This window comes from Bradyrhizobium sp. CIAT3101 (genome assembly GCF_029714945.1).
In the GTDB taxonomy this organism is placed as follows: Bacteria; Pseudomonadota; Alphaproteobacteria; order Rhizobiales; family Xanthobacteraceae; genus Bradyrhizobium.
This window is the reverse complement of the sequence record NZ_CP121634.1, coordinates 3,343,243-3,454,689: the sequence shown is the minus strand read 5'-3', so window position 1 is coordinate 3,454,689 and position 111,447 is coordinate 3,343,243. Positions and strand designations below refer to the sequence as shown.

Annotated in this window: 111 protein-coding genes and 1 pseudogene (2 of these 112 cut by a window edge); 49 read left to right on the top strand and 63 right to left on the bottom strand. The window is 64.4% G+C overall.

The window, feature by feature from the left end; translation table 11 throughout:
• Nucleotides 1-662, bottom strand: the 5' portion of a protein-coding gene (locus QA645_RS16145) for a tlde1 domain-containing protein (protein WP_283051450.1). 415 nt of this gene lie to the left of the window's left edge; 662 of the gene's 1,077 nt are visible here — the first part of the coding sequence; its start codon is at nt 660-662; its stop codon lies beyond the left edge, outside the window.
• A gap of 658 nt (nt 663-1,320) precedes the next feature.
• Between QA645_RS16145 and QA645_RS16140 the strand changes: the two genes are divergently transcribed.
• Together QA645_RS16140 and QA645_RS16135 are read left to right on the top strand one after the other, a co-directional pair.
• The gene (locus QA645_RS16140; protein WP_254132422.1) at nt 1,321-1,848 is read left to right on the top strand and encodes a FecR domain-containing protein; all 528 of its coding nucleotides are present in this window, start codon (nt 1,321-1,323) and stop codon (nt 1,846-1,848) included.
• Between the two features lie 92 nt (nt 1,849-1,940).
• A complete protein-coding gene (locus QA645_RS16135) occupies nt 1,941-3,827 on the top strand; it encodes an adenylate/guanylate cyclase domain-containing protein (RefSeq protein ID WP_283051448.1) in 1,887 nt (628 codons plus the stop codon).
• Nucleotides 3,828-3,847: 20 nt separating this feature from the next.
• Here the strand turns inward: QA645_RS16135 and QA645_RS16130 are convergent, their stop codons facing one another.
• Complete coding sequence (locus QA645_RS16130) at nt 3,848-5,662, bottom strand: glycosyltransferase (RefSeq protein ID WP_283051446.1); 1,815 nt, start codon at nt 5,660-5,662, stop codon at nt 3,848-3,850.
• A 395-nt stretch (nt 5,663-6,057) separates the two neighbouring features.
• Between QA645_RS16130 and QA645_RS16125 the strand changes: the two genes are divergently transcribed.
• Nucleotides 6,058-6,798 (top strand): glycosyltransferase family 25 protein, encoded by a 741-nt coding sequence (locus QA645_RS16125; RefSeq protein ID WP_283051444.1) that lies wholly within the window; start codon nt 6,058-6,060, stop codon nt 6,796-6,798.
• Nucleotides 6,799-6,829: 31 nt separating this feature from the next.
• Here the strand turns inward: QA645_RS16125 and QA645_RS16120 are convergent, their stop codons facing one another.
• The 4 genes from QA645_RS16120 to QA645_RS16105 form a co-directional block, all read right to left on the bottom strand.
• Entirely contained in the window at nt 6,830-8,335 is a 1,506-nt protein-coding gene (locus tag QA645_RS16120) for a glycosyltransferase family 39 protein (RefSeq protein WP_283051442.1), read from the bottom strand.
• A 30-nt stretch (nt 8,336-8,365) separates the two neighbouring features.
• Nucleotides 8,366-9,493, bottom strand: a complete 1,128-nt coding sequence (locus tag QA645_RS16115; RefSeq protein WP_254132427.1) for a glycosyltransferase family 2 protein — start codon at nt 9,491-9,493, stop codon at nt 8,366-8,368.
• Between the two features lie 241 nt (nt 9,494-9,734).
• Complete coding sequence (locus QA645_RS16110; RefSeq protein ID WP_254132428.1) at nt 9,735-9,941, bottom strand: hypothetical protein; 207 nt, start codon at nt 9,939-9,941, stop codon at nt 9,735-9,737.
• Between the two features lie 89 nt (nt 9,942-10,030).
• Entirely contained in the window at nt 10,031-10,411 is a 381-nt protein-coding gene (locus QA645_RS16105; RefSeq protein WP_254132429.1) for a hypothetical protein, read from the bottom strand.
• Nucleotides 10,412-10,529: 118 nt separating this feature from the next.
• On the opposite strand from QA645_RS16105, the gene QA645_RS16100 reads away from it, so the two are divergent.
• Both QA645_RS16100 and QA645_RS16095 read left to right on the top strand, forming a co-directional pair.
• Complete coding sequence (locus QA645_RS16100; RefSeq protein ID WP_283051439.1) at nt 10,530-11,351, top strand: DUF72 domain-containing protein; 822 nt, start codon at nt 10,530-10,532, stop codon at nt 11,349-11,351.
• 9 nt (nt 11,352-11,360) lie between these two features.
• Nucleotides 11,361-11,822 carry a DUF488 domain-containing protein gene (locus QA645_RS16095; RefSeq protein ID WP_283051437.1) on the top strand — a complete coding sequence of 154 codons (462 nt, stop codon included), beginning with the start codon at nt 11,361-11,363 and terminating at the stop codon, nt 11,820-11,822.
• Nucleotides 11,823-12,056: 234 nt separating this feature from the next.
• Here QA645_RS16095 and QA645_RS16090 read toward each other — a convergent pair whose 3' ends face one another.
• The 10 genes from QA645_RS16090 to QA645_RS16045 form a co-directional block, all read right to left on the bottom strand.
• Complete coding sequence (locus QA645_RS16090) at nt 12,057-12,971, bottom strand: PhzF family phenazine biosynthesis protein (protein ID WP_283051436.1); 915 nt, start codon at nt 12,969-12,971, stop codon at nt 12,057-12,059.
• Nucleotides 12,972-13,090: 119 nt separating this feature from the next.
• Nucleotides 13,091-13,984 carry an amidohydrolase family protein gene (locus tag QA645_RS16085; RefSeq protein WP_283051433.1) on the bottom strand — a complete coding sequence of 298 codons (894 nt, stop codon included), beginning with the start codon at nt 13,982-13,984 and terminating at the stop codon, nt 13,091-13,093.
• 22 nt (nt 13,985-14,006) lie between these two features.
• Nucleotides 14,007-15,251 (bottom strand): MFS transporter, encoded by a 1,245-nt coding sequence (locus tag QA645_RS16080; protein WP_283051431.1) that lies wholly within the window; start codon nt 15,249-15,251, stop codon nt 14,007-14,009.
• Nucleotides 15,252-15,301: 50 nt separating this feature from the next.
• On the bottom strand, nt 15,302-16,033 hold the full coding sequence (locus QA645_RS16075) for a GntR family transcriptional regulator (RefSeq protein WP_283051429.1): 732 nt from the start codon (nt 16,031-16,033) through the stop codon (nt 15,302-15,304).
• Between the two features lie 134 nt (nt 16,034-16,167).
• On the bottom strand, nt 16,168-16,365 hold the full coding sequence (locus tag QA645_RS16070) for a hypothetical protein (RefSeq protein WP_254132436.1): 198 nt from the start codon (nt 16,363-16,365) through the stop codon (nt 16,168-16,170).
• Nucleotides 16,366-16,478: 113 nt separating this feature from the next.
• The gene (locus tag QA645_RS16065) at nt 16,479-17,786 is read right to left on the bottom strand and encodes an adenylate/guanylate cyclase domain-containing protein (protein ID WP_254132437.1); all 1,308 of its coding nucleotides are present in this window, start codon (nt 17,784-17,786) and stop codon (nt 16,479-16,481) included.
• Between the two features lie 30 nt (nt 17,787-17,816).
• Nucleotides 17,817-18,980 carry an ABC transporter permease gene (locus QA645_RS16060; RefSeq protein WP_254194380.1) on the bottom strand — a complete coding sequence of 388 codons (1,164 nt, stop codon included), beginning with the start codon at nt 18,978-18,980 and terminating at the stop codon, nt 17,817-17,819.
• A gap of 5 nt (nt 18,981-18,985) precedes the next feature.
• Entirely contained in the window at nt 18,986-19,921 is a 936-nt protein-coding gene (locus QA645_RS16055) for an ABC transporter ATP-binding protein (RefSeq protein ID WP_283051425.1), read from the bottom strand.
• A complete protein-coding gene (locus tag QA645_RS16050; protein WP_283051424.1) occupies nt 19,918-20,706 on the bottom strand; it encodes an efflux RND transporter periplasmic adaptor subunit in 789 nt (262 codons plus the stop codon). The genes QA645_RS16055 and QA645_RS16050 overlap by 4 nt, the downstream gene beginning before the upstream one ends.
• Nucleotides 20,703-21,389 (bottom strand): TetR/AcrR family transcriptional regulator, encoded by a 687-nt coding sequence (locus tag QA645_RS16045; protein WP_283051422.1) that lies wholly within the window; start codon nt 21,387-21,389, stop codon nt 20,703-20,705. The genes QA645_RS16050 and QA645_RS16045 overlap by 4 nt, the downstream gene beginning before the upstream one ends.
• A gap of 106 nt (nt 21,390-21,495) precedes the next feature.
• On the opposite strand from QA645_RS16045, the gene QA645_RS16040 reads away from it, so the two are divergent.
• Genes QA645_RS16040 through QA645_RS16030 form a run of 3 tightly spaced genes read left to right on the top strand, consistent with a single transcriptional unit; the run spans nt 21,496 to nt 22,730 of the window.
• Nucleotides 21,496-21,831, top strand: a complete 336-nt coding sequence (locus tag QA645_RS16040; protein WP_283051421.1) for a metalloregulator ArsR/SmtB family transcription factor — start codon at nt 21,496-21,498, stop codon at nt 21,829-21,831.
• A complete protein-coding gene (locus QA645_RS16035) occupies nt 21,828-22,286 on the top strand; it encodes an SRPBCC domain-containing protein (protein WP_283051419.1) in 459 nt (152 codons plus the stop codon). Before QA645_RS16040 ends, QA645_RS16035 begins: the two co-directional genes overlap by 4 nt.
• Nucleotides 22,287-22,316: 30 nt before the next feature.
• Complete coding sequence (locus QA645_RS16030) at nt 22,317-22,730, top strand: GFA family protein (protein ID WP_254194386.1); 414 nt, start codon at nt 22,317-22,319, stop codon at nt 22,728-22,730.
• Nucleotides 22,731-22,903: 173 nt separating this feature from the next.
• Here QA645_RS16030 and QA645_RS16025 read toward each other — a convergent pair whose 3' ends face one another.
• Entirely contained in the window at nt 22,904-23,314 is a 411-nt protein-coding gene (locus QA645_RS16025; protein ID WP_283051417.1) for a DUF2000 family protein, read from the bottom strand.
• Nucleotides 23,315-23,760: 446 nt separating this feature from the next.
• On the opposite strand from QA645_RS16025, the gene QA645_RS16020 reads away from it, so the two are divergent.
• Complete coding sequence (locus tag QA645_RS16020; RefSeq protein WP_349253181.1) at nt 23,761-25,347, top strand: CHAD domain-containing protein; 1,587 nt, start codon at nt 23,761-23,763, stop codon at nt 25,345-25,347.
• Between the two features lie 38 nt (nt 25,348-25,385).
• On the opposite strand, the gene QA645_RS16015 is transcribed toward QA645_RS16020, so the two are convergent.
• The 9 genes from QA645_RS16015 to QA645_RS15975 form a co-directional block, all read right to left on the bottom strand.
• Entirely contained in the window at nt 25,386-25,775 is a 390-nt protein-coding gene (locus tag QA645_RS16015; protein ID WP_254194388.1) for a DUF4189 domain-containing protein, read from the bottom strand.
• A 191-nt stretch (nt 25,776-25,966) separates the two neighbouring features.
• Complete coding sequence (locus QA645_RS16010; protein ID WP_283051413.1) at nt 25,967-27,571, bottom strand: molybdopterin-binding/glycosyltransferase family 2 protein; 1,605 nt, start codon at nt 27,569-27,571, stop codon at nt 25,967-25,969.
• Nucleotides 27,568-28,269, bottom strand: a complete 702-nt coding sequence (locus QA645_RS16005; protein WP_283051411.1) for an XdhC family protein — start codon at nt 28,267-28,269, stop codon at nt 27,568-27,570. Before QA645_RS16005 ends, QA645_RS16010 begins: the two co-directional genes overlap by 4 nt.
• 2 nt (nt 28,270-28,271) lie before the next feature.
• On the bottom strand, nt 28,272-28,595 hold the full coding sequence (locus QA645_RS16000; protein ID WP_008564652.1) for an XdhC family protein: 324 nt from the start codon (nt 28,593-28,595) through the stop codon (nt 28,272-28,274).
• Between the two features lie 11 nt (nt 28,596-28,606).
• The gene (locus QA645_RS15995; RefSeq protein WP_254132450.1) at nt 28,607-29,809 is read right to left on the bottom strand and encodes a VWA domain-containing protein; all 1,203 of its coding nucleotides are present in this window, start codon (nt 29,807-29,809) and stop codon (nt 28,607-28,609) included.
• Nucleotides 29,810-29,874: 65 nt separating this feature from the next.
• Complete coding sequence (locus QA645_RS15990; protein ID WP_283051409.1) at nt 29,875-30,783, bottom strand: MoxR family ATPase; 909 nt, start codon at nt 30,781-30,783, stop codon at nt 29,875-29,877.
• Between the two features lie 62 nt (nt 30,784-30,845).
• Entirely contained in the window at nt 30,846-31,652 is an 807-nt protein-coding gene (locus QA645_RS15985) for a xanthine dehydrogenase family protein subunit M (protein ID WP_254194391.1), read from the bottom strand.
• A 30-nt stretch (nt 31,653-31,682) separates the two neighbouring features.
• Nucleotides 31,683-32,168, bottom strand: a complete 486-nt coding sequence (locus QA645_RS15980; protein ID WP_283051408.1) for a (2Fe-2S)-binding protein — start codon at nt 32,166-32,168, stop codon at nt 31,683-31,685.
• A 139-nt stretch (nt 32,169-32,307) separates the two neighbouring features.
• Nucleotides 32,308-32,754, bottom strand: coding sequence for a carbon monoxide dehydrogenase subunit G (locus tag QA645_RS15975; protein WP_254132453.1), 447 nt, complete (start codon nt 32,752-32,754; stop codon nt 32,308-32,310).
• Between the two features lie 172 nt (nt 32,755-32,926).
• Between QA645_RS15975 and QA645_RS15970 the strand changes: the two genes are divergently transcribed.
• Genes QA645_RS15970 through QA645_RS15960 form a run of 3 tightly spaced genes read left to right on the top strand, consistent with a single transcriptional unit; the run spans nt 32,927 to nt 35,528 of the window.
• Complete coding sequence (locus tag QA645_RS15970) at nt 32,927-34,282, top strand: 3-carboxy-cis,cis-muconate cycloisomerase (protein ID WP_283051407.1); 1,356 nt, start codon at nt 32,927-32,929, stop codon at nt 34,280-34,282.
• Nucleotides 34,283-34,317: 35 nt separating this feature from the next.
• Nucleotides 34,318-35,100, top strand: a complete 783-nt coding sequence (pcaD, locus tag QA645_RS15965; RefSeq protein WP_254132455.1) for a 3-oxoadipate enol-lactonase — start codon at nt 34,318-34,320, stop codon at nt 35,098-35,100.
• Nucleotides 35,101-35,135: 35 nt separating this feature from the next.
• Nucleotides 35,136-35,528, top strand: a complete 393-nt coding sequence (locus QA645_RS15960; RefSeq protein ID WP_135169198.1) for a carboxymuconolactone decarboxylase family protein — start codon at nt 35,136-35,138, stop codon at nt 35,526-35,528.
• Here QA645_RS15960 and QA645_RS15955 read toward each other — a convergent pair.
• Together QA645_RS15955 and QA645_RS15950 are read right to left on the bottom strand one after the other, a co-directional pair.
• On the bottom strand, nt 35,490-36,035 hold the full coding sequence (locus QA645_RS15955) for a hypothetical protein (protein WP_254132456.1): 546 nt from the start codon (nt 36,033-36,035) through the stop codon (nt 35,490-35,492). The two genes, QA645_RS15960 and QA645_RS15955, sit on opposite strands and share 39 nt — an antisense overlap.
• Nucleotides 36,036-36,239: 204 nt before the next feature.
• The gene (locus QA645_RS15950) at nt 36,240-36,401 is read right to left on the bottom strand and encodes a hypothetical protein (protein ID WP_254132457.1); all 162 of its coding nucleotides are present in this window, start codon (nt 36,399-36,401) and stop codon (nt 36,240-36,242) included.
• A gap of 288 nt (nt 36,402-36,689) precedes the next feature.
• Here QA645_RS15950 and QA645_RS15945 point away from each other — a divergent pair, with 288 nt between their 5' ends.
• The 5 genes from QA645_RS15945 (at nt 36,690) to QA645_RS15925 (ending at nt 41,806) form a co-directional block, all read left to right on the top strand.
• Complete coding sequence (locus tag QA645_RS15945; RefSeq protein WP_254132458.1) at nt 36,690-37,607, top strand: branched-chain amino acid ABC transporter permease LivH; 918 nt, start codon at nt 36,690-36,692, stop codon at nt 37,605-37,607.
• A 13-nt stretch (nt 37,608-37,620) separates the two neighbouring features.
• Nucleotides 37,621-38,946: a high-affinity branched-chain amino acid ABC transporter permease LivM gene (livM, locus tag QA645_RS15940; RefSeq protein ID WP_283051406.1), complete on the top strand. Its 1,326-nt coding sequence runs from the start codon at nt 37,621-37,623 to the stop codon at nt 38,944-38,946.
• Nucleotides 38,943-39,776 carry an ATP-binding cassette domain-containing protein gene (locus tag QA645_RS15935; protein ID WP_254132459.1) on the top strand — a complete coding sequence of 278 codons (834 nt, stop codon included), beginning with the start codon at nt 38,943-38,945 and terminating at the stop codon, nt 39,774-39,776. The genes livM and QA645_RS15935 overlap by 4 nt, the downstream gene beginning before the upstream one ends.
• Entirely contained in the window at nt 39,773-40,516 is a 744-nt protein-coding gene (locus QA645_RS15930; RefSeq protein WP_254132460.1) for an ABC transporter ATP-binding protein, read from the top strand. Before QA645_RS15935 ends, QA645_RS15930 begins: the two co-directional genes overlap by 4 nt.
• Nucleotides 40,517-40,687: 171 nt before the next feature.
• Nucleotides 40,688-41,806, top strand: coding sequence for a branched-chain amino acid ABC transporter substrate-binding protein (locus QA645_RS15925; RefSeq protein WP_254132461.1), 1,119 nt, complete (start codon nt 40,688-40,690; stop codon nt 41,804-41,806).
• A gap of 75 nt (nt 41,807-41,881) precedes the next feature.
• Here QA645_RS15925 and QA645_RS15920 read toward each other — a convergent pair whose 3' ends face one another.
• Nucleotides 41,882-42,268, bottom strand: a complete 387-nt coding sequence (locus QA645_RS15920; RefSeq protein WP_283051403.1) for a response regulator — start codon at nt 42,266-42,268, stop codon at nt 41,882-41,884.
• Between the two features lie 238 nt (nt 42,269-42,506).
• Between QA645_RS15920 and QA645_RS15915 the strand changes: the two genes are divergently transcribed.
• Together QA645_RS15915 and QA645_RS15910 are read left to right on the top strand one after the other, a co-directional pair.
• Entirely contained in the window at nt 42,507-45,311 is a 2,805-nt protein-coding gene (locus QA645_RS15915; protein ID WP_283051401.1) for a PAS domain S-box protein, read from the top strand.
• Between the two features lie 51 nt (nt 45,312-45,362).
• On the top strand, nt 45,363-46,358 hold the full coding sequence (locus tag QA645_RS15910; protein WP_283051399.1) for a P1 family peptidase: 996 nt from the start codon (nt 45,363-45,365) through the stop codon (nt 46,356-46,358).
• Nucleotides 46,359-46,373: 15 nt separating this feature from the next.
• Here QA645_RS15910 and QA645_RS15905 read toward each other — a convergent pair whose 3' ends face one another.
• Nucleotides 46,374-47,207, bottom strand: a complete 834-nt coding sequence (locus QA645_RS15905) for an EF-hand domain-containing protein (protein WP_254194397.1) — start codon at nt 47,205-47,207, stop codon at nt 46,374-46,376.
• A gap of 253 nt (nt 47,208-47,460) precedes the next feature.
• On the opposite strand from QA645_RS15905, the gene rpe reads away from it, so the two are divergent.
• Entirely contained in the window at nt 47,461-48,162 is a 702-nt protein-coding gene (gene rpe, locus QA645_RS15900; RefSeq protein ID WP_283051396.1) for a ribulose-phosphate 3-epimerase, read from the top strand.
• Between the two features lie 711 nt (nt 48,163-48,873).
• Here the strand turns inward: rpe and QA645_RS15895 are convergent.
• The 5 genes from QA645_RS15895 to QA645_RS15875 all read right to left on the bottom strand — a co-directional run bounded on the left by QA645_RS15895 (nt 48,874) and on the right by QA645_RS15875 (nt 53,223).
• Nucleotides 48,874-50,307 (bottom strand): bifunctional serine/threonine-protein kinase/universal stress protein, encoded by a 1,434-nt coding sequence (locus QA645_RS15895; RefSeq protein WP_254194399.1) that lies wholly within the window; start codon nt 50,305-50,307, stop codon nt 48,874-48,876.
• Between the two features lie 6 nt (nt 50,308-50,313).
• On the bottom strand, nt 50,314-51,054 hold the full coding sequence (locus QA645_RS15890) for a metallophosphoesterase family protein (protein WP_283051393.1): 741 nt from the start codon (nt 51,052-51,054) through the stop codon (nt 50,314-50,316).
• 117 nt (nt 51,055-51,171) lie between these two features.
• On the bottom strand, nt 51,172-51,777 hold the full coding sequence (locus QA645_RS15885) for a hypothetical protein (RefSeq protein ID WP_283051392.1): 606 nt from the start codon (nt 51,775-51,777) through the stop codon (nt 51,172-51,174).
• Entirely contained in the window at nt 51,770-52,456 is a 687-nt protein-coding gene (locus QA645_RS15880; protein ID WP_254132470.1) for a hypothetical protein, read from the bottom strand. The genes QA645_RS15885 and QA645_RS15880 overlap by 8 nt, the downstream gene beginning before the upstream one ends.
• Nucleotides 52,453-53,223 carry a MotA/TolQ/ExbB proton channel family protein gene (locus QA645_RS15875; RefSeq protein WP_283051391.1) on the bottom strand — a complete coding sequence of 257 codons (771 nt, stop codon included), beginning with the start codon at nt 53,221-53,223 and terminating at the stop codon, nt 52,453-52,455. Before QA645_RS15875 ends, QA645_RS15880 begins: the two co-directional genes overlap by 4 nt.
• Before the next feature lie 181 nt (nt 53,224-53,404).
• Between QA645_RS15875 and QA645_RS15870 the strand changes: the two genes are divergently transcribed.
• The 4 genes from QA645_RS15870 to QA645_RS15855 all read left to right on the top strand — a co-directional run bounded on the left by QA645_RS15870 (nt 53,405) and on the right by QA645_RS15855 (nt 57,038).
• On the top strand, nt 53,405-54,772 hold the full coding sequence (locus tag QA645_RS15870; RefSeq protein ID WP_283051390.1) for a histidine kinase: 1,368 nt from the start codon (nt 53,405-53,407) through the stop codon (nt 54,770-54,772).
• A 7-nt stretch (nt 54,773-54,779) separates the two neighbouring features.
• Nucleotides 54,780-55,430, top strand: coding sequence for a response regulator transcription factor (locus QA645_RS15865; RefSeq protein ID WP_283051389.1), 651 nt, complete (start codon nt 54,780-54,782; stop codon nt 55,428-55,430).
• Nucleotides 55,431-55,601: 171 nt separating this feature from the next.
• Nucleotides 55,602-56,633: an MBL fold metallo-hydrolase gene (locus QA645_RS15860; RefSeq protein ID WP_283051388.1), complete on the top strand. Its 1,032-nt coding sequence runs from the start codon at nt 55,602-55,604 to the stop codon at nt 56,631-56,633.
• Nucleotides 56,634-56,732: 99 nt separating this feature from the next.
• Nucleotides 56,733-57,038, top strand: coding sequence for a hypothetical protein (locus tag QA645_RS15855; RefSeq protein WP_283051387.1), 306 nt, complete (start codon nt 56,733-56,735; stop codon nt 57,036-57,038).
• Nucleotides 57,039-57,074: 36 nt separating this feature from the next.
• On the opposite strand, the gene QA645_RS15850 is transcribed toward QA645_RS15855, so the two are convergent.
• Nucleotides 57,075-57,662, bottom strand: a complete 588-nt coding sequence (locus tag QA645_RS15850) for a TetR family transcriptional regulator (protein WP_254132476.1) — start codon at nt 57,660-57,662, stop codon at nt 57,075-57,077.
• Between the two features lie 617 nt (nt 57,663-58,279).
• Between QA645_RS15850 and QA645_RS15845 the strand changes: the two genes are divergently transcribed.
• Nucleotides 58,280-59,452 (top strand): M20 aminoacylase family protein, encoded by a 1,173-nt coding sequence (locus tag QA645_RS15845; RefSeq protein WP_283051385.1) that lies wholly within the window; start codon nt 58,280-58,282, stop codon nt 59,450-59,452.
• Nucleotides 59,453-59,550: 98 nt separating this feature from the next.
• Here the strand turns inward: QA645_RS15845 and QA645_RS15840 are convergent, their stop codons facing one another.
• Together QA645_RS15840 and QA645_RS15835 are read right to left on the bottom strand one after the other, a co-directional pair.
• Nucleotides 59,551-60,876 carry a hypothetical protein gene (locus QA645_RS15840; protein WP_283051384.1) on the bottom strand — a complete coding sequence of 442 codons (1,326 nt, stop codon included), beginning with the start codon at nt 60,874-60,876 and terminating at the stop codon, nt 59,551-59,553.
• Nucleotides 60,877-61,013: 137 nt separating this feature from the next.
• Nucleotides 61,014-62,867 (bottom strand): ATP-binding protein, encoded by a 1,854-nt coding sequence (locus tag QA645_RS15835; RefSeq protein WP_283051382.1) that lies wholly within the window; start codon nt 62,865-62,867, stop codon nt 61,014-61,016.
• A 230-nt stretch (nt 62,868-63,097) separates the two neighbouring features.
• Here QA645_RS15835 and QA645_RS15830 point away from each other — a divergent pair, with 230 nt between their 5' ends.
• The gene (locus QA645_RS15830) at nt 63,098-64,438 is read left to right on the top strand and encodes an extracellular solute-binding protein (RefSeq protein ID WP_283051380.1); all 1,341 of its coding nucleotides are present in this window, start codon (nt 63,098-63,100) and stop codon (nt 64,436-64,438) included.
• A gap of 69 nt (nt 64,439-64,507) precedes the next feature.
• On the opposite strand, the gene QA645_RS15825 is transcribed toward QA645_RS15830, so the two are convergent.
• Entirely contained in the window at nt 64,508-66,415 is a 1,908-nt protein-coding gene (locus tag QA645_RS15825; protein WP_283051378.1) for an acyl-CoA synthetase, read from the bottom strand.
• Between the two features lie 249 nt (nt 66,416-66,664).
• On the opposite strand from QA645_RS15825, the gene QA645_RS15820 reads away from it, so the two are divergent.
• Both QA645_RS15820 and QA645_RS15815 read left to right on the top strand, forming a co-directional pair.
• Nucleotides 66,665-67,759 carry a preprotein translocase subunit SecD gene (locus tag QA645_RS15820; protein ID WP_283051377.1) on the top strand — a complete coding sequence of 365 codons (1,095 nt, stop codon included), beginning with the start codon at nt 66,665-66,667 and terminating at the stop codon, nt 67,757-67,759.
• A 271-nt stretch (nt 67,760-68,030) separates the two neighbouring features.
• Nucleotides 68,031-68,837, top strand: coding sequence for a cyclic nucleotide-binding domain-containing protein (locus QA645_RS15815; protein ID WP_254132482.1), 807 nt, complete (start codon nt 68,031-68,033; stop codon nt 68,835-68,837).
• A 44-nt stretch (nt 68,838-68,881) separates the two neighbouring features.
• Here QA645_RS15815 and QA645_RS15810 read toward each other — a convergent pair.
• The 3 genes and pseudogenes from QA645_RS15810 to QA645_RS15800 all read right to left on the bottom strand — a co-directional run bounded on the left by QA645_RS15810 (nt 68,882) and on the right by QA645_RS15800 (nt 71,201).
• Nucleotides 68,882-69,624: pseudogene (locus tag QA645_RS15810) on the bottom strand (3-oxoacyl-ACP reductase family protein).
• Between the two features lie 45 nt (nt 69,625-69,669).
• A complete protein-coding gene (locus QA645_RS15805; protein ID WP_283051374.1) occupies nt 69,670-70,416 on the bottom strand; it encodes an SDR family oxidoreductase in 747 nt (248 codons plus the stop codon).
• 38 nt (nt 70,417-70,454) lie between these two features.
• Entirely contained in the window at nt 70,455-71,201 is a 747-nt protein-coding gene (locus QA645_RS15800; RefSeq protein WP_283051372.1) for a glucose 1-dehydrogenase, read from the bottom strand.
• A 202-nt stretch (nt 71,202-71,403) separates the two neighbouring features.
• On the opposite strand from QA645_RS15800, the gene QA645_RS15795 reads away from it, so the two are divergent.
• Complete coding sequence (locus tag QA645_RS15795) at nt 71,404-72,309, top strand: LysR family transcriptional regulator (RefSeq protein WP_283051371.1); 906 nt, start codon at nt 71,404-71,406, stop codon at nt 72,307-72,309.
• Nucleotides 72,310-72,326: 17 nt separating this feature from the next.
• On the opposite strand, the gene QA645_RS15790 is transcribed toward QA645_RS15795, so the two are convergent.
• The 3 genes from QA645_RS15790 to QA645_RS15780 form a co-directional block, all read right to left on the bottom strand.
• Complete coding sequence (locus QA645_RS15790; protein ID WP_283051369.1) at nt 72,327-72,968, bottom strand: glutathione S-transferase family protein; 642 nt, start codon at nt 72,966-72,968, stop codon at nt 72,327-72,329.
• Nucleotides 72,969-73,038: 70 nt separating this feature from the next.
• Nucleotides 73,039-73,353, bottom strand: coding sequence for a response regulator (locus QA645_RS15785; RefSeq protein ID WP_254135457.1), 315 nt, complete (start codon nt 73,351-73,353; stop codon nt 73,039-73,041).
• A 325-nt stretch (nt 73,354-73,678) separates the two neighbouring features.
• Nucleotides 73,679-74,230, bottom strand: coding sequence for a cytochrome b (locus QA645_RS15780; protein WP_283051368.1), 552 nt, complete (start codon nt 74,228-74,230; stop codon nt 73,679-73,681).
• 170 nt (nt 74,231-74,400) lie between these two features.
• Here QA645_RS15780 and murI point away from each other — a divergent pair, with 170 nt between their 5' ends.
• From murI to QA645_RS15750, 6 genes are all read left to right on the top strand, one after another.
• Complete coding sequence (murI, locus tag QA645_RS15775) at nt 74,401-75,198, top strand: glutamate racemase (protein ID WP_283051366.1); 798 nt, start codon at nt 74,401-74,403, stop codon at nt 75,196-75,198.
• 60 nt (nt 75,199-75,258) lie between these two features.
• Nucleotides 75,259-76,032, top strand: coding sequence for an aldolase/citrate lyase family protein (locus tag QA645_RS15770; RefSeq protein WP_283051364.1), 774 nt, complete (start codon nt 75,259-75,261; stop codon nt 76,030-76,032).
• Between the two features lie 69 nt (nt 76,033-76,101).
• A complete protein-coding gene (locus QA645_RS15765) occupies nt 76,102-76,485 on the top strand; it encodes a cupin domain-containing protein (RefSeq protein ID WP_283051363.1) in 384 nt (127 codons plus the stop codon).
• Between the two features lie 107 nt (nt 76,486-76,592).
• Nucleotides 76,593-77,360, top strand: coding sequence for an acyltransferase (locus tag QA645_RS15760; protein ID WP_283051361.1), 768 nt, complete (start codon nt 76,593-76,595; stop codon nt 77,358-77,360).
• Nucleotides 77,361-77,558: 198 nt separating this feature from the next.
• Nucleotides 77,559-78,176 (top strand): 30S ribosomal protein S4, encoded by a 618-nt coding sequence (gene rpsD / locus QA645_RS15755; RefSeq protein WP_092228027.1) that lies wholly within the window; start codon nt 77,559-77,561, stop codon nt 78,174-78,176.
• Nucleotides 78,177-78,265: 89 nt separating this feature from the next.
• Nucleotides 78,266-79,333, top strand: a complete 1,068-nt coding sequence (locus QA645_RS15750; protein ID WP_283051357.1) for a threonine aldolase family protein — start codon at nt 78,266-78,268, stop codon at nt 79,331-79,333.
• 71 nt (nt 79,334-79,404) lie between these two features.
• On the opposite strand, the gene QA645_RS15745 is transcribed toward QA645_RS15750, so the two are convergent.
• Genes QA645_RS15745 through grxD form a run of 4 tightly spaced genes read right to left on the bottom strand, consistent with a single transcriptional unit; the run spans nt 79,405 to nt 82,883 of the window.
• The gene (locus QA645_RS15745; RefSeq protein ID WP_283051355.1) at nt 79,405-80,667 is read right to left on the bottom strand and encodes a serine hydrolase domain-containing protein; all 1,263 of its coding nucleotides are present in this window, start codon (nt 80,665-80,667) and stop codon (nt 79,405-79,407) included.
• Nucleotide 80,668: 1 nt separating this feature from the next.
• A complete protein-coding gene (locus QA645_RS15740) occupies nt 80,669-81,955 on the bottom strand; it encodes a serine hydrolase domain-containing protein (protein WP_283051353.1) in 1,287 nt (428 codons plus the stop codon).
• Between the two features lie 46 nt (nt 81,956-82,001).
• On the bottom strand, nt 82,002-82,553 hold the full coding sequence (locus tag QA645_RS15735; protein ID WP_283051351.1) for an O-acetyl-ADP-ribose deacetylase: 552 nt from the start codon (nt 82,551-82,553) through the stop codon (nt 82,002-82,004).
• A 3-nt stretch (nt 82,554-82,556) separates the two neighbouring features.
• Nucleotides 82,557-82,883, bottom strand: coding sequence for a Grx4 family monothiol glutaredoxin (grxD, locus tag QA645_RS15730; protein ID WP_122402493.1), 327 nt, complete (start codon nt 82,881-82,883; stop codon nt 82,557-82,559).
• Nucleotides 82,884-83,123: 240 nt separating this feature from the next.
• Here grxD and egtB point away from each other — a divergent pair, with 240 nt between their 5' ends.
• The gene (gene egtB / locus QA645_RS15725) at nt 83,124-84,422 is read left to right on the top strand and encodes an ergothioneine biosynthesis protein EgtB (protein ID WP_283053214.1); all 1,299 of its coding nucleotides are present in this window, start codon (nt 83,124-83,126) and stop codon (nt 84,420-84,422) included.
• A gap of 60 nt (nt 84,423-84,482) precedes the next feature.
• Nucleotides 84,483-85,454: an L-histidine N(alpha)-methyltransferase gene (gene egtD, locus QA645_RS15720; protein ID WP_254194423.1), complete on the top strand. Its 972-nt coding sequence runs from the start codon at nt 84,483-84,485 to the stop codon at nt 85,452-85,454.
• 183 nt (nt 85,455-85,637) lie between these two features.
• On the opposite strand, the gene QA645_RS15715 is transcribed toward egtD, so the two are convergent.
• On the bottom strand, nt 85,638-86,843 hold the full coding sequence (locus tag QA645_RS15715; RefSeq protein ID WP_283051347.1) for a low temperature requirement protein A: 1,206 nt from the start codon (nt 86,841-86,843) through the stop codon (nt 85,638-85,640).
• A 24-nt stretch (nt 86,844-86,867) separates the two neighbouring features.
• Entirely contained in the window at nt 86,868-87,104 is a 237-nt protein-coding gene (locus tag QA645_RS15710) for a BolA family transcriptional regulator (RefSeq protein WP_014494139.1), read from the bottom strand.
• A 197-nt stretch (nt 87,105-87,301) separates the two neighbouring features.
• On the opposite strand from QA645_RS15710, the gene QA645_RS15705 reads away from it, so the two are divergent.
• Nucleotides 87,302-87,661, top strand: coding sequence for a DUF427 domain-containing protein (locus QA645_RS15705; protein WP_254132501.1), 360 nt, complete (start codon nt 87,302-87,304; stop codon nt 87,659-87,661).
• Between the two features lie 65 nt (nt 87,662-87,726).
• Nucleotides 87,727-88,830 (top strand): alpha/beta hydrolase, encoded by a 1,104-nt coding sequence (locus QA645_RS15700; RefSeq protein ID WP_283051345.1) that lies wholly within the window; start codon nt 87,727-87,729, stop codon nt 88,828-88,830.
• A gap of 8 nt (nt 88,831-88,838) precedes the next feature.
• Here QA645_RS15700 and QA645_RS15695 read toward each other — a convergent pair whose 3' ends face one another.
• On the bottom strand, nt 88,839-89,012 hold the full coding sequence (locus tag QA645_RS15695) for a DUF1328 domain-containing protein (protein WP_092228199.1): 174 nt from the start codon (nt 89,010-89,012) through the stop codon (nt 88,839-88,841).
• Nucleotides 89,013-89,199: 187 nt separating this feature from the next.
• On the opposite strand from QA645_RS15695, the gene QA645_RS15690 reads away from it, so the two are divergent.
• Entirely contained in the window at nt 89,200-90,387 is a 1,188-nt protein-coding gene (locus QA645_RS15690) for an acyltransferase (RefSeq protein ID WP_283051339.1), read from the top strand.
• Nucleotides 90,388-90,453: 66 nt separating this feature from the next.
• On the opposite strand, the gene purL is transcribed toward QA645_RS15690, so the two are convergent.
• Entirely contained in the window at nt 90,454-92,664 is a 2,211-nt protein-coding gene (purL, locus tag QA645_RS15685; RefSeq protein ID WP_283051337.1) for a phosphoribosylformylglycinamidine synthase subunit PurL, read from the bottom strand.
• 184 nt (nt 92,665-92,848) lie between these two features.
• Here purL and QA645_RS15680 point away from each other — a divergent pair, with 184 nt between their 5' ends.
• Nucleotides 92,849-93,328 (top strand): PaaI family thioesterase, encoded by a 480-nt coding sequence (locus tag QA645_RS15680; RefSeq protein ID WP_283051335.1) that lies wholly within the window; start codon nt 92,849-92,851, stop codon nt 93,326-93,328.
• A 162-nt stretch (nt 93,329-93,490) separates the two neighbouring features.
• Here QA645_RS15680 and QA645_RS15675 read toward each other — a convergent pair whose 3' ends face one another.
• A complete protein-coding gene (locus tag QA645_RS15675) occupies nt 93,491-94,846 on the bottom strand; it encodes a Gfo/Idh/MocA family oxidoreductase (RefSeq protein ID WP_283051333.1) in 1,356 nt (451 codons plus the stop codon).
• Nucleotides 94,847-94,984: 138 nt separating this feature from the next.
• Complete coding sequence (locus tag QA645_RS15670) at nt 94,985-95,890, bottom strand: LysR substrate-binding domain-containing protein (RefSeq protein ID WP_283051327.1); 906 nt, start codon at nt 95,888-95,890, stop codon at nt 94,985-94,987.
• Nucleotides 95,891-96,170: 280 nt separating this feature from the next.
• Here QA645_RS15670 and QA645_RS15665 point away from each other — a divergent pair, with 280 nt between their 5' ends.
• Nucleotides 96,171-97,193: a TRAP transporter substrate-binding protein gene (locus QA645_RS15665; protein ID WP_283051324.1), complete on the top strand. Its 1,023-nt coding sequence runs from the start codon at nt 96,171-96,173 to the stop codon at nt 97,191-97,193.
• 14 nt (nt 97,194-97,207) lie between these two features.
• The gene (locus tag QA645_RS15660; protein WP_283053211.1) at nt 97,208-99,070 is read left to right on the top strand and encodes a TRAP transporter large permease subunit; all 1,863 of its coding nucleotides are present in this window, start codon (nt 97,208-97,210) and stop codon (nt 99,068-99,070) included.
• Nucleotides 99,071-99,105: 35 nt separating this feature from the next.
• Here QA645_RS15660 and QA645_RS15655 read toward each other — a convergent pair whose 3' ends face one another.
• Nucleotides 99,106-99,711, bottom strand: a complete 606-nt coding sequence (locus tag QA645_RS15655; protein ID WP_283051323.1) for a TetR/AcrR family transcriptional regulator — start codon at nt 99,709-99,711, stop codon at nt 99,106-99,108.
• A gap of 143 nt (nt 99,712-99,854) precedes the next feature.
• Here QA645_RS15655 and QA645_RS15650 point away from each other — a divergent pair, with 143 nt between their 5' ends.
• Nucleotides 99,855-100,253 (top strand): RidA family protein, encoded by a 399-nt coding sequence (locus QA645_RS15650; RefSeq protein ID WP_254196284.1) that lies wholly within the window; start codon nt 99,855-99,857, stop codon nt 100,251-100,253.
• 30 nt (nt 100,254-100,283) lie between these two features.
• Here the strand turns inward: QA645_RS15650 and QA645_RS15645 are convergent, their stop codons facing one another.
• The 4 genes from QA645_RS15645 to purC are packed head-to-tail and all read right to left on the bottom strand — an operon-like array spanning nt 100,284 to nt 102,975.
• Nucleotides 100,284-101,258 carry a tripartite tricarboxylate transporter substrate binding protein BugD gene (locus QA645_RS15645; protein ID WP_254194431.1) on the bottom strand — a complete coding sequence of 325 codons (975 nt, stop codon included), beginning with the start codon at nt 101,256-101,258 and terminating at the stop codon, nt 100,284-100,286.
• Nucleotides 101,255-101,956, bottom strand: coding sequence for a phosphoribosylformylglycinamidine synthase subunit PurQ (gene purQ, locus QA645_RS15640; RefSeq protein ID WP_254132511.1), 702 nt, complete (start codon nt 101,954-101,956; stop codon nt 101,255-101,257). Before purQ ends, QA645_RS15645 begins: the two co-directional genes overlap by 4 nt.
• Nucleotides 101,956-102,195, bottom strand: a complete 240-nt coding sequence (gene purS, locus QA645_RS15635) for a phosphoribosylformylglycinamidine synthase subunit PurS (RefSeq protein ID WP_235545190.1) — start codon at nt 102,193-102,195, stop codon at nt 101,956-101,958. The genes purQ and purS overlap by 1 nt, the downstream gene beginning before the upstream one ends.
• A 12-nt stretch (nt 102,196-102,207) precedes the next feature.
• The gene (gene purC, locus QA645_RS15630; RefSeq protein ID WP_208866972.1) at nt 102,208-102,975 is read right to left on the bottom strand and encodes a phosphoribosylaminoimidazolesuccinocarboxamide synthase; all 768 of its coding nucleotides are present in this window, start codon (nt 102,973-102,975) and stop codon (nt 102,208-102,210) included.
• 319 nt (nt 102,976-103,294) lie between these two features.
• Here purC and QA645_RS15625 point away from each other — a divergent pair, with 319 nt between their 5' ends.
• Both QA645_RS15625 and purB read left to right on the top strand, forming a co-directional pair.
• Entirely contained in the window at nt 103,295-103,618 is a 324-nt protein-coding gene (locus QA645_RS15625) for a DUF1476 domain-containing protein (RefSeq protein ID WP_254132512.1), read from the top strand.
• A 94-nt stretch (nt 103,619-103,712) separates the two neighbouring features.
• Nucleotides 103,713-105,155, top strand: coding sequence for an adenylosuccinate lyase (gene purB, locus QA645_RS15620; RefSeq protein WP_283051314.1), 1,443 nt, complete (start codon nt 103,713-103,715; stop codon nt 105,153-105,155).
• A gap of 47 nt (nt 105,156-105,202) precedes the next feature.
• On the opposite strand, the gene cynS is transcribed toward purB, so the two are convergent.
• Nucleotides 105,203-105,691, bottom strand: a complete 489-nt coding sequence (gene cynS / locus QA645_RS15615) for a cyanase (RefSeq protein WP_283051313.1) — start codon at nt 105,689-105,691, stop codon at nt 105,203-105,205.
• 75 nt (nt 105,692-105,766) lie between these two features.
• Nucleotides 105,767-107,311 (bottom strand): alpha/beta fold hydrolase, encoded by a 1,545-nt coding sequence (locus QA645_RS15610; protein WP_283051312.1) that lies wholly within the window; start codon nt 107,309-107,311, stop codon nt 105,767-105,769.
• A 144-nt stretch (nt 107,312-107,455) separates the two neighbouring features.
• Between QA645_RS15610 and mddA the strand changes: the two genes are divergently transcribed.
• Genes mddA through QA645_RS15595 form a run of 3 tightly spaced genes read left to right on the top strand, consistent with a single transcriptional unit; the run spans nt 107,456 to nt 109,989 of the window.
• Entirely contained in the window at nt 107,456-108,211 is a 756-nt protein-coding gene (gene mddA / locus QA645_RS15605) for a methanethiol S-methyltransferase (protein ID WP_283051310.1), read from the top strand.
• A complete protein-coding gene (locus QA645_RS15600) occupies nt 108,208-109,185 on the top strand; it encodes an NADPH:quinone oxidoreductase family protein (RefSeq protein WP_283051309.1) in 978 nt (325 codons plus the stop codon). Before mddA ends, QA645_RS15600 begins: the two co-directional genes overlap by 4 nt.
• Nucleotides 109,186-109,239: 54 nt before the next feature.
• Nucleotides 109,240-109,989, top strand: a complete 750-nt coding sequence (locus QA645_RS15595; RefSeq protein WP_283051308.1) for a hypothetical protein — start codon at nt 109,240-109,242, stop codon at nt 109,987-109,989.
• A gap of 115 nt (nt 109,990-110,104) precedes the next feature.
• Here QA645_RS15595 and QA645_RS15590 read toward each other — a convergent pair whose 3' ends face one another.
• On the bottom strand, nt 110,105-111,447 hold the 3' portion of the coding sequence (locus QA645_RS15590; protein WP_283051307.1) for a tetratricopeptide repeat protein. It continues 325 nt past the right edge of the window; the window shows 1,343 of its 1,668 coding nt (coding positions 326-1,668); the start codon falls outside the window, past its right edge — the gene reads right to left on this strand; it ends in the stop codon at nt 110,105-110,107.

Genomic DNA, 111,447 nt, shown 5'->3' with positions numbered 1-111,447 from the left:
TGTTCCTTCGGCGCGATGGCCGAGGTCACGCTGGCATCGGCCGAGGCATAGGCGAGCAAGCCGCCGGACGGCTCACGCTTGCCCCAGAGCTTTTCCACCATCGATTGGCGCGGACCGGTGATCGACATCACCGCGGCCTTGGCGCGATCGGCAAAGGATTTTGGCTTGGCTTCAGGCGCCGGCACGATCTGGGCCGGATCCGCAGAAGCCAATTGCACCGGCGCTTCGGTGCGCTTGGCCTTCGCGGCGTCCGCGATCTTCTCGACGGCCTTGACCGGGCTCTTCAGGACTTCCGCGACCTTGGCGACGACAGTCGGCTTCGCCACGTCCTTGGCTTCGGCGACCTTCGTCGCAGGCACAGCACTCGCGGCGTTGGACTCGACGCCCTGCGTCGCGGCCGCGGCAAAGCGCTCGTTGAACATTTCGCGTGAAATCGGCGCAGCCACCTGCAGCCTGTCGGGCAGCAGTGCAAAGGTTTCCCGGATGGCCTCGCCCGCCTCGCGCAACGCGACCCTGGGCTCACGCTTGATCACGGGCTCGTCGTAGCCGGAGCTGCCGACGGTCGGATAGACGCTGGCGGCGAAGATGTTGTTGTAGACGGTCCAGCCGGCAAGCGCGACGCAGCCGATCACGGCCGCGCCAAGCACGTTTTGGGTGGTCATTTTCCGGGAAGACTTCCGATGGAAATTTTTCGGATTCCGTGCCGCGTAACTTTGCGCAGCGATACTCGTACTCATTCGCCTTGCGTCCAGGACGGTGTCACTCAGTCCCCCTTCGAAGTGCCGCTGGTCACGTTCCGGAACCAGCATTTCGCAGAGGGTCGGAGCGTCATTAAGGCGACTTTTAGTTAAATGCGGATTAAGTTCTGGCAGATGTAGGGCAGCCCATTAACGCTGTGCCATTTCGAGAAAAAGGTCCGCAAAACTACGGACTTAAGCGAAACTGTTAACCATAATTCTCGGCCGGTTCGGCACGGTCAGAGGACGTCTCCGGCCCGCATCTCTAGACCCACCAACCAAGTCGTTTTCGTGGTCATCAATATCCGGAAGATAGCGGAGAAGCGTTGCGCGAGGCTGGTGCAGTCAAGTGCAGATGTCAGCAGAACGGCGGCAGCGGATCACAGAGATCACACATCACGCATCGCGCGACGATCGCTCACGCGGCACGGCGCCATGACTGAAAGTTGATCGCGCCGCTCTGGAAATTGCCGCAGCGCAAAAATAGCTAAACAGCCCGGCACTTTTCAGCAGCCTCTACGCGTGATACGGTACCGTATCAACATCGCCTTGGACTGTGCCGAGCACGCAAACGGAGGCTGGCATGAGAGGGTTTTCGCGCGCCGGGTTTTGCGCCCTGGCGTGGTCATTCGTGTTGATCGGATCTGCAACTGCACAACCGGCCGCCAATGCGGGCTGCACGGCATCGGCGTCGGCCGCTGGGACTCAGACCTGGCGTTGCGACAACGGCATCACCATCGTTGCCGAAAACGGCGCCCGATTTGAACTAAACGACGCCAACCGCGACGGACATATTGACTCCGTGGAGTTGAGCAGCAAGGCGCTGCTGATCGAAGTGCCCAAGAAGCCGGGCGGCAATCCCTTCAAGGTGCTGACGCCGCAAGCCATCGCCGCCGTGCGGGGCACCAAATGGGCGGTCGATGTCGCCGAGGCCAAGACGTCGGTGTTCGTCGCCAACGGCCGGGTCGGCGTGACCCGCAGGGCGGCGCGTGGACGAGGCGTCGTGCTGGGAGTTGGCGAAGGCGTCGACGTGGAAGCGACCGGTCCGCTGACCGTCAAGACATGGGGCCAGCCGCGCGTCGACGCGCTGATGGCAAGACTCGGCCAATAAGACTGGGCCAGTAAGACTCGGCAACAAGACTCGGTCGTCACGACCTGCCCAGGCAGGCCCCGACAACAAAAAGAAGATTGCAGTACGGCGGCATGAAGAGACGCGTTCAAATTCTGGTGGCACTTGTCCTCGCCGCGCTGTGGGGCGCGGGCATCTATGCGGGCCACGCCAACGGTCACCTGCGTTTCCTCGATCGGCTCGAAGCCACGCTGACGGATTGGCGAACGCAGGTCCGCGGCGTGCAGGCTCCGCCCGATCTCGTCACCATCGTCGCCATCGACGACACCGTAGTGAAACGTGGTGGCAGCTATCCGCTGCCGCGCGCCGATCTCGCCCGCGTGGTCGACACCATCGTGCAGTTCAAGCCGAAGGTCGTCGCGATCGACCTGCTGTTGATCGACCGCAGTGCTGCGATCGGCGACGCCACGCTGGCCAACACGCTCGCCACCGGTCCCATGGTGCTCGCAGCCGCCGCGATCTTCCCGAGCGCGAGCGAGACCGTGGCACCCGCCAGCGCCGGGCCGCTCGCCGCCCTGCCCCAGGCCGAGCGCTTCCTGCTGCCGTTGCCGGCGTTCGCCGATCACGCCGATGTCGGCATCGTCAACGTCGCGACCGGGCAATCGGGCTCACCGCTCTCGGTGCCGATGCTGTTCCGGACGGACGACAAGGTCGAATTGTCGTTTCCACTGCGGGTCGCGAGCCGCGCGCTCGACAAGCCGCTGACGATCGCCCCCGATCATCTCATGCTCGGCGATCGCGCCGTGCCGACCGACGCCGACTTCGCGCTGCCGATCACCTATTACGGCCCGCGCCGCACCATCCGCACCGTGAGCGCACAAAGCATTTTCGACGGCACGCTCGACCGCAAGGCGATCGAGAACCGGATCGTCGTGATCGGCGCCGCCGTTGCCGGCGGCGGCGATTTCTTCCCGACGCCGTTCGATTCCCTCATGCCGGGCGTGGAGGTGATATCGACCGCGATCACGCATCTCGTCGCCGGCGACAGCATCGTGCGCGACCGCAAGGTTCACATCGCCGACGCGCTCATCGCGATCCTGCTGCCGATGCTGCTGGTGGGCCTGCTGGCCTGGCGACGCAGCGCGCTCGGCTTCGTGACGGCCGCCGTGGTGATGATCGCCTGGGCCGGGCTCAATCTGTTCGCGTTCACGCACGGGATCTGGCTCGACGCCGCGACCACGCTCGCAGCCGCGGTGCCACCGGTTGCGGTGTTCATCGGCGTGCAATTGTGGGCAGGAGGCCGCCGCACGCAGTATCTCGCCGCCAAGAGCCGGTCGCTGGCGCAATTCCAGGCACCAGCCGTGCAGGAGTGGCTGGCACGCGATCCCGATTTCCTGGCGAAGCCCGTCCGGCAGGATGCGGCCATCGTCTTCATCGATCTCTCCGATTTCACTGCGCTGAGCCAGCGGATCGATCCGGACGAGCTTCAGGATATCCTTCAAGCATTCCACGCGCTGATCGACCGCGCCGCGGTCGATTGCGGCGGCATGATCACGAGCTTCCTCGGCGACGGCGCCATGATCCTGTTCGGCCTGCCGGGCGCGATGCCGGATGACGCGGCGCGGGCGCTGAAATGTGCGATCGACCTGCATCGCGGCGTCGAGCGCTGGATCGCATCACTGCCGCCTGCGATCGGTGGCCGGCTCGGCTTCAAGATCGGGGCGCATTTCGGCCCGATCGTCGCATCGCGTCTCGGCGAGAGCCATCAGCACATCACCGCAAACGGCGACACCGTCAATCTCGCGAGCCGGCTGATGGAGGTCGCGGCGCAGAACAGCGCCCGGCTCGCGATGACCGACAAGCTGCTGGATGCCGCCGACTTTCACGGCGCGCCCGACGGGGTCCTGTCGGGCCCCCTGCTGACGCAGATCCGCGGCCGCTCCGGCGTCGTGACCGTCTGGTTCTGGCGCGACCAGGACAGGCCGAGCCAGGCCGCGGCCAAAGCCGAGATGATCGACTAAGGCCGCGGGCCAAGCTCAGGCTATCGCGCCTTGCGCTTCAGCACGCCCAAGCCACCCAGCTTGCCGCGCGACATCAACTCGCGGAAACTGTCGTTGAGGAGGATCTCGTCGACTTCGTCCGAGATCAGCTTCGCTTCGGCTTCGGTCATGACGTTGGACATGAACGTGCCGCTCGCCTTCATGGCGTTGAGCACGTCCTTGACCAGGGGTGCGCCGTTGGACGGGATCTCCGGCGGCTGCCAGTCGAGATCCTCGATCACGAACAAACCGCCCGGCTTCAGCGAAGGAAACAGCACGCCGAGCGTCAGGTGCTGATGCACCGAGGCGTGAGAGCCGTCGTCGATGATGATGTCCAGCGCGTTCTCTTTGCTTGCGAGCTCCGCCAGCATGGTCCGGTCGCCCTGATCGACGCGATGGATCCTGACCCGCGGATGGGAGAACCAGCTGAAGTCCTCGATGTCGACGCCGATGACTTCCGCATTCGGGAAGTAGTCCAGCCACATCTGCAGCGACGGCACCTGATCCTGAGTCCAGCCTTCGACGCGCCCGCGGCACAGGCCGATTTCGAGGATGCGAATGGGCTCGAGCGCCTTCGATCGGAACAGCTCGTGATAGACGCGCGTGTAGTGATGGGCAAGGTGGCCCTTGTAGACTGCGCCCTTGTCGGAGTCGTATTTCGCCGCAAGCTGCGTCAGCCAGTTCGGCTCGAGCACCAGCTTCTTGAGATAGCCCGCCACGCTCTGCTCGGGGACCGCATCGAAGCGCAGCCCCCGTTCGGCCCACATTTTTCCCCAGAGATGGACACCGGTGACACGGGGATCGCCCAGGAGATCGAAGCCGGCGCGGCCTTCGGCCGCGAACAGATCCACTTCGCGCCAGTCGATCGCGTTGAAGGTCGTCGGCGGCAGAATCGAGGATTGGAGCGCCTCATCACCTGCCACGAGCAGGTATTCGCTGAGCAGCAGCGGCCCCACCGCGCCGTATTCGACGCGCTTTTCGCTGAACAGCCTCTGCAGCGACAGGGCATACAGATTGGCCATGTGAACCGAGCCCTTGGGCGCGCGCATCACGTCGCCGACGCAGACATGCCCGTTCTCGACTCCCGACCACTGCGCGGAAAACACATGCTCCCGGCCAAACTCCAGCGGCTTCACCAGCACGATGTCCGTGTCGAGCCACCAGCCGCCGAACTCGTGGAGAACGGCGTAGCGGAAGATGTCGCTGAAGTAACGGATCTCGCTGTTCAGGACGGCGTGCTGGTAGATCGCACCCGGCACGAGATTTCCCGCATCGACCACCATGACGCCGGGCGGCACGCGTGCCTGCATGGCGGCGACATTGTCGTAGGTGTACAGCTTCACCGGATGGCCCTGGCGGACCATCGACTGAAGCGAGAGACGCGACATCTCGCTCAGCGGGGCGTTCGACCAGAAGCAGTGAATGGGATCGCGGGCTTCAGTTGCGCCCGGGCGGCTCCGAAGATGCGGATTGAACTGCGCCGTCAGGGCATTCCAATCGCTGCGCGGGACCAAGCGGCACTCCGCGAGGAACGGCAATTTCTGATATGCCCGCGCGATCAGAACGCAAAGGCTCGCCTGGTTGACATGCCCCGTCCTGCTCAAGGCGTTGCCGAAATTCTCCCAGATTGACGGATCGACGGGATCGAGCGCCACCGCGCGCTGAAACGCCTCCAGCGCCTCCGCCTGGAGACCCTTGCCCAGCAGAGCCGTTCCGAACGTTGCGAGATAGGTCGCCTTCATCTCATTGGTGAGGGCGCGGCCGGCCCACTCCAGGGCGGCATCGTAATTCCCGTTGAGCAGAGAGACACCGGCCATCAGATGAAGTAGACCGGCGTGGTTTCCATCGGAAGCAAGCCCTTCCCGACAACGAGCTTCGGCCTGTTCGAGCTCACCCGTTTTCAGATGCTGAAGGCAGATCTGGTAAACTTCATCCCGCGTCAGCGAAGACGGCCCTGTCGAGATCTCGTTTGTTCTTGCGAGAGTGCCGTCGTGATAATTCATCGGGGACCTTCCGGATCAAGGGAGAGCGGGCAGCAATCCGATTCCTGACAGTGCAGGAAGTTGCCGCTTCCCAATTATCCCGTGGAGCTTGCTCGAAGCTGGACACCACATTCGTCTCGACGCGCCGGCGCGTGGCGAATCAAGGGGCCCGTTGATATGGCTCAACCAGCGGTCGACGCTTTATCCGAACTTTCAATCTGGTCCTTTCCATGAAGAACTTCGTCGTCAACCTCAACCGTCAGCCGGAAAAGTACGAAAGCTTCCTGAGACTGAATGCCGGATCGAAGATCGCCTTCGAACGATTTGAGGCATCCGAAGGCGCATCGTTCTCATCGCAGGACGCGCTCGGGATGAACCTTGTCGTGCCCGGAGCGCAGTTCACGCCCGGCGCTGTCGGTTGCGCCGCCTCGCACTTGCGGATCTGGCAACAGACGGTCCAATCTGAAACCCCGGCGCTCGTGTTCGAGGACGACGCGATCATCCGCAATGACATCACCGAGCGCCTGGATTTCCTTCACCGTCTCAAGGACTGGGACTACGTCGCGCTCGGCTACAATACGGACTCCATTCTCGCCCTCGAGCTGACGCCCGGCTTCAAGACCGAGATGGTGTTCACGCCCAAGCATCAGAGCAATGAAAGCGCGCCGGTCTTTCAAAGATCGACCTCGGAGGTCGCCGCGTTTCGGCTCGTCAATTGCTTCGGCACGGCAGGTTATGTGGTTTCGCCCCGGGGCGCGAAGAGGCTCCTGGAGCTTTGCTTCCCGATGGAGAACCGGTTTCTGCAGGTTGCGGCGCTCAATCGCACGATCGCGGTGATGGGGGTCGATGGCATGATGAACTTCATCTACAATTCGATCGAGGCCTTCGCCTGCCTCAGCCCGCTCGTCATTCCCAAGAACAACAACGCGGTTTCGACGACCGTTCCGACCGGCGAAATCCCCCGCTGGTGAGTGCAGCCCGCACCCGCGAGGTGCAGCCGGTTCAGGGCAGGAGTTCAGGCGGCGGCGAGCGGTCCAGCACGTCGCCCTTGGCGCCCTCGAGCAGATCGACGCCGTAGGTCTCGACCACGAGCGGCCCGCGCTTGCGCTGCAGCTCGGCGACACGGCTCACCTGCGTGAAGAGGTCGTTCAGGAACGGATGGCCGTCGGGGCGCAGCTCGTCGACATAGATCAGCTTGCCTGCGAGCAGTTTTGGATCGGGCTCGGGCATGTTGACCCAGCGGATGCGCTGGTTCTGCTGCACCACGCAGGTGCCGCGCGGCAGATAGAAGGCAAGCCAGCCCGTCGTGCCGTAATCCGGCGTGAGCACGCAGGTCGCGCCTGCGCGGACACGTGCCGCTTCGATCTCTGCGGCAAGCTCCCGCCAGCCGACACCGACGCTGCGGACCGTCGCATCGCGGCGATAGCCGGATAGCCAACCCGTATTGGCCTGAAGGATCAGCGCGGCAAACATCACGATGCCGGTCGGCGCGGCCCAGCGCAGGCAAAAATCCACCAGGCGTTGCGCGCGCGGTTTCCATTGCACGAGATTGGCCGCGGCGGCGGCGGCAACGACGAAGGGCGGATAGACCGGCGCAAACCAGTTGGCCTCGACGCGGGCATGCAGCGAATGCCAGACGAAATAGGCGACGATGGTCCAGAACATCGTCTCGATCAGCACGCGCGAGGCCAGCGCGCCCGCCCTCCGCCAGGTCAGCGCATGCAGCCCCATCGCACCGAGGATGAAGACCAGCGGGGTCGCAAACGCGATCTGGGTCGGGATCAGCTCGGCAATGAAGACCGGCCGAAAATCCTCGATCCTGGCGCGACCGAGCTGCTTGACGAACGAAACCCAGTGATGATCCGCATTCCAGAGGATCACCGGCGAGAACAGCGCGAGCGCGACGAGGCCGCCGAGATAGGGCCAGGGCGAGAGGAACCAGCGCCGCAGTTTCGGCACGGAAGCGAGCCAGATCAGGATCGCCGCACCAAAGAACATCGCGGTGTACTTCGACAGCAGCGCCGCGCCGACGGCGGCACCGACCGCAAGCCACCAGGCACCGCGACCGGTCTCCAGCACTTTTGCGAGGAAGAACAGCACGAAGCTGGAGGCGACCAGCAACGGCGCATCCGGCGTCACGATCAACGTGCCGACCGAGGCCATCATCGTCACGTTGAGCAGGATGGCGCTGGTCGCTGCCACCCGGGCACCGCCGAACAGGATCGCGGCCGAACGATAGATCGCATAACTCATCGGCAGCGCGAGCAGGATCGAGACCAGACGAACGCCGAGCTCGGTGTCGCCGGCGATCATGGTGCCGGCGCGGATGACGTAGGCCACCATCGGCGGATGGTCGTAGTAACCGCCCGCCAGGTTCTGCGACCACATCCAGTAATAGGCTTCGTCGAAGGTGATCGGCGTGAAGGCGGCCGCGACCAGCCGCAATGCGACCAGCGCAAGAATCACCAGCGCCGTATTGCGGACGATCCGCGCGTCAGCCCCGCCCATACCCGAATCCTTGTCCGTTTTCTGGGCGCACTATTTCTTGCGCCAGACGAACAGTCCGGACATCGCGTAATTCCACACCACGCCCATCAGCGCGCCGGCGAGGCCCGCCAGCCACCAGATCGGTTCCTGGTCGTAGACCGAGAAGGCGACGCCGACATTGGCGAGCAGACCGACGCTGCACACGATGTAGAACATGATCAGGCCGCGCAAGATCGCAAAGCCCTTCAACCGCTGATCCCGATAGGTGAGGAAATTGTTCATGATGAAATTGGTCGTCATGGCGATGATGGCGCCTGCGGCCTGCGCCTCCGCGAACGGCGCCTTGAACAACTGAAGTCCGATGAACAGCGTGGTGAGATGCACCACGAGGCCGATGCCGCCCACCATCGCGAACAGGATGAAACGCAGCGAGACGATGTCGTTGGTGAGCTTCGCCAGCACGAGGCCGATGAAATCGAGCGCGACCATGGAATCGAGCTTGCTCTCGCCATGCTGGCGGGCGCCGAACGTGTAGGGAATCTCGACCGCGCGCAGATTGCCCTGCGCACTCGCGACGAGATCGAGCAGGATCTTGAAGCCGTGCACCGACAGCTTTGGTGCCAATTGCTCGAACCGGTCGCGGCGAACCATGAAGAAGCCGCTCATCGGGTCGGCGATCTCGACCCGGAGCATCTTCTTCGCCACCTCGGTCGCCAGCGCACTGGCGCCGGCGCGCTGCTTGTTGAAGCCTTCGCTCTTGTAGCCCTCGATGTAGCGGCTGCCGACGACGAGGTCGGCCTGATCGCTTGCGAGCAGCAACAGCATCTTCGGCAGCTGCGTCTCGTCGTGCTGGAGGTCGGCGTCGATCACGGCGGCGAAAGGCGCGCTGGAGGCCAGGATGCCCTCGATGCACGCGCCCGACAGGCCGCGGCGGCCGATGCGGCGGATGCAGCGCACGCGGCTGTCCTGCTGCGCCAGCGCCCGCACCACGTCGGAGGTGCCGTCGGGCGAATTGTCGTCGACGAACACGACTTCCCAGGCGACGTTGACAAGCGTCGCCTCCAGCCGCCGGTACAGCACCGTGACATTGTCGCGCTCGTTGAAAGTCGGGACGATGACCGACAGTTCCGGCCCCTCTTGAGCCTGGCCGCCGACGCCCGGTCTGATCGCTTCATTCATGACGGCAGCGTATATCTGCCGCGTCCTGCGATGCCAAGCCGGGGTTCTCGGGAGATGGCCCAAAACAGGCCCAAAAATGCCAACGACCCCGGAACGGCGGACCGCGCGTACATCCGGCGCTAGCCCAAGCTATTCCAAGGTCGTCTCAACAACGGAGATTGTTACTCAACGTTGCCGTTGTCACCTAAATGGGGACGACACAGCCGCTCCGCAAGGGGGCCGGGAGGTCTTTTTCAGGCCATTACTGGTTCGGGACTTCCCGGATCACCGGGCCCCGCGGCGCCGGCGCAGCCGGGGCTGCGGGTGCCATGGCGGCGGGGGCCGGCTCGACCTTGGCCGGCTTCGGCGGCTTGCCGTACTGCCCGATCGGCCCGAAGACGACGGCGACCGCCAGCACGACCGCCGCGACGATCGCGCCAAAGATGCCACCTACCGACTCAGACGACATGCCAACCCGTCCCCGCTCCAGATGCTGCCAGTCATACCACGGATGATCGCGCGGCCGGAAGGGCCGCCGGACCGCGACTATTCATAGCCCTACTTCTGCGGCGGCCGGTGCTTGACGAAGGCGGTCACGATGTCCTTCTGCGCCGCCTCCACCGCCCTGTTCGCGGTCGCGAGATGGGCACCGGATTCGATGTTCGGATACTGCGAGGTCAGATAGTCGAGCAGCGCCACCCGGTAATATTGCCGTTCCGAGGGGCAGGCCCCCGAAACCGACTTTCCAAAATCCTGTTCCGACATGCCCTGATTGCTGTCGCGCGAATACTCCCGCGCCAGGCAATGCCAGTAATCGTCGCGGCCCTGCATGGCGAGCTTCTGCGCGCCCTTCGCGTCGTCATCGTCAGCCATCGCAACAGACGTCATGGCAGCAGATGTCATCATGACGAGCGCCGCTCCCAGCATCAGCATCCGCATCTTGTTCTCCTTTTTGCGCAGATTTCTTCGTCAGCTTAGACGGGACACCGCAACTGGCCAATCACTTCTGGTTTGACTAGGATGCAGATCTCCCCTTCCCGTCGATGCGAGATCCCCCGTGGCCAAAGCAAAAACCGCGACCAAAAAATCCGGCAACATCTTCATCGGAATCGGCGGCTGGACCTTCGAGCCGTGGCGCGGCGTGTTCTATCCGGAGAAGCTGACGCAGGCGAAGGAGCTGTCCTACGCGGCCTCGAAGCTGACGTCGATCGAGATCAACGGCACCTATTACGGCTCGCAGAAGCCGGAGAGCTTTCGCAAATGGGCAGCCGAAGTGCCCGACGGCTTTGTGTTCTCGGTGAAGGGGCCGCGCTTTGCCACCAACCGCCGCGTGCTGGCCGAGGCCGGCGATTCCATCAAGCGGTTCTATGATTCCGGGGTGCTGGAACTGGGCGACCATCTCGGCCCCGTGCTCTGGCAATTCGCGCCGACCAAGAAATTCGACGGCGCCGATTTCGGCAAGTTTCTGGAGCTGTTGCCGCGCAAGCTCGAGGGCCGCGCGCTGCGCCATGTGGTGGAGGTGCGCCACGACAGTTTCTGCGCACCCGACTTCATCGCGCTGATCCGCGAATTCGAGACGCCCGTGGTGTTCGCCGAGCACGGCAAATATCCGGCGATCGCCGACGTCGCCGGCGATTTCGTCTATGCCCGGCTGCAGAAAGGCAATGACGAGATCAAGACATGCTATCCGCCAAAGCAGTTGGACGCCTGGGCCGAACGCTTCCAGGCCTGGGCCGCAGGCGGTGAACCCGACGACCTCCCGAAGGTCGACAAGGCGAAGCCGAAGAAGGAACCGCGCGACGTGTTCGCCTATGTCATTCACGAGGGCAAAGTGCGCGCACCGCACGGCGCCATGGAACTGATCGCGCGAGTCTCGTGAGGAGAGTCCATGGCCAAGGCGAAGAAGCTCTTCACCATCGGCTATGAGCAGACGCCGCCCAAGGCCGTGCTGGACGAGCTGGAGCAGGCCGGCGTCAAGCTGGTGGTCGATGTGCGCGCGGTGACGTCGTCGCGGCGGCCGGGCTTTTCCAAGAAGCAGCTGGCCGCAGGCCTCGACGAGCGCGGCATCGCCTATGTGCATCTCGCAGCACTCGGCACGCCGAAGGAAGGCCGCCTCGCCGCGCGCAGTGGCCAATACGACGTGCTGGAAAAGATCTTCTCAAAGCACTTGAAGGCGCCTGAGGCCAGGGAAGCGATGGACGAGCTCTCGGCGCTGGTGAAGAAGGCCGGCCCCGTCTGCCTGCTCTGCTACGAACGCGACCACACCCACTGCCACCGTCAGATGATCGCCGAGATCATCGAGGAGCGCGATGGCGTGGCGGTGAAGAATCTGGCTGGACGGCAGGTGTAGCTACCTCCGTAGCCGTCACCCTGAGGTGCCGTAGCGAAGCGGAGGCCTCGAAGGGCGGCGGCGTGGCACTGATGCTCCGACACCTCGGCCGCACATCCTTCGAGGCTCGCAAGAGCTCGCACCTCAGGATGACGGGTCTAAGTCTGTTGCCCGGATGTAGCGCAGCGCAATCCGGGAAGTGTTTCCGTCGCAGGTACTGCCCCGGATTTCGCTTCGCTCCATCCGGGCTACGGTCTAACTCTCCCCCGCCAACCTGAACGTCCCCTCCATCATCTGCACGCAAGCGCCGCCGACATGGGCGGAGACGATCTTGCCATCCTGCTTGCGCACGCGCGTCTGCAGAATGCTCGGCCGGCCCATGTCGAAGCCCTGGCCGACCGTGAGCTGCAATTCGCCGTCGCGCGTGGGATCGAGACCGGCGAATAGCGCGGCGGCCGCAACGGTCGCGCTGCCGGTGGCGGGATCTTCGGTGAGGCCGCTCGCGCCGCGCATGAACATGCGCGCCTGCCGCTCGCAGGGCGCCTCGGCCGCAGGCACGTCGCGCGTATAGAACCACACCGAGCGGGCGCCATCGCGCGGCAAAATCTTGCCGTAGGCTGCCGCATCGGGGCGGGCCCGCTTCAATGCCTCGCGCGAATGCAGCTCCATCACCAGAAACGCGTTTCCGACGGTGACGACATGCGGTGCGTGGTTGTCGGTCCTGACATCATCCGCGGTCAACGAAATGCAGCTCGCGGCTTCAGCCGGTGACAGCGGCGCATACCGCGCCAGCGGTTGCGGCGCGGTGAGCTCCGTCCTGATCACCCGCCCCTGCTCTCTCACGATCTCGACCGGCACGAGCCCGGCTTTCTCCTCGAACAAGAGCCGGGGCTTCGGCTCTTTCGCCATCGAGGCGAGTACGAAGGCCGTTCCGACATTGGGGTGGCCGGCAAAGGCAATCTCCAGCACGGGCGTGAAGATGCGCACCTCGGCGTCGTTGGCCTTGTCGCGCGGCGGCAGCACGAACGTCGTCTCGGAATAGTTGAACTCGGTCGCGATCGCCTGCATCTGCTGCGTGGACAGCCCGCCAGCGTCGAGCACCACGGCAAGCTGGTTGCCGCCGAAGGCGCGGTCCGTGAACACGTCGACGGTGATGTAGCGGCGCTGCATGTAAAGTCCTCACGCAAATGGCGGCAGAAAACCGGCCGCCTCGCGCAGCACTCTACAAGCTCAAAACATCGTCCGTCATGCCCCAAAATAGAGAGCAATCGGAGCAATCGCGATGCGTGTCAGAAACGAAAGAGCGGTCGCGGCGATGCCAGCACTTGCGCGCGCTCGCTCTTGTCGACGATGAGCGTGTCGAGGAATTGCCGGTTCTTCGCGTAGCTCTGCGTTGCCTCGAACTGCGTATGCGGCCAGTCGCTGCCCCACAACAGGCGATCGAGGCCGTACGCGTCGCGCAGCAGCGGATAAGCCTCTTTCGCAAAGCTTTCGCCCGCCGCCCCGTTGCGGTACGGCGCGGAGATCTTGACCCACACGTTTCGCGTCGCGCCAAGCTTCAGCACCGATCGAAAGCCGGGATCGGCGACACCGAGTTTCGGATCGGGCAGCGCGTAGTGATCGAGCACGACGGTGACGCCGAGATCGAGCAGCTGCGGCGCGAGCACGGCGAGATCGGAGGCGTTGCGCTGGATCTCGACCTGCCAGCCCATCGCCTTCACATTTGCAAGCAACCCCTTCCATTCGCTCACAGCGAGATCGGGCAAGGACTGGCCAACGAGATTGAGGCGAATGCCGACCACGCCGGCGCGATCGAGCTCGCGTAACTCGTCCGCGCTGATCGCGAGATCGACAACAGCGACGCCGCGCAGGCGGCCCTTGGTCTGCTTCAGGCAGTCGACCAGATAGGAATTATCGGTGCCCAGGAAGCTCGGCTGCACCAGCACGCCGTTGGTCATGCCGTTGTGGTCGAGCTGCTCGAGATAGAGCGACAGCGGCGCGTCATAGTCCGGCGCGTAACGCCGGCCCGGCGCGAGCTTAAGCTCGCGATGAAAGACATGGGCGTGGGTGTCGATAACGGGCAAGGCCGCCTCACTCCTGGCTGTGGTCGCGACCACGGTGGCGAGCGACGCGAGGCCCGCGCCAAACTGGCGGCGGGTCAGGCCGCGCTGAGACAATGTCATGATGGCTGCTCCTCATACTTCGTCAGGCGCGCGTCGCCACGGCCTGCTCGAACACCTTGCCGCGGGTCTCGGGCAGGAGCAGCACCGCGATCAGCACCAATGCATAGGCAAACGCCGCATCGATGCCGATCGCGGGCCCGAGACCGATGCGATCGCCGAGAAAGCCGACCAGGAAGGGAAACGCGGCGGAGACGACGCGGCCGAAATTGTAGCAGAAGCCGACGCCGGTGCCGCGCACGCCCGCGGGATAGAGCTCGCTGAACAACGCCGCCATGCTGGCGGGAATGCCGGCCGAGAAGAAGCCGAGCGGAAAGCTGAGCACCAGCATTTCGCCGTTGGTCAGCGGCGCAAAGATGTAGACCAGCACGGTTGCGATGCATGCGCTGGCGAACAACGCGACATTGGCCCGGCGCCCGATGCGGTCGCTGATGATGCCGCTGGCGACACAGCCGCAGAAGAAGGCGACGATGATGACGGCGAGATAGCCGCTGGAGCCGAGCACCGACAAATGCCGCACTTCGCGCAGATATGTCGGCAGGAAGGTCGTCAACGCGGCATAGCCGCCATGGGCACCGATGCCGAACAGGCCGCCGACCAGGGTCGAGCGCAGCACGTCGCGGTGGAAGATGCCGGAAAGCGTGGCAAGGAACGGCATCTCTGCGTCCTTGGCAACGGCGCGCGGCGGCTCCTTCAGCCCGCGGCGGATGAAGATGATGAGCAGCGCCGGCAACAATCCGATCGCAAACAGGATGCGCCAGGCGATATCAGCCGGCGCATAGGTGAAGACCAGCGCCGATAGCAGCACGGCCGCGCCCCAACCGACGGCCCAGGCGCTTTGCACCGTGCCAAGCGCCTTGCCGCGATGCTCGGGCCGGATGATCTCGGCCATCAGCACCGCGCCGCAGGCCCATTCGGCGCCGAAACCGAGGCCCTGGATCGCCTTGAGCACCAGGAGTTGGGTGTAGCTCATCGCAAAGGCTGAAGCGAACGTCGCCAGCGCAAAGGTCGCAACCGTGATCTGCAGCGCCTTGACCCGACCAAAACGGTCGCCGAGCGCGCCACCGAGCCAGCCGCCGAACGCACCGAAGAACAACGTGACCGAGCCGAGCAAGCCGGCATCGGCCTTGCTGATGCCGAAGGCCGCGATCAGCGCGGGGATGGCAAGGCCGAACATCTGGACGTCGAGCGCATCCAGCGCCCAGCCGCCAAAGCTTGCCCAGAACGTGCGCCGCTCCAGCGGCGAGCTTTCACTGTACCAGTTCGACATGTTTCCTACCCCTGTACTCGTTTATTGCTTGATGTCGTTGAATAGCCGCGTCAGCGGATCTCGGCGTGGTAGCGGAAGCGATCCGCCGGCCCGCGCGAACGGCGCCATTCGATCGGCCGTCGCTCCAGATCGAGCGCGAGGCGTTCGATCACGATCAACGGCGCGTGGGCCTCGAGCCGCAACAATCGCGCCTGCATCTCGTTGGCGGTCTCGACCGTCAGGATTTCCTCGGCGGAGACCACCACCTCGCCGCAGCGCTCCTCGTAAAGCGGATACAAGAGGTCGCCGAACTCGGCGGTGTCGATCTCGAGTATTTTTGCGAAACGCGATTGCTGGAGCCAGATTTCCTCGGCCAGCAGCGGCACATCGTCGATCAGCCGCAGACGCGAGAGGCTGATCACCGGCTCGCCCACCGGGATACGCAGCGCCGACGCGACGGCCGATGTCGCGGGCACGCTCTTGCGCCGGATGATGCGGCTCTTCGGCACGCGCCGCTCGCCGCTCTCGGACTGGAAGCGGAAGAAGCGGAACAGCGAGGAGTTGAAGCGCGCGCGGCGCACGAAGGTGCCGCGGCCCTGCTGGCGCTCCAGCACCGCGTCCGCGACGAGCTGGTCGATCGCCTTGCGCACGGTGCCGATGGCGACGCCATAATGGGCGCCTAGCTCGGCCTCCGACGGAATCGGCTCGCCCGGCCGCCATTCATTGCGGTTGATGCGCGCGGCGAGGTCGTCGCGCAGAAGCTGATAGCGGGGAAGGCGTTCGTCGCGCGGAGCTGAATTCATATAGTCATATAGATGACTAGATGATGGTAGAGTCAATAACTACCAGGATACCGAAAAGACACAACATCAGGGAATGCGGGCGCGAGGCCGGGTTGGCTGACGTCGCCCTACCCGGCCTCGCCTGACTTCGATTGTCAGTTCGTCTTCGGCATGCAGGGCGGCTCCTTGTACGGCGCAGTCGCGTACGCGCCCTCCGCCGGAGCCCGCGCGCAGTCCGCCGTCGCATGGGCCGCGCCGCGCCGCATCGGCGCGACGTCACGAGCCGCAGCGGCCTGTATTTGATAGACCGAAGCAGCGATCAGAGCAGCCGAGACAAAGGTCAATCGGGTCATGGTTTCCTCTCCAGGTGATATCAGGAAGCCGGTTGCGGCCTCCTGAAGTCCAAGAGCGGAATGGCGCAGCGGATATTTCAACGCGCGCCTTCAAAGAAACGCGAGCGGTCGCCTCACCCCAGTTGAAACACCGCGACCGGCTGCTCGTAACCGCGCACCGTGACCTCGCCGAGCGCGACCGCATCCTCGCCATCGTCGCCGAGCGCGTCGCGCACGGATGCCGAGATCAGGAGCTGCGAGCCGAACTCCTTGTTGAGTGCTTCCAGCCGCGAGGCGAAGTTCACGGTGTCGCCGATCACGGTGTATTCCTTGCGCCGGGGCGAGCCGATATTGCCGGCGACGACCTCGCCGAAATGGATGCCGATGCCGATCCGCAGCGGCCAGCTCGTCTGCGCATTGATGTGATCCATCGCGGTCAGCATGTCGCGACCTGCGGCGACCGCGCGATGCGCCGCATCGGATGCCTCCAGCGGCGCACCGAACAGCGCGAGAAAACCGTCGCCGAGAAACTTGTTCACGATGCCGCCGTGGCGGTCGAGAATATCGACCAGCACCGCGAAGGCGCCGTCGAGCCGGTCGACGACCTCCTGCGGCGTGCGCGACTGCGCGCCGGCGGTAAAGCCGCGGAAATCGACGAACATCACGGCGACGCAGCGGAGGTCGCCCGCCGCGCTCGTCCCCTCCGCCATCAGCCGCTCGACCACTTGCGGCGAGACGTGCTGGCCGAACAGGTTGGTCACCCGGTCGCGCGCGGTGGCCGCCGCGATGCTCGCGGCGAATTGCCGCCGCAATTGCGCGCCGACGGAGCCCGCCAGCACGCCGCAGACCAGGATGACCATACTGCGCACGGTGTGGAAGTAGATCAGAGGCTCGCCGGCGTCGCTCACCGGATTGTAGTACAGCGCAACAGCCAGCAGTTCGGCTGCGGCGACAAATCCCGTGAAGGTGGACAGCCAGAAATCGAGCCGCAGCGTCGAAAGAATGACGAAGATGAAATAGACCAGAGGCAACACGAAGCCGAGCGCCTGGCTCGCGCCCATGCTGCGGATCTGGAGGATCAGGATGAGCGTCGGCAGCGACGTCTCGATGAAGGCGCCGATATAGCGCCTGACCACCGGCAGGTCGCGATCGAGCTTGATGTTTCGCCTGATCTGGCTGTGGACCCAGACCTCGAACAGCAGGAACCCCGCCACGAGGACATATTCGCGGACCATGCCCTCGGTCCCGCGCCAGATCCGGTTCGAGATGGCAGGATCGATCACGAAGGTTGCCGTGAGCATGACCATCATGACGCAGCCGGTGGCGATCAACGCCTTCACCCGCAACAGCTCGGTGCGCAGCACTTCGCGCGTCAGCTCGCGCTCGAACTCCTCCGACAAGACGGCTTTCTGCCGGACTTTCCCGCTGACCAGGCTGACCATTTCACCCCCTCGATTCCGGGGCAGTCTGCCTCAATCCAGCGTGCGGCGGAAGCGCGTCACGGCGATGGTCATCGCGACCAGCATCAGGATGGCGAGCGCTGCCGCGTCGAAACGCAGGTTAGGCATGGAGGCGCCCTTCAGCATGATGGCGCGGACGATGCGCAGATAGTGTGTTAGCGGCAGGCATTCGCCGACATATTGCGCCCAATTCGGCATGCCCGCGAACGGGAACATGAAGCCGGACAACAGGATGCTCGGCAGGAAGAACATCATCGACATCTGCATGGCCTGGAGCTGGTTCTGCACCAGGGTCGAGATCGTGTACCCGATCGAGAGATTCGTGGCGATGAAGAGCGTCGACAGCAACGCCAGCAGGAGGACGTTGCCGAGCAGCGGCACGCCGAACAGGCCGATACCGATGCTGATGATCAGGAAGGCCTGGATAAAGCCGACCAGCACGTAAGGGATGATCTTGCCGAACATCACCTCGACCGGCTTGATCGGCATCGACAGCAGGCTCTCCATCGTGCCGCGCTCGACCTCGCGCGTCACCGAGAGCGCGGTGAAGATCAGCATGGTCATGGTGAGGATGGTGCCGACCAGGCCCGGCACGATGTTGAGGCTGGAATTCGCGGCCGGATTGTAGCGGGCGTGCGCGCGGATCTCGAACGGCATTTCCGGGGGATCGCCGATGTAGAGATCGTGCGCCAGCGCAGTCTGCACGATCATGCCGAGCGAGCCGAGTGCGGCGCTCGCCGCGACCGGATCGGTGGCATCAGCCGCGACCAGCAGCGCCGGCTTGTCGCCGCGGCGCACCGCGCGCTCGAAGCCGCGCGGGATCTCGACGCCGAACAGCACCTTGCCGGATTTCAGGAGGTTGTCGAATTCGTCAACGTCATGCACCTCGTAGATGAAGCGGTAATAGGCGGTGTTCTCCAGCGCCTTCAGGACCGAGCGGGCGAGATCGGAATCTTCCTGGAGCAGCACCGCGCTCGGCAGATTGTGCGGCGTGGTGTTGATGGCATAGCCGAACAGCAAGAGCTGCATCACCGGCAGCATCACGATCATCGCGAACGAGACCCGATCGCGCTTGAGCTGGATGAACTCCTTGACCAGCATCGCATAGGAGCGCTTCCAGAAGCCGAACCGCTCCCGGATTTCGTGCGCTGGCGCGGGATGATCGACGGCGCTCATTGTAACTATCCTTGAAAATTGTCCTTGGAGCGGCCCATCAGCTCGATGAACACGTCTTCCAGCGAGGGCACCGATTTTTGCCAGTGCAGACCGCTGTTGTCGCGCCACGGCGCGATGCTGGCCTCGAGCGCGGCAACGTCGCGCCCGGAAACATGCAGCGATGTGCCGAACGGTGCGACCATATCGATACCGGGCTTGCCGGTGAGTGCGGCCGTGAGGTCGTTCAAATCTTCGCCCGTTACGGTGTAGGTCGAAAGTGCGGATCCCGCGATCACCTCCTCCACCGTGCCGTGCGTCAGCAGATGACCGTAGGCGATGTAAGCGATCTCGTGGCAGCGCTCGGCCTCGTCCATGTAATGGGTCGAAACCAGCACGGTGAGCCCTTCGGCCGCGAGCGCATGGATCTCGTTCCAGAAATCGCGCCGCGCCTTGGGATCGACGCCGGCCGTCGGCTCGTCGAGCAAGAGCAGCTTCGGGCTCGGCAGCGTGCAGGCACCTAACGCCAGCCGCTGCTTCCAGCCGCCGGAGAGCTCGCCGGCGAGCTGCTCCTCGCGGCCCGAAAGCCCGAGCCGCTTGATCATGTCGCGCGCCGCACCGCGCGGGTCGGTGATGCCATAGAGCCGCGCGACGAATTCGAGATTCTCGCGCACGGACAGGTCCTGGTACAGGCTGAAGCGCTGGGTCATGTAGCCGACCTGGCGCTTGATCTTGTCGGCGTCCTTCAGGATGTCGTAGCCGAGGCAGGTGCCCTCGCCGCTGTCGGGTGTGAGCAAGCCACAGAGGATGCGGATGGTCGTGGTCTTGCCCGAGCCGTTCGGCCCGAGAAAGCCGTAGATCGAGCCGCGCTTCACCTGCATCGACAGATCGTGCACGACCTCGCGGCCGCCGAACGACTTGGTCAGGCCCTTGACGTCGATCGCGATATCGTTGCCCGCGTTCATCGCTTGTCCGCCACCGGCGTCTTGGGATGGAGATAGACGTCGATCGGCTGCCCCACCCGCAAGGCATCGGGCCGCGAGGGCCGCGCCTGGATCAGGTAGACGAGCTTGTTGCGCTCCTCGAGGCTGTAGATCACCGGTGGCGTGTATTCCGCCGAGGTCGCGATGAAATAGATCTTGGCGGTGAGATCGGCCGCGCAATTGTCGCAGGCGACCCGCACTTCGTCGCCGATCGACAATTTCGGCAACTCCGCTTCGGGCACGAAGAAGCGCAGCTTCATGTTGCCGGGCGGCATGATCGAGAGCACCGGCCGCTGCGCCGCGACCATCTCGCCCTCGCGGAAATAGATCTGCTGGATGGTCCCGGCGACTGGCGCAAAACCCTTGCGCCGCGCCAACCGCGTCTCCGACGTGACCACCCGCGCCTGCGCGACCCGCAAGTCGGAGACGGCGGAATCGAGCGCGGCTTGCGTGCCCGAGCCGGTCTTGCGCAGGGAATCCGCGCGATCGAACACCTGCTGCGCGTTGGCAAGCGTCGCCTTGGTCTGGTTGAGATCGGCGAGCTGGAGATCGTCGTCGACGGAATACAGGGGATCGCTGACCTTCACGACATCGCCTTCGCGGATGTCCAGCTTGATGACCCGGCCCGCCTCGTCCGGACTGACATAGATCATGTCAGCTTCGACCCAGCCCTGGAAGCCGGGATCGCGCTTCTCATTGCAACCGGCAAGTCCGGTTGCGAGCACAGCGGCCAATGCGATTGCAAATATGCTTTGCGACGACCTCATGTCGTCCTCCGTTCGCCAAAAATCAAATCGAGATGGACGCGCAGCATGTCCTGCGCATCGAGCGGCGCGTGCCGCGCAAACAGGCTCTGCCAGATCACCGCGATCATCGCGGGCGCGATCAGGATCTGCGGATAGCGAGCGAGATTCTTCTGGTGGATCTCGCCGCGGGCCACGCCGAGCTCGATCAGGGCGCGCATGCCCGCGATCCCGCGCGACACGACCTCGCGGTAGTAGAAGTCGGCGACCGATGGAAAGCGCGGCCCTTCGGCCACGATGAGGCGGACCAGATCGCCGCGTCGCGTCCCGATCACCTCTTTGAGAAAGTTGCCGGCAAAGGTTTCGATCAGATCGCGCACCGAGCCCGTCGGCGGCGGCAACGCATTGAGCCGCGCCACCACCGGCACGATCACGGTGCGCACCAGCTCCTCGAACATCGATTCCTTGTCCTTGAAATGCAGGTAGATCGTGCCCTTCGCGACGCCTGCGCGCTTGGCGATGTCGTCGAGCCGCGTCGCGGCAAAGCCGCGCGCGATGAACTCCTCCATGGCGGCCTCGACGATCGCATCACGCCGCTCGGCCGCGCGCGTGGCGCGGCTCGATGCCGGAGCAGCGGCTTCCCCGTCCGCTTCCGGCTTGGGACTTGCTGCTTTGGCCGCAGCCGCTTTGGTGGGCTTCTTTGTCATTCCCTATTTATGACTGACTAGTCAGTCATAGTCAATCGCGATCACGGCCACTGATGCCGAACAAATTAGTATTGACTAATTCATTAGCTAACGCTAATTGATTGACATGATCGAAGCCGCCCCAAACCCTGTCTCCGTCGTGATGCGCGCCCTCGCCGATCCGACCCGCCGCGCGGTGTTCGAGCGCGTGTTCGAGAGCAAGGAGATCAGCGTCGCCGACCTCACGCGCGGCAGCGGCGTGACGCAGGGCGCGATCTCGCAGCACCTCAAATCGTTGAAGCAGGCCGGCCTCGTCGCCGAGCGCGCCGAAGGCCGCAACGTCTATTACCGCGCCGCGCCGCAAGGCCTCGAGCCGCTGGTGACCTGGATGGATCATTACGGCGTCTTCTGGCGCGAGCGCTTCCAGAACCTGCGTGACCTCTTGAAGGAGATCGACCCGTGAGTGCAGCCGCGTTGAAAGCCGAGACCAAGGACATCGTTCTGGACGACGTCTTCCCTCACGCACCCGAGACGATCTGGAAAGCGCTGACCAGCGCCCAGCTGATCGCGCGCTGGCTGATGCCACCGACCGGTTTCGAAGCCGTCGTCGGCAATGTTTTCACGTACCAGACCAAGCCTGGCGGCAACTGGGACGGCGTCATCCATTGCCGCGTTCTGGAGGTTATACCGAACCGGCGCCTCGTCTATGCCTGGCAGGGCGGCGACGAGCGCAACATCGGTTACGGCGCGCCGCTCGACACTGTCGTGACGTGGTCCCTCACCCCGGTCGAAGCCGGCACGCGGATTCAACTGGTGCATGCGGGTTTCGTGCTGCCCCGGAACGAGAGCGCCTACACCATCATGAGCGGCGGCTGGAAGAAGGTCGTCCGGCAGCTCGACGAGATCAGCGGCGAATAAAAGTAACGAGACAGTCGAGGAGTGATCACGATGGACAAGCCCTACACCGGCGGCTGCGCCTGCGGTGCGATCCGCTATTCGATCGCCGGCGAGCCCCTGTTCGCCAACCATTGTCAGTGCCGGGACTGCCAGCGTGAAAGCGGCACCGGACATGGCTCCTACGCCACCTTCGCGCGCGAAGGCGTCACGGTGACAGGCGACGCCAAAAAATGGGACATGACCGGCGACAGCGGCAATGTGAAGACGCGAGCCTTCTGCCCCGCGTGCGGCGTGGCCGTCTACATGACCTTCAAGGCCATGCCCGACATCTTCACCATCCGCGCCGCGAGCCTCGACGAGCCCGCCCGCTACAAGCCGCACGTGGTGACCTACGCGGCGCGTGCGTATGACTGGGACCATCTCGATGCTGGCCTGGCCAAGTTCGAGACGATGCCGCCGAGCTGAGGTGCGCTCCCTCTCCCGCTTGCGGGAGAGGGTTGGGGAGAGGGTGTTTCCGCAACGGGGCACTCCTCGAGAGGAAAGAACCCTCACCCGGCGCGCGGGACGATGCTTCGCATCGCCTGGCACGCGCTGACCTCTCCCGCAAGCGGGAGAGGTGCAAACAACTAACACCTATCTCAGCTATGGAACTTCAACCCATCGACAATCTTGTCGATCACCTTGCGCTCGGCGCGCATCGCGATGCCGACGAGATTGAGCTCGGCGCGCGCAACCGCCCTCACCGCTTCGCGATTGGCGGCATCATGCGTGGTCTTGAACATGTCCTCGGTATAGACCGCGGGCGTGACGCTGCGCGTGAGTGCGCGATCGAGTGCACGCGACAATGCCGGACCATCGGCACCATAAATCAGGATCGGCTGGCCGATCAGCGCAAGATATTTCGTAGCAGAGGCGTCCTCATAGGTGTCGCCGATGCACTCCGGAAAGGCGGCCGCGACGCCGCTCGTCAGGAACGATGCGACATTGAGCTTCTGCCAGGCCTGGAGATCGTTGCGAATGACAACGGCGATCTTGGTGTCGAACTGCATGATTTCTCCCAACACACGTCCAAGCGTCGGGAAAGAAAGAAGATTCCCCGCGCGAATGACGGCGGACATGAACGTAACCCGGATTGACCCATCGATCACAGCTCGGAAATTTCAATGGAGATGCGACGGCTCGCGCTTCTCCCCGCGAGTCAAGTCGGGTATATGTCAGCGCTCTGTCACCGAACTGTCATAAAGCGTGTATGTCCGAAACCGGCGCCATCAAGCGAGCCCTCGACCCCGTACAACGGCTTGCGAAGGCCAACGGCCATCCGATCCCTGAGGATGGGAAGAAATCTAACGATTTTGTTGTTCCTCCCCCTGGTGAGGCGCCCGGCTCCGCGTTCCCCGACGATGCATGTTCGCAAGAGTCTTTGCAGGCCGGGTTCTCCGCTGATGACGCGCGTGCGGAGACGACAGCGCCGGAACTCCCGCCGTCTCGCGATGACGTGCCGCGCGCGACCGAAATCGAGCTCAAGCTGCTCGTGGCTTCCGACCGCCTGGCGGGGTTCAACGCTGCGCCCATCATCGCGACGAATGCGCGCAACAAGGGCACGCGCAAGCACCTGAAGGCGATCTATTACGACACGGCCAAGCATGCGCTCCAGCGTAGCGGATTGAGCTTTCGAGTCCGTCAGAGTGGCGCGCGTTTCACGCAGACAGTGAAAGCCGAACTGGCCAACGATCCGTTGCGGCGCGGCGAGTGGGAGGCAAGCGTGCCTTCCATTGCGCCCGACATCGCGCTGGCGCTTCCCTTTATTCCGGAGAAGCTGCGCGCCGATCTCGAACGTCATCCGCTCGAAGCGGTCTTCACGACCGACATTCGTCGACATCAGCGCATGGTGGACCTGCCGTCCGGCACGGTCGAGATCGCCTTCGACCAGGGCCATTTGATATCCGGTGATCGTTCGCTGCCGGTCAGCGAGATCGAACTGGAGCTCAAGAGCGGTAGCCCGTCCGCAATCTGGGAATTGGCTTTGCGGCTTGCCGAGCACGGTTCGGTGAAGCCTTCGATCCGGACCAAATCGGCGCGTGGCTTCGATCTCGCGGCCGATGCGCCGCCGCGGGCACCGAAGCCGCCAAAGCTTCGTCTCGATCCGTCCATATCGCTCGATGAGGCCTTTTCCGAGATTCTAAGGTCCTGTCTCTTGCATCTGCTGCAGTCGTTGCCGGCTGCCGAGGACGGGCGCGATCCCGAGGGGATGCATCAGCTTCGCGTCGCGCTGCGGCGCCTGCGATCCGCGCTCGACCTGATGCGATCGGTGGTGTCGCTGAACAAGCTCGACCTGATGCGCGCCGAGGCGAAGTGGCTTGCGGCAAGTCTCTCCGGCGCACGTGACTGGGACGTGTTTCGGCAGGAGACGTTGCGGACCGTCGCGGATGGCTGTCCGTCGGTCGCCGGCTTCGACACGCTGGGCGCGCTCGCCGACGAACGTCGGGCTACCTGCTACGACCAGGCCCGCCTCGCCCTCGCCGACCGGCGCTGCCAGTATTTCGTGATCGGGCTCGGCGCCTGGATCGAAGCGCGCGGCTGGCGCAGCGAGGTCGCTCCCGAAGGTCTGGCGCAACTCGCAGAGCCCGCGATCAATTTTGCACGAAACATCCTCGCTGCTCAGCATGCAAAGGTGCTCAAGCGCGGCCGTCGCTTCAAATCGCTGCCGACCGAGCAGCGGCACCGCGTCCGTCTCGCCGCGAAGAAGCTGCGTTATGTCGCCGACTTCCTGCTCCCGCTCTGCGAGCACCGCAAATCGGCGCGGCGCTTCTCGCGCAGGCTCGCCGACCTCCAGCAGGAGCTCGGTGTCTACAACGACATGGCGACGACGACGTCACTGCTTGCGGATGTCGGCGCGGGCTCGACCGGCAGCGGCGTGGCCGCCGCGGCGATCGCCGGCTGGCAGGCCCATGCCATGGTCGGCATCGAAGCGCGCCTCTTGAAGGCCTGGTCGGAATTCACCGGGGGCAAGGTGCCTTGGTCGGTGGATGCGCAGGAGCAGCCGGCAAAACTGGTGCAGACCAACGCGGGATGGTTGCGCTAGTCCTGGATGGCTGCGCTAGCCTTGGTTCAGCCCTTGGATCAGCCTTTGGCGTCGCAGGCCCAGGCGCGGATCACGCATTCCTTGCCGCCATATTTGTAGCATTCGCGCGTGGCGGCATTGAGCGTGGCTGAAATCTTCGGCTTCACGGCATAGCCATAGGCGCCGCAGGGATTGGCCATGTCGACCGACATCGCCGCACAGGCGCGCTTCATCGTCACGGTCGTGCAGTCGCCCTTGCACTGCTTTTGTGCCGCGACACGCGCTTCGTGCTCGGCACCAAAATCATAGGCCTGGCCATAGGCGCCGCACTTGCCGACGGCAAACGCGCCGGCCGCATGGGCTTCGGTAATATGACGGGCGCCGGCGACACAAACCGACAGCGCAAAGAAAAACATCGCGCAGCGGCGCGCGACGACGTTCGAAATCATGGAAAGCCCCTCACCCCCAAGGCAGGTGGAGAGGACTCTAAGCGGGGGACCGTTTCCAGATGGTGAACGAGGGGTTGAAATTGGTGATCTGGAATGTATCGCTGCGGAAACAGCGCCGTAGGGTTGGCAAAGCGACTTGTCCGCCGTGGCTCGAAGAGCGAAGGCGGAAGCGTGCCCACCCTACGGCACCGTCAACTGCGTCTTGCGGCTTCCAGCGCCTGTGGCGTGTCGATGTCGAGAAAAGCGCCCTCACCGTCGACAGGCACTTCGGCGACCGCTTCGGTGTGCCTGGCGATCAGGTGCCGCGCACCGACGTCGCCATCGAGCGTCATCAACTCCTTGAAGAAGCGGCGCGACCACAGCACGGGATTGCCGCGGCGGCCGTCGGCTACCGGCACAACGATGAGATTGCCGCGGTCCGGCGCAAACCCGTCGATGAGACGGTCGATCAGGCCGGCGTCGATCAGCGGCATGTCGCCCAGGCAAACCACGGCGCCGTCGCTAGTTTCAGACACGGCCGCGATGCCGGCCTTGACCGAGCTCGCGATGCCGCCGGCGAAATCCGGATTCTTGACGAAACGCACCTTCAGGCCCTTCAGCGCCTGCTCGACCAGCTCGGTCTGATGGCCGGTGACGACGATCACCTCGGACGCTTTCGACGCCAGTGCCTGCTCGGTCGCGATCCGCACCAGCTTCTTGCCGTCGAGTTCGGCCAGCAGCTTGTTCGGCCCACCCATGCGGGTGGAGCGCCCCGCTGCGAGCACGATGGCCGCGACCTGGCTGTTGCCCTCGATCTCCGGCTTGGCGCGCGGCTGCGGCCGCGTCACGATCTCCATCAGGAGGCCGCCGACGCCCATGCCCATCAGCTCGGAGCGCGTCACCCTGATGCCGGCCAGGAGCCGCATCAGCACCCAGTCGAAACCGTTCTCGACCGGCGAACGTGCACAGCCCGGCGCGCCCAGCACCGGCACGCTGCCGGCACGCGCGATCAGCAGCAGATTGCCGGGATCGACCGGCATGCCGAAATGCTCGATCTCGCCGCCGATCTCGGTGACCGCGGCCGGGATCACATCGCGGCGGTCGGCAATCGCCGATGCGCCGAACACGATCACGAGCTCGGCGCCAAGCGCCAGCAATTCCTTGATCGCCGCCGACAGCGCGCGCTCGTCATGCTGCACGCGACGCTCGGCAATGATGCTGGCGCCCGCCGGCGCGAGGCGCTCGGCGGTGACGCGCAGCGTCTTGTCGACCACTTTGGAGGACAGACCCGGCAGCAGCGTCGAGACCACGCCGACGCGCTTGACGACGTAGGGTGCGATTTTCAGCACGTCGTGGCCTGCGGCCTTCACTGCGGCGTCGCGCAGATTTCCTTCAACGCCGAACGGGATGATCTTGACGGTACCGACCATCTCGCCTTCGACCACTGGCTTGTAGGCGGCGAGCGTGGCGAAGGTGATGGCCTCGTCGATATTGTTGATGCGGTCGACCGCGGCGCGGTCGATCACCAGCAGGCCGGGACGCGCGGCGAACAGATTGGCGCGGCCGGTGAAGGCGCGCTCGACATGAATCCCCTCGCCGCCGATCGCAAGCGCGATGCTGGCGGCCGCGACGTCTTCAGAGACGTCGCCCTCCTCCATCCGCACCACGACGACATCCTTGATGCCGGCGCGCGTCAGCGCCTCGACTTCGGCAGGCCCGATGGTCGTGCCTTTCTTCAGCACCAGCGGACCCTGACGCAGGGTGTGGACGGTCACCCCGCCGATCGCATCCTTGGGGCTCGCCGGGCCGAACTTCATGCCGCTTCTTCTTTTTCTTTTGGTGGTAGCCGCAGCACCGCCGTGATCTCGGCCATGATCGACACCGCGATCTCGGACGGCGAGACTGCGCCGATTGCAAGCCCGATCGGCGCGTGGATGCGCGCGATATCGGTGTCCTTGGCGCCCTGGGCTCGCAGCCGGTCGCCGCGCTTGGCGTGCGTCTTCCGCGAGCCGAGCGCGCCGATATAGAAGCAGTTACGCTCGAAGGCATGCAGCAGCGCGGGATCGTCGATCTTCGGATCGTGCGTCACCGCAACGAAGGCGGTGTAGGCATCGACATTGAGCGGCGGCAGCGCCGTGTCCGGCCACTCCGCGACCAGCGGAACATCGGGGAAGCGCTCGGGGCTCGCAAACGCCGTGCGCGGATCGACGACAGTGACGTCGTAGCCGAGCGAGCGCGCCAGCGGCGCCAAGGCTTGGCTGATATGGACTGCGCCGATGATGACGAGCTTTGCGGTCGGCGCGTAGACGTTGAGGAACAGTTTTTTGCCGCCGGCCTCGACACTGGCGCTCTTGCCCATGCGAAGCTGCTTGTCGAGCTCGGCGCGCAGCGGATCCCTGGCGAAATCCGCCGCTTTCACCAGGCGCTGCTCGCCGCTCTCGGTGTCGGTCACCAAGATGACAGGCCGGCGCGCGGTGCGCTCGGCGTTGAGTTCGTGCAAAATCGCGAGCTTCACGGCTAGCCGACCTTCTCGACGAAGACGCGGATGGTGCCGCCGCAGGACAGACCGACGTTCCAGGCTGTCTCGTCGGCGACGCCGAACTCGAGCATCTTGGGCTTGCCGCTCTCGATCACGTCCATGGCCTCGGTGACCACGGCGCCCTCGACACAGCCGCCGGAGACCGAACCGAGAAACGTGCCCTCGTCGTTGATGACGAGGCTCGAGCCCGCCGGGCGCGGGGCCGAGCCCCAGGTCTCGACGACGGTTGCCAGCGCGACGCCACGGCCGGCCTTCTGCCAGTCCTCCGCCGCCTTCAGAATATCCTCGTCGCGATCGAGCATGGCTTTGCCTCTCAGGCTGCGGGGCGGATCAGGCTGCGATGATGCGGCGGCAGCGGCCGGGACAGCGTGGTGATCAGCTCCTGGATAGAGCTCAAATTATGCACCGGACGAAATTCGTCAACGTGCGGGAGCATCATTTTGATGCCCTGGGCCTTGGCCTCGAAGCCGCCGAACCGCAGGAGCGGGTTGAGCCAGATCAGCCGCCGGCAGGAGCGGTGCAGCCGGTCCATCTCGAAGGCGAGCTTGGAATCGGCCTCCCGCTCCAGCCCGTCGGAAATCAAGAGCACGATGGCGCCCTGGCTCAGCACGCGCCGCGCCCACAATTTGTTGAAGTTGTGCAGCGAGGTCGCAATCCGCGTGCCGCCGGCCCAGTCCTCGACCGCGGCCGAGCAACTCGCCAGCGCCTCGTCGGGATCGCGCTGGCGTAACGCGCGTGTCACATTGGTCAGCCGCGTGCCGAACAGGAACACCGAGACGCGTTTGCGCGCGTCCCCGATGGCATGGAGGAAATGCAGGAACAGGCGGGTGTACTCGCTCATCGAGCCGGAGATATCGAGCAGCGCCACGATCGGGGCCGGCTTCTCGATCCGCCCCAGGCGATGGATATCGATGATGTCGCCGCCGGTGCGCAAGGACGCGCGCAGGGTGCGACGCATGTCGAGCCGCAGGCCGCGCGGATCGGGCTGGTGCCGGCGCGTCAAGAGCTCCGCCTGCGGCAGCCGCATCATCTCGATGGCACGGAGCGCCTCGGCGATCTCGGCCGCGCTCATCTGCGCAAAATCCTTCTTCTGAAGGATTTCCTTGTCGGAGACCGACAGGCGCAGATCCTGCTCCTGGTGCTGCGGCGTCTCCGTCATCCGCGGCTGCGACATCGCTTCCTGGACGCGACGCGAGGCGGCCGGCGGCTTCTTCTTGGCGCCATCCGGCAACGGCACCGAATCCAGCATGTGCTTCCACTCTTCCGAGGCGCGGAAGAACAGGTTGAAGGCCTGCTTGAAGATCAGCGCATGCTCATGCCGCTTGACGAAGATCGCCTCCAGCGTGGTGAAGACGTCGGCGCGGCTGCCGATGTCGATCACCTGCAGCGCATTCATGGCATCGATCACCGCGCCCGGACCGACCGGCATGCCGGTCGCACGCAGCGCACGCGCAAAGCCGACGATATTGTCGGCGAACTGCTCGGTCTTTTCAGGCGCGAGGTGGTTGATGGCCATGGTTCAGCACTCTCACTCATCCCCGTCGCGACGCGCCGGTTGACGAGTTCAGTCTTGGCGCGAGATCAGCTCTCGCTCGTCGCTTCCTTCAGCGCCTTCTGCAAGGTATCGCCCTGCATCCGCGTGATGTCGTCCTGATATTTGAGCAGCGCGCCCAGCGTGTCGCCGACCACCTGCGGGGTCAGTGAGCGGGCGTCGAGCTCCGACAGCGCGGTGGCCCAGTCGATGGTCTCGGCGACACCAGGCGATTTGTAGAAGTCCTGGTTGCGCAGCGCCTGCACGAAGCGCACGACCTGCTGCGACAGCTTTGCCGAGATGCCGGGCACGCGCGACTTGACGATCGCGAGCTCGCGCTCGGCGGCGGGATAGTCGACCCAGTGATAGAGACAGCGCCGCTTCAGCGCGTCGTGGATCTCGCGGGTGCGGTTGGAGGTGATGATGACGATCGGCGGGTGCGGCGCCTTCACGGTGCCGAACTCGGGGATGGTCACCTGGAAGTCGCTGAGGATCTCGAGAAGGTACGCCTCGAACGCTTCGTCGGCGCGGTCGAGCTCGTCGATCAGCAGCACCGGCGGACCGGCCACGTCGGGCTCCAGCGCCTGCAGCAGCGGCCGCTTGATCATGTAGCGGTCGGCGAAGATGTCGCTCGAGAGTTGCTCGCGGTCGGTATCGCCGGCGGCTTCCGCCATCCGGATCGCGATCATCTGCGCGGCGCTGTTCCACTCATAGACCGCGGAGGAGACATCGAGGCCTTCGTAGCACTGCAGGCGGATCAGCTTCCGCCCCAGCGCCGCAGACAGCACCTTCGCGATCTCGGTCTTGCCGACGCCGGCCTCGCCTTCGAGAAACAGCGGCCGTCCCATGCGCAGCGAAAGATACGCCACCGTCGCCAACGACCGCTCGGCAAGGTAGCCGCGCGAGGTCAAGAGTTCGAGCATCGCATCGACCGATGCCGGCAAGGTCGCTGAAGTCATGAAAGAGCCAGTCTCGCTACGCCCTCACAAGGGCAAGTATTGGGCCAGATCGTGAGGCCCACTCATTCCTTGGCATTGGCGGCATCGAGCGCACGCCGTGTCAGCACGCCGATGAGATGCGCGCGGTATTCGGCGCTGCCGTGGATGTCGCTGTTCAGCCCTTCCACCGGCACCTCGATGCCATCGAGCACCTTCGACGAGAACCGCTTCTTCAGCGCCTCCTCGAATGCCTCGACGCGGAACACGCCGTCCGAGCCGGCACCGGTGACGGCAACCCGCACGTCCGACGGACGCCGCGCCACGAACACGCCGACCAAGGCGTAACGCGAGGCCTGGTTGCGGAACTTGATGTAGGCGGCCTTCTTCGGCAGCGGGAACATCACCTTGGTGATGATCTCGTCGGCTTCCAGCGCGGTCGAGAACAGACCCTGGAAATACTCCTCGGCCTTGAGGCGACGCTTGTTGGTGACGATGGTCGCGCCGAGTGCAAGCACGGCGGCCGGATAATCCGCGGTCGGATCGTTGTTGGCGAGCGAGCCGCCGATCGTGCCCTTGTGGCGCACGGCGGGATCGCCGATCTGGCTGGCGAGGCTGGCCAGTGCCGGGATCGCCTCGCCGACGATGGCGGAGGTCGCGACCTCGGCATGCTTGGCGGTGGCGCCGATCACCAGGGAACGGCCCTTCATCTCGATCGTGTTCAGCCCCTCGATGTGGGAGAGGTCGACCAGATGCGGCGGGCTTGCGAGCCGCTGCTTCATGACCGGAATCAGCGTGTGACCGCCGGCGATCACCTTGGCGTCTTCGTTCTTCACCAGGAGGTTGGCAGCCTGCCGCACGGTCCCGGGGCGATGGTATTTGAATTCGTACATGAGGGTGTCCTGATCGCGGAGGGCGCGCGGTTACGCGAGATCGGATTTCGCCATCGCCTTCGCGCCGGCGGCGATCGAGGCGACGATGTTCTGGTAGCCGGTGCAACGGCAGAGATTGCCTTCCAGCTCCTCGCGGATCGTATGGTCGTCGAGCTCGTGGCCCTTGCGATGCACGATGTCGATCGCGGTCATGATCATGCCGGGCGTGCAGAAGCCGCACTGCAGGCCATGGTGCTCACGGAAAGCCTCCTGCATCGGATGCAGCCGCGCGCCGTCGGCGGCCAGCCCCTCGATGGTCTTGACCTCGTGGCCGTCGGCCATCACGGCGAGCGTGGTGCAGGACTTCACGGCCTTGCCGTCGAGATGCACGACGCAGGCGCCGCACTGCGAGGTGTCGCAGCCGACATGAGTGCCCGTCAGCCGCAGATTCTCGCGCAGGAACTGCACCAGAAGCGTACGCGGGTCGACATTGCCGGTAACAGGATTGCCGTTCACGATAAGGGAGATTTTTGCCATAAGCACTCTCTATCAGCGCCCCGACGGGTCCCGTCGAAGCGGTTCTTTTTTATAATTATTCCAACCCATCATATTGGCCCTTGTCCCCTTCGGCAACATCGCCCGGGACGCAAGCCGCCATGCCAAAAGGCGGTAGGTTTCAGCCTTGTACCGCCTTGGCGAAATTCGCGAAAAACTCGTCGGCCAGCTTCTTGGCGGTGCCGTTGATCAGGCGCTGCCCGAGCTGCGCCAACTTGCCGCCGATCTGCGCCTCGACCTCGTAGGACAGCAGCGTGCCGCCGTCCTTCTCCGCAAGCTTCACCACGGCGCCCCCCTTGGCAAAGCCGGCCACGCCGCCCTCGCCTTCGCCCGAGATCTTGTAGCCGTTCGGCGGGTCGAGATCGCTCAGCGTCACCTTGCCCTTGAAGCGCGCCGAGACCGGGCCGACCTTCATTTTTGCGGTTGCGCGAAAGCCGCCGTCATCGGTCTTCTCCAGCTCCTCGCAGCCGGGGATGCAGGCCTTCAGCACCTCGGGATCATTGAGCTTCTCCCACACGGCCTCGCGCGGCGCCGCAAGCTGGACTTCGCCGTTCATTGTCATGGCCATGGGGGAGCCTCCCGGATCGCATCAGAATAATATTGCTCAAGTAACGCACGGAGGCCGCAAAGGAAAGGGCAGCCCCCGGTCACGTGCAATGCATATTCGCACCTGCAAAATGCCTTGTGCGGTCGGTCAGGGATTGGCAGAGCCGGGGCATGGTGATTAGGTCCGCCGCAACATGAGCACAGCCCTCTCCCCCCTGCTTGCGCCGATGCTGTCGAGCGCAGCCATGCGCAACGTCTGCGACGACCGCTCCACCCTGCAAAACATGCTCGATTTCGAGGCAGCCCTGGCCCGGGCCGAGGCCGCCGCGGGCGTGATTCCCGCGTCCGCCGTGGGCCCGATCGAAGCCGCCTGCAAGGCCGACGCCTTCGATTTGACCGCCCTCGCCGAGGCCGCGATCCGGTCGGGCAATCTCGCGATTCCCCTGGTCAAGGCGCTAACCGCCGATGTCGGCAAGGCCGACGTCGAAGCCGCCCGCTACGTGCATTGGGGGGCGACCAGCCAGGACGTCATCGACACCGCGACCATGCTCGGCTTGCGCGCCGCCATCGATGCGCTGGACGCTGATCTCAGCCGCGCCATCAAGGGCTTTGCGACACTTGCTCGCGCCCATCGCAACACCGCGATGGTGGCACGGACCTGGCTTCAGCACGCGCTGCCGATGCCGTTCGGGCTGAAGGCGGCCGAATACGCATCGAGCCTCGCCCGCGCCCGCTGCCGCCTGCGGCGACTCCGCCGCGAGGGCCTTGCACTGCAATTCGGCGGCGCCGCCGGCACGCTTGCAGCCCTCGGCGACAACGGGCTCGCGGTGGCCGAACGGCTGGCGCAGGAGCTGAGCCTGCCGCTGCCCGAGGCACCCTGGCACACCCATCGCGACCGCATCGCGGAGGCCGCTTCAAGCTTCGCGATTCTCGCCGGCACCTGCGGCAAGATCGCGCGCGACGTCTCGCTGATGATGCAGACCGATGTCGGTGAAGCCTTCGAGCCCGCCGGCGAAGGCCGTGGCGGCTCGTCGACCATGCCGCACAAGCGCAACCCGGTCGCGGCCGCAAGCGCGCTTGGCTGCGCGACCATGGCGCCGCAGCTCGCCGCGACAATTTTCGCGGCCCAGGTGCAGGACCACGAGCGTAGCGCCGGCCCCTGGCACGCAGAATGGCCGACGCTGCCGCAATTGATGCTGGTCACCTCCGGCGCGCTTGCCGCGATCGTCGACATCGCCGAGGGGCTGGACGTCGATGCCGCGCGCATGCGCAGCAATCTCGATGCGACGCACGGGCTGATCATGGCGGAAGCCGTCACCTTTGCGCTGGCCGACAAGATCGGCAAGAGCGACGCCCATCATCTGATCGAGGCCGCGAGCAAGCGCGCGGTTGCCGAGAAGAAACACTTGCGCGAAATTCTCGCCGCCGATTCGCAGGTCACTGCGCATCTGACGCCCGAGAAAATCACGGCATTGTTCGAGCCGATGGCCTATCAAGGGGCGTCGCAGGCCATGATTGACCGGCTGCTCGACAGCCTCGATCGCGAATAGAGCAGCCCTGAGCGGACATAAAACGGAGACGCCGCATGCCCATGATCGATGCCGACGGTTGCCTGATCAATGTCTCCGTCGAGGGCCGCGACGGCGGGCCGACCTTGATGCTCTCCAACTCGCTCGGCTGTACGCTGCAGATGTGGGAGCCGCAGATGAAGGCGCTGACGCAGGTGTTCCGCGTCATCCGCTACGACCGCCGCGGCCACGGCAAGTCAAGCGTAGCCCCCGCACCCTATACGATGGAACGCTTCGGTCGCGACGTGCTGGCGATCCTCGACGACCTCAACATCGAGAAGGTGCATTGGTGCGGCCTGTCGATGGGCGGCATGGTCGGGCAATGGCTCGGCGCCAACGCGCCGGAGCGCTTCGGCAAGCTCATCCTCGCCAACACCTCCTGCTACTATGCCGAGCCGACCAAATGGCTGGAACGCATCGACGCCGTGAAGAAGGGCGGCATCGCCGCGGTCGCCGACGGCGTGATCGCCGGCTGGCTCACCCAGGATTTCCGCGAGCGCGAGCCTGACATCACCGCCAGGATGAAGGCGATGCTGCTCGCGACCCCGGTCGAGGGTTATCTCGCCTGCTGCGAAGCGCTGTCGACGCTCGACCAGCGTGCGCTGCTGCCTGACATCAAGAGCCCGACGCTGGTGATCGCCGGCCGCCACGACCAGGCAACCCCGATCTCTGCGGGCGAGCTGATCCGCTCGAGCATTCCCGGCGCCAGCATGACCATCATCGACGCCGCCCACATTTCCAATGTCGAGCAGCCGCACGCGTTCACCGACGCGGTGGTGGGATTTTTGACGCAAAGGTAGTTTCGCAGCTCGTCATTGCGGAGAGGAGGATAGATATGGACGATCAGAAGCGCCGCGATGCCGGCATGAACGTGCGCCGGAAAGTGCTGGGCAATGCCTGGGTCGACAAGTCGATCGCCAACCGGAACGCCTTCAACACCGACTTCCAGGACATGATCACCCGCTACGCCTGGGGCGAGATCTGGACGCGGCCGCATTTCGACGAACGCACGCGGCGGGTCCTGGTGATCGGCACCATGGTCGCGCTCGGGCAATGGGACGAATTCCGCCTGCACGTGCGCGCGGCGCTCGCCGAGGGCGGCTTCACCCCCGACGACATCAAGGAAATTCTGCTGCAGCAGGCGATCTATTGCGGCGTCCCGGCGGCAAACCACGCCGTCAAGGAAGCCTCAGCGATTGTGCAGGAGCTCGGCCTGCTCAAGCCCTAGCGATTCAAGACCTGTCGGCACAGTATCCGCGACATCGACGGTCTTCGGCGCAGGCGCCGGCCGCTCGATCACCAGCACGACCGCGGCACCGAGCAGCAGCAGAAGCTCGGTGGCATGCAGCCGAAGCGCGGCCATCTCGCCGACCTTCGAGGCCATCACCATGCTCACAAACGAGATCAGGCTGCCGATCGCGAGCGCAATGCCGAGCGCCTCGTCGCTGGCGCCGCTCTTGCGGGTGCGCGGAATGGCGAGCAGCGCAAGATAGATCGCGAAGAACGCCACCACGGTCAGACGCCCGAGCGCCAGCAGCCAGGCCGCGCGCACCGTGCTCATGCCGGACATCTGAAGCTGGTCGCTGAGAAACAGCGCCACCGCGACGCTCGGCCGCTCATAGAGGCCGTGCACGGGCGCCACCATGATGTTGAAGGCGACCATCGTCCAGGCCGGGATGAAATAAGCCGCCAGCAGCGCGCCGTTGATCGAGCCGATCCGCCAATTCGTGAACATGCCGTTTCCCGCTTCGCCTGCTACCCGCCTTCGAGGGAAGGCTTTGCCGGGAGCTAACTCGCATCGGACTGTGGCGGCAATTTAAACCCTTTGTTTACCTTAATCGCCCGGCTGGCCTCCTCATCCAAGGAAAAAGGCCCCGCCTTGCGGCGGGACCCTCTTTGTTACTCTTGTTACGCTTGGGTTGCGCTTGGGCTCCCAAAACTACCTGTTGTCCTGACGAGGCTGACCGCCCTGCTGCTGGCCGGGCTTGTCGCCCTGGCGCTGCGGATCCTGCTGCTGCTGGCCCGGCTTGTGACCGCCACCCTGCTGCTGGCCCGGGTTCTGGCCTTGCTGGCCCGCGTTCTGGTTCTGCTGCTTCGTCATGGGGCAAACTCCCTTGTTGGACGTCAGTGGGGAAACAACAGGCGGCAGCTCATTTGGTTGCTATGCGGAACCCGGTTCCTCGCAGTTGCGGGAACTGGACATGACATCCGTCACCGAAATGACCTCTGTACAAGCCTTTATGCCGAGACATCGACAGTTGCAGCCGCCAGTTCCCTCCTGTTACAAAACGGGAAGAACGCTCAAGGGCTGCCGGGGCCCGAGAAGAAACTTTATCACTCTCTCGAAGTCCTCCCTTTGAGTCGCGTCAGGTTTGGGTAACGGCAGCCTATGGATTATTTCACCCAGCAGCTCATCAACGGCCTCGTGCTCGGCTCCATCTATGGCCTGATCGCGATCGGCTACACGATGGTCTACGGCATCGTCGGCATGATCAATTTCGCCCATGGCGACGTCTTCATGATCGGCGGCTTCATCGCGTTGATCACCTTCCTGATCCTGATCTCGCTCGGCCTGACCGCGATCCCGGTGATCCTGCTTGTGGTACTGCTGGTCTCGATGGCGATCACGGCACTCTATGGCTGGACCATCGAGCGCATCGCCTACCGGCCGCTGCGCCACTCCTTCCGCCTCGCGCCGATGCTGTCGGCGATCGGCATGTCCTTCGTGCTGACGAACTACTCGCAGATCGCGCAAGGCGCGCGCGTCAAGCCGATCCCGCCTTTCATCACCGGCGGCTACACGCTGCATGAGAGCGCGGACGGCTTCGTGATCCAGCTCTCCAACATCCAGATCATGGTGGTCCTCACCACCATCGTGCTGCTGGCGATCTTCACCTGGCTGGTCTCGCGCACGCGGCTCGGGCGCGACATGCGCGCCTGCGAGCAGGACCAGACCATGGCGGCGCTGCTCGGCGTCGACGTCGACCGCACCATCTCCATGACCTTTGTGATCGGTGCCGCGCTCGCCGCGGTCGCCGGCCTGATGTACCTGCTCTATTACGGCCTGGTCGATTTCTTCATGGGCTTCGTCGCCGGCATCAAGGCCTTCACCGCCGCCGTGCTCGGCGGCATCGGCTCGCTGCCCGGCGCCATGCTTGGTGGCCTCGCGATCGGCCTGATCGAGACGTTCTGGTCGGCCTATTTCTCGGTCGAGTACAAGGACGTCGCCGCGTTCTCGATCCTGATCGTCGTGCTGATCTTCATGCCGACCGGCCTGCTCGGCCGTCCCGAAGTCGAAAAAGTCTGACGGACCGCCCCGCGTGACAGCCACCCCGCACGAGATCGCCAAAGCAAGTCGCACCGCCGGCATCCCCTTCCTTCTGAAGACCGCCTTCATCAACGCAGCGATCGCGCTGGTGCTGTTCTCGCTGATGGTCGGCATCCGCACCGAGGCGGGCTCCGACGGCCAGCTCACCTATTGGACGCGTTTCGGCGACCTCGCCTCGCTCGTCGGCGCCGTGTTCGGCGGCTCGATCGTGATCGAGCTGCTGAGGCAATGGATCGGTCCGACCGGCGCTGAGAAGCTGGTGCCCGCCAGCGTGCAAAGCGGGATATCGTTCATCGGCCGCTACCTCGCCCCGGCGCTCCTGATCTTCACGCTGCTGGTGCCCGTGATCTTCTATAACCAGCGCTACATCCTCGACCTCGCGATCCTCGTGCTCACCTATGTGATGCTCGGCTGGGGCCTCAACGTCGTGGTCGGGCTCGCGGGCCTGCTCGATCTCGGCTACGTCGCCTTCTACGCGGTCGGCGCCTATTCCTACGGGCTCCTCGCCACCAGTTTCGGCTGGTCGTTCTGGACCTGCCTGCCGCTCGCCGGCATCCTTGCCGCGTTCTGGGGCGTGCTGCTCGGCTTTCCCGTGCTGCGCCTGCGCGGCGACTACCTCGCGATCGTGACGCTGGCCTTCGGCGAGATCATCCGCCTCGTCATCATCAACTGGCAGGAACTGACCGGTGGTCCGAACGGCGTCTCCGGCATTCCCCGGCCCTCCTTCTTCGGCATTCCGCTCGACAACAGCGACGACGGGCTGGCTGCAAAGCTCGGCATCGAGTACTCGCCGACCCATCGCATCGTCTTCCTGTTCTATTTGATCCTGGCGATGGCGCTGCTGACCAACTGGGTCACGATCCGCCTGCGCCGCCTGCCGATCGGCCGCGCCTGGGAAGCGCTGCGCGAGGACGAGGTCGCCTGCCGCGCGCTCGGCATCAACACCACGACCACCAAGCTCACGGCATTCGCAACGGGCGCCATGTTCGGCGGCTTTGCCGGCGCGTTCTTCGCAACCCGCCAGGGCTTCATCAGCCCGGAATCCTTCACCTTCCAGGAATCGGCCCTGGTGCTCGCCATCGTCGTGCTCGGCGGCATGGGTTCGCAGCTCGGCGTCGCGCTTGCGGCACTCACCATGATCGGCGGCTTCGAGCTGTTCCGCAGCCTCGAGACCTACCGCATGCTGGTGTTCGGCATGGCGATGGTGCTGATCATGATCTGGCGGCCGCGCGGCATCATCGGCCATCGTGCACCGACCGTGTTTCTGACCAAGGCGCAAGCCATCTCCTCCGACCTCGTCAAGGAGGGACACGGATGAGCAGCGAGCCAATACTCAGCGTCGACCGGCTCACCATGCGTTTCGGCGGCATCGTCGCCGTGCAGGAGCTGTCGTTCGCCGCCGAACGCAAGAAGATCACCGCGCTGATCGGGCCCAACGGCGCCGGCAAGACCACCGTCTTCAACTGCATCACCGGCTTCTACAAGCCGAGCGGCGGCGCCATTCGCCTCACGCACGACGACGGCCGGCAGATCGCGCTGGAACGGCTCAACGATTTCCGCATCGCCAAGCAGGCCAAGGTCGCCCGCACCTTCCAGAACATCCGGCTGTTTCCCGGCATGACGGCGCTGGAGAACCTGATGGTGGCGCAGCACAATGCCCTGATGCGCGCTTCCGGCTTTACGTTTCTCGGCCTGATCGGCGTCCCGACCTATCGCGACGCCGAGAAGCAGGCGATCGCGCTCGCCACCGACTGGCTCAAGCGGATCAATCTGCTCGATCGCGCCGATGACGCCGCCGGCAATCTCGCTTATGGCGACCAGCGCCGGCTCGAGATCGCGCGCGCGATGTGCACCGAGCCCGCGCTGCTCTGCCTGGACGAACCGGCCGCCGGCCTCAATGCGCGCGAGAGCGCCGCACTCAGCGAGCTTTTGCTATCGATCCGTGACGAGCTCGGCACCTCGATCCTCCTGATCGAGCACGACATGTCCGTGGTCATGGAGATTTCCGACCACATCGTGGTGATGGACCATGGCGTGAAGATCGCGCAGGGCACGCCGCGAGAGGTCCGCGACGATCCCAAGGTGATCGCCGCCTATCTCGGCACCGACGAGGAAGAGGCCGCGGCCGTGATGGAGAGCGGAACGTGACGTCGGCTTCCACTCCCCTGCTCGCGATTCGGGGCTTGCGCGCCGCCTACGGCAAGATCGAGGCGCTGAAGGGCGTCGACGTCGAGATCAGCGCCGGCGAGATCGTGGCGCTGATCGGCGCCAACGGTGCCGGCAAATCGACCCTGATGATGACGATCTTCGGCAAGCCGCGCGCCCGCGCCGGCCAGATCCTGTACGAAGGCCGCGACATCACCGACGTCCCCACCCACGAGATCGCGCATTTGCGCATCGCGCAGTCGCCGGAGGGGCGCCGCATCTTCCCGCGCATGAGCGTGGCGGAAAACCTCCAGATGGGCGCGGACGCGACCGAATGCACCGATGCGGAGCGCGCGGCGACGCTGGAGCGCGTGTTCACGCTGTTTCCACGGCTGAAGGAGCGCTACGTCCAGCGCGGCGGCACGCTGTCCGGCGGCGAGCAGCAGATGCTGGCGATCGGGCGCGCCCTGATGAGCCGCCCGCGCCTGCTCCTGCTCGACGAACCCTCGCTCGGGCTCGCCCCGCTGATCGCCCGCCAGATTTTTGACGCGATCCGGACCCTGAATCGGCAGGACGGCCTGACCGTCCTGATCGTCGAGCAGAACGCCAACCACGCGCTCAAGCTCGCCCATCGCGGCTACGTCATGGTCAATGGCCTGATCACGCTTGCCGGAACCGGCGCCGAGTTGCTGCAGCGCCCTGAGATTCGCGCCGCCTATCTGGAAGGCGGCCGGCACGGCTGAGCCGCCCAGGTCCGCGGGGCGTCCGCCTCGAACGCGACGCAATGCGCCGAAATATCTGCGCCTATGCCCGTATTTTGCCGGTGACTTCTCCCAGGATTCAATCAAGAATGGCGCCGGTTTGAACCGGGCCAACCCGGCAACTTCCACAGGCGATCACCCGCGAGGTATCTCATGAAATCACTAAAGCTCATCGGTCTGGCATTCGGTGCGTCGATCGCGCTGTCGAGCGCGGCATTCGCGCAGGATGTCACCATCGCAGTCGCAGGCCCGATGACAGGCACGGAGTCCGCATTCGGCCGGCAGATGAAGAACGGCGCCGAGATGGCCGTGGCTGATATCAACGCCGCCGGTGGCGTCAACGGCAAGAAGCTCGCGCTCAACGTCGAGGACGATGCCTGCGATCCCAAGCAGGCCCGCTCGGTTGCGGAAAAGATCGCCGGCGCCAAGATCCCCTTCGTCGCCGGGCACTACTGCTCGTCATCGTCGATCCCGGCGTCCGAAGCCTATGCCGACGGCAACGTGCTCGAGATCACGCCGGCCTCGACCAACCCGCTCTTCACCGAGCGCAAGCTCTGGAACGTGGCGCGCGTCTGCGGCCGTGACGATCAGCAGGGCCTGATCGCGGCGCAGTACATCGCCAAGAACTTCAAGGGCAAGAACATCGCGATCCTCAACGACAAGACCACCTACGGCAAGGGTCTTGCGGACGAGACCAAGAAGGCGCTCAACAAGGCCGGCATCACCGAGAAGATGTACGAGTCCTACAACAAGGGCGACAAGGACTTTAACGCGATCGTCTCGCGCCTGAAGCGCGACAACATCGATCTCGTTTATGTCGGCGGCTACCACCAGGAAAGCGGCTTGATCCTGCGCCAGATGCGCGACCAGGGCCTCAAGACGATCCTGATGGCCGGCGACGCGCTTGCCGACAAGGAATACGCCTCCATCACCGGCCCCGCCGGCGAAGGCACGCTCTTCACCTTCGGTCCCGACCCGCGCAACAAGCCGACCGCGAAGAAGATCGTCGACGCGTTCAAGGCCAAGAACATCGATCCCGAAGGCTACACGCTCTACACCTACGCGGCGATGCAGGTCTGGTCGCAGGCTGCCAAGAAGGCCGGCACCACCGACGCCAAGAAGGTCATGGAGGCGATGAAGGCCGGCAAGTGGGACACCGTGATCGGCCCGATCGAGTATGACGCCAAGGGCGACATCAAGCAGCTCGACTACGTCGTCTACAAGTGGGACGCGAAGGGCGGCTACGCCGAGATCAAGGGCAACGGCACCTGAGACAGGACGCCTGACCCTTTAACCAGACCGACGTCGACGCCCCGGTTCGCCGGGGCGTTTTCTTTTTCAGTCCGATCAGACGGCTGCGGACAGCTCGTCGCCCGCGGCATCTTGCGCCTTCCGGAGCGCTTGCAGCAGGTCATTCGGCCGAAACGGCTTTTGCAGGCAGACCACGCCGTCCAGGCCGGGTGCCTCGCCCATGAAGTCCAGCGTCGTCATGCCTGATATCGCTACGATCGGAAATCCGGGAACCCGCTCGCGAATGGCGGCCATGACCTCGATACCGCTGGTGTCGGTCAGGAAAATGTCGACAATCGCTGCGTCGAAAACGTCCTCGCCGAAGGCTTTCAGGCCGGCCGCGCCGCTCTCCGCTTCAACGACGTCGAAGCGGTTGACCCGAAGCACGATCGAGACCATGGCGCGGACGTCCTTCTGGTCGTCGACAACAAGGACACGAGGCATGGGAACAACTCCCGGATTCATATCATTAATTGGTTCAATTCAACGGCGGCGTGCGCCAAGGCAGTATGGGTCGGTCCAGTAAAGCCAACCTTACCGATTGCCTATTCCGATTCCCTGTTCGAGTTAAGTAAGCTGTAACCCTCGGTTGAGTCGTGGGCGCTTCCCGTTCGGACACGCGCCCGGAGCCGGCTACCATGAAGACCAAGGCAGCCGGCCAACGAAGTCATGTGGACTACCCATGCCGACCCAGCGAGAGGTCAACGTGCACGCAAAGAACGACCGAAGCACATTCCTGTCGACCTTGCCGGCCGCGCAGAGCGATCGCACTGCAGCATTGGCGATCGTCGGCATCTCCGCGATCCTGTTCGCGCTGACTGTCCCGTTCGCCGGCAGGCCGCTGGCCCAGGTGCCGGCCTTCGTGGCCAGCTACCAGTCGGCGCTCGCCGTGAGCGACATCATCACCGCGGTTCTGCTGCTGTCGCAATTCGCTGTGCTGCGCAGCCGCGCGCTGCTGCTGCTGTCGACCGGCTATCTGTTCACCGCGGCAGCGGCGGTGACCCACGCCCTCACCTTCCCGGGGCTGTTCGCACCGACCGGGCTGTTGGGCGCGAGCACGCAGACCACGGTCTGGCTCTACATGATCTGGCACGGCGGGTTTCCGCTGTTCGTGCTGGCCTATGGCTGGCTCAAGGACGGCAACGGCGATAGCAGGATCGACGGACCGACCGCGCGTCCCATCATGCTCGTCATCCTCGGCGTGATCGTCACGATGGTCGCTATCGCCTGGATTGTCACGGCGCAGCACGATCTGCTGCCGGTCCTGCTCAGGGACGGCCGCTACACCACCACCATGATCGGCGTGGTGTCGTTCGTCTGGTCCTTGAGTTTCGCGGCGCTGGTGACGCTGTGGTTCCGCAAGCCGCATACGGTGATCGACGTCTGGCTCATGGTCACGATGTGTGCCTGGCTGTTCGACATCGCGCTGTCAGCGATCGTCAACGTGGCCCGCTACGATCTCGGCTTCTACGTCGGTCGCCTCTACGGCCTCCTTGCCGCGAGCTTCGTGCTCGCCGTGCTGCTGATCGAGAACGTCCGCCTCCAGGCGCACACCGTTGGCCTCGTCGGCCGGCTGCGCGAGCAATCGGCGTCAGATCGCGACTTCTACACAAAACGTCTCGCGCTGTATGGCGCCGTTGTCGAGTCTTCCAACGATGCGATCATCACCGAATCGCTCGACGGCATCATCACCGGCTGGAACAAGGCCGCCGAGCATCTGTTCGGCTATTCCGCGAGCGAGGCGGTCGGCCAATCGATCTATCTCGTGGTGCCGGAGGACCGGAGGGCCGAAGCCAGGGGCATGCTCAACCGCGTCAGCAGCAACGAGTCGATCGCCCAGCACGAGACGGTCCGCACCCGCAAGGACGGCCGTCAACTCGACGTCGTCCTGAACGTCTCGCCGCTGCGATCGGACAACGGGCAAATCATCGGCGCATCCAAGATCGCCCACGACATCACCGAGGAAAAGCAATCGCGCGAGAAGCTGCGCCGCGAAACCGAGGAGCGCCAGCGCATCTTCGAAACCTCGCGCGACCTGATCCTCGTCACCGACGGTTTCGGCAATTTCATCCAGGTCAGCCCGAGCGTGAAGGACATTCTCGGCCTGAGCCCGGAAGACATGATCGGGCTTAGCGCGACCGACTTCATCCATCCCGACGACCTCGAGAATACGCGCAGCGAGATGCGCGCGGCGCGCCGCGGCCAGACCAAGCGCAGCTTCGAGGCGCGCTACTACCATTTCGATGGTCACGAGGTCTCGCTGAACTGGATGGGGACCTGGTCCGAGCCGGTGAAGCGCCATTTCTTCATCGGTCGCGACCTGACCGAGAAGCAGGCTGCGGAAGCCCAGTTCCGGCAGGCGCAGAAGATGGATTCGATCGGTCAGCTGACCGGCGGCGTCGCCCACGATTTCAACAACGTGCTCACCGTCATCACCGGCACGATCGGGATCCTGGCGGATGCGGTTGCCGACCGGCCAGAGCTCGCCGCCATCACCAAGCTGATCGATGATGCCGCCGAGCGCGGTGCGCAACTGACCAAGCACCTGCTCGCCTTCGCCCGCAAGCAGCCGCTTCAGCCGCGCGAGATCGACGTCAATGCGCTGACGCTGGAGGCGGCCAAGCTGCTGCACCCGACACTCGGCGAGCAGATCTCGATCATGCCGCAGCTCACCGAGGATGCCTGGCCCGCCCTGGTCGATCCGGGCCAGCTCTCCACCGCGATCCTCAATCTCGCGCTGAACGCCCGCGATGCGATGCCCGACGGCGGCACGCTGGTGCTGGAGACCCGCAACATCTTCCTCGACGACGGCTATGCCAGCATGAATCCCGACGTCGTCGCCGGCAATTACGTGATGATCGCGGTCAGCGACACCGGCTCGGGCATTCCGGCGGAGCTGATCGAACGGGTGTTCGACCCCTTCTTCACCACCAAGGAAGTCGGCAAGGGCACCGGCCTCGGCCTCAGCATGGTGTTCGGCTTCGTCAAGCAAACCGGCGGCCACATCAAGATCTACAGCGAGGAGGGCCACGGCACGAGCGTGAAGATCTACCTGCCGCGCTCCACCGGCGTGCAGGAGACCGAATACGAGGCGCTCCAGAACGTACCCATCACCGGCGGCGACGAGAGAATCCTCGTCGTCGAGGACGACGCACTGGTTCGGCAGTATGTCATGACCCAGGTCAAGAGCCTCGGCTACACCGCGCTCGAAGCGGCCAACGCGGCCGAAGCCCTCGTCATCATCGATGCCGACAAGGACATCGACCTGCTCTTCACCGACGTGATCATGCCCGGCAACATGAACGGCCGCCAGCTCGCCGACGAGGCGGCGCGGCGACGTCCCGAGCTGAAGACGCTGTTCACCTCAGGCTATACGGAAAACGCCATCGTCCATCACGGCCGGCTCGATTCCGGCGTGCTGCTGCTGGCAAAGCCCTATCGCAAGTCGGAGCTCGCCAAGATGCTCAGGACGGCGCTGGCGAGTTGAGCCTGCCGCCCGGCTGCGCTATCGCTGAGACGATGCAGCGGAGTGCCGTCCTTGAAAAACCTCCTCACCGATATCGCCGGCGTCCGCGTCGGCCATGCCCATGATGCAAAACTCGCCTCGGGCACGACGGCAATCGTGTTCGACCAGCCGGCGGTGGCGGCGATCGATGTCCGCGGCGGCGGCCCCGGCACGCGCGAAGACACGATGCTCGACCTTGCCAGCACACAGGATCGCGTCGATGCGATCGCGCTGTCCGGCGGTTCCGCCTTCGGGATCGAGGCCGGCGGCGGCGTGCAAGCCTGGCTCGCCGAACAAGGCCGCGGTCTCAATATCCGTGGCGCGTTGATTCCCCTGGTGCCGGGCGCGATCCTGTTCGACCTGCTCAATGGCGGCGACAAGGCGTGGGGCCGCTTCGCGCCCTATCGCGATCTCGGCTACGCCGCGGCCGTCTCTACCGGGACGGAGTTCGCGCTCGGCAGCGTCGGCGCCGGCTTCGGTGCCACCACCGCGACGTTCAAGGGCGGGCTCGGCTCGGCATCCGCCGTCACCAGCAGCGGCGTTACGGTCGCAGCGCTGATCGCCGTCAATGCAGTCGGCAGCGCCACCGTCGGCGATGGGCCGTGGTTCTGGGCGGCCCCGTTCGAGGTCAACAACGAGTTCGGCGGCCGCGGCCTGCCTGCTGCGTTCACGGACGACATGCTCAGGATGCGCATCAAGGGTGGCCCCGCCGCAACCGAGCGCGAGAACACCACGATCGGCGTCGTCGTCACCGATGCGGTGCTGACCAAGCCCCAGGCCAAACGGCTGGCGATGATCGCGCATACCGGCTTCGCGCGCGCGATCTATCCGGTCCATGCCCCGACCGATGGTGACGTGCTGTTCGCCGCCGCGACCTGTGCGAAGCTGATCGATCCGCTTATCGGCATGACCGAGCTCGGCATGGTCGCTGCCAACGTCGTCGCGCGTGCGATCGCCCGCGGCATCTACAGCGCAACCGCGCTGCCGTTCCCGGGCGCGCTGCCGGCGTGGAAGGATCGGTTCGGCTAGGACCTCAGAGCGCGCTTACACGCTCATCGACATCGAGGAAGAGGCCGAGGCAGCGGACGATCCCTGCCCCTGGCGCTGCATCATCTGCGCAAACCAGTCATAGGGCGAATTGCCTGCACCCGAGCCATTCGAAGAGCTGGAAGCGCCCGGGACCGTCGTCGTCATCTTGAAGCCGTCGGCATAGGTGACGGTGGTGGTGGTCGAACCATCGGCGCCGGTCGTCGTGGTCGAGGTCGACCCGCCGCTCGACGAGGACGACGAGGAATCCGAGCCGCTGCCCGACGCATCGTCCGAGCTGCTCGCGGCCTGCGCATGATGGTGGCCGCCGTGATGGCCGCTGCCCTTCAGCGCCTTCGACATCTCGTCGAGGCTGACGCTGCCGTCGGAATTGCCATCGAGCTTGGAGAACACGTCGTCGGCCTGCGCCAGATTGGTGCCGCCGGCGCCCAGTGCGTTCTCGAACTCGGACTTGCTGATCTGGCCGTCGCCATTGGCGTCGAGCTGCGAGAACAGATCCTTCAACGCATCGTCCCGGCTCGTCGACGTCGAGGACGTCGCGCTCGACGATGTGGAGCTGGTCGAGCTGGACGTAGCACTCGTGCTGTCCGACGACTGGCTTTGCGCGGCGATCAGCGCGCTCATCGTCTCCGGCGAGATCTGCGCGCAATTGCCGGAATTGACCGACGAGGTCGCGCCACTGCTGGTGCTGTTGCTGCTGGTGTCGATCGCGAACGGATCGGTCGCGCCTTGCGACGACCCCGTCTTCTGGGTCGACGACGAGGACTTCGAGTTCGTCAGCGATTGAATCGCATCAAGCGCACTCGAGACGGCGCCAAGCGCAAACAACATTGCACAACTCCAACCCATGCGGCATGCCGCAGCCAATGTTCTGGCCGTCAGGTCAGCAAGCGACGTGCCAGCGCGAAAAGCTCAATGAAATCCGTGTCCGCCTCGCTTCTCAGGACCGGGGAACATCGGCAATTCGTGCCGCCGACGGCAGAATTTTCCGCCCACAGGAAGCTCGCCCTCCCTGCATTGCCCGGCTGAGAGGCCCATGTTAGGCGAGGCCATTCGCCCCCATGCCGCCACGGGAAACAGCGCCATGACCCAAGCCTTCGCCCCTCGCCCCCTGGCAATCGCGCCCTCGATCCTGGCCTCGGATTTCTCCAGGCTCGGCGAGGAGGTGCGCGCGGTGGACGCCGCGGGCGCCGACTGGATCCATCTCGACGTGATGGACGGCCACTTCGTTCCCAATATTTCGTACGGCCCCGACGTCATCAAGGCGATGCGCCCGCACACCAAGAAGGTGTTCGACGCGCATCTGATGATCTCGCCCTGCGATCCCTATCTCGAGGCCTTTGCCAAGGCCGGCTGCGACCACATCACCGTGCATGCCGAAGCGGGTCCGCATTTGCACCGCTCGCTCCAGGCGATCCGCGCGCTCGGCAAGAAGGCGGGCGTCTCGCTCAATCCGGGCACGCCGATCAGCGTGCTCGAATACGTGATCGACCTGGTCGACCTCGTGCTGGTGATGTCGGTCAATCCGGGCTTCGGCGGCCAGGCCTTCATCCGCTCCGCGATCGGCAAGGTCAGCGACATCCGCGCGATGATTGCCGGCCGGCCGATCGACATCGAGGTCGATGGCGGCGTCGGCCCCGACAATGCGGGCGCGCTGGCCGCGGCCGGCGCCAATGCCTTCGTCGCCGGCACCTCCGTGTTCAGAGGCGGCACGCAGGACGCCTACAGGACCAACATCGCGGCGATCCGCAACGCGGCGCTCGGGGCCCGCGGCGAAGCGATCTGATCCACACGCCATCGCTCGTTTAACCGGCAAGGGTCGCGACTCGTCGCGACCCTTGGCGCGCCGCAGCGCGCAATGGTTAAAATTACAACCTCTTTCCGTACTCCTCCGGACTTCCCTGATTCGCGCAAATCACTGCTAGTGATTCTTGCCTGTTTTCACGGGAGCACATCATGACGACGACCCTGGTTTGGACTGGCGTGGCGTTGTGGCTTGGTTTTTGTGCGTTTGTTGTGTTTGGCCCGTCGGCCGGACCAGTGCAGGTCCCGGTACGATCGGTTCGTAACATCCGTCGCGACCGGATCTGACACCGTGCAATTCGCACTCGTGAAGCGTCAGCCGAAACGCAGGTGCCGTCTCCCGCGGCGTCCGCATCCGGATCTCGATTTCTTCTTCGGCCGGCTCGAACGCCCCGAAGGCGATATGCGCGAGGATCCGGTCGCCGACACGGCGGACCTCGACTACCCGCTCCGGTCACCACACCGGTACTGAAATTCTAAACTGGACTCTGAACTAATGAAGCCGCACTGCCCGAACTGCCTGAAGGAAATGACCAAAGCGTCAGCGTCGCGTAACCTCTTCAATTGCGAACCCTGCCGCGAGATCATTCAGTACTTCGGCGGCGGCGCGGATCACGGCGAGCCCGGACCTCAATTCTCCTGGCCGATCCGCCGCAAGCGTTCGGTCCAAACCGCCTGCGCGGCGTGATCGTCCCTAGCCCCACACCACGCCGGCGTCTGGTTTCGCCGCAGCCATCCGCGGCGGCCGCACCACGGTGACGGTGCAGGTCGCCTCCGCAGCCACCTTGGCCGAGACGCTGCCGAGCCAGGTGCGCCTGAACGAATTCTGCCGCGCCCCGATGATGAGATGGTCGACCGAGTTCATCTCGGCGAATTCCAGCAGGGCCGTGGCGGGATCGACGGCTTCCAGCACATGAACCGACAGCCGGCTTTCGTCGAGCTTCAAGGGCGTAGCCCAATGCCGGAGCGCGACGAGGCGGTCGATGTGCTTGTTGGAGCCCTGCTCGTCCAGCGTCTTGTCGACGGCAATGCGATTGAGCTTCAGCACGTTGACACAGGTGAGCCGTGCTGACGGCAAGGTTGTCAGGATGCGTTCCGTGGTGACCCGCAGCGCCTCGTTCAGCTCCGGCGCACCCTCCGCCGTGTCGAGCGCGACCGCGACGATCGGGCTCATCGCCATTTGCGTCGCGAGGTCCGATCTCGCACCCGGCTGTTTGACGTCGGGATTGAAACGGCGCCGCCAGGCGACACTGAGCGGATCGCGCTTCGTCCGCTCCGCGCGCGCGGTGAGCTTGACCAGGTCCGGATGGGTCAGATCGAAGGCGAGCTGCGCGGCCGTCGGATAGCGCCAGTCCGGCTCGATCTCGAGGCACCGCAGCACCACCTCCTGGAGCCAGGGCGGATAGTCCGGACGAAGTGCGCGCGGCGGATAGGGATCACGCCACAGCCGGCGCCGGATCGCGCGCAGCGTCTCACCCTCGCCGAACGGACGTTCGCCGGTGGTGAAGAAATACAGCAGCACGCCGAGCGAGAACAGATCGCTGCGCGGATCGTCGCGCACGCCCCGAAGCCGCTCCGGCGCCATATAGGGCGCAGTGCCGTAAGGCAGGCGGAACTCCGCCTGCAAGAGATCGGGCAGATGGTTGTGATGCGACAGGCCGAAGTCGATCAGCACCGCCTCACCATCGTCCCGGAACATGATGCTGCTCGGCTTGATGTCGTGATGGATCACGTTCTGCCGGTGCAGATCGGCGAGCGCGGTCGCGATCTTCGCGACGAGCAGCCGGACTTCGTCGTAAGGCAGCGGCAGGTCGGGCAGCCGCTTGTAGAGTGTCGTCCCCGAAATGCGCTCGATCACGGCGTAGGCCTGATGCGCGAAATCGCCGGTGCCGTAGCAATGCGGCACATGGGGTCCCGTCAGGCGGGGCAGGATCATCATCTCCATCTCGAAGGAGACGATCGCCGCCGGGTCCTCGCCCTCGGACGCTCGCGGAATCTTCATCAGCAGCGGCGCGTCGATATCGGCACGCGTGACGGTCCAGAGCGTCGCCATGCCGCCGGCATGCACGCATTCGCCGATGGTGTAGCCGTCGATGACGGCGCCGGGTTTGACCAGGGGTATCGGCATCGGCTTCTAGCGCCCCTCCGACAGCCGGTCGGCGAGCCAGTGCGGCAGGCCGTTCGCACGGATCCGGCTCGCCGCGGTCGCGACGTCATAGGGCGCGCGGCAATACGTGACCTGGCATGAGACCGTATCGAACAGCGCGAACGCCGCCGATGGATCACCGTCACGCGGCTGGCCGACCGCGCCGAGCACGGCCAGCCATTGCCGCCCGCGCAGGAGCGGCACGGACACATCGGTCTTCGGCACGAGTCCCGTCATCTTTGCCGTCACCGACATCGAATAGAGCGCGGGACGGTGAATGTGGCCGCAGAAGGTGACGTGGGCGGGGGTCGATATCAGGCTCCTGGCGGCGTCCGCCGTCGAGCGAATGTAGTGCCAGCGCTGGGGATGAGACGCCTCCGAGTGCACGAACAGACGGTCACCGTCCTCGACGAGCATCGGCAGCTCGGCGAGAAACCGGCGCTGCGCGGCGTCGAGCCGTCCGCGCGTCCATTCCATGGCGATCTGGGCTTCATTGTTCATGGTTTCGGACGAGGAGTTCACAGCCTGGTCGTGATTACCGCGGACGGCGACGGCCCCCTGGGCGACCAGCTCCATCGCGGTATCCACGACCCATTCCGGATCGGCACCATAGCCGACGAAATCGCCGAGCATGACGAAGCGCTCCGCCCCCCTGGCGCGGGCCGCCTTCAGGCATGCCTCGAACGCCTGCCGGTTGCCGTGGATATCCGAGAAGACAGCGAGAAGCACGCACCCTCCACCCTCAAACTCCTAATTGACGCCGATAAAGCCAATTTGAGGGAGGCGGGCAAGATGCGCCAGCGCGGGGCGGTTGACCAGCGCCGCGCTGACGTGATGGTGAAGAGCCTATTCCTCGTCCTTGGGCGGCATCCGGGGCGGCGGCAGCGGCGTGAAGACCGCTCCCTGCGCGCCGGCCGGCGGGGCGCTGAACTCCCCGGTCGAGGAATCGCCGCCGCTGGTCTCGAGGATGACCTTGGGCGTCACATATTCCCGGACCATGTCGATCAGGCTGCCCTCGCCGCCGCCGAAATCCGCCGCGCGTCCGCCTTGCGGGTGGCCCGCAGCGATCTCGTTCTCGGCTGCATGGGTCTTGTCGGCCAGGGTGTCGTTGTAGGGGACGCGGAAGGCACGCGGGATGCCGCTCGGACGATGATCCTCGTCGACTTCTTCGACCCAGAGATAAATCGAGCCGGGATCGCCCTCCAGCGAATGCGGCTCGACGATCCGCGCCTTGAGCAGCTTGAAGTTGGCAGGCAGCCGGTCGGTGCTGGCCCAGCCGAGCAGCCCGCGCATTTCGGTGAAGCTGACGACATAGAAGGCGCTGGTCACCACCACTGCGACAGCCTTGAGCGACCAGTGCAGCCGCGCATAGACCAGCACGACCAGCAGCAGCGCACCGATCACGGCATAGGCAACAGACAGCGTGAGGATGACCGTCTGCAGATTAATCACGGCGGATCCTCTTTACGTTCGCGCTCACACCGGTGCTCGGGTCGAGATCGGCCCCATTGCGCCAGGTGCTGCGAAAGGTCTCCATCAGCGATTTCGGCCTTTGGCTGACATCGATGACCTTGCCCTCGGCATCGAGCCGGAACCGCACTGCGGTCTTCTCGTCGCCGGTGTGGTCGAGCGTGAACTTGTTGTCGAAGACCACCTGGGCGGTCGGGTTGAGCTTCTGCACCTTCACATTGGCCGTCACCGGCTCGCCGGTCGTGGCGACGAAATGCGAGACGTTGACGGTGTATTCACCGGGCACGATACCGCGCAACGTCACGATCTCCTCGCGAATGGGCGAAGCGATCTTCTTGCCGGCGACCATGATGAAATCGTTGGCCCCGCCGCGGTCGTCGCGGTCGAGCGTGAGAAAGCCGGCCTCGCGGTGGCGATACCAAGCGATGTTGCCGGCGGGGTCCTGCACGAACAGGTCGAGATCGTCCGGGTGATTGTCCGGCCAGTCCAGCGTGATCATGAACTCGGCCTTGGAGTCGATCTTGCCCTCCTTGGCGTCCGGGGAGACCGCAAGCAGAGCAAGGAAGAACAGGAAGGCGACCACCTGGAGCGCCTTGAACAACATCACGCCCAAGGGATCGAACTGCTCCTCGCGCGGATAGAGACCGAAATCATCCATCATGACGGCGTTCCAGCACCTTTGCGCTCGAGCACCGGCGTCACATAGGTCTCGGTCAGCACCACGGCATCGGAGAACACCCGCTGGGTCGCGGAATCCAGCATGTAATACTGGACGCGGACCAGGATGGAACCGACGAGGCCGGCCAGCGTCGTGTACATCGCAACCGCCATGCCGTCGCTCATCAGCCCCATCGAGGAGCGCATCGCGACCTTGTCGGCGGCATCCAGTCCGGCGATCGGCGCCAGCATGATGATGAAGCCGATGATGGTGCCGAGCAGGCCGAGCTTCATCAGCGTGTCGGAGACGAAGGCTCCGAACCCGTTGGAGCCGCGGAGCCGGTCGGCGAGCGTCCGTAGCAGCAGCGTCTGATCGACCGGCCGGTAATCCTGCGCGGCGGCCTTGGTGACGAGGCTCTCGATGTGATCCCGCACCAACCCGCGCGGCAGCGCAGGCGCGCTCGCATCGAGCACCTTGCTGCCATCAGGCGCCGCCAGCACTGTGCGGCACCGCCGTGCAGCCGCCCCCTCACGCGCGATCGCCCGCGTACGCAGGAAGCAATGACCGCAGGTCAGGATATAGAGCACCGCGATCACGCTCGAAATGTAGGTGCGGTCCGAGGTCAGCATCAGATGGATCAGGCCGAACCGCCACAGCAGCACCACGGCAAAGATCGATAGCCCTGTGAAGATCATCCAGAACAGCAGCGCGCTGCGCTCGGATGGGTCGGTCGCCGTGTTCGCGATCGGTCCAATCGTCATCGAACTCATGCTGCACTGCTCCTGACCTGCGATTCCACCCCGATTAGATCAAAGCCGCCGCGTCCGGTCCAAAGACCCATGCCCAATCCGGCTTGGGAAATTTGCCCGAACTGCAATCTTGCGGTGCCCTGCAATTGGCAAGGCGCGACGGCGTTGTTAGGCTGAGCTTACCAAACTTTGGGGTGATCGCATGCGCCTCGTGCTTCAGCTTGTCGCCCGTCTGCTTCTCATCGTTGCGCTCTGCCTGGGCGCGGCGACCCTATGGGCCACGTTCGATGCCTATCGCAGCGTCGACCGGGCGACTGCGACGTCCGCGCAGCGGGTCGCGCAGGCGCTTCAGGGGCTGTATTGGCACGAGCTCTTGCTGCGCAGCAGCAGAATGCGCGAGCATCTCATGCCGGTTCCGGAGTGGCGAACGCTGGAAACGATGAAGCTGATCTCGCCCGGCGTCTGCGTCGAGTTCCAGCCGGCGACTGCATTCGAAAAGCCGCTGTGCGGCCAGAGCCAGGGGATCGGCAGGGTGCCGCCACGCTGGTTCGCGTCCATCGTTCCGACCTTCCTCGGTAGCCACGCCGAGGTGGTACGGCCGGTCAGCCCCCGGGCGGCAGCCGCCGGAACGGTAGTTGCGACACCGGATCAAGCGGCCGCAATCTCGCTCGCCTGGGAGTACATTCTCAACGTGATCGACGTCGCGCTGCTGATGGCGGCGGCGATCGCCCTGCTCGCCTCGCTCGCGATCGCGCACACGCTGGCACCGGCGCGGGCCATTGTGCTTGCCCTGCAACGCATGGCGCGCGGCCAGTATCGCACCAAGCTGCCGCGCTTCCGCTCCATGGAGCTCGGGATGATCGGCGGGGCCGTCGATGCGCTGGGCAGCCGGCTGGAAGAATCCGTCGAACAACGCGCGGCGCTGACGCGGCGCCTGATCGAGATCCGCGACGACGAGCGGCGCGCGCTCGCCCGCGAACTGCACGACGAGTTCGGGCAAAATCTCTCCGCCATCCTCGCTTTCGCCAACACGATCGAGACGGCGAGTACGAAAGACAGGGATCATGGCGTCGCGCAGGACGCGCGCATGATCTCGCAGGCCACGCACCATCTGATGGCCTCGCTGCGCGATGCACTGAAGCGCCTGCGCAATCCCCTGCCCGAGGAGCTCGGGCTGGAAGCCAGCCTCGTCAATCTCGTCGACAGCTGGCGCTCGCAGAGCGCGACGCAGCCGACGATCCAGCTCGACCTCAAGGGCGACCTCACCGACATCAGCGGTCCGGCCGCCACGACCGCCTATCGCGTCGCCCAGGAATGCCTGACCAATGCGCTGCGCCACGGTGCGGCCCGCGAGATCTCGTTGCACGTCGAACGCTGCGCAGGCGAGGACGATGCGCTGCTGATCCGCGTCGAGGATGACGGCGGCGGCGATGCGGCGCGCGTGGCGCGCTCGGCCGGTTTCGGCCTCACCGGCATCCGCGAGCGTGTCGCAGCCGCCGGCGGATCATTGTCGATCCTGCCCGCAAGCCGCGGGCTCAGCGTCGCCGCGACGATCCCGCTTGCCGCATGAGGCCGTCATGAGCGAGGTCGCAGCAACAGGCATCGCGGTGCTGCTGGTCGACGACCATCCGATCGTCCGTCAGGGCTACCGGCGCGTGCTGGAGAGCCAGGGTGATCTCCACGTCGTAGCGGAAGCCGACAATGCCGCCGACGCCTACGGCGCCTTCAAGACGCACGACCCCGACGTCGTCGTGATGGACATCTCGATGCCCGGCGCCAGTGGGCTCGAGGCGATCCGCAACATCCGCGCGCGCAATGCGCGGGCACGGATCCTCGTCTTCACCATGCACAACGAGGCCGTGCTGGTGAAAGCCGCCTTCAGTGCCGGCGCTTCCGGCTTCGTCACCAAGAGCAGCGCGCCCTTCGCCGTCGTCAACGCCATCCGCAGCGTCGCCCGCGGCGAGCGCGCCATGAGCGACGACATCGCGCATGTCCTGGCCGAGGACAGCCTGTCGACAGGCTCGGCGCTGGATCAGTTGGGCGAGCGCGAGATCGAGATCTTGCGCCAGTTCGCCGGCGGCGCCACCACCGAAGAGATCGCGACGCATCTCAATCTCAGCGTCAAGACGGTCCAGAATTATCACTATCTGATCAAGACCAAGACCGGCACACGCACGGATGCGCAGCTCGTGCGGCTGGCGGCAAGCTGTGGATTGACCAGGATTTAAAGCTTAGCGACGACGTGCTCGCATAAGTTCCCAAGGCCCCTCATCAAAGCTCTGCTGCCCCAACGAAGGTCTCCAGCCTCCCTCAGATTGTGCTAGGCTCGATCGCCGGCACGGCATCGAAGCCACCCTCGTTCCCGTTGTATGTTTCGCACAACAGCAGGAGACGCTTCCATGAACATCAGGGACAGTCTTCTTGCAGCACTGATCGCCTTCAGCGTTTTCGCGAGCGGCCCCACCGAAAGCGCGGCAACCGAGGCGAAAGACCAGATCACCATTCTTTATGACGCCTTCGGCACCAATGACGCGATGACAAAGGACTGGGGCTTCTCCGCCCTCGTCGAAGTCGCGGGAAAACGCATCTTGTTCGACACGGGTAACAACCCCGAAATCTTCGCTGCAAACGTGAAGGCCAAGCGTGTCAACCTCTCGGACCTCGATTTCGTCGTTCTTTCGCACCGCCACTCCGATCACATGGCGGGTTTGTCCTACGTCCTGAGCGTCAATCCGACCGTCAAGATCTACGCGCCGAAGGAAGGATTTGGCATCTACGGCTCTTCGCTGCCGTCCGGCTTCTTCCGGAAGGACGAGGCCTTGCCGCCGGAGATGCGGTACTATGGAGGCAAGCCCCCAGCGGTGATAAAATCTGGCTCGGCATGGGCCAATGCAAGCTTCGAGCTGATCGATCAAACGACCGAAATTGCTCCAGGTATCACGCTTATTTCGCTGATCTCCGACGTGCCCGGGACGAGAGAACTCAAGGAGCTATCTTTGGCCGTCAACACCGCAGAAGGCGTAGTCCTTCTGGTCGGTTGTTCGCACCCCGGGATCGAGCGCATTGTCGAAGCGGCAACCGCCATCAATCCCAGGATTCATCTCATCGCCGGTGGATTTCATCTGGTCGTCGCACCCGACGAGGCCATCGCGAAAGTCGTTACCGCTCTGAAGGACAGATTCAAGGTCGACGCCGTCGCACCGGGACATTGCACCGGTGAGCCGACTTTTGCCGCGCTCAAGCAGGCGTTCGGCGACAACTATCTCTATGCCGGTCTCGGCACGTCGATTTCGGTTGGAACGAGTGGGAATACCAGACGCGGGGAGGGTCCGACGCTTGACGACCTTGCGACGTACCGCAGACTGGCCGGGCGCGAGGACCCGTTCGGCATATTGCGGTCGCGCAACTTGCGGTCGGGATCCGCGCTCTAGCACATCGGCGCGGTTCGCATTTTATCCAACGCTTGAGCCGAGCGGAATGGAACCGACACCGTCGCGCGTTTGTTGGCAGCAGAGTGAAGGAGTTGCGCCATGAGTAAGGCTATGCACCGAACGCTCGTCGATCCTCCGCTCCTCACCGTGGGCGACCTCATCGACGAACTCTGCCGCCTGCCGGATACGGCGGTCGTCCACTTCCGCTGCCCCGCGCTCGATCAGGAGCTTACATTCCACCACCTTCGGAGGCAGTCAAAGAACATCGTCGAAATCGCGGTGAATGCATATCCGCAGAGCCCGCCGGTTGTCCCATCCGCCGACGCCGCTTTTCACGCACGAAAACAATCGCCCCCCTCGCCTTCTCTTCGCGAGGACACCCTTCTGCGCAAGGCGAAAGGCTGAAGCGACGATTGCGCGCTTTGGTGGGAGGGTGTCGGCCTAGGCTGCCTTCAATCCGCGCAGCAACAGCGCAAGCGTCGCGTCGACGCGCGCGGGCAGATCGGCATCTTTCCACTCGTCGGCATGGGCCGGATGGTGGAAGCGGCAGGTCGCATCGAACAGCGCGCGTGCGGTGGTCTTGACGTCGTCCACGGCGAACACGCCCTGCTTGACGCCGTCGGTCAGGATCGCCGCGATCTGATCGATCATCGTGTCCTTGTGACACTTGACCGCCGCGCAGGCCTCGCGCGCCAGCGTGAGATAGGTCTCGAACATCTCGGGGTCGTCGAGCACGCGCGAACGCTTGGCGGCGAACAGCGTGCGCAGCCAGCGGTCTAGCCTGTCGGGCGCAGGGCCCTGCTCCTTGGTGATCGCCAGCAAAGGCGCGTCGATGCGGTCGAGCCAGCGCTTGGCGACGGCCTCGCGCAGCGAAGCCTTGCTCGGGAAATGGCGATAGACGCTGCCGTGGCTCACATCGAGCGCACGGGCAACGTCGACCACGGTGGCCTTGGCAAGTCCGTAGCGCCGCAACACGTCCTCGGTGACTTCGAGGATCCGCTCCGGCGTCAAGACAACAGCTTCATTCATGCCAGCACCATGTTCCCGTTCAGGGTCCAGTTACCCGGCGATGGATGCTTACCGAAGCGCCCATACCGGTCGGTTCGGAAAGCTCTCGCCTTAATGAGGCAGTTTTGCAGCCTGCGCCGCGATCTGGCGCGCAACCAGTAAATTGAGCCAATGCCCAATCGTCCCGGTGAGATTGATGATTTCAGTCGTCATTGTCGTAAGTCTCCATTCGTCCGCGGCCCTCGTCCTTGAATGACGACCCTCGACCCGGTGTTGTTTCGGATCTCGGGCTCCCCCTGGAGGTGGCCACGGGACGCCCAATCGGAACGTCCGGAAACGGATATACACGTCTCGCTGACAGATTTCAATATCTGTCAGTCAATGATCCGTGATTGACAGCCAATATTTGCGGGACTCTGCCTGGGTTGCCGAACCACACCCGCCTCCGCGGACCATGGTACCTTTCGGCATCATCATCCCCGGCCGCCTTGCCACACCGTCTGTTTCGCCCTCCCCCTCCGCCACATCACGGCGTAAAAAGCATCTTCGCCGGCGTACCCCGCTTTCGCCCGCCGCCCGCCTCCCCTGCGGCGTACGCTGCGTCCACCCGTCCCACGAAGAAGAAACGGATCCCCTCCATGCCCATCGTCAACCGCATCGCCGCCCTCTCCGATGAAATGGCCGCCTGGCGCCATGACTTCCACGAGAACCCGGAGCTGCTCTACGAAGTCCATCGCACCGCCGGCATCGTCGCCGACAAGCTTCGCGAGTTCGGCTGCGACGAGGTGGTGACGGGCATCGGCCGCACCGGCGTCGTCGGCGTGATCCGCGGCCGCAAGTCGGCCTCCGGCAAGACCATCGGCCTGCGCGCCGACATGGACGCGCTGCCGATCCTTGAAACCGCCGATGTGCCCTATGCCTCGAAGATCCCGGGCAAGATGCACGCCTGCGGCCATGACGGCCACACCGCGATGCTGCTGGGTGCCGCAAAATACCTCGCCGAGACGCGCAATTTCGACGGCACGGCGGTCGTGATCTTCCAGCCCGCCGAAGAAGGCGGCGGCGGCGGCAAGGCCATGGTCGAGGATGGGCTGATGACGCGCTGGAACATCGACCAGGTCTACGGCATGCACAACATGCCGGGCCTCGCCGAGGGCCATTTCGCGACCACGCCGGGTCCGCTGCTCGCCTCCTCCGACAACATCCGTATCACCGTCCACGGCAAGGGCGGCCATGCCGGCGCCACCCCGCACCAGGCGATCGACAGCGTGCTGATCGGCTCGCAGATCGTCAACGCGCTGCAATCGATCGTCGCGCGCAACGTCAATCCGCTGCAGTCGGCGGTGGTCTCGATCACGCAATTCCACGCCGGCACCGCCTTCAACATCATCCCCGAGACCGCCGAACTCAGCGGCACCGTGCGCACGCTCGACCCCGACGTGCGCGATCTCGTCGAGCGCCGCATCGGCGAAGTCGCCGAGAGCGTCGCCCGTGCCTATGGCGGGGCGGCGGAGACGACATACACGCGGATGTATCCGGTGACCTTGAATCATGCACGCGAAGCCGGCGTCGCCGCCGACGTTGCCCGCGACATCGTCGGTGCCGACCGCGTCAACGACAAGATCATCCCGATGATGGGCGCGGAGGATTTCTCGTTCATGCTGGAAGCACGCCCCGGCGCCATGGTGCTGGTCGGCATGGGCGACAGCCCGGCATGCCATCACCCGGCCTATGTCTTCAACGATAACATCCTCGGCCACGGCGCCTCGTTCTGGGTGCGTCTGATCGAAACCGCGATGCCCGCAGCGTAACGTCGGTCTCGATCTCGTAGGGTGGGCAAAGCGACAGCGTGCCCACCACTGCGAATGGTGGGCACGGCGCTTCGCGCCTTTGCCCACCCTACGGCAGTTCATCCCTGATATTGCAGCACGTGCATGCCGGCGTTCCAGTCGCTGACGAACATCATCCCGTCGGGCCGGACATAGGCGTCGCACGTCTTCGCCGCGAGCGCGACGTTCGGACGGGGGTCGACGAGCTTCTTCGGCGTCGGCGGCACCCAGTAGGCGAGTTCCTTCGGCGCAAAGGCGTCCCTGACGTCGAACACCCGCACGCCGGCATTGTTATAGGTCGCGAAAATCGTCTCCTCGCTCTGGAACGCGCCGGGACGGTTCTCGTGCAGATTATGCGGACCGAAGGTGCCGTTGGTGCAAAAATCGCGGTCGCGCGGCGTCGGCAGGGTTGCGATCGGCACCGGGTTTTCCGGCGCGCGCACGTCGAGCACGAAGGTGTGGAACAGGCCCTTGGCGCATTGGTCCGCGTTCGCTTCATCCGCGACGATTGCGAGCTGACGCTTCGGCAGCGGCAGCGGCGTATGCGTGCCGCCGGCGAAGGGCGGCGACCAGTTGATGTGCGACAGCAGCTTTGGATTGGTGGGATCGCCGATGTCGTGGATGGTGAAGCCGCCGTCGCGCCAGGCCGCATAGCCGCGATCGCCCGCCGTGATCATGTGATGTAGCGCAAAGCGCTTGCCCTTCGGCGTCGCCGGCTCGCCGGCCGCACGGTTCATCCCCGGCAGCCACCATTTCGCGACGATCTCCGGCTTGGTGATGGTCCTGAGGTCGACCACGCAGAGGATGTGGTCGGTGAACCCGTCGAAATGCGCCGACACATAGGCGTAGCGCCCACCGGGCCACCACAGCCGGTTGATGCCGAAGCCGGGCATTTCCAGGAATGCGATCTCGCGCATCTCGCCGGGTTTGGAGATGTCGTGGATGGAGAGGCCAGAGCGGAATTTTTTCGCCTTGGTGATGCTGTCGACCAGCGTGTTCTCGAAATAACCGCGCATGTTGTCGTAGGACTGCATCGCGACGATGTTGGCGCCGTTCGCAAGCAGCAGCATATCTTCAGCCACCTGCAGATGGTGGGTGCGGGTGTACTGTCCCGCGGTGAAGAAATTGACCGGCTTCAGCGCACGCGGATCGGAGGCGTCCAGGATCGTCACGCCGTCGCTGAACATGTGCCCGACATAGATGTGCTGCCGGTTGAACATCACCTGCACGCTGTCGGGCCGCCCGCCGATGTCGCTGTAGGAGATGTGCTGGATGCCCTTGCCGATGCCTTCAGGGGGAACGTCCGGCTCTGCAGCCCGTGCCGGCCCCGACCAGCCAGACAGCGCGGCAGATCCGAGCACGGCCGACAATTGCCGAAGATGGCTGCGGCGAGTGACTTCAGGCATCGCGTTTCCCCCATTTTTTGGCGAGATGATGCTCGCTTGCGGCGAGGCACGCAAGCCTTGTGTCGTCCGCCATGCAAGCGTCACGATCGACGAGCTGCGTCAGCAAATTGGTGAAGACGCGCTGCGCGCACCGCCTGTCAGCGGGCCGCAGAGCGTAGACCTATTGGCTCATCCGCCCTCATCGGGCGAGGTGCGGTCTGGTCTGACGCGAGAGGTAGAGTGAACTGGAAGACGGCGCCCCGCGGCTCGTTTGCGCCAGCCCACATCCGTCCGCCATGCGCCTCGATGATCGAGCGGCAGATGGCGAGGCCCATCCCCATGCCAGTGGGCTTGGTGGTGTAGAAGGCTTCGAACAGGCGCTCCACGTTCTTCGGATCCAGCCCCAGACCGGAATCCCGCAAAGTGACGTGCACGCCGTCCGATGCATCCCAACCGGTGCTGATCAGCAACTCGCGCTCCCCCTCACCGACAGCGGCCATCGCCTCGATCGCGTTGACGATCAGGTTGAGCACCACTTGCTGAAGTTGAACCCGATCTGCCTGAACGGCCGGCAAGCCCTCGGCAAACTGCGTTCGCACCGAGACGCTGTTCTTGAACGCTTCGCTGCGGGTCAGCGCGATGACCTCAAGCACCGCCGGGTTGATCTCCAGATTCTCTTTTTGCGGGGGAGCATTCCTGATGAGCGCCCGAATCCGGCCGATGATGTCGCCGGCGCGCATGCCGTCACTGGTAATCCAGCCGAACGTCTGTCGAACCCGCTCCAAATTCGGCGGCTGGGCCTCCAGCCAGTTCAACCCGGCCTCGGCGTTCGCCACCATCGCGGCGATCGGCTGGTTGACTTCATGGGCAATCGAAGCGGTCAGTTGCCCCATCGTGGTGACGCGATTTGCGTGCGCGAGCTCCATCAGGGCTTCACGGTAGCGCCGCTCGTGTTCGCGGCTTTCGGCTTCCGCCCGCTTGAGTGGCGTCAGATCAAGGACGAAGCCGACGCCATTATCGGTACCTTCCCCAAACATGGTCCCGCCGATCAGCACCGGCACCCGGCTTCCATCCTTCCGCACATACTCCTTCTCGAATGGTTGCGCCGACCCGATCCGCTTCAATTCCGTCACGGTCTGCAAATCGCGGTCGCGCCATTCCGGCGGTGTGAGGTCGGTCCGATGCAAACGCCCTGAGGCGAGATCCTCCCGGTCGTATCCCACGATGCGAAGGAATGCATCGTTAGCCTCCAGAATGCGTCCCTCGACTTCCCAGATGATGATGCCGATGATGTTGGCATCGAACAGCCGCCGGATCTTGATATCTCGTGCTGCAAGATCGCTCTGGAGCTGGATGTTCTCCTCGGTCGCCATTCTTCGCCGTTTCGCTTCGAGCCGCGCGAGCGCCAGCGCAGCTCCGGCCAGCGCGACGACGAGGACAACGGCGCCGGCGATCAGCCAGGTCCAGCGTCGCTCGAATGCTTCAGCGCGCGCCTCCCGGTCGGCGAGCCGAAAGCGCTCGTGGTCCACCATCTGGTCGATTTGCGAGCGTATCTCATCCATGCTGCGGATCATTGCCAGCGCGGCCAGCCCGGACGTACCGGCCGTCTTCAGCAGCTCGTCGATTTCGCGTAGCGTTGCCGCAACGGTCAGTGCCAGATGTCCGGCCCGAAGGCCTTGCAACGGATCGTCCGCGACCAGCGTCTGTAGCGCCTGGGCCTCCCGTCGTACACTTTCGTCAGAGACGCCGTAGGCCTTGAGATAGGCGGGGTCGAGAGTCATGAGATACCCGCGCCGTTCGGTCTCCAGTTCCGCGACGATCGCCCGCAGCCGATCGAGCGTTTCGAGCACCTGCCGGCTATGCTCGGTGAATTGATGAGCTGCTTGCCGCTCCTCCCAATATTGCAGGCCGAGGAAGCCGGTCGCGATAAAAAGGGCCACCAGCACTGCGACCGCAAAGATCAGCGGACGAGTAAACCACCGCAGATAATACCCAGGAGCGAAGACTGGCATGGCCGTGGATCATCGACGCGCGTCGGAGCGGAGTGTTGCCGGAACGATAGCATGGGTGGGTCCGCGCAGGTGAGCGGGGAACCAGCCATTCTCGACGCACGCTACGCCGGCGCCGAAATCCGCCGGTTGGCGGGGCACAATGTCACGGCTGACGTCCCCTTTGGTGCAATTGACTGCTCGCAATTTGAAGCGCCAACATGGTGCCAGGCGGAAACTCATGGAGCGGTGGGGTGTCAACCAGCCGTCGGAGCTTCGTCAAGGGATTGGGAGCGGCGGGAGCCGTCTTGCCCGCAGTCGGGCTGTTGCCAGGGCGAGGCCTGGCGGAAGATGCTCCCCCGGACTATGCCGCCGCGATCGACTGGAAGCAATTTGCGGGACAGACGATCGCGCTTTCGGGAGCGATCCATCCGTGGTCGAATGCGATCGCGCCGCTGTTGCCGGAGTTCACCATACTCACCGGCATCAATGTCACCATCGATTTCCAACTGGAAACCACCTACCTCGGCGCCACGCCGATCAAGCTCGCCCGCGGCAGCAGCACGCCCGACGTCTTCATGTTCACGACCTATGGCCAGGGCATCTCGAACGGATGGCTGGAGCCGCTCAACGGCTATTTTTCCAACAGGTCGCTGACCGATCCTGCGTGGTATGACGAGGGCGACCTGCTCAAGACGGCTCGAGCTTTCCCGCTGTGGTCGGACGGCGAACGGTATGCCGTTCCGATTACCTCCGAGGCGATGACGCTTTTCGTCAACAAGGATGCGCTGGCAGCCAAGGACCAGCCGCTTCCCCGGACTTTCGACGAGCTGCTTGTCGTGGCCAGGGCGGTCAAGACCAACGGGATGTCGGGGATCACCATGCGGGCCCAGGCCGGCGGCAATTCCTCCCCACCGGCCATGGGCTTCGTGTTCTCCTACGGTGGGGCCATGGTCGAGCACAACAAGGTCGCTTTCGCGAGCCCGGAGGCGATCGCGGCCGTCGAGATGTACGGACAGCTGCTCAGCCAGGCCGGGCCTGCCGGCGTCGGCAGCTATGAATGGTACAACGTGCTGGACGACTTCCTTCAGGGGCGGACGGCGATGGCAATCGACAGCAGCAACTTCGCAACCGACATCTCCAATCCTGCGAAAAGCCATGTCGCCAAGCAGGCCGGGTTTGCAACCTTTCCGCATCTCGCCGGTCGCGGACCCGTCCCCTTCATGTCGCACTGGCAAGCGTGCATCAATTCCAAATCCCGAAACAAGCGGGCGGCTTTCCTGTTCCTGCTCTGGGCGACGAGCAAGGCGACCTCGTTGCGGACTGCCGCTGCGGGGCTGGCGACGACACGCGTGTCGGCCTGGTCGAGCGAGGGCTTCAAGACGGCGTTCGGCTCGGAGGCAGCAGAGGCGGCGCTGACCAATTTGCAGAATGCCGATGTCGACCGCGCCAAGGCGATCCTTTTCCATCCGCAATCGAGACCGATCCTGGACGCCTTCATGATCGGCGTGAATGAAGTGGTCAACGGTGCGAAATCGGCGAAGGATGCGATGACGGGCGCAGCCGAAAGGGCCAATGCGGCGATCCGCGGGTAGCGGCGATGCGCCATGCGATCGGAAGACATGGGGCCATGCCGCGTGCGGCCCCATCGGGCTTATCCCCAATTAGCCGAAAACCACCTCATGCCGCATCACGAACGGGTCGAGCAGCGCGTGCACCTCGCCGGCGACCGCCTCCTGCTTGTCCCCCGGCGCGCCCACAACCGTCACGGTTGCGATCGAGCCGTGGCTGCCATGGGCGCCGACCTTGACCTTGCAGTCGATGCCGCGCGCGGTCAGCGGCGTCAGCACTTTCGTGAACACGCGCTGCGCCGCGTCCCAGCGCAGTTGCGGCTTGAATACCTTGCCGACGCCGGTCACCGGCATCGGATCGATCGGAATGATCTGCACCGGAACGGCGGCGCGCTCCGGCGTGCGCTCGCGCACCCACGTCTCGAGCTCGCCGGGCTCGACGGACGCACCGGGCTTCAACTGTACATATCCAACCGGCAACTCGCCTGCGTAAGCGTCGGGTTGGCCGACCACCGCAGCGAAACCGACGGCGGGATGGCGGAACATGATCTCCTCGATCGGTGCCGGATCGATGTTGTGGCCGCCGCGGATCACGAGGTCCTTGGCGCGGCCGGTGATCCAGAGATAGCCGTCGGCATCGAGCCGGCCGAGATCGCCGGAATTGACCCAGACCTCGTCGACGAAGGCCCCCTGGTTGTGGGCGTCGTTGAGATAGCCACCGAACACGCCGGGCCCGGCCATGATAACGACGCCGATCTCGTCCGGCTTGCAATCGCGGATCAGGTTGCCATCGGCATCGAGCTGCACGATGCGGACGCGCGCGTATGGCATGGGAAGACCGACCGAGCCGAGCCTGATCGGTCGGCTCGGATAGGCGAGCGTATGCACGCTCGATGTCTCGGTCATGCCGTAGACCTCGACCACCGGCAGCTTGAGTTTTTCCTGGATCGCAGATCCCACTGCGACCGGGATCGCCGAGCCGCCACCGGCTGCATATTTCAGGCTGGAGATGTCGGCATTTCCGGGGGGCACCGCGAGCGTCGCGGCGAGCACCGTCGGCACGCTCGACAGCGCCTCGGGCTTGAAGCGCTCAACCAGGCCCCAGATGTTCTTCACCGCGTTCGGATTGCGCCAGCCGCTCGGCGACAGCACGACCAGCGAGCCGCCGGCGGAGAGCGTCAGCAGCACCTGCGTCAATGATCCGCCGACGTGAAACAGCGGCATGCCGAACAGCATGTTCGCGCCCGGTTTCGACTTCAACAGCAGGTTGAGTGCCCAGGCCTGATAGACCTGGTTGGCGTGGGTATGCCGCACCAGTTTTGGTGTGCCGGTGGTGCCGCCCGTGTGGAAGTATGCAGCGATGTCGCTGCCCGAAATCTTGCGCCCGCCGACAAGCCGGTCGGACGGCTGCTGCTTGATCAAATCGTTGAACGCGAAGATTCCGTTGGCGGAATCGCCGCCGCCGGCTACCTGCACGATCGCCTTGAGGTGCCTGAGCTGCGGGCGGATCTGCTCGACCTTCTGCCAGATGTCGGTGCCCGGCATCGGCCCGAGCGCCACCAGGATTTTCGTGTTCGCCGCCTCCAGAATTTCCGCGATCTGGTGCGGCTCGAGCAGCGGGTTGACGGGATTGGCGATGCCGGCGGCCTCCGCACCGAACAGCGTCACGAAGGCATCGGGCAGCAACGGCAGCATGAAGGAGATGACGTCGCCCTTTTCCGCGCCGAGCGCATGAAACATGTTGGCGGCCTGCGTCACGCGCGCGATGAAATCGCGGTAGGTGACGACGAGCGGCGTATCCGCCGGATCGGCATTTTGCAGAAACTGAATCGCTGCCGCGTCGGGATTGCGCGCAGCTCCGAGCCTGATGGCATCATAGGTGCTCTCTGCCGCGACGCGGTCCGCGTAAGGGACCTGCTCAAAGACCCGGACCTCCTCGTCCGTCAAAAGCTCCGGATAGTCATTGCCGATGAGCCGATCGAGCGCGTGGATGCCCGCCATGGAATTCCGTCCTCCCTCGGATGCATTCCCTCGCCGCCTGTCTTTTGACATTTTGGTTCGGCGAGACCTCGACCGATGACCGGTCGAGCGCGGACAGAATGATGGATGATTTGGCGTTCGTCCATGGCCTAACGGCTACGGTCGTAGCACTCGGGTGCGCGTCCTTTTGAACCTCCGCGCCCGATCCGGGGACCAAGAACATGCGTCGGATTCGCCGGCCAGCGTCCTGCCGCAAGACTCGAGGTGATCATGACCACGCCCCCGCGGGACCGCGCCACACGGCTGATCGTTGCACTCGCCATGACGTCGGCGATCACGGCAACGGCGATCGCCCTGCCGCGCGCCGCGCTCGCCGATGGCCCGCTCGACAAGATGCGGGCTAAGGTCACGGCCTTCATCGGCGACAAGATGCAGGCGCTCGGCGGGTCATGCATCGTCTACCAGGTGGACAGCTCCGGCCTGCGCGAAAGCGTCGTCACGGATCTGCGCGACGACGTCTACAAGACCTTGCACGACGGCCATGTCGCCTTCTCCAATCTTGCGATCCGCGACGGCGGCGTCGACGTGAAGATCGCGGACGCCAAGGGCCGCGATCAGCTGGCGCGCAAACTCGCCTCGGCCGCGGACGGACTGCCCTCGCATGCGATTGCCGTGACCGACGGCGGCGACGGCGCGGTCAGGCTCGCGCCGACCGATGCCGCATCCGCTGCTCGGCTGAATGACCTCGTCGAAGATTCCATTGCCATGATCGAGCAGCGCCTCAAGGATTCCGGCGTCAAGCTCGTCAGCGTCGTCCCTGACGGGACCGACCGCATCCGCATCGTCCTGCCTGGTGTGACCGACCTCGAGCGCGTCACCGCGATCTTCGCGCGGAAGGTCAAGGTCAGCTTCCGCCTGGTCGATGCCTCGATGTCACCGGAGCAGGCACAATCCGGCACACCGCCCGAAGGCACCGAAGTCCTGCTCGGTTTCAAGGACAAGCGACCCTATCTGGTCGCCAAGGACAGTGCGCTGGACGGCGACGACATCAGCTATGCGGCGCCCGGCTTTGCGGCCGGCACCAAGGACCCGGTCGCTTCGTTCCGCTTCAACGGACGCGGCACCCGGCGCCTCGCCCACGTCACGGAAGAGAGCGTCGGCAGACCCTTCGCCATCGTGCTCGACGACAAGGTGATCTCGGCCCCCGTGATCCGCGAGCCCATCACCGGCGGCTCGGTCCAGATCTCGGGCAATTTCACCCTCGAGGAAGCCAACAGCGTCGCCATGCTGGTCCGCGCCGGCGCGCTGCCCGGGCACCTGACCCTCGTCGATCAGCAGGTCATCCAGCCGGCCACCAAGCCCTGAGGCCCGGAGCCCCCGCCGCGCCGGACAGCTAAGTTCGCTCAAACTCCGTCCGAAGTCCGTTCGCGACGCCCGGGCCCACACCCCGGCAGCCCCGAATCACGGCTGCATCAAGGCCATACGCGCAACCAACGGGCAATTGCCGAAATGCCCGATCAGGCTAAAATTTGCCTCTTGCAGCATGACGGCCGAAGGCTTCATTCAAGCGGTCGTCATTCGATTTCGGCTATACGAATACCGAGCAGGACTGAAGGCCTTACGCAGGGATAGTACCATGCCGTCCGGCAGCGCAGACATTTCCTCGATCCTCGACCGCATTCTGGACGCGGCGACGGATAATCTCAGGATCGCGAAGATCCTGGTCCAGATGGGCCTCGATCCCAACAACGTCACCTACGACGCGATCTTCAACCGGCTGCTGGAGATCTTCGTCCACAACATTACGCTGGCCAACATGTTCGCCGCGGTCGGCGCCGGCTTCTTCGTCGCCACCCTGCTGATGCGGACCATGGTGCCCTTGCGCGTCGCCAACATGATCGGCTGCGCCTTCTTCGCCATCTTTGGCGCGCTTTCGGCCAATGTCTCGACGTTCCTGCTGTATCTGCTGTTGCTTCCGATCAACGCTCTTCGCCTGAGGCAGATGCTCAAGCTGGTCAAGAAGGCGCGGCATGCGGCCGAGGGCGACATGTCGATCGAGTGGCTCAAGCCGTTCATGACCGAGCGCAAATATCGTCACGGCGACACGCTGTTCAAGCTGGGCGATCCGGCCAAGGACATGCTCCTCACGGTCACGGGCAAGTTCCTGGTCAAGGAGATCAACGTCGAGATCGGGCCCGGCGCGCTGATGGGCGAGCTCGGCTTCCTCACGCCCGATAACCGGCGCACCGGAACGATCGAATGCATCGAAGACGGCCAGGTGCTGACGATCACCTATGACCGGCTGCTCGAGATCTACTTCCAGGATCCGCAGTTCGGCTATTACTTCCTGGTGCTGACCAGCCAGCGCCTCCTGCAAAACATCGATCGCCTGCAGAAGCAGCTGGCTGCGGCGCGGGCGCCGACCACGAACAGGATCGCGTAAACCGGGCGACCAATTCCCGCCCGGTTTTCCGATTTTTCCCGCGATCAGGCGTTGGTGCCGCCGTCGACCGTAAGATTCGCACCCGTAATGTACGACGCCTCCGGGCTGGCGACGAAGGCGACCAGCGCCGCCACCTCCTCCACCTTGCCAAACGGTTGAGCGCGGTCGCCGCCTTCTGCGGGGTCGCCCAGTCGCCGGAGGCAGGGTTCAGATCAGTGTCGATCGGCCCCGGCTGCACGTTGTTGACGGTGATGCCGCGCTCCCCGACCTCGCGCGACAGCCCTTGCGTAAACATCCGGATCGCAGCCTTCGTCGCTGAGTAAGGCACCAGTCCCGGTGTCATCATGCGCTCGCCGACGCATGAGCCGATCGAGATGATTCGGCCGTTGTCGTTCATCTGCTTCAGCGCTGCCTGCGTGGCGATGAACACGCCGCGGATGTTGAGGTTGATCACCTGGTCGAGTTCCTCCAGCGCGGTCTCCTCGAACTTCTTGGGGATCGCGGTGCCCGCATTATTCACGAGCACGTCGAGCTTACCGAGCGTACTGACGGTCTTGTCGATCGCGGCCTGCACGGCCTTGGGATCGGTGGCATCAGCCTGGATGGCGATGGCCTTCCCGCCTGCGCCTTCGATCGCCTTGACGATTGCGGCCGCAGCATCCGCGCCTCGGCTGTAGGTGATGGCGACCTTGGCGCCATCACCTGCGAGCCGCTTGGCGATGGCAGCGCCGATTCCGCGCGAGCCGCCGGTGACGAGTGCAGTTTTGCCTTCGAGTTTCTTTGACATGTTGGACTTCCTTTTGAGGTCGGGAAAGAGACGGCGGCGGCCAGCTCAGAGTTTCGAGCCTCCGTCGACGTGAACTGTGTCGCCGGTGATCCAGCGCGCATCGGGAGAGGCGAGGAAGGCGACGGCATCTGCGATGTCGTCGGGCTCGGCGATCCGCTTCAAGGTCTGCATGCCGAGCGTATAGTCGCGCCCCGCATCGGTCTTGGTGAAGGACGACATCTCGGTCCCCACCACTCCGGGCGCCACCGCGTTGACGCGCACGCCTCGCGCGCCGAGCGCTGCCGCAAAATGCTTCACAAGCGTGTCGATCGCGCCCTTGGTCGCGGCATAGGCCGGCAGCGTGCCGACCACGGCATGCGCAGCCAGCGAGGAGACCAGCACGACGCTGCTGCCCTCATGCAGGGTGGGCAGCAATTGCTGCACCAGGAAGAAAGGCGCGCGGACGTTGACGGCGAACAGCCGGTCGAAATCCTCGACCGTGGTCTCCTCGATCACGGCCGCCTTGGCGACACCGGCGTTGGCAACCAGGATGTCGAGCCGGTCACCGACGATGCCGCGCACGCGGCTCGCCAGTTGATGCGCCCCATCAGGCGCGCCGAGATCGGCCCCGATGGCGTCGGCGCGACCGCCGTTCTTGCGAATCTCGGCGACCACGGCTTCCGCCTCCTTGGCGCCTTGGCCATAATGCACCAGCACCTGCGCGCCGCGCTTCGCCAGCGCCAGCGCCGAGGCACGGCCGATGCCGCGCGAAGCGCCGGTGACGAGAGCAGTCTTTCCTTTGAGGTCGGTCATGGTCTTGCTCACTTTCTCTGGAATGGTCTGGAAACGACTTAGCTGGCGGTCTTGCCGCCGTTGACGCGAATGATCTGGCCGGTGATGAACGAAGCCTGCTCCGATCCGACGAACAGCACCGCGTTCGCGATCTCGTCTGGCCTTGCGCCGCGCTTGAGGGGCACGGCCGCGTAGAACGCCGCCTTCTTCTCCGGCGATCCGGTCAGGCGATCGAGCATGGCGGTATCCGTCGGACCGGGAGCGACCGCATTGACGCGCACGCCGAAGGCCGCAGCTTCCAGGGCCGCTGACTTGGTCAGGCCTTCGACGGCATGCTTGCTGGCGGTGTAGAGTGCCAGGTTGGCCGCGCCCCGTTCGCCCATGGTCGAGGAGATGTTGATGATGCTGCCCGCGCCCTGCGCCTTCATCACGCGCAGCTCGTGCTTGATGCTGAGCAACGTTCCAAGCACGTTGGTGTTGAAGATGTCGGCGTAGCTTTGCTCGGTCTGCTCCCACACCGGGGCGGGAGTGCCTTCGACGCCGGCGTTGTTGACCGCAATATCGAGGCGGCCGAACCGCTTGACGGTCTTGTCAACGAGATCGCTGATCTCGGCTTCATTGCGGACGTCGGCCTTGACGAATTCGGCCTCCGCGCCAAGGTCGCGCAGCTCTGCGGCCAATGCCTGCCCGGCATCGTCCCGTCTGCCGGACACCACCACCCGATGACCGGATCGCGCGAAGGAAACGGCAGTCGCCCGGCCGATACCAGCGAGCGCGCCCGTGATCAATACAACCGGGAAAGCCATGAAAATCCCTTTCTCTCTGTCTTTTCCGACGCTGCCAGATCGATTGGGTCCAACAGCATCGCTTCCGTGAGATAGGGAAAGGCTCTTTTCGTCGCCAAGACTTTGTTAGTTGCCTTTCATGCCTGACAGGTATGGGATGGTCGCCAGCGGCGCCTTTGCCTGGAGGCAATTGGGCCGCGAACCTGTTGAGAGGCATTTGCTCATGGAACTGCGTCACCTCCGGTACTTCGTCGCTGTCGCCGAGGAAGGCAGCTTCACGGTTGCCGCCGAGAAGCGGCTGCGCACCGCGCAGCCCTCGCTCAGCCGCCAGATCCGTGACCTCGAATACGAGGTCGGCGTGCCCTTGTTTGCGCGCAGCGTGCACGGCGTCGAGCTGACGGTCGCGGGAAAGACCTTTCTCGATCACGCGCGCCTGGCGCTGACGCAAGCGGACGCGGCAATCGAGGCAGCGCGGCGCGCCGGCCGCCCCGAAAAATCACGCTTGGCACTCGGCTTCCTCACCGGGCAAGAAATCGACTGGCTGCCCGAGGCGATGCGCGTGCTGCGCGACGAGTTGCCGAACATCGATGTGACAGTGACGAGCGATTTTTCGCCCGTGCTGGCGGAGGGCCTGACGCGCGGCAGCCTCGACCTCGCCTTCATGCGGCGCGAGGCACGCTCGACCGATCTCGTCTACCAAACCGTGATCAAGGAGACGCTGGCCGCTGTACTGCCGAGCGACCACCGCCTCGCCAAGCTCGACCGTGTCGAACTTGCAAAGCTGAAGGAAACGCCCTTCATCAACGTCTCCGACACCGCGCCCGAGCTTCTTGAGATCATCAACGACCATCTGCGCGAAAGCGGGCTCGGCATCGCGACGGCCCATGAGGCAGACAACATCGTCATGGCGGTCTCGATGGTCGCCTCCACCCGCGGCTTCGCGCTGCTGCCAAGCTATGTGAAGAACTTTCTGCCCTGGTCCGTCGTCAGTCGCCCGCTCAAGGGCAAGGCGCCGACGATCGACCTCGTCGTCGGCTATCACAAGGCCAATGCCTCGCCGATCCTGGCGAAATTCATCTCGCGGTTAGGCGACCTGATCGAACGCGCGACGAAGCACGCGCCGCGGTGATCGTGCCCGCGTGCTGCTCACCTCAAGAGCAGCACCATGCCGGGATCGCCCTTTTCCATCGCACGCCGGTAAGCCGGACGCGCGCCGATACGGCCGAGATATTTGACCACGTTCGGGCATCGCGCGAGATCGTAGGGCTGGAAATAACGCATCGTCGTGAGCGAGAAGCCCATCATGATGTCGGCCGTGGTGAAGGTGCTGCCCGCGAGATACTCGGCATCGCGCACGCGCGCATCGACGAGATCGAAGGCACGGTCGACGCGCGCCTTGGTCGCGACCAGCATCGGATTGTCCTCGGCTAGCTTGAGCCGGTTCAGCAGCATCAGCCGACCCATGCCGGCTTGCAGCGTGCCGTTGGCGAAGTGAAACCAGTAGAGGAATTGCGCGAAATCGGGCGCGTCCGGTCCGAGCATGAGGCGGCCCTTGCCGTATCTGGCCATGATGTAGTCGACGATGGCGCCGGATTCGGCGAGCACGAGATCGCCGTCGACGATGACGGGCGCCGACCCGATCGGATGCAGCGCCTTGTAGTCGGGCGGCGCCAGCATCGTGACGGAATCGCGCGCATAGCGCTTCAGCTCGTAAGGAATCCCGAGTTCCTCGCAGAGCCAGACGATGCGTTCGGATTGCGATTTGCCGAGATGATGGACGGTGAGCATGGGCGTCTCCTGCGGGCAGAGTTCCGCCCGGCCCAAGCATAGCGCAGCCAGGTGTCACCTTGAAGATCGTTCAGGCGACCAGGCTGCGCAGCGCTCCGATCATCTTGTCCGGCGCATAGGGCTTGTTGAAGAAGCGGCTTCGTTCCGGCAGCTCGGCGTGCTCGACCAGCATGTGCCCGGAGACGACGACCAGTTGAATCGGTGGCCAGCGATTGCGCACAACAGCGGCCAGACGCAGCCCGTCCATTGAGCCGGGCATGTCGACGTCGGTCAGCACGATCCGGATATCGTCGCGGCTTTCCAGCATGACGATCGCCTCGTCCGCATTGTCTGCGAAGATCGGCGTCAAGCCGGCATCCTCGACGAGGTCGCCCGCAATCATCATCTGGAGAGGATCGTCCTCGACGACGAGCACGACGGGCTTCGCTGTCACTTCAATCTGCCCGTCCACTGTCTAAGCCTGCGACGCCGTGAGAGGTTCGTTCCGCAATCTGCCACCTGGCCGCGCTCGCCACCAGCCTCGGATCGTGCGTTCGATGAGATGCCACCTTGTCCCGCATCGCGCTCATGCCCGCGATGATGGCAGCGTGTGAGTGAACTCTATAAGCTCGAGATCACGCGAAGGTTCCGCCGCGCTGGGTCACGGCGGCGTGACCCAGCGCATCGCCAAAGACGATGCGACGGGTGAAACGTGGCGAGCGTCGGCTGCCTTACGCCGCTTCGTCGGTCACCATGCGCGCCACGACGCGGTCGCGGCGGATGAAGTGGTGCCAGAGGGCCGCGATCACGTGGACCGCGATCAAGGCCAGCAGCACATAGGCAAAGAAGATGTGCCGATCCTCGAAGGCATCCGCCGCCGCCTTGTCCGGAGAGGTGAATTGCGGCACGTGAAACAGCCCGAAGAAGTCCGAATAGTTGGTCGCGCGCGCACCGGAATGCGCCCAGCCCAGCATCGCGACCAGGATGACCACGAGATAGAGCGCGCCATGGCTGACATGGGCCGCGATCCTCTGCCAGCGCGAGGTCTCGACCGGCAGCGCCGGGGTCGGATTGATGGCGCGCCAGACCAGGCGCAGCACCGTGAACAGCAGGATCATGTAACCGATGTCGGCATGGATCGAGCGGTAGAAGAACTTGTCGGCACGCGCCGGGATATGATTCATCCACCAGCCGAAGCCGATCATACCGATGATCGCCAGCGCCAAGCCCCAGTGAAACCACCGGGCAACGCTCCCCCAGCCGGTCCTCGTGTTTCTGATCATGTCGGCTCCCGAAAATTTGCGGATGTCCCAACCGCAGCGCAGCACGGCTGCAAATAGCGGGAACATGCGGCAAAGGTGAAATTGAATCGTTCCAAACTGAGCGTCGGCCGACCCCGCCGCAAAACCGCCCTAAAAACCGAATGGTAACCATGCCGGGCTAGGGTAATCACGTGACCAATTCCCCGACGATCCTGGTATTCGACTCCGGTCTTGGCGGTCTCACCGTGCTGCGTGAGGTCGTGGCCGCGCGCCCGGACGCCCATTACGTCTACGTCGCCGACGATGCCTTCTTCCCCTATGGCCATCACAGCGAGGACGAGATCATTGCCCGCGTGGTGCCGTTGATGGGGGACCTGATCGGCACCCATGATCCTGACCTCGTCGTCATCGCCTGCAACACCGCCTCCACCCTGGTCCTATCGCATCTGCGGGCCGCTTATTCCGTGCCCTTCGTCGGCACGGTGCCGGCGATCAAGCCGGCCTGCGCCCGCTCGAGGACCCGCCGCGTCTCGGTCCTCGGCACCAAGGGCACGGTGAAGCGCGAATACACCAAGGCGCTGATCCGTGATTTCGCGCTGGGCTGCGAGGTCACGCTGGTCGGCTCGCCCGAATTGGCCTCGCTCGCGGAGCGCGAGCTCAGCGGTCACCCGATCAGCGACGGCGATATCCTCACCGAACTCACCCCCTGCTTCGTCGGCGATGCCGCGGACGCGGGCGCGCGCACCGACACCGTGGTGCTTGCCTGCACGCATTATCCGCTGCTGCTCGACCGGATGAAGAAGCTCGCACCATGGCCGGTCGAGTGGATCGACCCGGCACCTGCGATCGCCCGCCGCGTCTCGGATCTGCTCGGCGCATCGACCTGCGGCATCGTGCAGTCCGGCGCCGAGATGATTTTCACGTCGAACCGCGTGCATGGCCTCAGCGCCACGCTGACGCCGTTCTTCGGCGGGCGCGCGGTCGCCTGACTTGCGCCGCGGCGGCGCGCTGCTAGGCTCCGCCGTCGTCATCCCTCCGCAGGTCATCCCATGCCGGTCCCCGCAACGCCGCTCAATCGCCTCCGCCAATTGTGGAGCGAAGGCCGCCCCGCCTTCGGCGCGATCGCAACGATCCCGAGCGTGCAGATGGTGCAGATCATGGCGCGCTCGCTCGACTGGATTATCGTCGATCTCGAGCACGGTCCAATCGGATTGACCGAAGCGCATGCAATGATCGCCGCGACGACGGGCACGCCGTGCACGCCGCTGGTGCGGATCGCGGCGAACGAGCCGTGGCTTGCGAAAGCGCCGATGGACATCGGCGCCTTCGGCATCAATTTCCCGATGATCACGAACCGCGGCGAGGCGGAGAAGGCGGTGCGCAGCGTGCGCTATCCGCCGCGCGGCGATCGTCTGTGGGGTCCGTTCCACGCGCCGTTCCGCTGGGGCCAGTCGATGCCGGACTACATGGCGTCAGCCGACGACGAGATGATCTGCATGATCACCATCGAGCATGTCGATGCCGTCAACCGCATCGACGAGATCATGGCAACGCCGGGCATCGACGTCGCCGTCATCGGCCCCGGCGATCTCGCCACCTCCATCAACAAGCGCGGCCAGATGGACGATCCCGAGTTGCTCGAACTGGTCGCCCGCGCGGAAGCCGGCATCCTCAGAAGCGGCGTCCCGATCGGCGGCGCGGCCCGTACCGCAGACCAGGCCAACGCCCTCATCGACCGCGGCTACCGCGCGATCGCGCTCGGCTTCGACTGGTCGCTGTTTCAGCGCGGCATCATGGCAGCCTTCGACGGTATCAAGCGCTGAACAGGCCGATTGTCACCTTGTCGGGAGCGGCGGCGCTGCTAGGGTCGGCCGTTCCAGAGAGGAAAAACCATGCTCAAAAAGACTTTGCTCGCTCTGACCTTCACCAGCCTCGCCGTCGCTGCCTTCGCCCAACAGACCGGCATCAAGCGCACCCCGCTCCAGAAAGTCGAATTCCCGGATGGCTACAACACCGTTACCGCCATCGCGGAAGTCCCGGCGGGCGGGGCGGCTGGACGCCATACCCATCCCGGCGTTGAGACCGGCTACGTGCTCGAAGGCGAGCTCAATCTGCTGGTCGATGGGCAGCCGGAGAAGACCCTGAAAGCGGGCGATTCCTACCAGATCCCGGCAGGCGTCGTGCACGACGCCAAGGCTCATGGCGATAAGGCTATGAAAGTGCTGGGAGTTTACATCGTCGACAAGTCCAAGCCGCTGGCCTCGCCGGCCCCCTGACAGGGCCGAACCGATACGCCCCCAGGCGGTTGGTTCGTGCTAGAGCAGACGGCGAGCGGGCGCCCCCTCGTCGTCGCTCATTTTCAATCCGCGGGAACCGGAGAACGATGCGCGGTCAACCTAAGAACATTTCGCTGCCGCGCCGCCTGATTATCGACCTCATGCGCGCCTCGATGGGCGTGCCGTTCGTCTCGCTGTCCCGCTCGCTCAATATCCGGCCGCTACTGGAGGCCCGTGGGGGCGCGATGGCGCCTGCCGGCTGGGCCGCGATGTTCGTCAAGGCCTTCGCCCTGGTCGCCAGGGACGAACCGGTCCTGCGCACCGTCTATGCCAAATGGCCCTGGCCATCGCTCTACGAGCTGCCGAAGAGCGTGGCGCTGATCGCCATCGCCCGGGTCGAGGATGGCGAGGAATGCGTGATGCCGCAGCGAATCGCGGCTCCCGAGACCATGACTCTGGCCGCGATCGACGCCGAAATCCGGCGCGCCAAGACCGCGCCGATCGACGACGTCCCGATGTTCCGCAAGATCATGCGGGCGACCCGCCTGCCGCTGCCGCTGCGGCGGCTGTCCTGGGCGGTGGGCCTGAATTTCGGCCGGCAGCGGGGCAATTGGTTCGGCAGTTTCCAGGTGAGCTCGGTGGCCGCCTATGGCGGCGGCGAGCTCCACCCGGTCACGCCCGGCCCCTTCATCGTCAGCTACGGGGTCGTCGAGCCCGATCAGACCATCCATGTCGTGATCCGCTGGGACCATCGGGTCACGGACGCCGCCCCCATCGCCCGGGTCCTGACCCGGCTGGAACAGGTGCTGAACACTGAAATCGCTGCCGAATTACGGGCGGCCGGCGCCAAGCCGATCCGGGCCGTCGGAACCTGATTCCGGGGCCGTTCGCATTGACAAATCGGCCCAAACTCTCCTAAAAGCCCCTTGCTCGCGGGCCGATTTCGGCCCGCGAAGCGTTTCGCGACCCGTGGTCCTGTTCCTTCAAGCTTTGGGATCGGACCTGTCAGTGCCGGGCTAGCCCGTCACCCAGGAGGGCGCGTTTCCTCAAACCATGCAACCGAAGAGGACGCGATGACTAAGCGCAGTGAGGCGAAGTACAAACTCGATCGCCGTATGGGCCAGAACATCTGGGGCCGCCCGAAGAGCCCCGTGAACCGCAGGGAATACGGCCCCGGCCAGCACGGCCAGCGCCGCAAGGGCAAGCTTTCCGACTTCGGCGTGCAGCTGCGCGCCAAGCAGAAGCTGAAGGGCTACTACGCCAACATTTCCGAACGTCAGTTCCACGGCATCTATGTCGAGGCGAGCCGCCTCAAGGGTGACACCGGCGAGAACCTGATCGGCCTGCTCGAGCGTCGTCTCGACGCGGTCGTGTACCGCGCCAAGTTCGTCTCGACGATCTTCGCCGCGCGCCAGTTCATCAACCACGGCCACATCAAGGTGAACGGCCGCAAGGTCAACATCTCGAGCTACCAGATCAAGGTCGGCGACGTGATCGAGGTCAAGGAAGCCTCCAAGCAGCTCGCCCACGTTCTCGAAGCCAGCCAGCTTCCCGAGCGCGACACCCCCGACTATCTCGAAGTCGACCACGGCAAGATGACCGCCAAGTACGTGCGCATCCCCGGCCTCTCCGACGTGCCGTTCCCGGTGCAGATGGAGCCCCATCTGGTCGTCGAATTCTATTCGCGCTAAGATCTGAATATCGAAAGGCCCCGGTTCGCCGGGGCCTTTTTGCTTAAGAGCCACACTTCAGTGGCCGCAATGCTTTCAGGAGCCGTCGCATGCTCTACACCCCGCCCCCGATCGATCCCAAGGCGCCGCCGGTGCGCATCAATCTGCTCTCGGACACGCAGACCAAGCCGACGGCTGCGATGCGCGAAGCGATGGCGCGGGCCGAAGTCGGTGACGAGCAGGTCGGCGACGATCCGACCGTGAACGCACTGTGCGAGCGCGTCGCCGATCTGATGGGCAAGGAGGCGGCGGTCTACATGCCGTCCGGTACGATGTGCAACGTCACCGCGACGCTGGTGCATTGCCGTCCCGGCGACGAGATCCTGGCGCACGAGACCGCGCATATCATCGCCCGCGAAGGCGGCGCGCATGCCGCGATTGGCGGCTTCCAGGTGACCCAGCTCAAGGGCGCCGACGGCCAGTTCACGCCGGAGACGTTCCGCAAGGCCCTGCATCCGCGCACGCGCTACCAGCCGACACAGACCGTCGTCAGCGTCGAGCAGACCGCCAATATCGGCGGCGGCACGATCTGGAAGAAGGCGGCGCTCGACGAGATCGTCGCGATCGCCAGACAACATGGCCTCGTCACCCACATGGACGGCGCGCGCCTGCTCAACGCCACGGTCGCGAGCGGTATCTCGCCGCGCGACATGACCGCGGGCTGGGATTCGGCCTGGATCGATTTCTCCAAGGGCCTCGGCGCGCCGATCGGCGGCGTGCTCGCGGGCACCCGTGCCTTCATCGATGCAGTCTGGCAGTGGAAGCAGCGCCTCGGCGGCTCGATGCGGCAGGCCGGCGTCTGTGCCGCCGCCTGCATCTACGCGCTCGACCACCACGTTGACCGCCTCGCCGACGACCACGCCAATGCGCGCGCGCTGGCCCGCGGACTCTCGCAGATCTCGGGCGTCGAGGTGCAGGAGCCCGAGACCAACCTCGTCTTCTTCAGGCCCGACGGCGCCGGCGTCTCAGGCGACAAGATGGTCGCCGCACTGCGCCAGCGCGGCGTGACGCTCGCGATGATGGACGGCCGCATCCGCGCCTGCACGCATCTCGACGTCAATGCGAGCCAGATCGAGGAAACGATCGGCTATGTCAGAGAGATCGTGCGCGGGGCTTAAGACTTAAGTCCCGTGTAGCCCGGATGGAGCGCAGCGAAATCCGAGCGACGAAAGCGGACAACCGAACACGATCACCGCCCCATCGCCTGATAGATCAGCGTCTTCAGCGCGAGCTGAATGCGGCCGCGCTGCGACGGGGTCTGCACCATGAAAATCCCGAACAGATCGTCTTCGGGATCGATGAAGAAGAAGGTGCCGCCGACGCCATCCCAGCGATATTCACCGAGCGGCCACGATGTGCCTGACGGCACCGAGATGCGCACGGCGACGCCGAGGCCGTAGCCCGAGCTCTCCCCCGGGTAATAGTTCTTGTCACGCTCGACATGGGTGTCAGGACCGATGTGGTCCGACGCCATCACGGCGAGGGTTTCAGGCTTGAGATAGCGTCGTCCCTCGAAGGTGCCGCGGTTGAGCAGCATCTGCGAGAAGCGCGCATAGTCGCCGATGGTGCCGACGAGGCCGCCACCGCCCGACTCCCATCGCAATGGTTTCCGAGGATCGCGGACCTGCGTCATCGGGCTGATCGCGCGATCCTGCGGCATCGGCTCGGCGATACGCGGCCACTTGGCGGGATCGGCGACATAGAACGCGGTGTCCTTCATCCCGAGTGGATCAAGCAGCCGCTCCGTCGCGAACGCGAGCAGCGATTTCCCCGAGATCACCTCGATGATGCGGCCAAGCACATCGGTGGAATGGCCGTAATCCCAGATCGTGCCGGGCTGTTCGGCAAGCGGCAGCGCGGTGATCTTCGCGACGAGTTCGGCATTGGTCAGGTCTTTGCTGTCGAACAGACCGGCGTCCGCATAGAGCTTGTTCACCAGGCCCCCGCCATAATAGCCATAGGGAATCCCGGACGTATGGCGCATCAAATCCTCGATCGTCACCGGACGATTGAGCGGCTCCAGCTCCAGCGAGACCTTGTCGTCCTCGGCCTTCTTCTCGACTCCGACCTTCATGCCGGCAAAGGCCGGAATGTATTTCGAGACGGGGTCGTTGATTGCAAGCTTGCCCTCCTCGACCAGCATCATCGCCAGGACAGAGGTGATCGGCTTCGACATCGAATAGAGCCGGAAGATCGTGTCCGCGCTCATCGAAAGTTCGGTCGCGACGTCGCGGACCCCGAAATTCTCGTAATAGACCGGCTTGCCGTGCTGCTGGAGCAGCAGGATCGCGCCCGGAAACTTGCCGGTCGCGACCTCGTTCCTGATGTAGTCGGAGACTTTTGCCAGGCCCTCCGGCGTGAAGTTGTGCGCGCGGTTCTCGGCGTCCGCTCGCGCACCGACGACGCTGAACAAAAGGACGAGCGCCGCAATCAGCCCGCGGCGCCCGTGCATGTCAGTTCTCCATGGATTCATAGATCAGTTGCTTCAATGTCCGCTGGATGCGCTGGCGCTCGGTCGGGGTCTGTTCAAGCAGGACAAAGAACATGTCCTGCTTGGGGTCGATCACGAAATAGCAGCCGGAGGCACCGTCCCACTTCAATTCACCGAGATCGCCGGGCGGCGACGGTTTTGCGTTGCCGGGATCGGTGCGGACGGCAAGACCGAGCCCGAAGCCGAAACCGTCGCCGGGAAAGTAGAAATAGTCACGACTGACGCCGGAATTCGGGCCGACCTGGTCGGTCACCATCAGCTTGAAGGTCTCGGGCTTGAGGATGGTCTTGCCGTCCAGCGTGCCGCCGTTGAGCAGCATCTGCGCGAAGCGCTCATAGTCGGCCATGGTCGTCACCATGCCGCCGCTGGCAAACTGGATCTTCTTGACGACCGTCGGATCGTTGATGCGGCCGACCCGGAAATCGCTGTCGTTCGGCACCGGCTGCGCCAGGAGCTTCTGCTTCTCGGGGTCCGTCACGAGGAAGCCGGTGTCCACCATGCCGAGCGGACCGAGCAGCGTCTCCCGCTCGATATCGAGCAGCGGCTTGCCCGCCGCGACCTCCATGACGCGCGCCAGGATGTCGGTGGAATGGCCGTATTGCCAGAGCGCGCCCGGCTGGTTGTGCAGCGGCAGCTTTGCGATGCGTTCGGCGAACTCGGCGAGGTCGAAATCGCCGGCATAGATATTGGCGTCGCGATAGGCCTTGCGGACCAGGGTGTCGCCATAAAAGCCGTAGGTGACGCCCGAGGTGTGCGTCATCAGATCATGCACCGTCATCGGCCGGTTCGGCGGCACGAGCTCGAGCGACTTGGTGCCATCGTCGGCCTTCTTCTCGACGCCAACCTTCACATTGGCGAAGGACGGGATGTATTTGGAGACGGGATCGTCGAGCTTGATCTTGCCGTCCTCGAGCATTTTCATCGCGGCCACGGCAGTGATCGCCTTGCTCATCGAGAACAGGCGGAAGATCGTCTTGTCGGTGATCGGTGCCTTGCTGACCACGTCCTGCACGCCGAAGGCTTCATGGTAGACCGGCTTGCCGTGCTGCTTGATCAGCACGGTTGCACCCGCAATCTTGCCGGTCGCAACCTCGTTCTTGAAGAACTCGCTGATCTTGCCGAGCTTCTCCTGATTGAAATGCGCGCCGGCCGGAATCTCGTAGGTGCCTTCCGCGCGCGCGAGCGACATCGTGCCAAACGATAAAAGCGCGCCGCAGAGCAAAGAAAATCGTCCAAAACGTGAAATCATATCCCCTCCCCGGAACATGGCCGGCCGGAGTTTACTGACCGAATTATCAGGCACAAGGGCTGCCGTACCGCGCCAAAACGTCCGTGTGGAGGGCGGCGCTTGCCTCCGAAAAACAACAGAATATGACGTGACCGACCGTCGGCGCGGCCGGCAGCGCGTCGATCGTCGCATGGACCGCAATCTTCGCTGCCCGATCGGTAGGAAAGCGAAAAATGCCCGTCGAAATCGCGGGGAATCCCACCGACGTTAGCTCGTGCTTTCCGCACAGCTCCATGGAACGGCGATAACAGGAGGCCAGCAGGTCATCCTCGCCGTGCGTGCCGCCGTTCCAGACCGGTCCGACGGTATGGATCACACGGGCGGCCTTGAGCCGATATCCCTTGGTAATCTTCGCATCACCGGTCGAGCATCCTCCGAGCGTCTGGCACTCGGCCAGCAGCTCAGGCCCGGCAGCGTCGTGGATCGCGCCATCGACGCCGCCCCCGCCGAGGAGCGACGAATTTGCGGCGTTGACGATAGCGTCAACGCCGAGAGTCGTGATGTCAGCAACGATGATGTCGAGCTGCACGGCGCCGATCCGGCGCGTCAGCACCGTCACGGATCAGGCCGCGACCGCGACGCCCTTCTCGGAGAAGAGCTGCTGCAGCTCGCCGGCCTGGAACATCTCGCGGACGATGTCGCAACCGCCGATGAACTCGCCCTTCACGTAGAGCTGGGGGATGGTCGGCCAGTTCGAGTATTCCTTGATGCCGTTGCGGAGCTCGGCGGATTCGAGGACGTTCAGGCCCTTATAGCCGACGCCGATGTGGTCGAGGATCTGCACGACCTGGCCGGAGAAACCGCACTGCGGAAATTGCGGCGTACCCTTCATGAACAAAACCACGTCGTTCGACTTCACTTCGTTGTCGATGAATTCCGCGATGCTCATATCCGTATCCTTCTGGGGCAGAGCCCTCACCTGTCATTCCGGGCCGGCTCAGCCGATCTAACCCGATACCTGCCTATATATGTAGCCCAAACCGTTGTGCATCCAAAGTAAAATGGCGGCGAACCGCCCCTGGACGGTCGGCCAGGGCACCTCTGGGCCCATTGCATGATGGCACGAATATCATCGCCGGGGAGGACTTTCATACCGTAACGGAGCCCCTATCTAGGACGAACCTTGGTTTTGGAACCGGGTATCGCCAACAACGTTCTCTTGTCCTGTCTGGAGAAAAACGTGACGAAACAAGCCTCCGCAACGGCCAGTCCGCCGCTTTCGTCACCCTCCCCCAACCAGGGCGGCCTCGCCCAGCGGCTCGAGGCCGCGTTTCTCGCGGTCCGCAACGAGACCGAGCGCCGGGCCGCGCCGCTCTCCCCCGAGGATCAGCAGATCCAGTCGATGCCGGACGCGAGTCCGGCGAAATGGCACCGAGCGCATACCACCTGGTTCTGGGAGCAGTTCTTGCTCGGCGAGCACGCCCCTGGCTACCGGCCCTTCCACCCCGATTTCGCGTTCCTGTTCAATTCTTATTACGTCAGCGCCGGTCCCCGCCATGCCCGCAATCATCGCGGCGACATCACCCGGCCCAGTGCCGACGAGGTCGGCGCCTATCGCCGCCATGTCGATGCTGCCGTCGTCAAATTCTTCCGCGAGGCCGGCGAGGACAAGCTTCGGGCCGTGGCGCCACTGGTCGAGGTCGGCCTGAACCACGAGCAGCAACATCAGGAATTGATGTTCACGGACATCCTGCACGCGTTTGCGCAGAACCCGATCTATCCCGCCTACGATGCGGATTGGCGCTTTCCGGCCGCGACGCGCATGGGTGAGGACTGGCTGACACTCAATGAAGGCATCCACACCGTCGGCCATGTCGACGACAGCTTTCATTTCGACAACGAAAAGCCCGCGCATCGCGCCCTGATCGGCCCGGTGAAGATCGCGCGCAATCTGATCACCAATCGCGAATGGCTCGCCTTCATGCGCGACGGCGGCTACCGGACCGCAACGCTCTGGCTGATGGACGGCTTTGCCGCGGCCAGCAAGGAAGATTGGCAGGCCCCAGGTCATTGGCGCGAGATCGATGGTCAGTGGCATGTGATGACGCTTGCCGGCGTCAAGCCCGTCGATCCCGACGCACCGGTCTGCCATATCAGTTATTACGAGGCCGATGCGTTTGCGCGCTGGGCCGGAAAGCACCTGCCGACCGAGATGGAATGGGAGGTTGCCGCACGCGCCGGCCAGCTCAACGACGCCTTCGGCATCGTCTGGCAGTGGACGCGTTCATCTTATTCACCCTACCCCGGCTACCGCGCCATTGAGGGCGCGCTCGGCGAGTACAACGGCAAATTCATGGTCAACCAGCTGGTGCTGCGCGGCTCGTCACTTGCGACGCCCGACGGTCATAGCCGTGTCACATATCGCAACTTCTTTTATCCGCACCACCGCTGGCAATTCACGGGGTTGCGGCTCGCCGATTACGTCTGACGTCTTTGAAGTCTCATCCGACGACAACCGCGCGCCGGACAGCGCGTTCAGGAGAGTATCATGAATGTGCACGCCAGCGCCTTGGCCGAAGCCCATCTCCCCGACGAGCAGACGACCGCCTTCGCCCGCGAGGCCATCGAGGACCTCTCGCAGCAGCCGAAGAAACTGTCGCCGAAATATTTTTATGACGCGACCGGATCGGAGCTGTTCGAGGCGATCACGCGCCTGCCGGAATATTATCCGACGCGTACCGAGCTTGCGATCCTGAAGGAGCGCGGCAGCGAGATCGCAAAGATCATTCCCGAAAATGCCGCGCTAGTCGAATTCGGCGCGGGTGCGACCACAAAAGTTCGTCTGCTGCTGAACCAGTCCAGGTTCGCGGCCTATGTGCCCGTCGATATCTCCGGCGATTTCCTGAAGGCACAGGCCAACGGGCTGAAGCGGGATTTCCCCTCGCTCGGCATCTATCCGGTCGCGGCCGATTTCACCACGCCGTTCGAGCTGCCCAAGGCGGTGGCGTCAATGCCCAAGGTCGGCTTCTTCCCGGGCTCGACCATCGGCAATTTCGAGCCGCATGAGGCACAGGCGTTCTTGAAGAGTGCCCGCCAGATCCTCGGCAAGGGCGCGCAGATGATCATCGGCGCCGACCTCGAGAAAGAGGAGCGTCTGCTCCACGCCGCCTACAACGATGCCGCCGGTGTCACCGCGCGCTTCAACCTCAATGTCCTCGTGCGGATCAACCGCGAGCTCGGCGGCAATTTTGACCTCTCCGCCTTCACCCACGGCGCGATCTACAATCACGACCGGCACCGGATCGAGATGCACCTGATCAGCCGGAAGAGCCAGACCGTGCGCCTGCTCGGCACCAGTTTCTCGTTCCGGCCGGGCGAGAGCATCCACACCGAGAACAGCTACAAATACAGCCTCGAGCGTTTTGCCGCGCTGGCGCACGGCGCCGGATGGCGGGTGCGCGAGAGCTGGACGGACGCGGCGAAGATGTTCTCGGTGCACGCGCTCGAGGCGGCGGAGTAAACGCTCCGGCGCCATCGCATTTCAGAGCGGCTTCCTGCAGCGCATCCTTCGAGACGCCCGCTTCAGGCGGGCTCCTCAGGATGAGGACGGATTGTGCGGCAACAGCTCTAACGGGCACTTATGCTGATCAGCCTCATCCTGAGGAGACCGCGCAGCGGTCGTCTCGAAGGACGAGGCGCTTGCTCAGGCCTCCCCGGATTCCTCCTCGGCCGCTTCCGGCTTCGATCCCAGCGACACCGATTCCCATACCGCGACGACGATCATGATCACGCTCGTCGCGACCGAGAGCCACAGCGGCGAGAGATCGGCGGCGAACCACCACAGCGCCACCAGCAGGATGATGCCGATGCCGTGGGAGAGCTGGAGGAAGCCGCGGATCGAGTGCTTGAACAGGATGGTGCCGACCAGAAACACCAATGGGCCGCCGATCGTGCTCACGATGGTGCGGATGTCGGAATGTCCGGTCGGGTGCTTCAGCACCAGCTCGTCCGAAACCGCGGTCAGGATGATGCCGGCGACGATCGGCATGTGCAGATAGGTGTAGGCGAGCCGCGCCAGCCGGCCGGACTCGGCGCTCTTCGAGATCCGTTCGGAGCCGGCCTCCGCGCCCTTGTGGAAATAGACCCACCACATCGCGACGCTGCCGACAAGGCACGAGACAAAAGCCAGAATGTTGTCCGCGGTCCAGTCCAGCTCGGCGAAGGTCGCGCCGTTGACGACGACGGCTTCACCGAGCGCGATGATGATGAAGCCGGCGCAGCGCTCGGCCATGTGGCCGCCTTCGACGGCCCAGGCCTCGACCGACGAGAAGCCCAGCTTCGGCACCCAGAAACGCACCGCCGGCGAGACGTATTCGATCGTCAACGCCACGATCCAGAACCATAGCCTCTCCTCGCCGTGCGACAGGCCACCGAGGATCCAGAACACCGCGGAGCCGCAGAGCCAGACCAGGATTCGGATTGCGTTGTGGCGCACGGCGGTGCGATGGCGCGGGGTCGCGAACAGCCAGAACGCGGTGCGTCCGACCTGCATGACCGCGTACGCGATCGCAAACCACAGGCCGCGGCCGTCGAACGCGGTCGGGATCGTCGTCGACAGCACGAGGCCGCCGAGCATCATCAGGAAGATCAGGATCCGGACCGGCGTCAGCTCGGGGTTGAGCCAGTTGGTGACCCAGGCGGTGTAGACCCAGACCCACCACACCGCCAGGAACAGCAGCGTGACCTCGACCGCTCCCAGCGGCGCGAAGTGGTGCAGCAGCGTGTGCGAGATCTGCGTGACGGCGAAGACGAAGACGAGGTCGAAGAACAGCTCGGCATTGGTGACGCGGCTGGGCTGGTTCGGCACGATCACGCGAAACATCGCGCCGCGCGGATTGTCGGCCGCCATAACCGCCCCCGTCGCTCGATCAGGTCAGGCGCCAGGTACGCCGGTTTGCAGCGCCAGCGCATGCAGCACGCCGCCCATCTGGCCCTGCAGGGACCGATAGACGATCTGGTGCTGCTGAACGCGGGACTTGCCGCGGAAGGATTCCGAAATCACGGTCGCGGCATAGTGGTCGCCATCGCCGGCGAGGTCACGGATGGTCACCTCGGCATCGGGGATTGCGGCCTTGATCATCGCCTCGATATCGTGGGCGTCCATGGGCATTCGGGTCTTGCTCCTGTCTCGGCATCGAATCGCTTTGCCGGGGGTCCGGATCTGTAAGGCCAAACCTGCCGGCTGGGCCAAACTTAGCGTGAACGGCCTTCTACGTCACGCCTTCAGGCACTATATCCCTGATCCCATCAGGATAAAGGCACGACAAAGTGCCGCGCGCGGCAGATTGAACGAAAAGGCGTGAAATCATGAAGCTTCCCGGGCCGGATCACCCCATCACCATCACCCAAAACCCCCGGCGCGTCCGCGTCACGGCGGGCGATATCGTGATTGCCGAGAGCACCAAGGCGCTGACGCTGAAAGAGGCCAGATATCCGGCAGTGCAATATGTGCCACGCGAGGATGCCAACATGGCGCTGCTGGAGCGCACCGATCGCACCACCCACTGCCCCTATAAGGGGGACGCCAGCTATTACAGCATCAAGGCCAGTGGCAAGACGCTCGATAACGCGATCTGGACCTACGAGACGCCGTTTCCCGCCATGACCGAAATATCAGGCCATCTCGCCTTCTATCCGGACAAGGTGAAGATCGAGGAAGTGGGCTAAGTTCACTGGCGCCGTGACGCCGGGCGATCATCAGGCCGCCTCCCTCAGTCGACATCGGGCATGAGATGCCGCGCAAGGCCGCAAGACTGATTGGGGTCTCGTTGCTGGGATTGGCCGGCGTCCTCGTTGCATTGACCGCTGCCGGACTGGGTTTTCGCGCCTACCGCCAGCATCTAGCCGCCGAAACTCTCGCGATCCGCTCCCCCAACGGCATCCAGGAGGGCGCGTTCGTCGATATCGGCGGCATCAAGCAATGGATTCAAATTCGCGGCGAGGATCGGGATAACCCGGTTCTCCTGTTCGTCCACGGTGGACCTGGAGGCTCAACCTTGGCGATTTCGTCGGGCTGGCGTCCCTGGGAAAGGCATTTCACCGTGGTGCAGTGGGACCAGCGCGGCGCCGGCCGGACCTATGGCGCCGCCGGCGACACGCTCGCGCCAACCATGACGCTGGAGCAAATGACACAGGATGGCATCGAGCTGGCCGAATATCTGCGCGCGCAACTGCACAAGGACAAAATTGTCCTAGTCGGACATTCCTGGGGCTCGTTCCTGGGCATTCACATGGTGAAGAGGCGCCCGGATCTGTTCTCGGCCTATGTCGGCACCGGCCAGGTGGTTGGCAGGGTGACGTTCGAGAAGCAATTCGAGATCACGATCGCGCATCTGCAAGCGTTGGCGCAGTCCGCTGGCAACAGCGAGGCCCAAGCCGAATTGGCACCAATCGTCGCGCGCCCTCTGATCAGTCCACAAAATCGATTGGTTGCGGACAAGTGGAGCAAAGCGCTGGGGCTACCCTCCATTGAGAGCGTCCAGTTGGCGGGTCCCATTCCGCCCCCGTTCATGCCGGATTTCTCGCTGCTGGACTGGTACAACTGGCGCAAAGGCATGGCCTTCTCCGCAAAATATCTGCGCGGACGAGAGGGCTCCATGTTCAAGCGCGACGTCGCCTCGCTGGGACTCGCTTTTTCGATCCCGATGATCTTCATCGAGGGCGATGCGGATGACAACACACCGGGTGGGCCGGCCGAACAACTCTTCAATCAGATCACGGCCCCGCATAAGGAATTTGTCTGGGTGCGCGGCGGCGATCATTTCATTCCGTTCGATCGTCCCGATGAGTTCCTGGCGGAGCTGCTGGCCCACGTCGTGCCGTTCACGCGTAATTGAGAGCGGCGCTACGCTCGGAAGATCGTAAGTCCGAGTATGAGCAGCACCAGGAAGATCACCACGAAAACGTAGAACAGGAAGCGGGCGACATCGGCGGACGCCGCCGAGATGCCGGTGAAGCCGAGCACACCCGCCACGATCGAGATCAGCAGGAAGATCAGTGCCCATTTCAAGATTGTCATCGCAACCAGCTCCGCGACTGCGGGCACCGCAATCGGTGGCCGACACCTGTTTCGGAAACGCTAACCGTGTTGCGCGGAACTGGTTCCTAAATACACGACGCAAGGTTGTCGTGGCACCAACCGCCCTTGGTGAATCGGGTTCCCCGCCGCACATTCCGACCGGCGCGAGGGGGCAATCGGGGCGATCATGATTTCGATGTCACATTCTGCGGCGATCGGCGCGGAGGCGCATGCCGAGCCGAAGGCCAAGGTGCGCAATCTGTCGCTCGACCGCGCCCGCACCTTCCTGACGCTGGTGGTGCTGCTGCATCACGCCGTCATTCCCTACACCTATTTCGGCCACACCGATCCAACCTCCTGGATCGGCTTCGACATCGTCGTGCTCGCCACCGACAGTTTCTTCATGGCGATGTTCTTCTTCCTGTCGGGGCTGTTCACCTGGCCCGGCATCGCGCGCAAGGCGCCGTCGGTCTTCCTGCGCGACCGCCTGCTGCGATTGGGGCTGCCATTCGTGATCGCAGCCTTCACCGTCATTCCGCTCGCCTATTACGCGATCGCGCTGCGCGAACAGGCCGAGCTGACCTTCGCGGCGTTCTGGTGGAAGACGATCACCGTCGGCCCGTGGCCGAGCGGTCCGATCTGGTTCGTCTGGGTGCTGCTCGCATTCGACCTCACCGCAAGCCTGCTCTACCGGGTCTCGGCGCATCTGGTCGATCCCGTCAACCGCATTTCGGTTCGGGGCTTTGAACAGCCGGCCATCTTCTGGCTGCTGCTCACGGTCGTCACGGCCATCGTTTACGTGCCGGCACTGGCCTATTTCGGCGTCAACAAATGGTTCGAGTTCGGGCCGGTCTCGGTGCAGGCGAGCCGCGTGCTGCTCTACTTCACCTATTTCTTCTTCGGCGTCAGCGTTGGGGCTGCGAACCTCAATCACGGCATTCTCGGCGCCGACGGCGAATTGCCGAGGAGCCGCTGGCTCTGGGCGATCGCGACGCTGATCCCTTATTGCGGGATGTGGGGCATGATCTACATCAAGCGCGGAATCCTGGGCAATCCGGAGGTGCTGCCGGGTTGGTACCAGGCCATCTACGGCACGTTCTTCGTGCTGTTCTCGGCCGCGATCCTGCTCGCGATCCTCGCCTTCTTCCTGCATGCGAAGACGCCGGGACCGACGTTGCTCGACCGCATGCAGGCGGATGCCTATGGCATGTTCCTGGTGCACTACCCGATCGCGCTGTGGACCCAGTACGTCCTGTTCGACTACGGACTGCCGGCCATCGTGAAGGCCGCGATCGGCTTCGTGCTCACGGTGATTTTGAGCTGGGGCCTGACGGCGGCGTTGCGGAAGCTTCCGGGCGCGTCGCACGTGTTGTAGACGTGCTCGTAGCCCGGATTTCGCTACGCTCCATCCGGGCTACGGGACTGAAGTTGTGGCGGTGCCTTACGCCGCCTTGCCCCCCATATAATCCGGCAACCAGCGCTCGTGCGACGTCTTCAGTGCGTCGATCGACACGGGCGTCTCGCCTGCGATCGAGATCGTATCGCCACCGGTGGTGCCGATGCGCACGCAGGGCACCTCGCAGCCGCGCATCTTGGCGAGCACCCGGCCGGCTTCCGTTTCCGGCACGGTGACGAGATAGCGCGCCTGGTCCTCGCCGAACCAATAGGCATGCGAGACCAGCGACGTCGGCGCCGCCAGCAGCTTTGCACCGATGCCACCAGCCATCGCCATTTCGGCGAGCGCAATCAGCAGGCCACCGTCGGAGAGATCGTGCACGGCGGTCGCAGTGCCCGCATGGATCATGCCGCGCACGCAGTCGCCGTTGCGCTTCTCGGCCGCAAGATCGACCGGCGGCGGTGCGCCCTCCTCGCGACCGCAGATGTCGCGCAGGTAGACGGACTGGCCGAGCCAGCCATGGGTGTCGCCGACCAGCAGGATCGCCTCGCCCTCGGCCTTGAAGGCGAGCGATGCAGACTTGGTGAAATCGTCGAGCAGGCCGACGCCGCCGATCGAGGGCGTCGGCAGGATCGCGCGGCCGTTGGTCTCGTTGTAGAGCGAGACGTTGCCGGACACGACCGGGAAGTCGAGCGTGCGGCAGGCTTCCGAGATGCCCTTCAGGCAACCGACGAACTGGCCCATGATCTCGGGCCGCTCAGGATTGCCGAAATTGAGGTTGTCGGTGATCGCGAGCGGCTTGCCGCCGACAGCGGTGATGTTGCGCCAGGCTTCCGCCACCGCCTGCTTGCCGCCCTCGAACGGATCGGCCTCGCAATAGCGCGGCGTGACGTCGACGGTCAGCGCCAGCCCCTTCGGCCCGTCCTGCACGCGCACGACGGCGGCGTCGCCGCCGGGGCGCTGCATGGTGTTGCCGAGGATGACGTGGTCGTACTGCTCCCATACCCAGCGCTTGCTGCACATATCGGGCGTGCCGATCAGCTTCTCCAGCGCGCTACCTACGCCCATCGGCGCCGGCACTTCGCGCGCATGCACGGTCGGCAGCGCGGCGGAAGGGACATGCGGACGGTCATAGAGCGGCGCCTCGTCGCCGAGCTCCTTGATCGGCAGGTCGGCCATGACGTCGCCGCCATGCTTGACCACGAAGCGCTTGCTCGGCGTGGTGTAGCCGACCACGGCGAAATCGAGGCCCCATTTCTTGAAGATCGCCTCGGCTTCCTGTTCCTTCTCGGGCTTGAGCACCATGAGCATGCGCTCCTGGCTTTCCGAGAGCATCATCTCGTAGGCGCTCATGCCGGTCTCGCGGGTCGGCACCGCGTCGAGATCGAGGTCGACGCCGAGGTCGCCCTTGGCGCCCATCTCGACCGCCGAGCAGGTCAGGCCCGCCGCGCCCATGTCCTGGATCGCGATGACGCAGCCCTTCTCCATGATCTCGAGGCAGGCCTCGAGCAGCAGTTTCTCGGCGAAGGGATCGCCGACCTGCACGGTCGGGCGCTTCTCCTCGGACTTGTCGTCGAATTCGGCCGAGGCCATCGAGGCGCCGTGGATACCGTCGCGGCCGGTCTTGGAGCCGAGATAGACGATCGGCATGTTCACGCCGGAGGCGGCCGCATAGAAGATCTTGTCGGCGTCGGCGAGGCCGACCGCCATCGCGTTGACGAGGATGTTGCCGTCATAGCGGGTGTGGAAGCGCACCTGGCCGCCGACCGTCGGCACGCCGAAGGAATTGCCGTAGCCGCCGACACCGGCAACGACGCCGGAGACGAGATGACGAGTTTTCGCATGCTCGGGCGCGCCAAAACTCAGCGCGTTGAGGCAGGCGATCGGGCGCGCGCCCATGGTGAAGACGTCGCGCAAAATGCCGCCGACGCCGGTGGTCGCGCCCTGGTAGGGCTCGATGTAGCTCGGATGGTTGTGGCTCTCCATCTTGAAGACCACGGCCTGGCCGTCGCCGATGTCGATCACGCCGGCGTTCTCGCCGGGACCCTGGATCACCCAGGGCGCCTTGGTCGGCAGGCCCTTCAGGTGGATGCGCGAGGATTTGTACGAGCAGTGCTCGTTCCACATCGCCGAGAAGATGCCGAGCTCGGTGAAGGTCGGCTCCCGCCCGATCAGCTTCAGGATGCGCTCGTACTCGTCGGGCTTGAGCCCGTGGGCGGCAACCAGTTCGGGGGTGATCTTGGGTTCGTTCTTCATGGATTCGGGGCTTTCGGCGGGCGTTTGGCCGTTCTTAGGAACATCGGGGGCTCTCGAAAAGCCCTTTATGAGGCATTTTCCCGCTGTCCCACGTTTTGCAAGCGGGGTCGGCGGGAACGGGAATTGCAAGGCGCTGACGGATCGGATTTAAGGGCTAAAGACCCGTAATTGAAGGCCCATTTCCTTGCACGAATTGACCAAAGTCCCCTCCACCCGCCGTCCCGACCTGCACGTCGCCACCGAGGGCGAGTTCAAGGGCTGGCGGACCTGGATTCGCGATAGTTTTGAGAGCCATATCGGCCCGTTCTGGCACAAGGTCGAGGACGACGGCAGCGTCCGCTCGGCGTTCCGGGTCGAGAAAAAGCACCTCAACGGCTCCGGGAACGTCCATGGCGGCTGCTTCATGGCCTTCGCCGACTATTGCCTGTTCGCCATCGCCACCCACGAGCTGGACGGTCCGGCCGTGACGACCAATTTCGCCTGCGATTTCCTCGACGCAGCCCGCGAGGGCGAGCTGGTCGAATGCACCGGCGAAGTGTCCCGCGCCGGCGGCTCGCTGATCTTCCTGCGCGGCAAGCTGACCTCGGCCGGGCGGCCGCTGTTCACCTTCTCCGGCACGATCAAGCGGGTGAAGCGGAAGCCGGCCGTGCCGGCAAACGCATAGCCTCGCAGCTTCCCGTTTGGCACGCCCTCGCCCGGGGTTATCTCGGCCGGCTCGTCACACTGACCGCGAATGCGCAAGCGGACTCGCGCATTCCGATCGGATGGGCCTCTGCCATTGGCGATGACAAGGGAAAATTTCGGTTGTCACCGCCCATTGCTCCAATCAAGCAGCGACGTTCGGCTGCCGGAAGGCCGCTTCCATCTCGCGGCGCACCCGCACGGCGAGACTGTTGGGATCGTACTCCACGTCTTCCCATTTCAGGCGCTGGCCCGGCTCGATGTCGGTCTTGAGCTTGACATGGTGGGCGAGGCCGAGCGGCAGATAGCCCTGCTTCAGTGACGCGTCGGCCGGGGTCTGCTTGCCCCAGACGCAGAAGCCGCCCTCGCCGTCGAGCATCTCGCCGGCCTTCAGCTTGCGCTTGGCGGTCGCGACCACGTCGGAGTTGAAGACGATCGGCGCGCCGGTGGGCTCCTTGCGCAGCGCCGCGGAGGCCACGGAGATGCCGAGCTCGAGCCCGATCATGTGGATCGGCCGATACAGCGAGGCATATTTGCCGGTCTTGTCCGGCAGCATGCTGTATTCGCGGAAGCATTCCTCCGAATAGGCGCTGTCGGTCTCGAACACGACATAGGTGCCCATCACGAGGCTCTGCGGCACGTCGGTGCCGTCGCGATAGACCGAGGATGTCACCTCGGTGACGCCTGATCTCTCCAGCGTGCCGCCGTCGGATTTCGGCTTGCAGATTTCGGCGTGCTCGAAGCGCGTGGCCGGCGGGAAGGACAAGCCTTCGCTCTGCGCATGCAACCCGGTCGCGTTGCACACCGCGGTCATCTCGATACCCGACTTGGTGCCGTCGACGAACGAGTTGAACATCTTCGGATTGATCGAGTTGCGATCCTTGATCTTCATGTATTTGTCGAGGATGTCCCAGACCGTATCCGGCGTCGACTGATGATAGGTCGGGTGATAGCGCGTGCCCTTGCCGGCGGCGACGACCTTGAATCCGGCCGCACGTGCCCAATCGACGTGATCGGCGATCAGTGCCGGCTGGTCGCCCCAGGCCAGCGAATAGACCACGCCGGCCTGCCGTGCCTTGCGCGCCAGGATCGGGCCTGCGACAGCGTCCGCCTCGACATTGACCATCACAATGTGCTTGCCGTTCTCGATCGCCTTCATCGCGAAGCCGATGCCGGCGCCGGGATCGCCCGTCGCCTCGATGATCACCTCGATGGCAGGATGGGTGATCAGCGCGTCGGCGTTGTCGGTGACGATGGTGCGGCCGTGCTTGAGCGCATCGTCGATCGTAGCAGCCGCATATTGTTCCTCGGGCCAGCAACCGAGCTTGAGCTGGGAACGGGCGCGCGAGGTGTTCAGGTCGGCGACGCCGACGAGATGCATGCCGTCGGTCTGGCGCACCTGCGACAGGAACATCAGGCCGAATTTTCCGGCGCCGATCAGGCCAATGGTAACGGGCCTGCCGGCCGCCTTGCGCTCCAGCAGCATGCGATGAAGATTCATCTGGATTTCCTCAAGCGTTCCTCGGGTGACGGCGTTGTTGCAGCCGTGAACTCCGGCCGCGCTCGCCTTGTACCGAAACGTTAGGCAGCGCCGAATCCGAGGGCAATTCAGATTATCTGCCGCGACGATGTAGGCGCGCTAAACAATCGACACAGCCTGCCGTGCGCTCCAGGCATCGCGTTCCCCGCGCAACCAATCGAGGAAGGTGCGGGTCTTGCGGTGGCGCAGATGGCCATGCGGGCAGACGATCCACTGCGTGGTCAGCACGACCTCCGGCGGATTCCTGACCGGGCAGACCAGGCGGCCGTCGCGCAATTCGCGCCAAGCCAGCAGCTCGCTCTCCAGCCCGATGCCGAGCCCGTCGACGGCAGCGTCGATCGCCATGTGGCTGCGGTCGAACAGCACGCGCTTCCAGCGCTCTGCAGGCTCGATGCCGGCCTCCATGAACCAGCGCGGCCATTGCATCTGCGATTTCACCGAATGGATCAGCCGGTGCTTGAGCAGGTCCTGGGCCGAGAGGCTGCCCTCCGCGAGAAACGAAGGCGCGCACAGCGGGAAGAATCGCTCCTTGCCGAGGCTTTCCACGAACAGGCCGGCCCAGCCGCCTTCGCCATGGCGGATCTCGAGGTCGACATTCTCCTTGCGGAAATCGGTCGGCTCATTGGTGCCGTCGAGCCGCAATTCGATGTCCGGATTGGCGTCGACGAAGCTTGCCAGCCGGGGCAGCAGCCATTTGCTCGACACGCTCGGCGCGGCACGCACCGTCAATGTGGTCGCCGAACGGATGCCGCGAACGTGCTGCGTCACGTCGGTGACGTGCTCGATCTCGCGGCTGATCATCTCGAAATAGCGCTCACCGGCTTCCGTCAGCGTGATGTTGCGCCCGACCCGCGACGTCAGCGCCGTGCCGAGATGCAGCTCCAGCGCCTGGATCTGCTGGCTGACGGCCGACGGCGTCACCCGCAATTCGTCCGCCGCACGGGAAATGCTGCCCGCGCGCGCCACCGCGTGGAAGACGATGATGGCGCGGAACGGTATCTGCATCGGGAAACCTTTTAGGCCAGCTAAAGTGACGGCGAATATAATTCAATTGTCGTGCATGACCAGCGATCTAGGCTTCAACCTCAAGGCAACCCGCGACAGACGGGTGCCAAAGAGGAAACAGGACCGCGCAAGCAGCCGGTCCGCCCGGGGGAAGGAACGCAAGGCTCAAGCCCTTTCACCAGCTCCAGCGATTTTGACGACCGGCGCAGCAAGGCCTGTGCGCGGCAACGAACACGTGCGCCGACAAGGCGCCGCAGGGATCATCAAGGGAGGACCAAAGATGTCGGGCAAAAGCCACAGGATTTCACGCCGCAATTTCATGGTCGCGGCTGCCGCCGTGCCGCTGGTCGCGATCCGCACCAGGCCAGCGCAGGCCGCGGAGTTCGAATACAAGCTCGCCACGGGCCAGTCGCTGACGCAGCCGATCAACACCCGCCTCGATCAGGCGGTGAAACGGATCAGGGAAGCGAGTGGCGGCCGGCTGGAGCTCAAGTTCTTCCCGGCCTCGCAGCTCGGCTCGGACACCGACCTCTTGACCCAGATCCGCAGCGGCGGCGTCGATTTCCTCAACATCGCCGGCTCCGTCCTGTCGACGGTGGCGCCGATCGCCGGCATCGCCAATGTCGGCTTTGCGTTCTCGGACTACGGCCAGGTCTGGAATGCGATGGACGGCGACCTCGGCAAGCTGATCGCCACGCAGATCGAGAAGACCGGCGCACTGGTGATGGCCAAACCCGCCGACAACACGTTCCGGCAGATTTCGTCGTTCACCAAGCCGATCAAGACGCCGGCCGATCTTGCCAGCTACCGCATCCGTGTGCCGGTGTCGCCGATCTTCACCTCGCTGTTCAAGTCGCTCGGCGCCAATCCAACCTCGATCAACTTCAATGAATTGTACACGGCATTGCAAACCCATCTCGTCGACGGCCAGGAGAACGGCCTCGTCACCATCGAGGCCGGCAAGATCTACGAGGTGCAGAAGTACATCTCCGAGACCAACCATATCTGGGATCCGTTCTTCATCCTCGGCAACCGCCGCTCGGTCAAAGCGCTGCCCGACGAATTGCAGGCGCTGGTCCGCAAGGAATTCGATCAGGCCGCGATGGAGCAGCGCGCGGACACCGCAAAACTCAATCTGACGCTCAAGGACCAGCTGATCGCCAAGGGCATCACCTTCGAGGCCTCCGACAAGGAAGCGTTCCGCAAGGAGCTGTCGGCCGCCGGCTTCTACAAGGAATGGCGCGGCAAGTTCGGCGAAGACAATTGGAAGACGCTGGAGGCAGCGGCGGGAGCACTGGCATGAGCGCAGTGATCGACATGTCGGAAACCGCGACGCTCGGCAAGGCCCAGCCGTTGCGCGGCCGCTGGCTGGAGCAGTCGCTGCGCTGGCTGGTGGAGATCCCCGCGGCGATCGCCGTCGTCGCCGAAGTCATCATCCTGTTCGCCGGCATCGTGGCGCGCGGGATCTTTCATCGGCCAATCATCTGGTCGGACGAGCTCGCCTCCATCCTGTTCCTGTGGCTGGCGATGCTCGGCAGCGCGATCGCCGTGCAGCGCTCGGCGCATATGCGCCTGACCTTCTTCACCTCGTATCTGTCGCCACGTGTCGAGGCCTGGGCGTCGACGCTCGCCGCGGGCGCCGTCGCGCTGTTCCTCGCGATCATCCTGCATCCGGCGCTGGACTATGTCGAAGACCAGGCCTTCGTGGAGACGCCGGCGCTTGGCTGGTCCGGCATGATCCGCGCGGCCGCCATTCCCGTCGGTTGCGTCATCGCGCTCGCCAGCATCTGCCTCACCCTCGTCAAGCGGTCGGCGAAGGACCTGCTTGCCGTGACCGTCCTGTTTGCGGCAATTGCAGGCGCACTCTATCTCGCAGGTCCCTCGCTGAAGCCGCTCGGCAACTGGAACCTGCTGATCTTCTTCGTCGGCCTGCTCGGCTGCGCCGTGATGGCCGGCGTGCCGATCGCGTTTTCCTTTTGTCTGGCGACCGTCGCCTTCCTGCTCACCACCACGCGGACGCCGCTGCTGGTCGTGGTCGGGCGGATCGACGAGGGCATGAGCTCGCTCATTTTGCTCGCGGTGCCGCTGTTCGTGCTGCTCGGGCAGTTGGTCGAGCAGACCGGCATGGCGCGCGTCATGGTCGCGTTCCTGGCGTCGGTGCTCGGCCATATCAGAGGCGGGCTATCCTATGTGATGTTAGGGGCCATGCTGCTGGTCTCCGGCATCTCCGGCTCCAAGACCGCCGACATGGCGGCGATCGCGCCGGTGCTGTTTCCCGAGATGCGCAAGCGCGGCATGAAGGATGGTGAGCTGGTGTCGCTGCTGGCGGCGTCAGGTGCGATGAGCGAGACCATTCCGCCGTCGATCGTGCTGATCGCGATCGCCTCCGTCACCGGCGTGTCGATCGCGGCGCTGTTCACCGCCGGCATCCTGCCCGGCATCGTGCTGGCGATCGTGCTCGCTTTCGTCGCGCGCTACCGGGCGGGCGGGGAGGAGAACGCCGCGCTCAAGGTGGCGCGGGCGCCGATGTCGGTGGTGGCGAAGACGTTGTGGGCGGCATTGCCGGCGCTGGCGTTGCCGTTCCTGATCCGCAGCGCGGTGGTCGAGGGTTATGCCACCGCGACCGAGGTCTCGACCATCGGCATCGCCTACTGCCTCGTGCTCGGCCTGATCGTCTATCGCGGCAGCCTGGCCTGGAAGAACGTGCTGCCGATGCTGGTGCAGACCGCCTCGCTGTCCGGCTCGATCCTGTTCATCGTGGGAGCTGCGAGTGCGATGGCCTGGGCGCTGGCGCAATCCGGCTTCTCACATGATCTGGCGGCGCGCATGGCCGGCGTGCCCGGCGGCGCCTACGGCTTCCTGCTGATCTCGGTGATCGCCTTCATCGTGCTCGGCAGCGTGCTGGAGGGGATTCCGGCGATCGTGCTGTTTGGCCCGCTGCTGTTCCCGGTGGCCGCAACGTTCGGCATCAACGAGGTGCACTATGCAATGGTGGTGATCCTCGCCATGGGCCTCGGCCTGTTCGCGCCGCCGTTCGGCCTCTGCTACTACGCCGCTTGCACCATCGGCGGCGTGTCGCCCGATGCCGGCATGCGCCGGATCTGGATCTATCTCGCCTGGCTGTTCCTGGGCCTGCTCCTGATCACCTTCGTGCCCTGGATATCGCTGGTCTTTCTATGAGGGTCACACGATGGAGGTCCATGAGCGAATTTGCATCATGCGCTGCGGACTGCATCGCGCAGCAATCCGCTCGCCAACTGTCGAAACGCGTCCACGGCCTTGTTCAGTACGGCTTTCGGATCGTCGGCCGCGGCGACCCATAAAGCAGCGCTGAGCGCGGCGCCGTTCAGCAATCGCCCCGCCGCTTCAACGTCCACGGGCTTCACCACCTTTTCGTCGATCAGCGAACGGACCGTTCGCATGGTGACGTCCAGGCAGGCGTTCTCGCCGGGCCATTTCGATGGATCACCGAGTACGGCCGGTCCATCCAGAAGCATGATGCGCTGAATTTCAGGATCGAGCGCCATTTCGATATACGCACTGCCCTCTGCGAGGAGGCCTTGCCACAAGGTGGGCGCCTGCTCGCGGATCGCGCGCAGCCGCTCCGCCATTTCGGCGTCGATCTGCTCGACGACGGCCCAGAGCAGCCCCTTCTTGTCTTCGAAATTGTGATAGAGCGCGCCCCGCGTCAGCCCGACCGAGGCCGTCAGCTCATCCATCGACGCGTCTGCATAACCTTGCGTAGCGAACGCCTTGCGCGCGGCCCGGATGAGCTTGACCCGATTTTCCGCCATGGCTGCGGCGCGCTTTCCCTCGACCATGCTCGCTCCACTTTTCAGTTGACATACGCCTCGTATGTGAGCGATACCCACTCACATACGGAACGTATATGAAGAATGTCACGGCCGGCGCCGCAAGGCAATTCGGCCGCCAGCTCCACAGTTTCTTTCGAAAGGCTCAAGCCATGCTCCAACGCGAGGCAATCTTCCCCGCTGACCGCCACGCGCTTTACCAAGCGCATCGGTATTCTCCGGCGATCCGATCCGGTGACTTGCTCTTCGTTTCGGGCCAGGTCGGTAGTCGCGAGGACGGCTCACCCGAGCCGGTGTTCGAGGATCAGGTCCGGCGTGCGTTTGCCAATCTGCGCGCCGTGCTCGCAGCTGCCGGATGCACGCTCAGCGATGTGGTGGACGTCACCACGTTCCACACCGATCCTGACAAGCAGATCGATACGGTGATGGCCGTCCGCAGCGCAGAGATCGGCGACGCCCCCTATCCGAACTGGACGGCCGTGGGAGTGAATTGGCTCGCAGGGTTCGACTTCGAGATCAAGGTCATCGCCCGGATCCCTTCAGCCGCGTAAGGCCGTCTCCCGCCAATGCGGGAGAGACGCCTACGGCTTGGCGTCGTCCGCCAGCATCTTCCGGTACTTCTCGACGTCGCGCGTCACGAGTTTTTGCAGCACCTCGGGCGTGTGCTCGTCGGGATCGGGCGCGACGGTCGAGAGATCAGCAAAGCGCTTCTTCACCGCGTCGGTCTCGACCGCGGTGCGCGCGGCAGCATTCAGCTTGGCGATGATGGCCGGCGGCGTGCCCTTCGGCGCGAACAGGCCGTTCCAGCCCTGCGCCTCGAACTCGGGCAGGCCGGCTTCGGCCGATGTCGGCAGGTCGGGCAGCGTGGCGAGCCGCACGGTCGAGCCGACCACGAGCCCCCTCACCAGCTTCTCGTTGATCGACTGCGACACGGACGCTGCGGCGTCGCAGACGCCGTCGATCTGGCTACCGATCGCATCGGTGAGCGCGGGCGAAGCACCGCGATAGCCGACCAGCGTCGCGTCGATACCGGCGGCCGTGACAAAACTCTTGCAGATGAGATAGTTCGACGAGCCGACGCCGGCGTGTCCCAGGTTGATCTTGCCCGGATTGGCCTTGGCGTAGGCGATGAACTCTTTCAGATCCTTCGCCGGAAAGTCCTTGCGCAGCGCGATGATGCCGAAGGTCTTGGCGACCATGGCGATCGGCGCGAAGGAGTCCGGTGTGAACGGCAGTTTCGGATAGATGGTGTAGGTCGCGGCGTTGGTGCCGGCATTGCCGATCGCGATCGTATAACCATCAGGCTCGGAACGGGAGGCACGCGCCAGCGCGGTCGAGCCGCCGGCGCCTGCAACGTTCTCGATCACGATGGATTGGCCGAGCGCAACGCCCATCTGCTCGGCCACCGTGCGTGCGATCACGTCCGAGGTGCCGCCGGCCGCGAACGGCACGATCATGGTGATCGGACGCTTGGGGAAATCCTGGGCGAAGGCGGCAGATGTCAGCGACAGCGCCGCAATCGCGGCGAACGCGCGCTTCAACACGAACGAGATCACGCGGCCTTTTCCAGATGCGCGGTGAGGCCCGCGAACAGGCCGCGGCCATCGGTGCAGCCCATGATGTCTTCGACGTGGTTTTCCGGATGCGGCATCATGCCGAGCACGTTGCCCTTGTCATTGACGATTCCGGCGATCGAATGCGCGGCACCGTTGATGTTGGACTGGTCGTCGACCGTGCCGTCCGGGGAGCAATAGCGATAGAGCACGCGCCCCTCGCCCAGCAACCGCTTCACCGTCTCTTCGTCGGCCGCATAATTGCCCTCGCCATGCGCGACGGGCACGCGAATGACCTGGCCGGCATTATAGCCGCGCGTGAACGGCGTATCCGAACGCTCGACTCGCAGGTGAACATCCTTGCAGATGAACCTCAGCCGCGAATTGCGCATCAGAATGCCCGGCAGGAGGCCGGACTCGCAGAGGATCTGGAAACCGTTGCAGACGCCGAGCACGAGGCCGCCCTTGGCCGCATAGTCACGCACCGCATCCATCACCGGCGCCCGCGCCGCAATCGCACCACAGCGCAAATAGTCGCCGTAGGAGAAGCCACCGGGCACGACCACGAGGTCGGTGCCTGCCGGCAGCGAGGTCTCGGCGTGCCAAACCATCGCGGGCTCATGGCCCGAGATGAGCTTCAGCGCGCGCGCCATGTCGCGTTCGCGGTTGATGCCGGGGAAGACGAGGATGGCGGCTTTCATCAGAGCAGCTCGACCCGATAGTTCTCGATCACGGTGTTGGCGAGCAGCTTGTCGGCGGCTTCCTTCAACGCGGCTTCCGCCTTGGCCTTGTCGGCGCCGGCGAGCTCGATGTCGAACACCTTGCCCTGGCGGACGCTGGCGACGCCGTCGACGCCGAGCGACTTCAGCGCGCCTTCGATGGCCTTGCCCTGCGGATCGAGGATACCCGTCTTCAGGGTAACGGTAACACGTGCCTTCACGTCAAATTCCTCTCAGCTCTTCACCAGCACCGGACCGGAACCTACCGGACGCTCATTCTCCATGAGGATGCCGAGGCGCTTGGCGACTTCGGTATAGGCCTCGAGCAGGCCGCCGAGATCCCTGCGGAAGCGATCCTTGTCGAGCTTCTCGTTCGACTTGATGTCCCAGAGACGGCAGCTGTCCGGCGAGATCTCGTCGGCGACGATGATGCGCATCATCTCGTTCTCGAACAGCCGGCCGCACTCCATCTTGAAGTCGACGAGGCGGATGCCGATACCGAGGAAGAGGCCGGTGAGGAAGTCGTTGACGCGAATGGCGAGCGCCATGATGTCATCGATCTCCTGGGGCGTGGCCCAGCCGAACGCGGTGATGTGCTCTTCCGACACCATGGGGTCGTTGAGCTGGTCGTTCTTGTAATAGAACTCGATGATCGAACGGGGCAGCTGGGTGCCCTCCTCGATGCCGAGGCGCTGCGACAGCGAGCCGGCGGCAACGTTCCGCACCACCACTTCCAGCGGCACGATCTCGACCTCGCGAATCAACTGCTCGCGCATGTTGAGGCGGCGAATGAAGTGGGTCGGCACCCCGATGTCGTTGAGGTGCTGAAACAGGTACTCCGAGATCCGGTTGTTGAGGACACCCTTGCCCTCGATCACCTGATGCTTCTTCGCATTGAACGCGGTGGCGTCATCCTTGAAGTGCTGGATCAGGGTACCGGGCTCCGGACCTTCGTAAAGAACCTTTGCCTTGCCTTCATAAATGCGACGCCGACGGCTCATTGGGATGTACCGTGTTTTGTTGAAATCCATGTATTTGGTGTGCTCCGGTTACCAGGTTACGACCCACAGCGGAGCTGCCGTGAACGGCCCGGAACCCCTTCCGAATCCTTGGAAACAGAACGGGAACCAAGCCTTTAGGCAACCTATCCGATTGGCTGTCCCAGCACAATCGATCCGGCCCATCCGACGCTGACTTATACCGCCTTGCCTGCGGCTTTACGGCTCGTTGTTTCGTCGATCGTGCCCTCTATCTAGGCATGCGTGAGGGCCCTCGCAACGAGGGCCGCCAGGTCCATAGCCCCGAGGAATTGGAAGACGCATGAGCGAATTCAACAAGCGCGAAGAAGGCTTTGAGAAGAAGTTTGCCCTCGACGAGGAGCAGAAGTTCAGGGCGGAGGCCCGCCGCAACCGGCTGCTGGGGCTGTGGGCGGCCGAAAAGCTCGGAATCACCGGCGAAGCCGCCACCGCCTATGCCAAGGAGGTGGTCGCGGCCGATTTCGAGGAGGCCGGCGACGGCGACGTCCTGCGCAAGGTCATGGCCGATTTCGCCGCCAAGAACGTCGCCCTCACCGAACAGGCGATTCGCGGCAAGATGAGCGAGCTGATCGCGGTCGCGGCCGCCGAGGTAAAGGCCGGGAAGTAAGCTTAACAGCGAGCGGTGGACGGCCACGGAAGGGCTCCCCGCCGCTCGCGCTGCCGGGCTTGCAGCCGGCCCCCAGCAATGCCAAATGGGCGGCATGTCCCAGGAAAACCGCCAAGATCACATCTCCAACGTCCTCGCCCAACGCTATGCCTCGCCCGCCATGCGGGCCATCTGGAGCGGTGAAGGCAAGGTTCGCCTCGAACGCGATTACTGGATCGCCGTGCTGAAAGGCCAGCGCGATCTCGGCATTGCCGTGCCCGATGGCGTGATCGAGGCTTACGAGCGCGTGAAGGACCAGGTCGACCTGGACTCGATCATGCGGCGCGAGCGCATCACCCGCCACGACGTCAAGGCGCGGATTGAGGAGTTCTGCGACCTGGCCGGTCACGAGCACCTGCACAAGGGCATGACCAGCCGCGACCTCACCGAGAACGTGGAGCAGCTCCAGGTCTATCGCGGGCTGCAGCTGATCGAGACCAAGAGCATCGCCGCACTCATCCGCTTTGCCAAGCACGCCAAGCAGCTCCGCGACATGCCGTTCACGGCGCGCACGCACAACGTCGCCGCGCAGGTTACGACGCTCGGCAAGCGCATCGCCATGTTCGGCGAGGAGATGCTGGTGTCGCATCAGAGCCTGGTCAGCGTGCTCGACAGCTATCCCGCGCGCGGCCTGAAGGGCGCGGTCGGCACAAGGCTCGACCAGATCACCCTGTTCAACGGCGATGCCGGCAAGGCCCGCGCGCTCGAACAGCAAATCCTCAAGCATCTCGGCCTGCCCAAGAGCTTTGATGCGGTCGGCCAGGTCTATCCGCGCAGTCTCGACTTCCGCGCGGTCAGCGTGCTGACCGAGCTCGCCAGCGGTCCCGGCAATTTCGCCAAGACGGTGCGCCTGATGGCGGGCCATGAGCTCGCCAGCGAAGGTTTCGCCAAGGGCCAGGTCGGCTCGTCCGCGATGCCGCACAAGATGAACAGCCGCTCCTGCGAGCGCATCAACGGCCTGCACATCGTGCTGAAGGGCTATCTCGCGATGGCCGCAGGCCTTGCCGGCGATCAGTGGAACGAAGGCGACGTCTCCTGCTCCGTCGTCCGCCGCGTGATGCTGCCCGATGCCTTCCTCGCCATGGACGGCCTGCTCGAGACGCTGCTGTCGGTGCTCGACCAGATGGAGATATTCGACGCCGTCGTTGCGACCGAGCTCAATCGCTACCTGCCGTTCCTGCTCACCACCACGGTGATGATGGAAGCGGTCAAGAAAGGCGCCGGCCGCGAAGGCGCGCATGAGGCGATCAAGGAGCACGCGGTCGCGGCCATCCGCGACCTGCGCACCGGCAAGATCGTGCAGAACGACCTGCTCAAGCGTCTCGCCGCCGACCAGCGTCTCGGCCTCAGCGAAGCCGAGCTGAGCCAGGTGCTCGAGCACGGCCGCGCCAATTCCGGCGATGCCGGCGCTCAGGTTGATTATTTCGCCGAGCAGGTCGATGCGCTGGCGAAGGCGAAGCCCGAGGCGGCCAAGTACACGCCGGGCGCGATCCTGTAAGCGAACAGTTGCGAGCAGCGAATATTCGCTGCTCGCCATTCGCTCCCTCACTCTTCCTTGAAGCCGTACTCCGGCACGTTGCCGCTGGCGCCGTAATATTTGTACGGCAGGAATTTGCCTGACATCGTGATCTTGACGCGGTCGCCCTTCGGGTTGGCGACGCGCTCGATGCCCATATCGAAGTCGATCGCCGACATGATGCCGTCGCCGAACTCTTCCTCGATCAGCGCCTTCCAGGCCGGACCGTTCACCATCACCATCTCGTAGAAGCGATAGATCAGCGGATCAGTCGGCGGCATCGGCGTACCCTGCCCGCGCATCGGCACCTCGTTGAGCATCGCGGTCTCGGTCTTCGACAACCCGAACAACTCGCCGGCATTCGCGGCCTGCGGCTTCGTCAATTTCATCTGGCCCATGATCGCGCCGACGATCAGCACTTCCGAATAGCCGCCGATCTTTTCGCAGATGTGTTTCCAGCTCCAGCCCTTCTCGCGCTTGATGTCGAGCAGCTTCTCGGTGAGGTCGTCGCGTTTCATGTCGGGGTCTCCCTTGATCAGGCATGTGACGGGCCTGCCGCTTTGGGAGGCACGAAACGTGCCAATAAATGAGGCTTATCGCTTCAGGGGTTCCATGAATCGCCTGATCGCCTCCAGCACCGGCTGCTGATCGCCGGCAAAGAACCAGTGATCGTGGCCGTCGAGCTCGACGAACTGCGCACCCTTGATCCGGCTCGCCACGTCGCGGCCGGCCGCGATACGCACGGCCTTGTCGTCCCGCCGATGCAGCACCAGCGTCGGCACGGCGATCTGCGGCAGCAGACCGCGCACGTCGGCGTCGCGAAACGCTTCCAGCACGGCCGAGATGCCGCCGGGACTGGACGCAGCGCGCAACAGCCCCGCCCACCAGGCGCGCGCCTGCGGATCGTCCGCAAGGCTCGGCGCAAACGCTTCGATCCCGACCGGGCCGCCCCATTGCGCGATCAGATGCTTGCTCCAGGCGTCATACTGGCTGGCGCGCAGCGCATGCGGATAATCTTCCGCCCAGCACCCCTTGGCCAGCGCGCCGAATAGAATGAGCCCCGCGACGCGGCTGTCGTCATCGGCCGCGAATTTGATGCAGGCCGGTCCGCATTCCGATGCGCCGAACAGCACGACGCAACGCGAGCCCGCCGCCCGCAGCACGGTGCCGATATCCTCCGCGGTGACATCGATGCTCGGCGCCGAGCCGACACGGTCGGACAGCCCGATGCCGCGGCGATCGAACACGATGAGGCGCCCGAGCTTCATCAATGACGCCAAAAACGTCCGGCACGCGGGATGCTCCCAGGCGCGCTCCACATGGGAGACGAAGCCGGGCATCACCAGGATATCGAGCGAGCCGCTGCCGTAGGTCTGATACGCCAGGTGCACGCCAGCGCCCTTGACGTAGCGCGTGGTCGGAAGCGCATGCGGTGCAGCGGCGGGGCTCATCAGCGCTTCGGTCTCGGCTTCCGGCGCAACGTCAAGCTCCCCGCGCAGCCGCTGCGTCAGCGCCGCATAGTGCCGTTCCGCGGCGCTGCGATCACCTGATAGCAGCAGGCTGCGGATCAGATGCCGGCCATAGACCTCGCTGAGCGGATCGAGCTCGACCAGACGCCCCGCATGCGCGGTCGCCGCAAAATGATCGCCCGCGGCATTCCTGTCCTGCACCAGCCGCTCCAGCGCGTGCACGAGCCGTCCCCGCAGCGCCTCGCGGCGAAAGAACGCCCAATCGTCGAATTCGGGCGCGTCCTCCGGAGAGAAGCCCGCGAGGAAGTCACCGCGATAGATCCGGCAAGCCTCTTCAAACGCGCCGCGGTCGCAGGCGCTCTCGAACAGATGCGTATCGACCGTCAGTTCGATCTCCGGCGACCATCGCACGCTGGTGCGGTCGGTCTCGAACACCTGCTCGCCCAGCGCGAGCTCGATGCGATGAAGCAGGCGCCGCAAGCGCGCCAGCCCGGTCTCGCGGTCGGCCTCCGGCCACAACTGCGTCGCGATCAAATCCCGCGCAACCGCGCCCTTGGCCTCCGCGAGATAGACCAGCAGCGCAAGCCCCTTGCGCAAGGCGAGCTTGATCGGGCGGCCGTCGGCGTGGATCTCGGGGAACCCGAACGTCCCGAGCGAGAAAGCCGTCATGGACATCCTTCCTTCGCAGCAATCCCGGGGGACGCGCAGGGGACGGTCGCGCGGTAGCCATCGGGCCAGATCGAGCCGCCTCGCCTGCGAGCGATTCAGGCTCCTGCATGCGTCACCGCTGCAACAGGCACAATAGGAAAAAACATGGTCTCGCGCGTCCTGATCCTGCTCTACGCCCTCGTGAGCTACGCCCTGTTCACGATCTCATTTCTCTATGCGCTCGGTTTCGTCGGCAATTATGTCGTGCCGAAATCCATCGACGTCGGCAGCCCCACAGGTCCAGGCGAGGCCATCGTCGTCAATCTGCTGCTGATGAGCCTGTTTGCCATCCAGCACAGCGTGATGGCGCGTCCTGCGTTCAAACGATGGTCGGCCAAATTCCTTCCCGCGGCCTGCGAGCGCAGCACCTATGTGCTGCTCTCCAGCCTGGTCCTCCTCTTGCTGTTCTGGCAATGGCGGCCGATCCCGATGCCGATCTGGCAGACGCGCGGAGTTGCGGCATGGTTGCTGACCTCTGTGCATTGGCTCGGCTGGCTGATCGCGTTCGCCTCGACCCACATGATCGATCATTTCGATCTGTTCGGCGTGCGCCAGGCCATCGTCGCGTGGCGCGGAGCCAAGATATCAGGTCAGTCGTTCCGGACGCCCCTGCTCTACAAGATCGTACGGCATCCGATCATGCTCGGCTTCCTGCTCGCGTTCTGGGCGACGCCCGAGATGACGATCGGCCGTCTGCTGTTCGCGCTCGCGAACACCGCCTACATCCTGGTCGCGCTGCAGTTCGAGGAACGGGATCTGATCGCCGAGTTCGGCGCGACCTATCAGCAATATCGCCAGCGCGTTCCCATGCTGGTGCCGCGTCTGTTCGTGCGCCGCCAGACGGAAGGAGCGCCGCGATGAGAGCCGTGCTGTGCAGCTCGTTCAGCGGCCCGCAGGATTTGCGGCTTGGTGAGATCGCCGAGCCGAAGCCCGCGGCCGACGAGATTCTTATCGACGTCCATGCGGCCTCGGTCAGCTTCATGGACCAGTTGCTGGTCTCGGGCCTCTACCAGATGCGACCGCCGCTGCCCTTCGTGCCCGGCACGGAGGCCTCCGGTGTGGTCGTAGCGATCGGCGAGAAAGTCACACAATTCGTCCCCGGCGATCGCGTGGCCTGCAGCAGCTGGACCGGCGGCTACGCCGAACGGATGATCGCGAAGGCATCGAAGAGCGTGCATCTGCCGGATGGCGTCGCGTTCGAGGCGGCGGCGACCATCCTGCACAATTACGGCACCGCCTATTATGCGCTGGTCGAGCGCGCACGGGCGCGAGCCGGCGAGACCGTTTTCATCACCGGCGCCGCCGGCGGCGTCGGGCTCGCCGCCGTTGATCTCGGCCGCCATCTGGGCCTGCGCGTCATCGCCGGCGTCGGCTCCGACGACAAGGCCCCGCTGGTGCGCCTCTACGGCGCCAGCGACGTGATCAATTATCGCAGCGAGAATCTGCGCGACCGCATCAAGTCGATCACAGCAGGCCGGGGCATCGATATCGGCTTCGACAATATCGGCGGCGCGATCCTCGAACAGATGGCCCGATTGATGAACTGGGGCGGGCGGCTGATGCCGATCGGATTCACCAGCGGCGAGATTCCCTCGATCCCGATGAACCTGCCGCTTCTGAAGAACTATGCCATCATCGGCGTCTTCGTCGGCGCCTGGGCGGAGAAATTTTTCGCAGAGGCCGCGCGTATGAACGACACGTTGATGCAATTGCTGGCCGACGGACACATCCGCCCGCACATCGACCGCGTCCTCCCTTTGGATGAGGCCCGTGACGCCATGCACGCCGTCGCCAACCGGATGGTTCAGGGAAGAATTGTCCTCAAGATCCGATAGAGTAACCCGCACAAGCCCGGCCATGACGCCGTGGAAACTTCAGGAATCTAACCGTTGACCGAGATCATCATCGACAAGCGCTATTGCGGCCCGCCGAACTCCGGCAATGGCGGCTATGTCTGCGGCCGGCTGGCCCAGCACATTCCCGGCGGCGCCGAGGTGACACTGCGCGCGCCGCCTCCGCTCGACACACCGCTCGCTGCGATCGCAACGGACGACAGCACATGGGAGCTTCGCGATGGTGCCAGGGTCGTCGCCACCGGGCGTGCAGTGAGCGTCGAACTCGCGCGGCTGGAAACAGCCAGCTTCGCGGAAGCCAGCGCCGCCGAATTGCTGACGCCGATCAAGCCGCACGAACATCCGCTGCCAACCTGTTTCGTCTGCGGCCCCGCAAGGGCCAAGGGCGACGGCCTGCGCATCTTCGCCGGCCCGCTCGGCCGTCATGCACACACGCCCGTCCTCGCAGCGAGTTGGGTCCCTGATCCAAATCTCGCCGCCGATGACGGCCTGATCGCTCCCGAATTTCTCTGGTCCGCGCTCGACTGCCCCACCGGTTTCGCCTGCAACTGCGATCCGCAGAGCAATGCCATCGACCGCACGCCACTCCTGCTCGGCCGGATGTCGGCACGGATCGAAGCCCGCCCGCGCCCCGGCGACCGCTGCATCATCACGGCCTGGCCCACCGCCCGCGACGGCCGCAAGCGCATGGCCGAGGCCGCGCTGCATGACGAAAGCGGGACCCTGCTGGCGGTGGCGAAGACGACATGGATTGCGGTGGAGCGAGACGTTCAGCTCGGACGATAGGTGACGTCTCGCATGGGGGCACTGCGAAGCATTGCCCCCTCGCGCACAGCGACGAAATTGGTGAGCACGGTGCTAGGCGCCTTTGCTCACTCGACGAGACCATGCCCGATCTCAATCAGCGGCCCACTCGCAGCGCGGCAAGCTCGACGTCGGCGGCCTGTTTCTCGATGAAAGTTTTCGGACAGTCGGCCGCGGCCTGATCGAACAATTTCAACGCCTCGTCCCTGGAGCCGCCCTGCAGTGCGCGCTCTGCGATATAGAAATTCGCCTCGCAGAGCTGAGCCTTTTTCCTCATGGGGTCGGCATCGTCAGCGGCGCGGATCACTTGCTCCGGCGTCATCGTGCCAAGCAAGAGATTTACAATCGGCGCGGGCCATTTGGTCCCGTCCAGCTGCTTCGCAGCCTCGCTTAGTCCACTAGGTTGGTCGCTGCGCTTTGCGACGATTTCGCGCCAAATGACCGGATAGGCTTCCTTTGGATTAATCTGAATTGATTGATCGAGGTCAGCCAGCGATTTCGCGAACGAATCAATCTGCCAATAGAATCTTGCGCGATGAAAGTAGGCGCGCGCATTTTTAGGATCGAGTTGCACGAGCTGATCGTAACCTGCGATCGCGCGATCCAAATCCCCCTTGCCTCTGTACGCGTTGGCCCGGTTCGATATTGCGTCCTTGTCGTTGGGATTTAGGCGGATTGCCTCGTCGTAATCTGCGATCGCGTGGTCAAGCTCCCCTTTTGCGTAGTAGGCAAGGCCCCTCGCGCGGAGCGCAGGGCCGTCTCCTGAAGCAAATACAATTGATTCAGTAGCGACGGACGCCGAAATGGACTCACCATCCTGACCTTGATTCTGGGTCGGTCGATCACCGGGCGATCCTTGAGCTTGATGTGCCAGCTGGATCGCCTTGTTGTAATCGGCGATGGCGCCATCATAGTCGCCCTTTCGGGCACGGGCGACACCGCGACAGCCGTAGCCAAATGGGCTTCGGGGATTCAGTTCGATGATCCGGTCATAGTCGGCGATCGCGCGATCGATTTCGCCTAGCTGAGAGAAGGACTCCGCTCGGAAGAAATAGAAATTCTCTTGTTTTGGCTTGATCGGCATTGTCTGATCGACTTCAGCCAATGCACTCGCTCTGTTGCCCTTCGCGAAGTAAACTCGGCCACGGCACAGCTGGCCGCCGCCACTCTGCGGGCTGATCTCGACCGCTCGATTGCAGTCAGCCATCGCCCTATCCAGGTCGCCCTTGCGGATGTAAATGAGACCTCGGTCGACATGCACCAGGACATTGTCCGGGTGGACCAAAAGGGCTTGATCATAATCAGCGATGGCGCGATCGATATCCCCTTTTGATCGATAGATCCGGGCTCGCCCCAGACGGGCATAGACGGACTTTGGATCAAGCTCGATCACCTTGTCGTAGTCAGGCAGTGCGGCATCGGGCTCTTGTTTCTGGATAT

Excerpts from the sequence above, each read along its gene's own strand:
- QA645_RS16090 (WP_283051436.1), bottom strand. The coding sequence starts at position 12,971 with ATGCAGCGCCGCTACATCACCGTCGACGTGTTCACGGACCGCGCCTTC.
- QA645_RS15650 (WP_254196284.1), top strand. The coding sequence starts at position 99,855 with ATGCTCCAACGCGAGGCAATCTTCCCCGCTGACCGCCACGCGCTTTAC.
- QA645_RS16085 (WP_283051433.1), bottom strand. The coding sequence starts at position 13,984 with ATGACATTGTCTCAGCGCGGCCTGACCCGCCGCCAGTTTGGCGCGGGC.
- QA645_RS15950 (WP_254132457.1), bottom strand. The coding sequence starts at position 36,401 with ATGACGAAGCAGCAGAACCAGAACGCGGGCCAGCAAGGCCAGAACCCG.
- rpe (WP_283051396.1), top strand. The coding sequence starts at position 47,461 with ATGACCCAAGCCTTCGCCCCTCGCCCCCTGGCAATCGCGCCCTCGATC.
- pcaD (WP_254132455.1), top strand. The coding sequence starts at position 34,318 with ATGCCCATGATCGATGCCGACGGTTGCCTGATCAATGTCTCCGTCGAG.
- QA645_RS15795 (WP_283051371.1), top strand. The coding sequence starts at position 71,404 with ATGGAACTGCGTCACCTCCGGTACTTCGTCGCTGTCGCCGAGGAAGGC.
- QA645_RS15675 (WP_283051333.1), bottom strand. The coding sequence starts at position 94,846 with ATGAATCTTCATCGCATGCTGCTGGAGCGCAAGGCGGCCGGCAGGCCC.
- QA645_RS16065 (WP_254132437.1), bottom strand. The coding sequence starts at position 17,786 with ATGGTCAGCCTGGTCAGCGGGAAAGTCCGGCAGAAAGCCGTCTTGTCG.
- cynS (WP_283051313.1), bottom strand. The coding sequence starts at position 105,691 with ATGAAACGCGACGACCTCACCGAGAAGCTGCTCGACATCAAGCGCGAG.
- QA645_RS16115 (WP_254132427.1), bottom strand. The coding sequence starts at position 9,493 with ATGAATGAAGCGATCAGACCGGGCGTCGGCGGCCAGGCTCAAGAGGGG.
- QA645_RS16105 (WP_254132429.1), bottom strand. The coding sequence starts at position 10,411 with ATGCGGATGCTGATGCTGGGAGCGGCGCTCGTCATGATGACATCTGCT.
- QA645_RS16135 (WP_283051448.1), top strand. The coding sequence starts at position 1,941 with ATGAAGAGACGCGTTCAAATTCTGGTGGCACTTGTCCTCGCCGCGCTG.
- QA645_RS15770 (WP_283051364.1), top strand. The coding sequence starts at position 75,259 with ATGCCGGTCCCCGCAACGCCGCTCAATCGCCTCCGCCAATTGTGGAGC.
- QA645_RS15695 (WP_092228199.1), bottom strand. The coding sequence starts at position 89,012 with ATGACAATCTTGAAATGGGCACTGATCTTCCTGCTGATCTCGATCGTG.
- QA645_RS15975 (WP_254132453.1), bottom strand. The coding sequence starts at position 32,754 with ATGGCCATGACAATGAACGGCGAAGTCCAGCTTGCGGCGCCGCGCGAG.
- QA645_RS16140 (WP_254132422.1), top strand. The coding sequence starts at position 1,321 with ATGAGAGGGTTTTCGCGCGCCGGGTTTTGCGCCCTGGCGTGGTCATTC.
- purB (WP_283051314.1), top strand. The coding sequence starts at position 103,713 with ATGTCCCAGGAAAACCGCCAAGATCACATCTCCAACGTCCTCGCCCAA.
- QA645_RS15905 (WP_254194397.1), bottom strand. The coding sequence starts at position 47,207 with ATGTTGTTTGCGCTTGGCGCCGTCTCGAGTGCGCTTGATGCGATTCAA.
- QA645_RS15995 (WP_254132450.1), bottom strand. The coding sequence starts at position 29,809 with ATGGCCATCAACCACCTCGCGCCTGAAAAGACCGAGCAGTTCGCCGAC.
- QA645_RS15955 (WP_254132456.1), bottom strand. The coding sequence starts at position 36,035 with ATGTTCACGAATTGGCGGATCGGCTCGATCAACGGCGCGCTGCTGGCG.
- QA645_RS15895 (WP_254194399.1), bottom strand. The coding sequence starts at position 50,307 with ATGCCGATACCCCTGGTCAAACCCGGCGCCGTCATCGACGGCTACACC.
- QA645_RS15745 (WP_283051355.1), bottom strand. The coding sequence starts at position 80,667 with ATGCACGGGCGCCGCGGGCTGATTGCGGCGCTCGTCCTTTTGTTCAGC.
- QA645_RS15765 (WP_283051363.1), top strand. The coding sequence starts at position 76,102 with ATGCTCAAAAAGACTTTGCTCGCTCTGACCTTCACCAGCCTCGCCGTC.
- QA645_RS15920 (WP_283051403.1), bottom strand. The coding sequence starts at position 42,268 with ATGCCTCGTGTCCTTGTTGTCGACGACCAGAAGGACGTCCGCGCCATG.
- QA645_RS16025 (WP_283051417.1), bottom strand. The coding sequence starts at position 23,314 with ATGCAGTTCGACACCAAGATCGCCGTTGTCATTCGCAACGATCTCCAG.
- QA645_RS15980 (WP_283051408.1), bottom strand. The coding sequence starts at position 32,168 with ATGGCAAAAATCTCCCTTATCGTGAACGGCAATCCTGTTACCGGCAAT.
- QA645_RS15660 (WP_283053211.1), top strand. The coding sequence starts at position 97,208 with ATGTCGGAAACCGCGACGCTCGGCAAGGCCCAGCCGTTGCGCGGCCGC.
- purL (WP_283051337.1), bottom strand. The coding sequence starts at position 92,664 with ATGAAGAACGAACCCAAGATCACCCCCGAACTGGTTGCCGCCCACGGG.
- QA645_RS16030 (WP_254194386.1), top strand. The coding sequence starts at position 22,317 with ATGGACAAGCCCTACACCGGCGGCTGCGCCTGCGGTGCGATCCGCTAT.
- QA645_RS15855 (WP_283051387.1), top strand. The coding sequence starts at position 56,733 with ATGAGTAAGGCTATGCACCGAACGCTCGTCGATCCTCCGCTCCTCACC.
- QA645_RS15740 (WP_283051353.1), bottom strand. The coding sequence starts at position 81,955 with ATGATTTCACGTTTTGGACGATTTTCTTTGCTCTGCGGCGCGCTTTTA.
- QA645_RS16015 (WP_254194388.1), bottom strand. The coding sequence starts at position 25,775 with ATGATTTCGAACGTCGTCGCGCGCCGCTGCGCGATGTTTTTCTTTGCG.
- QA645_RS15865 (WP_283051389.1), top strand. The coding sequence starts at position 54,780 with ATGAGCGAGGTCGCAGCAACAGGCATCGCGGTGCTGCTGGTCGACGAC.
- QA645_RS15715 (WP_283051347.1), bottom strand. The coding sequence starts at position 86,843 with ATGGCGGCCGACAATCCGCGCGGCGCGATGTTTCGCGTGATCGTGCCG.
- QA645_RS15790 (WP_283051369.1), bottom strand. The coding sequence starts at position 72,968 with ATGCTCACCGTCCATCATCTCGGCAAATCGCAATCCGAACGCATCGTC.
- QA645_RS15785 (WP_254135457.1), bottom strand. The coding sequence starts at position 73,353 with ATGATGATTGCGGGCGACCTCGTCGAGGATGCCGGCTTGACGCCGATC.
- QA645_RS15655 (WP_283051323.1), bottom strand. The coding sequence starts at position 99,711 with ATGGTCGAGGGAAAGCGCGCCGCAGCCATGGCGGAAAATCGGGTCAAG.
- QA645_RS16075 (WP_283051429.1), bottom strand. The coding sequence starts at position 16,033 with ATGAATTCAGCTCCGCGCGACGAACGCCTTCCCCGCTATCAGCTTCTG.
- QA645_RS16130 (WP_283051446.1), bottom strand. The coding sequence starts at position 5,662 with ATGGCCGGTGTCTCTCTGCTCAACGGGAATTACGATGCCGCCCTGGAG.
- QA645_RS16070 (WP_254132436.1), bottom strand. The coding sequence starts at position 16,365 with ATGACCCGATTGACCTTTGTCTCGGCTGCTCTGATCGCTGCTTCGGTC.
- grxD (WP_122402493.1), bottom strand. The coding sequence starts at position 82,883 with ATGAGCATCGCGGAATTCATCGACAACGAAGTGAAGTCGAACGACGTG.
- QA645_RS15875 (WP_283051391.1), bottom strand. The coding sequence starts at position 53,223 with ATGAGTTCGATGACGATTGGACCGATCGCGAACACGGCGACCGACCCA.
- QA645_RS15925 (WP_254132461.1), top strand. The coding sequence starts at position 40,688 with ATGAAATCACTAAAGCTCATCGGTCTGGCATTCGGTGCGTCGATCGCG.
- QA645_RS15860 (WP_283051388.1), top strand. The coding sequence starts at position 55,602 with ATGAACATCAGGGACAGTCTTCTTGCAGCACTGATCGCCTTCAGCGTT.
- QA645_RS15835 (WP_283051382.1), bottom strand. The coding sequence starts at position 62,867 with ATGCCAGTCTTCGCTCCTGGGTATTATCTGCGGTGGTTTACTCGTCCG.
- QA645_RS15990 (WP_283051409.1), bottom strand. The coding sequence starts at position 30,783 with ATGACTTCAGCGACCTTGCCGGCATCGGTCGATGCGATGCTCGAACTC.
- QA645_RS16125 (WP_283051444.1), top strand. The coding sequence starts at position 6,058 with ATGAAGAACTTCGTCGTCAACCTCAACCGTCAGCCGGAAAAGTACGAA.
- QA645_RS15915 (WP_283051401.1), top strand. The coding sequence starts at position 42,507 with ATGCCGACCCAGCGAGAGGTCAACGTGCACGCAAAGAACGACCGAAGC.
- QA645_RS15800 (WP_283051372.1), bottom strand. The coding sequence starts at position 71,201 with ATGGCTTTCCCGGTTGTATTGATCACGGGCGCGCTCGCTGGTATCGGC.
- QA645_RS16045 (WP_283051422.1), bottom strand. The coding sequence starts at position 21,389 with ATGACAAAGAAGCCCACCAAAGCGGCTGCGGCCAAAGCAGCAAGTCCC.
- QA645_RS16040 (WP_283051421.1), top strand. The coding sequence starts at position 21,496 with ATGATCGAAGCCGCCCCAAACCCTGTCTCCGTCGTGATGCGCGCCCTC.
- QA645_RS15870 (WP_283051390.1), top strand. The coding sequence starts at position 53,405 with ATGCGCCTCGTGCTTCAGCTTGTCGCCCGTCTGCTTCTCATCGTTGCG.
- QA645_RS15805 (WP_283051374.1), bottom strand. The coding sequence starts at position 70,416 with ATGACCGACCTCAAAGGAAAGACTGCTCTCGTCACCGGCGCTTCGCGC.
- QA645_RS15710 (WP_014494139.1), bottom strand. The coding sequence starts at position 87,104 with ATGCCCATGGACGCCCACGATATCGAGGCGATGATCAAGGCCGCAATC.
- QA645_RS15880 (WP_254132470.1), bottom strand. The coding sequence starts at position 52,456 with ATGATGGATGATTTCGGTCTCTATCCGCGCGAGGAGCAGTTCGATCCC.
- QA645_RS15935 (WP_254132459.1), top strand. The coding sequence starts at position 38,943 with ATGAGCAGCGAGCCAATACTCAGCGTCGACCGGCTCACCATGCGTTTC.
- egtD (WP_254194423.1), top strand. The coding sequence starts at position 84,483 with ATGAATGTGCACGCCAGCGCCTTGGCCGAAGCCCATCTCCCCGACGAG.
- QA645_RS15760 (WP_283051361.1), top strand. The coding sequence starts at position 76,593 with ATGCGCGGTCAACCTAAGAACATTTCGCTGCCGCGCCGCCTGATTATC.
- QA645_RS16060 (WP_254194380.1), bottom strand. The coding sequence starts at position 18,980 with ATGAGCGCCGTCGATCATCCCGCGCCAGCGCACGAAATCCGGGAGCGG.
- QA645_RS15825 (WP_283051378.1), bottom strand. The coding sequence starts at position 66,415 with ATGGCGGGCATCCACGCGCTCGATCGGCTCATCGGCAATGACTATCCG.
- mddA (WP_283051310.1), top strand. The coding sequence starts at position 107,456 with ATGGTCTCGCGCGTCCTGATCCTGCTCTACGCCCTCGTGAGCTACGCC.
- QA645_RS16080 (WP_283051431.1), bottom strand. The coding sequence starts at position 15,251 with ATGTCGAACTGGTACAGTGAAAGCTCGCCGCTGGAGCGGCGCACGTTC.
- QA645_RS16055 (WP_283051425.1), bottom strand. The coding sequence starts at position 19,921 with ATGAACGCGGGCAACGATATCGCGATCGACGTCAAGGGCCTGACCAAG.
- QA645_RS15850 (WP_254132476.1), bottom strand. The coding sequence starts at position 57,662 with ATGAATGAAGCTGTTGTCTTGACGCCGGAGCGGATCCTCGAAGTCACC.
- QA645_RS16000 (WP_008564652.1), bottom strand. The coding sequence starts at position 28,595 with ATGCTCGATCGCGACGAGGATATTCTGAAGGCGGCGGAGGACTGGCAG.
- QA645_RS16010 (WP_283051413.1), bottom strand. The coding sequence starts at position 27,571 with ATGAAGTTCGGCCCGGCGAGCCCCAAGGATGCGATCGGCGGGGTGACC.
- purQ (WP_254132511.1), bottom strand. The coding sequence starts at position 101,956 with ATGAAAGCCGCCATCCTCGTCTTCCCCGGCATCAACCGCGAACGCGAC.
- QA645_RS15670 (WP_283051327.1), bottom strand. The coding sequence starts at position 95,890 with ATGCAGATACCGTTCCGCGCCATCATCGTCTTCCACGCGGTGGCGCGC.
- QA645_RS15960 (WP_135169198.1), top strand. The coding sequence starts at position 35,136 with ATGGACGATCAGAAGCGCCGCGATGCCGGCATGAACGTGCGCCGGAAA.
- QA645_RS16120 (WP_283051442.1), bottom strand. The coding sequence starts at position 8,335 with ATGGGCGGGGCTGACGCGCGGATCGTCCGCAATACGGCGCTGGTGATT.
- QA645_RS15600 (WP_283051309.1), top strand. The coding sequence starts at position 108,208 with ATGAGAGCCGTGCTGTGCAGCTCGTTCAGCGGCCCGCAGGATTTGCGG.
- rpsD (WP_092228027.1), top strand. The coding sequence starts at position 77,559 with ATGACTAAGCGCAGTGAGGCGAAGTACAAACTCGATCGCCGTATGGGC.
- QA645_RS16110 (WP_254132428.1), bottom strand. The coding sequence starts at position 9,941 with ATGTCGTCTGAGTCGGTAGGTGGCATCTTTGGCGCGATCGTCGCGGCG.
- QA645_RS15700 (WP_283051345.1), top strand. The coding sequence starts at position 87,727 with ATGCCGCGCAAGGCCGCAAGACTGATTGGGGTCTCGTTGCTGGGATTG.
- QA645_RS15945 (WP_254132458.1), top strand. The coding sequence starts at position 36,690 with ATGGATTATTTCACCCAGCAGCTCATCAACGGCCTCGTGCTCGGCTCC.
- QA645_RS15780 (WP_283051368.1), bottom strand. The coding sequence starts at position 74,230 with ATGATCAGAAACACGAGGACCGGCTGGGGGAGCGTTGCCCGGTGGTTT.
- QA645_RS15840 (WP_283051384.1), bottom strand. The coding sequence starts at position 60,876 with ATGCCTGAAGTCACTCGCCGCAGCCATCTTCGGCAATTGTCGGCCGTG.
- QA645_RS15815 (WP_254132482.1), top strand. The coding sequence starts at position 68,031 with ATGCCGTCCGGCAGCGCAGACATTTCCTCGATCCTCGACCGCATTCTG.
- QA645_RS16095 (WP_283051437.1), top strand. The coding sequence starts at position 11,361 with ATGGCCAAGGCGAAGAAGCTCTTCACCATCGGCTATGAGCAGACGCCG.
- QA645_RS15750 (WP_283051357.1), top strand. The coding sequence starts at position 78,266 with ATGCTCTACACCCCGCCCCCGATCGATCCCAAGGCGCCGCCGGTGCGC.
- QA645_RS16050 (WP_283051424.1), bottom strand. The coding sequence starts at position 20,706 with ATGAGGTCGTCGCAAAGCATATTTGCAATCGCATTGGCCGCTGTGCTC.
- QA645_RS15690 (WP_283051339.1), top strand. The coding sequence starts at position 89,200 with ATGATTTCGATGTCACATTCTGCGGCGATCGGCGCGGAGGCGCATGCC.
- QA645_RS15665 (WP_283051324.1), top strand. The coding sequence starts at position 96,171 with ATGTCGGGCAAAAGCCACAGGATTTCACGCCGCAATTTCATGGTCGCG.
- purC (WP_208866972.1), bottom strand. The coding sequence starts at position 102,975 with ATGAGCCGTCGGCGTCGCATTTATGAAGGCAAGGCAAAGGTTCTTTAC.
- QA645_RS15610 (WP_283051312.1), bottom strand. The coding sequence starts at position 107,311 with ATGACGGCTTTCTCGCTCGGGACGTTCGGGTTCCCCGAGATCCACGCC.
- QA645_RS15705 (WP_254132501.1), top strand. The coding sequence starts at position 87,302 with ATGAAGCTTCCCGGGCCGGATCACCCCATCACCATCACCCAAAACCCC.
- QA645_RS15970 (WP_283051407.1), top strand. The coding sequence starts at position 32,927 with ATGAGCACAGCCCTCTCCCCCCTGCTTGCGCCGATGCTGTCGAGCGCA.
- QA645_RS15625 (WP_254132512.1), top strand. The coding sequence starts at position 103,295 with ATGAGCGAATTCAACAAGCGCGAAGAAGGCTTTGAGAAGAAGTTTGCC.
- QA645_RS15845 (WP_283051385.1), top strand. The coding sequence starts at position 58,280 with ATGCCCATCGTCAACCGCATCGCCGCCCTCTCCGATGAAATGGCCGCC.
- QA645_RS15985 (WP_254194391.1), bottom strand. The coding sequence starts at position 31,652 with ATGTACGAATTCAAATACCATCGCCCCGGGACCGTGCGGCAGGCTGCC.
- QA645_RS15820 (WP_283051377.1), top strand. The coding sequence starts at position 66,665 with ATGACCACGCCCCCGCGGGACCGCGCCACACGGCTGATCGTTGCACTC.